The 110,809-nt window shown below is 74.4% G+C and carries 104 protein-coding genes (1 of these 104 running past the window's edge); 57 read left to right on the top strand and 47 right to left on the bottom strand.

Annotated features, from left to right (window positions below):
* Positions 1 to 124: 124 nt before the first annotated feature.
* The 3 genes from ACIRBX_RS03600 to ACIRBX_RS03610 all read right to left on the bottom strand — a co-directional run bounded on the left by ACIRBX_RS03600 (position 125) and on the right by ACIRBX_RS03610 (position 2,311).
* Positions 125 to 538, bottom strand: a complete 414-nt coding sequence (locus tag ACIRBX_RS03600) for a PPOX class F420-dependent oxidoreductase (RefSeq protein WP_402293491.1) — start codon at positions 536 to 538, stop codon at positions 125 to 127.
* A gap of 132 nt (positions 539 to 670) precedes the next feature.
* Positions 671 to 1,309, bottom strand: a complete 639-nt coding sequence (locus tag ACIRBX_RS03605) for an NAD(P)-dependent oxidoreductase (protein ID WP_402293492.1) — start codon at positions 1,307 to 1,309, stop codon at positions 671 to 673.
* Between the two features lie 102 nt (positions 1,310 to 1,411).
* On the bottom strand, positions 1,412 to 2,311 hold the full coding sequence (locus ACIRBX_RS03610) for an EamA family transporter (RefSeq protein ID WP_402293493.1): 900 nt from the start codon (positions 2,309 to 2,311) through the stop codon (positions 1,412 to 1,414).
* A 46-nt stretch (positions 2,312 to 2,357) separates the two neighbouring features.
* On the opposite strand from ACIRBX_RS03610, the gene ACIRBX_RS03615 reads away from it, so the two are divergent.
* Entirely contained in the window at positions 2,358 to 2,843 is a 486-nt protein-coding gene (locus ACIRBX_RS03615; protein ID WP_402293494.1) for a MarR family winged helix-turn-helix transcriptional regulator, read from the top strand.
* Positions 2,844 to 2,934: 91 nt separating this feature from the next.
* Here the strand turns inward: ACIRBX_RS03615 and ACIRBX_RS03620 are convergent, their stop codons facing one another.
* Entirely contained in the window at positions 2,935 to 3,840 is a 906-nt protein-coding gene (locus ACIRBX_RS03620) for a C40 family peptidase (protein ID WP_402293495.1), read from the bottom strand.
* Between the two features lie 266 nt (positions 3,841 to 4,106).
* Between ACIRBX_RS03620 and ACIRBX_RS03625 the strand changes: the two genes are divergently transcribed.
* Positions 4,107 to 5,999: a glycoside hydrolase family 3 protein gene (locus tag ACIRBX_RS03625; RefSeq protein WP_402293496.1), complete on the top strand. Its 1,893-nt coding sequence runs from the start codon at positions 4,107 to 4,109 to the stop codon at positions 5,997 to 5,999.
* A 24-nt stretch (positions 6,000 to 6,023) separates the two neighbouring features.
* Here the strand turns inward: ACIRBX_RS03625 and ACIRBX_RS03630 are convergent, their stop codons facing one another.
* A complete protein-coding gene (locus ACIRBX_RS03630; RefSeq protein WP_402293497.1) occupies positions 6,024 to 6,746 on the bottom strand; it encodes a hypothetical protein in 723 nt (240 codons plus the stop codon).
* Between the two features lie 200 nt (positions 6,747 to 6,946).
* On the opposite strand from ACIRBX_RS03630, the gene bioB reads away from it, so the two are divergent.
* The 4 genes from bioB to ACIRBX_RS03650 all read left to right on the top strand — a co-directional run bounded on the left by bioB (position 6,947) and on the right by ACIRBX_RS03650 (position 12,015).
* Entirely contained in the window at positions 6,947 to 8,206 is a 1,260-nt protein-coding gene (gene bioB / locus ACIRBX_RS03635; protein ID WP_402293498.1) for a biotin synthase BioB, read from the top strand.
* A 19-nt stretch (positions 8,207 to 8,225) separates the two neighbouring features.
* On the top strand, positions 8,226 to 9,500 hold the full coding sequence (locus ACIRBX_RS03640) for an adenosylmethionine--8-amino-7-oxononanoate transaminase (RefSeq protein WP_402293499.1): 1,275 nt from the start codon (positions 8,226 to 8,228) through the stop codon (positions 9,498 to 9,500).
* Between the two features lie 430 nt (positions 9,501 to 9,930).
* Complete coding sequence (gene bioD, locus ACIRBX_RS03645) at positions 9,931 to 10,668, top strand: dethiobiotin synthase (protein ID WP_402293500.1); 738 nt, start codon at positions 9,931 to 9,933, stop codon at positions 10,666 to 10,668.
* A gap of 198 nt (positions 10,669 to 10,866) precedes the next feature.
* A complete protein-coding gene (locus ACIRBX_RS03650) occupies positions 10,867 to 12,015 on the top strand; it encodes an alpha/beta hydrolase family protein (protein ID WP_402293501.1) in 1,149 nt (382 codons plus the stop codon).
* A gap of 57 nt (positions 12,016 to 12,072) precedes the next feature.
* On the opposite strand, the gene ACIRBX_RS03655 is transcribed toward ACIRBX_RS03650, so the two are convergent.
* A complete protein-coding gene (locus ACIRBX_RS03655; protein WP_402293502.1) occupies positions 12,073 to 13,170 on the bottom strand; it encodes a hypothetical protein in 1,098 nt (365 codons plus the stop codon).
* Between the two features lie 368 nt (positions 13,171 to 13,538).
* Between ACIRBX_RS03655 and ACIRBX_RS03660 the strand changes: the two genes are divergently transcribed.
* Positions 13,539 to 13,616 carry a 50S ribosomal protein bL37 gene (locus tag ACIRBX_RS03660; RefSeq protein ID WP_380149272.1) on the top strand — a complete coding sequence of 26 codons (78 nt, stop codon included), beginning with the start codon at positions 13,539 to 13,541 and terminating at the stop codon, positions 13,614 to 13,616.
* A 353-nt stretch (positions 13,617 to 13,969) separates the two neighbouring features.
* Here the strand turns inward: ACIRBX_RS03660 and ACIRBX_RS03665 are convergent, their stop codons facing one another.
* Positions 13,970 to 14,299: a deoxyxylulose-5-phosphate synthase gene (locus ACIRBX_RS03665; RefSeq protein ID WP_402293503.1), complete on the bottom strand. Its 330-nt coding sequence runs from the start codon at positions 14,297 to 14,299 to the stop codon at positions 13,970 to 13,972.
* A 75-nt stretch (positions 14,300 to 14,374) separates the two neighbouring features.
* On the opposite strand from ACIRBX_RS03665, the gene ACIRBX_RS03670 reads away from it, so the two are divergent.
* Complete coding sequence (locus ACIRBX_RS03670; RefSeq protein ID WP_402293504.1) at positions 14,375 to 14,866, top strand: isochorismatase family protein; 492 nt, start codon at positions 14,375 to 14,377, stop codon at positions 14,864 to 14,866.
* A 420-nt stretch (positions 14,867 to 15,286) separates the two neighbouring features.
* On the opposite strand, the gene ACIRBX_RS03675 is transcribed toward ACIRBX_RS03670, so the two are convergent.
* The 3 genes from ACIRBX_RS03675 to ACIRBX_RS03685 form a co-directional block, all read right to left on the bottom strand.
* Positions 15,287 to 15,961 (bottom strand): class F sortase, encoded by a 675-nt coding sequence (locus tag ACIRBX_RS03675; protein ID WP_402293505.1) that lies wholly within the window; start codon positions 15,959 to 15,961, stop codon positions 15,287 to 15,289.
* A gap of 74 nt (positions 15,962 to 16,035) precedes the next feature.
* Positions 16,036 to 16,509 (bottom strand): excalibur calcium-binding protein, encoded by a 474-nt coding sequence (locus tag ACIRBX_RS03680; RefSeq protein ID WP_402293506.1) that lies wholly within the window; start codon positions 16,507 to 16,509, stop codon positions 16,036 to 16,038.
* Positions 16,510 to 16,685: 176 nt separating this feature from the next.
* Entirely contained in the window at positions 16,686 to 17,108 is a 423-nt protein-coding gene (locus ACIRBX_RS03685) for a GNAT family N-acetyltransferase (RefSeq protein ID WP_402293507.1), read from the bottom strand.
* A 268-nt stretch (positions 17,109 to 17,376) separates the two neighbouring features.
* Here ACIRBX_RS03685 and ACIRBX_RS03690 point away from each other — a divergent pair, with 268 nt between their 5' ends.
* The 3 genes from ACIRBX_RS03690 to ACIRBX_RS03700 all read left to right on the top strand — a co-directional run bounded on the left by ACIRBX_RS03690 (position 17,377) and on the right by ACIRBX_RS03700 (position 20,497).
* Entirely contained in the window at positions 17,377 to 18,045 is a 669-nt protein-coding gene (locus ACIRBX_RS03690; protein WP_402293508.1) for a class I SAM-dependent methyltransferase, read from the top strand.
* A 375-nt stretch (positions 18,046 to 18,420) separates the two neighbouring features.
* Entirely contained in the window at positions 18,421 to 19,569 is a 1,149-nt protein-coding gene (locus tag ACIRBX_RS03695) for an ROK family protein (protein WP_402293509.1), read from the top strand.
* Positions 19,570 to 19,945: 376 nt separating this feature from the next.
* On the top strand, positions 19,946 to 20,497 hold the full coding sequence (locus ACIRBX_RS03700) for an AAA family ATPase (protein WP_402293510.1): 552 nt from the start codon (positions 19,946 to 19,948) through the stop codon (positions 20,495 to 20,497).
* A gap of 115 nt (positions 20,498 to 20,612) precedes the next feature.
* Here ACIRBX_RS03700 and ACIRBX_RS03705 read toward each other — a convergent pair whose 3' ends face one another.
* On the bottom strand, positions 20,613 to 21,398 hold the full coding sequence (locus tag ACIRBX_RS03705; RefSeq protein ID WP_402293511.1) for a GntR family transcriptional regulator: 786 nt from the start codon (positions 21,396 to 21,398) through the stop codon (positions 20,613 to 20,615).
* 255 nt (positions 21,399 to 21,653) lie between these two features.
* Between ACIRBX_RS03705 and ACIRBX_RS03710 the strand changes: the two genes are divergently transcribed.
* From ACIRBX_RS03710 to ACIRBX_RS03720, 3 genes are all read left to right on the top strand, one after another.
* Positions 21,654 to 22,454 carry an exodeoxyribonuclease III gene (locus tag ACIRBX_RS03710; protein WP_402293512.1) on the top strand — a complete coding sequence of 267 codons (801 nt, stop codon included), beginning with the start codon at positions 21,654 to 21,656 and terminating at the stop codon, positions 22,452 to 22,454.
* A gap of 259 nt (positions 22,455 to 22,713) precedes the next feature.
* Positions 22,714 to 24,297, top strand: coding sequence for a D-alanyl-D-alanine carboxypeptidase/D-alanyl-D-alanine-endopeptidase (gene dacB / locus ACIRBX_RS03715; protein WP_402293513.1), 1,584 nt, complete (start codon positions 22,714 to 22,716; stop codon positions 24,295 to 24,297).
* A gap of 15 nt (positions 24,298 to 24,312) precedes the next feature.
* Positions 24,313 to 25,584: a M23 family metallopeptidase gene (locus ACIRBX_RS03720; RefSeq protein WP_402293514.1), complete on the top strand. Its 1,272-nt coding sequence runs from the start codon at positions 24,313 to 24,315 to the stop codon at positions 25,582 to 25,584.
* A gap of 71 nt (positions 25,585 to 25,655) precedes the next feature.
* Here the strand turns inward: ACIRBX_RS03720 and ACIRBX_RS03725 are convergent, their stop codons facing one another.
* The gene (locus ACIRBX_RS03725; protein ID WP_402293515.1) at positions 25,656 to 26,204 is read right to left on the bottom strand and encodes a hypothetical protein; all 549 of its coding nucleotides are present in this window, start codon (positions 26,202 to 26,204) and stop codon (positions 25,656 to 25,658) included.
* Positions 26,205 to 26,386: 182 nt separating this feature from the next.
* Positions 26,387 to 27,334, bottom strand: coding sequence for a helix-turn-helix transcriptional regulator (locus ACIRBX_RS03730; protein ID WP_402293516.1), 948 nt, complete (start codon positions 27,332 to 27,334; stop codon positions 26,387 to 26,389).
* 161 nt (positions 27,335 to 27,495) lie between these two features.
* Here ACIRBX_RS03730 and ACIRBX_RS03735 point away from each other — a divergent pair, with 161 nt between their 5' ends.
* Positions 27,496 to 28,446, top strand: coding sequence for an alpha/beta fold hydrolase (locus ACIRBX_RS03735; RefSeq protein WP_402293517.1), 951 nt, complete (start codon positions 27,496 to 27,498; stop codon positions 28,444 to 28,446).
* A 66-nt stretch (positions 28,447 to 28,512) separates the two neighbouring features.
* Here ACIRBX_RS03735 and ACIRBX_RS03740 read toward each other — a convergent pair whose 3' ends face one another.
* Positions 28,513 to 29,121: a TetR/AcrR family transcriptional regulator gene (locus ACIRBX_RS03740; protein WP_402293518.1), complete on the bottom strand. Its 609-nt coding sequence runs from the start codon at positions 29,119 to 29,121 to the stop codon at positions 28,513 to 28,515.
* A 104-nt stretch (positions 29,122 to 29,225) separates the two neighbouring features.
* On the opposite strand from ACIRBX_RS03740, the gene ACIRBX_RS03745 reads away from it, so the two are divergent.
* The 3 genes from ACIRBX_RS03745 (at position 29,226) to ACIRBX_RS03755 (ending at position 32,282) form a co-directional block, all read left to right on the top strand.
* The gene (locus tag ACIRBX_RS03745; protein ID WP_402293519.1) at positions 29,226 to 30,446 is read left to right on the top strand and encodes an alpha/beta fold hydrolase; all 1,221 of its coding nucleotides are present in this window, start codon (positions 29,226 to 29,228) and stop codon (positions 30,444 to 30,446) included.
* A 181-nt stretch (positions 30,447 to 30,627) separates the two neighbouring features.
* Entirely contained in the window at positions 30,628 to 31,053 is a 426-nt protein-coding gene (locus tag ACIRBX_RS03750) for a YciI family protein (protein WP_402293520.1), read from the top strand.
* Entirely contained in the window at positions 31,050 to 32,282 is a 1,233-nt protein-coding gene (locus ACIRBX_RS03755) for an RNA polymerase sigma factor (protein ID WP_402293521.1), read from the top strand. The genes ACIRBX_RS03750 and ACIRBX_RS03755 overlap by 4 nt, the downstream gene beginning before the upstream one ends.
* On the opposite strand, the gene ACIRBX_RS03760 is transcribed toward ACIRBX_RS03755, so the two are convergent.
* Positions 32,273 to 33,709, bottom strand: coding sequence for a hypothetical protein (locus ACIRBX_RS03760; protein WP_402293522.1), 1,437 nt, complete (start codon positions 33,707 to 33,709; stop codon positions 32,273 to 32,275). The two genes, ACIRBX_RS03755 and ACIRBX_RS03760, sit on opposite strands and share 10 nt — an antisense overlap.
* A gap of 366 nt (positions 33,710 to 34,075) precedes the next feature.
* On the bottom strand, positions 34,076 to 35,560 hold the full coding sequence (locus ACIRBX_RS03765; protein ID WP_402293523.1) for an amino acid permease: 1,485 nt from the start codon (positions 35,558 to 35,560) through the stop codon (positions 34,076 to 34,078).
* A 241-nt stretch (positions 35,561 to 35,801) separates the two neighbouring features.
* Here ACIRBX_RS03765 and ACIRBX_RS03770 point away from each other — a divergent pair, with 241 nt between their 5' ends.
* From ACIRBX_RS03770 to ACIRBX_RS03790, 5 genes are all read left to right on the top strand, one after another.
* Positions 35,802 to 36,026, top strand: a complete 225-nt coding sequence (locus tag ACIRBX_RS03770; RefSeq protein WP_402293524.1) for a hypothetical protein — start codon at positions 35,802 to 35,804, stop codon at positions 36,024 to 36,026.
* 30 nt (positions 36,027 to 36,056) lie between these two features.
* Positions 36,057 to 36,482, top strand: coding sequence for an ester cyclase (locus ACIRBX_RS03775; protein ID WP_402293525.1), 426 nt, complete (start codon positions 36,057 to 36,059; stop codon positions 36,480 to 36,482).
* Positions 36,483 to 36,693: 211 nt separating this feature from the next.
* Entirely contained in the window at positions 36,694 to 37,464 is a 771-nt protein-coding gene (locus ACIRBX_RS03780; RefSeq protein ID WP_402293526.1) for a GNAT family N-acetyltransferase, read from the top strand.
* 70 nt (positions 37,465 to 37,534) lie between these two features.
* On the top strand, positions 37,535 to 37,759 hold the full coding sequence (infA, locus tag ACIRBX_RS03785; RefSeq protein ID WP_402293527.1) for a translation initiation factor IF-1: 225 nt from the start codon (positions 37,535 to 37,537) through the stop codon (positions 37,757 to 37,759).
* Positions 37,760 to 37,965: 206 nt separating this feature from the next.
* Entirely contained in the window at positions 37,966 to 38,601 is a 636-nt protein-coding gene (locus tag ACIRBX_RS03790) for a LysE family translocator (protein ID WP_402293528.1), read from the top strand.
* A gap of 355 nt (positions 38,602 to 38,956) precedes the next feature.
* On the opposite strand, the gene ACIRBX_RS03795 is transcribed toward ACIRBX_RS03790, so the two are convergent.
* The 3 genes from ACIRBX_RS03795 to ACIRBX_RS03805 form a co-directional block, all read right to left on the bottom strand.
* Entirely contained in the window at positions 38,957 to 39,874 is a 918-nt protein-coding gene (locus tag ACIRBX_RS03795) for a hypothetical protein (protein WP_402293529.1), read from the bottom strand.
* Between the two features lie 163 nt (positions 39,875 to 40,037).
* Positions 40,038 to 40,313: a barstar family protein gene (locus ACIRBX_RS03800; protein ID WP_402293530.1), complete on the bottom strand. Its 276-nt coding sequence runs from the start codon at positions 40,311 to 40,313 to the stop codon at positions 40,038 to 40,040.
* A 274-nt stretch (positions 40,314 to 40,587) separates the two neighbouring features.
* Positions 40,588 to 41,148 carry a hypothetical protein gene (locus ACIRBX_RS03805; RefSeq protein WP_402293531.1) on the bottom strand — a complete coding sequence of 187 codons (561 nt, stop codon included), beginning with the start codon at positions 41,146 to 41,148 and terminating at the stop codon, positions 40,588 to 40,590.
* A 208-nt stretch (positions 41,149 to 41,356) separates the two neighbouring features.
* On the opposite strand from ACIRBX_RS03805, the gene ACIRBX_RS03810 reads away from it, so the two are divergent.
* The 4 genes from ACIRBX_RS03810 to ACIRBX_RS03825 all read left to right on the top strand — a co-directional run bounded on the left by ACIRBX_RS03810 (position 41,357) and on the right by ACIRBX_RS03825 (position 49,628).
* Positions 41,357 to 42,754 (top strand): NAD(P)/FAD-dependent oxidoreductase, encoded by a 1,398-nt coding sequence (locus tag ACIRBX_RS03810; RefSeq protein WP_402293532.1) that lies wholly within the window; start codon positions 41,357 to 41,359, stop codon positions 42,752 to 42,754.
* Positions 42,755 to 43,176: 422 nt separating this feature from the next.
* Positions 43,177 to 47,661 carry a hypothetical protein gene (locus tag ACIRBX_RS03815; RefSeq protein ID WP_402293533.1) on the top strand — a complete coding sequence of 1,495 codons (4,485 nt, stop codon included), beginning with the start codon at positions 43,177 to 43,179 and terminating at the stop codon, positions 47,659 to 47,661.
* Positions 47,662 to 47,923: 262 nt separating this feature from the next.
* Positions 47,924 to 48,754: a GNAT family N-acetyltransferase gene (locus ACIRBX_RS03820; RefSeq protein WP_402293534.1), complete on the top strand. Its 831-nt coding sequence runs from the start codon at positions 47,924 to 47,926 to the stop codon at positions 48,752 to 48,754.
* A 70-nt stretch (positions 48,755 to 48,824) separates the two neighbouring features.
* The gene (locus tag ACIRBX_RS03825) at positions 48,825 to 49,628 is read left to right on the top strand and encodes a lysophospholipid acyltransferase family protein (RefSeq protein WP_402293535.1); all 804 of its coding nucleotides are present in this window, start codon (positions 48,825 to 48,827) and stop codon (positions 49,626 to 49,628) included.
* A 193-nt stretch (positions 49,629 to 49,821) separates the two neighbouring features.
* Here ACIRBX_RS03825 and ACIRBX_RS03830 read toward each other — a convergent pair whose 3' ends face one another.
* The 10 genes from ACIRBX_RS03830 to ACIRBX_RS03875 all read right to left on the bottom strand — a co-directional run bounded on the left by ACIRBX_RS03830 (position 49,822) and on the right by ACIRBX_RS03875 (position 61,690).
* Entirely contained in the window at positions 49,822 to 50,643 is an 822-nt protein-coding gene (locus ACIRBX_RS03830) for a phosphate ABC transporter ATP-binding protein (RefSeq protein WP_402293536.1), read from the bottom strand.
* A 47-nt stretch (positions 50,644 to 50,690) separates the two neighbouring features.
* Positions 50,691 to 51,605 carry a class E sortase gene (locus ACIRBX_RS03835; protein WP_402293537.1) on the bottom strand — a complete coding sequence of 305 codons (915 nt, stop codon included), beginning with the start codon at positions 51,603 to 51,605 and terminating at the stop codon, positions 50,691 to 50,693.
* Positions 51,602 to 53,467: a substrate-binding domain-containing protein gene (locus ACIRBX_RS03840; RefSeq protein WP_402293538.1), complete on the bottom strand. Its 1,866-nt coding sequence runs from the start codon at positions 53,465 to 53,467 to the stop codon at positions 51,602 to 51,604. The genes ACIRBX_RS03835 and ACIRBX_RS03840 overlap by 4 nt, the downstream gene beginning before the upstream one ends.
* A gap of 53 nt (positions 53,468 to 53,520) precedes the next feature.
* Entirely contained in the window at positions 53,521 to 54,867 is a 1,347-nt protein-coding gene (pstA, locus tag ACIRBX_RS03845) for a phosphate ABC transporter permease PstA (RefSeq protein WP_402293539.1), read from the bottom strand.
* 14 nt (positions 54,868 to 54,881) lie between these two features.
* On the bottom strand, positions 54,882 to 55,874 hold the full coding sequence (gene pstC / locus ACIRBX_RS03850; protein WP_402293540.1) for a phosphate ABC transporter permease subunit PstC: 993 nt from the start codon (positions 55,872 to 55,874) through the stop codon (positions 54,882 to 54,884).
* A gap of 54 nt (positions 55,875 to 55,928) precedes the next feature.
* Complete coding sequence (locus ACIRBX_RS03855) at positions 55,929 to 58,535, bottom strand: hypothetical protein (RefSeq protein WP_402293541.1); 2,607 nt, start codon at positions 58,533 to 58,535, stop codon at positions 55,929 to 55,931.
* Positions 58,536 to 58,722: 187 nt separating this feature from the next.
* Positions 58,723 to 59,406 (bottom strand): hypothetical protein, encoded by a 684-nt coding sequence (locus tag ACIRBX_RS03860; protein WP_402293542.1) that lies wholly within the window; start codon positions 59,404 to 59,406, stop codon positions 58,723 to 58,725.
* A gap of 144 nt (positions 59,407 to 59,550) precedes the next feature.
* Complete coding sequence (locus ACIRBX_RS03865; protein ID WP_402293543.1) at positions 59,551 to 60,579, bottom strand: substrate-binding domain-containing protein; 1,029 nt, start codon at positions 60,577 to 60,579, stop codon at positions 59,551 to 59,553.
* 315 nt (positions 60,580 to 60,894) lie between these two features.
* Positions 60,895 to 61,275, bottom strand: a complete 381-nt coding sequence (locus tag ACIRBX_RS03870; RefSeq protein ID WP_402293544.1) for a hypothetical protein — start codon at positions 61,273 to 61,275, stop codon at positions 60,895 to 60,897.
* On the bottom strand, positions 61,265 to 61,690 hold the full coding sequence (locus ACIRBX_RS03875; RefSeq protein WP_402293545.1) for a DUF1508 domain-containing protein: 426 nt from the start codon (positions 61,688 to 61,690) through the stop codon (positions 61,265 to 61,267). Before ACIRBX_RS03875 ends, ACIRBX_RS03870 begins: the two co-directional genes overlap by 11 nt.
* A gap of 790 nt (positions 61,691 to 62,480) precedes the next feature.
* On the opposite strand from ACIRBX_RS03875, the gene ACIRBX_RS03880 reads away from it, so the two are divergent.
* The 7 genes from ACIRBX_RS03880 to ACIRBX_RS03910 all read left to right on the top strand — a co-directional run bounded on the left by ACIRBX_RS03880 (position 62,481) and on the right by ACIRBX_RS03910 (position 68,869).
* Positions 62,481 to 63,995: a pyridoxal phosphate-dependent decarboxylase family protein gene (locus tag ACIRBX_RS03880; protein WP_402293546.1), complete on the top strand. Its 1,515-nt coding sequence runs from the start codon at positions 62,481 to 62,483 to the stop codon at positions 63,993 to 63,995.
* Positions 63,992 to 65,566, top strand: coding sequence for a hypothetical protein (locus ACIRBX_RS03885; RefSeq protein WP_402293547.1), 1,575 nt, complete (start codon positions 63,992 to 63,994; stop codon positions 65,564 to 65,566). The genes ACIRBX_RS03880 and ACIRBX_RS03885 overlap by 4 nt, the downstream gene beginning before the upstream one ends.
* Before the next feature lie 14 nt (positions 65,567 to 65,580).
* The gene (locus ACIRBX_RS03890; RefSeq protein ID WP_402293548.1) at positions 65,581 to 66,021 is read left to right on the top strand and encodes a hypothetical protein; all 441 of its coding nucleotides are present in this window, start codon (positions 65,581 to 65,583) and stop codon (positions 66,019 to 66,021) included.
* 28 nt (positions 66,022 to 66,049) lie between these two features.
* Positions 66,050 to 66,880 (top strand): hypothetical protein, encoded by an 831-nt coding sequence (locus ACIRBX_RS03895; protein ID WP_402293549.1) that lies wholly within the window; start codon positions 66,050 to 66,052, stop codon positions 66,878 to 66,880.
* A 35-nt stretch (positions 66,881 to 66,915) separates the two neighbouring features.
* Positions 66,916 to 67,347, top strand: coding sequence for a hypothetical protein (locus tag ACIRBX_RS03900; protein WP_402293550.1), 432 nt, complete (start codon positions 66,916 to 66,918; stop codon positions 67,345 to 67,347).
* A gap of 9 nt (positions 67,348 to 67,356) precedes the next feature.
* Positions 67,357 to 67,926: a hypothetical protein gene (locus tag ACIRBX_RS03905; RefSeq protein WP_402293551.1), complete on the top strand. Its 570-nt coding sequence runs from the start codon at positions 67,357 to 67,359 to the stop codon at positions 67,924 to 67,926.
* A 91-nt stretch (positions 67,927 to 68,017) separates the two neighbouring features.
* Positions 68,018 to 68,869, top strand: a complete 852-nt coding sequence (locus ACIRBX_RS03910; RefSeq protein ID WP_402293552.1) for an ANTAR domain-containing protein — start codon at positions 68,018 to 68,020, stop codon at positions 68,867 to 68,869.
* Here ACIRBX_RS03910 and ACIRBX_RS03915 read toward each other — a convergent pair.
* Positions 68,773 to 70,050, bottom strand: coding sequence for a metallophosphoesterase (locus tag ACIRBX_RS03915; protein ID WP_402293553.1), 1,278 nt, complete (start codon positions 70,048 to 70,050; stop codon positions 68,773 to 68,775). The two genes, ACIRBX_RS03910 and ACIRBX_RS03915, sit on opposite strands and share 97 nt — an antisense overlap.
* 554 nt (positions 70,051 to 70,604) lie before the next feature.
* Between ACIRBX_RS03915 and ACIRBX_RS03920 the strand changes: the two genes are divergently transcribed.
* Together ACIRBX_RS03920 and ACIRBX_RS03925 are read left to right on the top strand one after the other, a co-directional pair.
* The gene (locus ACIRBX_RS03920) at positions 70,605 to 71,402 is read left to right on the top strand and encodes a lytic transglycosylase domain-containing protein (RefSeq protein ID WP_402293554.1); all 798 of its coding nucleotides are present in this window, start codon (positions 70,605 to 70,607) and stop codon (positions 71,400 to 71,402) included.
* A 183-nt stretch (positions 71,403 to 71,585) separates the two neighbouring features.
* The gene (locus tag ACIRBX_RS03925; RefSeq protein ID WP_402293555.1) at positions 71,586 to 72,578 is read left to right on the top strand and encodes a glycosyltransferase family 2 protein; all 993 of its coding nucleotides are present in this window, start codon (positions 71,586 to 71,588) and stop codon (positions 72,576 to 72,578) included.
* A gap of 82 nt (positions 72,579 to 72,660) precedes the next feature.
* On the opposite strand, the gene ACIRBX_RS03930 is transcribed toward ACIRBX_RS03925, so the two are convergent.
* Entirely contained in the window at positions 72,661 to 73,260 is a 600-nt protein-coding gene (locus ACIRBX_RS03930) for an HIT family protein (protein WP_402293556.1), read from the bottom strand.
* A gap of 69 nt (positions 73,261 to 73,329) precedes the next feature.
* On the opposite strand from ACIRBX_RS03930, the gene ACIRBX_RS03935 reads away from it, so the two are divergent.
* Both ACIRBX_RS03935 and ACIRBX_RS03940 read left to right on the top strand, forming a co-directional pair.
* Positions 73,330 to 76,197: an FAD-binding and (Fe-S)-binding domain-containing protein gene (locus ACIRBX_RS03935; RefSeq protein WP_402293557.1), complete on the top strand. Its 2,868-nt coding sequence runs from the start codon at positions 73,330 to 73,332 to the stop codon at positions 76,195 to 76,197.
* A gap of 121 nt (positions 76,198 to 76,318) precedes the next feature.
* On the top strand, positions 76,319 to 76,732 hold the full coding sequence (locus tag ACIRBX_RS03940; RefSeq protein WP_402293558.1) for a PaaI family thioesterase: 414 nt from the start codon (positions 76,319 to 76,321) through the stop codon (positions 76,730 to 76,732).
* 63 nt (positions 76,733 to 76,795) lie between these two features.
* Here the strand turns inward: ACIRBX_RS03940 and ACIRBX_RS03945 are convergent, their stop codons facing one another.
* Together ACIRBX_RS03945 and ACIRBX_RS03950 are read right to left on the bottom strand one after the other, a co-directional pair.
* Positions 76,796 to 77,224 (bottom strand): CBS domain-containing protein, encoded by a 429-nt coding sequence (locus ACIRBX_RS03945; protein ID WP_402293559.1) that lies wholly within the window; start codon positions 77,222 to 77,224, stop codon positions 76,796 to 76,798.
* The gene (locus ACIRBX_RS03950; protein WP_402293560.1) at positions 77,221 to 78,216 is read right to left on the bottom strand and encodes a slipin family protein; all 996 of its coding nucleotides are present in this window, start codon (positions 78,214 to 78,216) and stop codon (positions 77,221 to 77,223) included. Before ACIRBX_RS03950 ends, ACIRBX_RS03945 begins: the two co-directional genes overlap by 4 nt.
* A gap of 131 nt (positions 78,217 to 78,347) precedes the next feature.
* Here ACIRBX_RS03950 and ACIRBX_RS03955 point away from each other — a divergent pair, with 131 nt between their 5' ends.
* Entirely contained in the window at positions 78,348 to 78,749 is a 402-nt protein-coding gene (locus tag ACIRBX_RS03955; protein WP_402293561.1) for a hypothetical protein, read from the top strand.
* A 12-nt stretch (positions 78,750 to 78,761) separates the two neighbouring features.
* Here ACIRBX_RS03955 and ACIRBX_RS03960 read toward each other — a convergent pair whose 3' ends face one another.
* Positions 78,762 to 79,523, bottom strand: a complete 762-nt coding sequence (locus ACIRBX_RS03960; protein WP_402293562.1) for a uracil-DNA glycosylase — start codon at positions 79,521 to 79,523, stop codon at positions 78,762 to 78,764.
* Between the two features lie 121 nt (positions 79,524 to 79,644).
* Positions 79,645 to 81,255 (bottom strand): hypothetical protein, encoded by a 1,611-nt coding sequence (locus ACIRBX_RS03965; RefSeq protein WP_402293563.1) that lies wholly within the window; start codon positions 81,253 to 81,255, stop codon positions 79,645 to 79,647.
* A gap of 210 nt (positions 81,256 to 81,465) precedes the next feature.
* Here ACIRBX_RS03965 and ACIRBX_RS03970 point away from each other — a divergent pair, with 210 nt between their 5' ends.
* Positions 81,466 to 81,603, top strand: coding sequence for a hypothetical protein (locus ACIRBX_RS03970; RefSeq protein WP_402293564.1), 138 nt, complete (start codon positions 81,466 to 81,468; stop codon positions 81,601 to 81,603).
* 27 nt (positions 81,604 to 81,630) lie between these two features.
* On the opposite strand, the gene ACIRBX_RS03975 is transcribed toward ACIRBX_RS03970, so the two are convergent.
* Positions 81,631 to 82,404 (bottom strand): CHAD domain-containing protein, encoded by a 774-nt coding sequence (locus ACIRBX_RS03975; RefSeq protein ID WP_402293565.1) that lies wholly within the window; start codon positions 82,402 to 82,404, stop codon positions 81,631 to 81,633.
* Between the two features lie 263 nt (positions 82,405 to 82,667).
* On the opposite strand from ACIRBX_RS03975, the gene ACIRBX_RS03980 reads away from it, so the two are divergent.
* The 3 genes from ACIRBX_RS03980 to ACIRBX_RS03990 all read left to right on the top strand — a co-directional run bounded on the left by ACIRBX_RS03980 (position 82,668) and on the right by ACIRBX_RS03990 (position 84,849).
* Positions 82,668 to 83,315, top strand: a complete 648-nt coding sequence (locus ACIRBX_RS03980) for a hypothetical protein (protein ID WP_402293566.1) — start codon at positions 82,668 to 82,670, stop codon at positions 83,313 to 83,315.
* Between the two features lie 107 nt (positions 83,316 to 83,422).
* The gene (locus tag ACIRBX_RS03985) at positions 83,423 to 84,241 is read left to right on the top strand and encodes a thioredoxin domain-containing protein (protein ID WP_402293567.1); all 819 of its coding nucleotides are present in this window, start codon (positions 83,423 to 83,425) and stop codon (positions 84,239 to 84,241) included.
* The gene (locus tag ACIRBX_RS03990; RefSeq protein ID WP_402293568.1) at positions 84,238 to 84,849 is read left to right on the top strand and encodes a vitamin K epoxide reductase family protein; all 612 of its coding nucleotides are present in this window, start codon (positions 84,238 to 84,240) and stop codon (positions 84,847 to 84,849) included. The genes ACIRBX_RS03985 and ACIRBX_RS03990 overlap by 4 nt, the downstream gene beginning before the upstream one ends.
* Before the next feature lie 76 nt (positions 84,850 to 84,925).
* On the opposite strand, the gene ACIRBX_RS03995 is transcribed toward ACIRBX_RS03990, so the two are convergent.
* Entirely contained in the window at positions 84,926 to 85,924 is a 999-nt protein-coding gene (locus tag ACIRBX_RS03995) for a Gfo/Idh/MocA family protein (RefSeq protein WP_402293569.1), read from the bottom strand.
* Positions 85,925 to 86,008: 84 nt separating this feature from the next.
* Between ACIRBX_RS03995 and ACIRBX_RS04000 the strand changes: the two genes are divergently transcribed.
* Complete coding sequence (locus ACIRBX_RS04000) at positions 86,009 to 86,647, top strand: hypothetical protein (RefSeq protein WP_402293570.1); 639 nt, start codon at positions 86,009 to 86,011, stop codon at positions 86,645 to 86,647.
* 9 nt (positions 86,648 to 86,656) lie between these two features.
* Here ACIRBX_RS04000 and ACIRBX_RS04005 read toward each other — a convergent pair whose 3' ends face one another.
* Positions 86,657 to 87,151 (bottom strand): hypothetical protein, encoded by a 495-nt coding sequence (locus ACIRBX_RS04005; protein ID WP_402293571.1) that lies wholly within the window; start codon positions 87,149 to 87,151, stop codon positions 86,657 to 86,659.
* On the opposite strand from ACIRBX_RS04005, the gene ACIRBX_RS04010 reads away from it, so the two are divergent.
* Positions 87,136 to 87,543: an oligopeptide/dipeptide ABC transporter ATP-binding protein gene (locus tag ACIRBX_RS04010; protein WP_402293572.1), complete on the top strand. Its 408-nt coding sequence runs from the start codon at positions 87,136 to 87,138 to the stop codon at positions 87,541 to 87,543. The genes ACIRBX_RS04005 and ACIRBX_RS04010 overlap by 16 nt on opposite strands.
* Positions 87,540 to 88,523, top strand: coding sequence for an ABC transporter ATP-binding protein (locus ACIRBX_RS04015; protein WP_402293573.1), 984 nt, complete (start codon positions 87,540 to 87,542; stop codon positions 88,521 to 88,523). The genes ACIRBX_RS04010 and ACIRBX_RS04015 overlap by 4 nt, the downstream gene beginning before the upstream one ends.
* A gap of 53 nt (positions 88,524 to 88,576) precedes the next feature.
* Here ACIRBX_RS04015 and ACIRBX_RS04020 read toward each other — a convergent pair whose 3' ends face one another.
* Both ACIRBX_RS04020 and ACIRBX_RS04025 read right to left on the bottom strand, forming a co-directional pair.
* Positions 88,577 to 89,062, bottom strand: coding sequence for a GNAT family N-acetyltransferase (locus tag ACIRBX_RS04020; RefSeq protein ID WP_402293574.1), 486 nt, complete (start codon positions 89,060 to 89,062; stop codon positions 88,577 to 88,579).
* 25 nt (positions 89,063 to 89,087) lie between these two features.
* The gene (locus ACIRBX_RS04025) at positions 89,088 to 89,498 is read right to left on the bottom strand and encodes an ankyrin repeat domain-containing protein (protein ID WP_402293575.1); all 411 of its coding nucleotides are present in this window, start codon (positions 89,496 to 89,498) and stop codon (positions 89,088 to 89,090) included.
* 245 nt (positions 89,499 to 89,743) lie between these two features.
* Between ACIRBX_RS04025 and ACIRBX_RS04030 the strand changes: the two genes are divergently transcribed.
* The 3 genes from ACIRBX_RS04030 (at position 89,744) to ACIRBX_RS04040 (ending at position 92,245) form a co-directional block, all read left to right on the top strand.
* Positions 89,744 to 89,938, top strand: coding sequence for a hypothetical protein (locus ACIRBX_RS04030; RefSeq protein ID WP_280717270.1), 195 nt, complete (start codon positions 89,744 to 89,746; stop codon positions 89,936 to 89,938).
* Between the two features lie 92 nt (positions 89,939 to 90,030).
* Positions 90,031 to 91,629: a hypothetical protein gene (locus ACIRBX_RS04035; RefSeq protein WP_402293576.1), complete on the top strand. Its 1,599-nt coding sequence runs from the start codon at positions 90,031 to 90,033 to the stop codon at positions 91,627 to 91,629.
* 241 nt (positions 91,630 to 91,870) lie between these two features.
* Positions 91,871 to 92,245, top strand: a complete 375-nt coding sequence (locus ACIRBX_RS04040; RefSeq protein WP_345286024.1) for an RNA polymerase-binding protein RbpA — start codon at positions 91,871 to 91,873, stop codon at positions 92,243 to 92,245.
* A gap of 165 nt (positions 92,246 to 92,410) precedes the next feature.
* On the opposite strand, the gene fxsA is transcribed toward ACIRBX_RS04040, so the two are convergent.
* The 6 genes from fxsA to ACIRBX_RS04070 all read right to left on the bottom strand — a co-directional run bounded on the left by fxsA (position 92,411) and on the right by ACIRBX_RS04070 (position 99,122).
* On the bottom strand, positions 92,411 to 92,989 hold the full coding sequence (gene fxsA, locus ACIRBX_RS04045) for an FxsA family membrane protein (protein WP_402293577.1): 579 nt from the start codon (positions 92,987 to 92,989) through the stop codon (positions 92,411 to 92,413).
* Positions 92,990 to 93,075: 86 nt separating this feature from the next.
* Positions 93,076 to 94,671 (bottom strand): apolipoprotein N-acyltransferase, encoded by a 1,596-nt coding sequence (lnt, locus tag ACIRBX_RS04050; RefSeq protein WP_402293578.1) that lies wholly within the window; start codon positions 94,669 to 94,671, stop codon positions 93,076 to 93,078.
* Between the two features lie 243 nt (positions 94,672 to 94,914).
* The gene (locus tag ACIRBX_RS04055) at positions 94,915 to 96,525 is read right to left on the bottom strand and encodes an amidohydrolase (RefSeq protein WP_402293579.1); all 1,611 of its coding nucleotides are present in this window, start codon (positions 96,523 to 96,525) and stop codon (positions 94,915 to 94,917) included.
* 30 nt (positions 96,526 to 96,555) lie between these two features.
* Positions 96,556 to 96,996: an Lrp/AsnC family transcriptional regulator gene (locus tag ACIRBX_RS04060; protein WP_402293580.1), complete on the bottom strand. Its 441-nt coding sequence runs from the start codon at positions 96,994 to 96,996 to the stop codon at positions 96,556 to 96,558.
* Positions 96,997 to 97,269: 273 nt separating this feature from the next.
* Positions 97,270 to 97,917: a response regulator gene (locus ACIRBX_RS04065; RefSeq protein ID WP_402293581.1), complete on the bottom strand. Its 648-nt coding sequence runs from the start codon at positions 97,915 to 97,917 to the stop codon at positions 97,270 to 97,272.
* Entirely contained in the window at positions 97,902 to 99,122 is a 1,221-nt protein-coding gene (locus tag ACIRBX_RS04070) for a sensor histidine kinase (RefSeq protein WP_402293582.1), read from the bottom strand. Before ACIRBX_RS04070 ends, ACIRBX_RS04065 begins: the two co-directional genes overlap by 16 nt.
* 110 nt (positions 99,123 to 99,232) lie before the next feature.
* On the opposite strand from ACIRBX_RS04070, the gene ACIRBX_RS04075 reads away from it, so the two are divergent.
* From ACIRBX_RS04075 to ACIRBX_RS04095, 5 genes are all read left to right on the top strand, one after another.
* On the top strand, positions 99,233 to 100,009 hold the full coding sequence (locus ACIRBX_RS04075; protein ID WP_402293583.1) for an ABC transporter ATP-binding protein: 777 nt from the start codon (positions 99,233 to 99,235) through the stop codon (positions 100,007 to 100,009).
* Positions 100,009 to 102,381, top strand: coding sequence for an FtsX-like permease family protein (locus ACIRBX_RS04080; RefSeq protein WP_402293584.1), 2,373 nt, complete (start codon positions 100,009 to 100,011; stop codon positions 102,379 to 102,381). Before ACIRBX_RS04075 ends, ACIRBX_RS04080 begins: the two co-directional genes overlap by 1 nt.
* Positions 102,382 to 102,774: 393 nt before the next feature.
* Entirely contained in the window at positions 102,775 to 103,473 is a 699-nt protein-coding gene (locus ACIRBX_RS04085) for a TetR/AcrR family transcriptional regulator C-terminal domain-containing protein (RefSeq protein ID WP_402293585.1), read from the top strand.
* The gene (locus ACIRBX_RS04090; protein WP_402293586.1) at positions 103,470 to 103,805 is read left to right on the top strand and encodes a DUF6204 family protein; all 336 of its coding nucleotides are present in this window, start codon (positions 103,470 to 103,472) and stop codon (positions 103,803 to 103,805) included. The genes ACIRBX_RS04085 and ACIRBX_RS04090 overlap by 4 nt, the downstream gene beginning before the upstream one ends.
* 380 nt (positions 103,806 to 104,185) lie before the next feature.
* The gene (locus tag ACIRBX_RS04095) at positions 104,186 to 104,617 is read left to right on the top strand and encodes a hypothetical protein (RefSeq protein WP_402293587.1); all 432 of its coding nucleotides are present in this window, start codon (positions 104,186 to 104,188) and stop codon (positions 104,615 to 104,617) included.
* A gap of 70 nt (positions 104,618 to 104,687) precedes the next feature.
* Here the strand turns inward: ACIRBX_RS04095 and ACIRBX_RS04100 are convergent, their stop codons facing one another.
* Positions 104,688 to 105,851 carry an acyl-CoA dehydrogenase family protein gene (locus ACIRBX_RS04100; RefSeq protein WP_402293588.1) on the bottom strand — a complete coding sequence of 388 codons (1,164 nt, stop codon included), beginning with the start codon at positions 105,849 to 105,851 and terminating at the stop codon, positions 104,688 to 104,690.
* A gap of 335 nt (positions 105,852 to 106,186) precedes the next feature.
* On the opposite strand from ACIRBX_RS04100, the gene ACIRBX_RS04105 reads away from it, so the two are divergent.
* The 3 genes from ACIRBX_RS04105 to ACIRBX_RS04115 form a co-directional block, all read left to right on the top strand.
* Complete coding sequence (locus tag ACIRBX_RS04105; RefSeq protein ID WP_402293891.1) at positions 106,187 to 106,801, top strand: uridine kinase; 615 nt, start codon at positions 106,187 to 106,189, stop codon at positions 106,799 to 106,801.
* A gap of 242 nt (positions 106,802 to 107,043) precedes the next feature.
* Positions 107,044 to 108,876: an AAA family ATPase gene (locus ACIRBX_RS04110; protein ID WP_402293589.1), complete on the top strand. Its 1,833-nt coding sequence runs from the start codon at positions 107,044 to 107,046 to the stop codon at positions 108,874 to 108,876.
* A 144-nt stretch (positions 108,877 to 109,020) separates the two neighbouring features.
* Positions 109,021 to 110,809, top strand: partial view of a SpoIIE family protein phosphatase gene (locus ACIRBX_RS04115; protein WP_402293590.1) — the 5' portion only. 104 nt of this gene lie beyond the right edge of the window; the window shows 1,789 of its 1,893 coding nt (coding positions 1-1,789); it begins with the start codon at positions 109,021 to 109,023; its stop codon lies off the right edge, out of view.

Raw genomic sequence — 110,809 nt, forward strand, 5'->3', positions numbered from 1 at the left:
GGGGGCGCCCGCGGTCTCTTTTACCCCCGGTGGGGGGGGGGGGGGGGGGGGCCCCCCCGGGGGGGGGGCGGCGGGCGGGGGGGGGGGGCGGGCCCGGGGGGGGGGGGCGGCCCCCCCGCCGCGTTCAGATCTTGGTGAGCGAGCCGAGCACCTTCTCCGGGGTGATCCGGATCGCCACCCGCAGGACCTCGGGCGGGAGTTCGAGGTACTCCTCGCCCGCGCCGGGGCCCTCGTACTGCTCGGCGAGGGTGACGGCGAGTGCCCGGTCGGTGTCCTCGGAGATGGCGGCCCGGCCCCGGAACTCGACGTAGCGGAGCGGATCGGACGGGTCGTGCAGGATCAGGCTGGCGCGCGGGTCGCGCTCCAGATTGCGGACCTTGCGCAGGCCGGCGGTGGAGGAGATCAACAGGTCCTCACCGTCCCGGCCGACCCAGACCATCGAGGTCTGCGGACCGCCGTCGGGGTTGACCGTGGCGAGCACGGCCGGGACCGGGGCGTCCAGGAGGGCCCGGATGGCGTCGTTCGTGATCACTGTCATGGCTGCGACGATATGCCGACCGGCCGCCCGGGGTCGACCCCCGTCCGATCCCCGGCGGCCGGTCGGCGCCCGTCCCCGCTCCGTACGGCGGCCACCGGAGACCGCCCCCGGGAGACGCTCGATGACGGCCCGTCAGTAGCCGACGGTGAAACGGGTGCGGTGGTGGCGGGGCCGCTCGGCCTCGTCCAGCAGTGCCACCGCCACGTCCTCCATCGAGATGGCGGAGCCGCCGTCGGCGTCCACGATCAGCTCGTCGGCGCCGAGCCGGTACCGGCCGGTGCGCTCGCCGGGCTCCAGCACCGCGGCCGGGCTGAGGTAGGCCCAGTCCACCGTGTCGTCCTCCCGCAGGACGGCCAACTGCTCGTTGCAGGCGAGCGCGATCGGCCGCCAGGAGGGCGGGAAGTCGGGCCCGTCGATCACCATCAGCCCGGAGCCGCCGGGCAGCAGCAGACTGCCCGCGCCGCCGAGCACCAGCAGCCGGGCCCCGGTCTTCGCCACCCCGGCGAGCAGCGCCCGGGTGACGGCGGCGTGCTCGTGCTCCCGGCCGGGGACGGGGCGGGTGGCGCCGATCACCAGGTCCTGACCCTCGGTCAGTTCGGCGATCCGGCCGGGGTCGAGAGCGTCTCCGCTGCGGTGCTCGGCGGCCGGGTGCAGGTCGGGGTAGCGCTCGGGCGAGCGGACCACGGCGGTGACGTGGTGGCCCCGGTCGACGGCCTCGGTGACGATCCGGCGGCCGGCCGCTCCGGCGGCTCCGAAGACGGTGATGCGCATGGTGGGTACTCCTCCGAACGAGCGGGACGGGGTCGGTGGTCCGCGATCGGCCATCAGTGGTCGGCGATCGGTGGTCAGAGCTCGGTGGTCAGCGATCGGTGGTCAGCGATCGGCGAGGACGCGCGGCTGCGCGGGGGCCTCGGCGGGCGGTGCGGGGCGGGCCTGGGCCACGACCACGGCCCCCAAGGCGATTGTCGCGCCCAGCAGTTGGAGCGGGGTCAGGCCCTGGCCGAGCACCGCCCAGCCCAGCGCGGCGGCGACCAGCGGGCTGAGCAGGCCGAGGAAGGTCACCTCGTTCGGCGAGAGCATCGCGATGCCGCGGAACCAGAGCGCGTAGGCCACCGCTGCGCCGATCAGGCCGAGGTAGGCGTAGCCGGCCAGGTTCCCGGCGGTCAGCGTGGCGGGCGGCGGGCCCTCGACCAGCAGCGCGACCGGCGTCAACAGCACGCCGCCCGCGACCAGTTGCCATCCGGTGGTGGCCAGCAGCGGCGCCGGGGAGACCCAGCGCTTGCTGAGCACCACACCGGTGGCCATCACGGCCGCGCCGCCCAGCGCGGCGGCCACGCCCACCGCGTCCAACCGGGCCTCGGCCCGCAGCACCAGCAGGGCGACCCCGCCGACGCCGGCCACGGCGGCGAGCACCGTCCGGACGGTGAGGCGCTGCCCGAGCAGGGCGGCCGAGAGGCCGGCCACCAGCAGGGGCTGGACCGAGCCGACGGTGGCGGCGACGCCGCCCGGCAGCCGGTAGGCCGCGACGAACAGCAGGGCCAGGAAGAGGCCGATGTTGAGGGCGCCGAGCACCATCGCCTTCCACCACCAACTGCCCTTCGGGAGGCGCCTGGTGAGCGCGAGCAGGAGCAGGCCGGCGGGTAACGCGCGGAGCACCGCCGCCAGCAGCGGGCGTCCGGGCGGCAGGAGTTCGGTGGTGACCAGGTAGGTGGAGCCCCAGACGGCGGGCGCCAGGGCGGTGAGCAGGAGAGCTGCGGTTCGATCTCTTAGCACTAAGCAAACATATCTCACCGCTAAGAGATATCGCTAGACTCCCCTCATGACGGATCACGTGGACCAGGTACTCGCGCAGTGGGCCGCGCAGCGGCCCGACCTCGACGTCTCGCCGATGGCGGTGATCGGGCGGCTCAAGCAGCTCACCGCCCGGGTCGAGGCCGAGCTCAAGCGGACCTTCGCGCTGCACGGTCTGGACACCCCGTCCTTCGACGTGCTCGCCACCCTGCGCCGCAACGGACCCGAACGCCCGCTCACCCCGGCCGAGTTGATGCGCTCCATGATGGTCACCTCGGGCGCCGTCACCCAGCGGCTGGACCGCCTCCAGGAGCGCGGCCTGATCCGCCGCACCCCCAGCCCCACCGACGGCCGGGTGGTCCTGGTCGCCCTCACCGAGGCGGGCCTCGCCCTGGTCGACGAGACCCTCCCCGACCACCTCGCCACCGAGCAGCGCCTGCTCGCCCCGCTCGCCGCCGCCGACCGCGAGCAGCTCGCCACCCTGCTCCGCACCTTGCTGGAGGGCCTGGACTGAGCCGGCAGGCCCGGACCGAGCCGCCGCACCGGGGAGCCGACGACGAAGGGCCCGGTCCGTCGCGACGGACCGGGCCCCGCACGACGCGCCGTCAGCAGTCCGGGATGACGGTGCCGTTGTTGTCCTTGGCCACGTCGTTGCCCCAGCGGGACAGGTAGTAGGCGGAGACCCACTGACCGGCCGGGCCGACGTCCGGATCGGTCCGCAGCCACCAGTGGTTGTAGGCGGAGCCGTCGCCGTTGGAGATCTGCCGGCCCCACGCCTTGCAGTAGACGTAGTTGGTGCCCTTGTACAGGGTGCCGGTGGCGGTGGTGCCGGTCGGGGTGGCGTACACGGACGCGTTCTCGAAGGTGTCCACCCAGTACTTCCCGGTCGAGCCGCCGCCCGGGCCGTACAGCCGCACCGCACCGAAGTAGTCGCTGTGCGAGGCGAGTTGGGCCACCTGGACGTGACCGCCGGAGTACGGTGCCTCCACGATCCAGCCCTGGCCGAGGTAGAGCGCGACGTGGTGCACGGTGGAGGCCGAGCCACCGAAGAAGACCAGGTCACCGGGGAGCAGCGGGGCGGTGCCGTCGGAGCGGTAGTAGCGGGCCACCGCGCGGGAGGTGGGCCACTGGGTGTAGGTGGTGCCGTTGATGACGTCCGCGCCGACCGCGAGGTAGTAGGCGTAGCGCACCAGGCCGGAGCAGTCGAAGCCGCGGACGTGACAGTCGTCCGGGGCGCCGTTGGCCGGGTCGCAGATGCCGTAGCTGGCGCCGGGCTGACTGCCGTGGCCGCCGCCCCACGAGTACGGGGTGCCGATCTGGCCGCAGGCGGCGTTCACGGCGGCGACGGCCTGGGTGGCCGCGCCGGAGGAGAGCACCCCGCAGGCGGGGGCGGCCTGCGCGGGCCGGACGCCGGCGAAGAAGACCGCGAGGGAGGCGAGCACCGCGAGCAGGGCGGCGGTGCGCAGCGGGCGGAGGAGCCGGTGGGAGAGGGGAGTCGTGCGCGCGTTCACGGGACCGTCCGTGGGGGCCGAGGTGGTTTGGTCGCGGACATTCAAACACTGCCGGACCGGCGGCGGGTAGCCCCGGGGCGAACGGCCTTCGACTTCTCAACCACCATCCCCTGACGGCCCGCCAGCTGACCAGGCGTTACTTCACGCCTGTGTTCAAGGCTTGAAAAAACAGCGCCCCGGACCCTTACCAACGCTTTCACGCCTCTGCTTACATGCTCCTGACATCGCACCTCCGGCACCCCACCCAGGACTGGAGAGACATCCGCATGCACCGGCGCCCCCTGCTCGGCGGAGCCCTGCTCGCCGCCGTCACCGTCGCCCTCACCGCCCTGCCCGTCGCCCCGTCGACGGCGGCGGCCACGGCCGACTACCGCAACCCCCGCAAGCCGGTCGAACGCCGGGTCGAGGACCTGCTGGCCCGGATGACCCTGGCCGAGAAGGTCGGCCAGATGACCCAGGCCGAGCGCAACGCCGTGGACGGCGACCCGGCGAAGATCACCACCCTGGCGCTCGGCTCACTGCTCTCCGGCGGCGGCTCCACCCCCGCCGCCAACACCCCCGCCGCCTGGGCCGACATGGTGGACGGCTACCAACGCCGGGCGCTGGCCACCCGGCTGGGCATCCCGCTGCTCTACGGGGTGGACTCGGTGCACGGCCACGGGAACCTGGTGGGCGCCACCGTCTTCCCGCACAACATCGCCCTCGGCGCCACCCGCGATCCCGAACTCGCCCGCGAGGCCGCCCACATCACCGCGATCGAGACCCGGGCCACCGGCCCGCAGTGGGTCTTCGCGCCCTGCGTCTGCGTGGCCCGGGACGACCGCTGGGGCCGCACCTACGAGAGCTTCGGCGAGACGCCCGAGCTGGTCACCTCGATGGAGACCCAGATCGACGGCTTCCAGGGCCGCCGGGGCTCCGGGCTCGACCGCCCGGACCGGGTGCTGGCCACCGTCAAGCACTACGCCGGCGACGGCTCCACCGCCTACGGCTCCTCGGCCGGCAGCTACCGGCTGGACCAGGGCGTCACCGTCACCTCCCGCGAGCGGTTCCGCCGGATCGACCTCGCGCCCTACGTCACGGCGGTGCAGCAGTACCGGGTCGGCTCGATCATGCCCTCCTTCTCCAGCGTGGACTGGACCGAGGACGGCGTCGGCAATCCGGTGAAGATGAGCGCCCACCACGAGCTGCTCACCGAGGTGCTGAAGCAGAAGACCGGCTTCGACGGCTTCCTGATCAGCGACTGGGACGCGATCAGCCAACTGCCGGGCGACTACCCGGCCCAGGTGCGCGCCTCGGTCAACGCCGGGATGGACATGTTCATGGTGCCGTACAGCGCCGAGCAGTTCGAGCAGGCGCTGCTCACCGAGGTGACCGAGGGCCGGGTGGCACGGTCCCGGATCGACGACGCGGTCCGCCGCATCCTCCGCGCGAAGTTCGAACTCGGCCTGTTCGAGCACCCGTTCACCGACCGGCGGTACCAGTCGACGATCGGCTCGGCCGAGCACCGGGCGGTGGCCCGGGAGGCCGTCGCCAAGTCCCAGGTGCTGCTGAAGAACGAGCACCACGCACTGCCGCTGAAGCGTACCGACGCCATCTACGTGGCGGGCGTGAACGCGGACGACCCGGGCAACCAGGCCGGCGGATGGACCGTCACCTGGCAGGGCGCGTCCGGCGCCACCATCCCGGCCACCACGATCCTGGAGGGCATCCGGGAGTACGCCCCCGGCGCCGTCTACAGCGCGGACGCCTCCGCGCCGGTCGGCGGCGCACGGGTCGGCATCGTGGTGGTCGGCGAGACCCCGTACGCCGAGGGCGTGGGCGACGTCGGCAACAACGGGCACACCCTGGAGCTCTCCGCCGCCGACCGGGCCACCGTCGAGAAGGTCTGCGCCGCCGTGCCCACCTGTGTGGTGCTGGACGTGGCCGGGCGCCCGCAGATCGTCACCGGTCAACTGCCGCTGATGGACGCCTTCGTGATGTCCTGGCTGCCCGGCAGCGAGGGCGGCGGGGTGGCCGACGTGCTGTTCGGCGCGCGTCGCTTCTCGGGGAAGCTGCCGGTCAGCTGGCCGCGCGCCGAGGCCCAGGAGCCGCTGAACGCCGGCGACGCCGGGTACGACCCGCTGTTCCGCTACGGCGCCGGCCTCACCACCGGCCGCTGAGCACCCTCCCCGGGCGGGGCGGGCTCAGAGCCAGATGAAGGGCGCCCGGGCCGTGTACCCCACGGCCCGGGTGGCGTCGTCCAGGGCGCCCGCCGGGCCCGCCGCCGCCGGGTCGGTGAACCGCGAGGTGGTGACGGTCAGGTAGTGGCCGACCGCGTCCACCTGGGTGCTGGTCTGCTGACGGCCACCGGCCGGCTGCGGGGTGCCGGAGGGCGTCGGCAGCGCGCCCGGGTCCGGCGGCAGGAAGGCGATCGCCTCGGCGTTCGGCACCAGCGCCTTCTCCGCCTGCTCGGCCGCCGCGTCGTCCGCGAAGCGCAGCACCGTGACGCTGCTGACCACCTGGTTGCCGTCCTGGGTGAAGCTGACCGAGACGTAGGAGAGGCAGTTGGTGTCCTTGAGCACGTCCCGGGCCTTGTCGGCCAGCGCCTCGGCACAGGCCGGGCCCTGCCGGGCGGCGGTGCGCCTGGCCTTGTAGCCGCCGTTGTCGATCACCTGCTTGGCCGGGAAGTAGCGCTCGACGGTGAAGAACTGCTCCTCCGTCAGCGGCTGGGTCGGCGGCGCGGCGTCGGCCGGCACCGAGCTCAGCGCCTCCTTGGTGGTCCGGCCCGCTCCCGGCAGCCAGTCCCCCGACTCGGCCACCACCACACCGACCGCGATGGCCACCCCGCCGACCGTGCACAGGGCGATGATCCGGCGACGGCTGCGGCCACGGTAGCGGCGGCTCGGGCGCTCCCCCTGCTTGGTCATGGCGGAGATTCTAAGCGGATGATCGGATCGCCTCCACCATCGGGGCACCCCCGGCCCACCGGGCCGCCGCCCGTGACCGGAGCCCGACCGGAGGCCGACCGGCCGGTGGCGGAACTGTGACAACTCGCACACCCCCGGGGCCCTGTTCTTGGTGGGTTCCCTCTGGCGCGACGCGAGGTCACCCGGGCAGGATCAAGGCCATGGATCTGCTCGACACCCTCACCGCCAAGGGCCTGCGCCGGGAACTCCCCACCCGGGAGGAGGCGATGGCCGTACTCGCCACCACGGACGACGAGTTGCTCGACGTCGTGGCCGCGGCCGGCCGGGTCCGCCGTCAGTGGTTCGGCCGCCGGGTCAAGCTCAACTACCTGGTGAACCTGAAGAGCGGCCTCTGCCCGGAGGACTGCAACTACTGCTCCCAGCGGCTCGGCTCGAAGGCGGAGATCCTCAAGTACACCTGGCTCAAGCCCGAGCAGGCGGCCGAGGCCGCCGCCGCCGGACTGGCCGGCGGCGCCAAGCGGGTCTGTCTGGTGGCCAGCGGGCGCGGTCCGACGGACCGTGACATCGACCGGGTGGCCAGCACCATCGCCGCCATCAAGGACGCCAACGAGGCCGTCGAGGTCTGCGCCTGCCTGGGCCTGCTCTCCGACAACCAGGCCGAGCGCCTGAAGGCCGCCGGGGCCGACGCCTACAACCACAACCTCAACACCTCCGAGGCCACCTACGGGGACATCACCACCACCCACACCTACGCGGACCGGGTGGACACCGTCGCCAAGGCGCACGGTGCCGGCCTCTCCGCCTGCTCCGGTCTGATCGCCGGGATGGGCGAGAGCGACGCGGACCTGGTGGACGTGGTCTTCGCACTGCGCGAGATCGGCTCGGACTCGGTGCCGGTCAACTTCCTGATCCCGTTCGAGGGCACCCCGCTGGCCAAGGAGTGGAACCTCACCCCGCAGCGCTGCCTGCGCATCCTGGCGATGGTCCGCTTCGTCTGCCCGGACGTCGAGGTCCGGATCGCCGGCGGCCGCGAGGTGCACCTGCGCTCGATGCAGCCGCTCGGCCTGCACATCGCCAACTCGATCTTCCTCGGCGACTACCTCACCAGTGAGGGCCAAGCCGGTCAGGCCGACCTCGACATGATCGCCGACGCGGGCTTCGAGGTGGAGGGCGCCGGTGAGCCCACCCTCCCCCGGCACCGCTCCGAGGTCACGGCCGGCGGCGGCTGCGGCCCGTCCGGCGGCGGCTGCGGCTCGGGTGCCGAGGCGGGCGCCGACGCGGGCCCCGAGGCGGCGCACGGTTGTGGCACCGGCGGGGGCTGCGGCCCGTGCGGCGGGCACGCCCCGGCCGTCCCGGCCCAGGCCGGCACGCCCGCCACGCCCGCCAACGACGAGCCCCAGCCCGACCTGGTCCGGGTCCGCCGTCGCGGCGCCGGCACCGAACTGGCGCCCAACGCCTAGGAACTGACGCACCTTCATCATGCAGAACCTCCTCGACCTCGACCGCGCCCACGTCTGGCACCCGTACGGCCCGATGCCCGGCACCACCACCCCCTACGTGGTGGAGTCGGCCTCCGGGGTCCGGCTCCGGTTGGCCGAGCCGGTGGCCGGGCGGCACGAGCTGATCGACGGCATGTCCTCCTGGTGGGCAGCCGTGCACGGCTACCGGCACCCGGTGCTGGACGCCGCCGTGACCGACCAGCTCGGCCGGATGAGCCACGTGATGTTCGGCGGGCTGACCCACGAGCCCGCCGTCCGGCTGGCCGCCACCCTGGTGGAGATCACGCCCGAGCCGCTGCGGCACGTGTTCCTCTCCGACTCGGGCTCGGTCGCGGTCGAGGTCGCGATGAAGATGTGCCTGCAGTACTGGCGCTCCGTCGGCCGTCCCGCCAAGCAGCGCCTGCTGACCTGGCGCGGCGGCTACCACGGCGACACCTTCCACCCGATGTCGGTCTGCGACCCCGAGGGCGGGATGCACACGCTCTGGGGCGGGGTGCTGCCGCGTCAGCTCTTCGTCCCGGAGCCGCCGGTGGAGTTCGAGCAGCACTACGCCGACGAGCTGGAGCGGGTGGTCGCCGAGCACGCCGACGAGCTGGCCGCCGTGATCGTGGAGCCGGTGGTGCAGGGGGCGGGCGGCATGCGCTTCCACTCCCCCGCGTACCTCCGCACGCTCCGGGAGGTCTGCGACCGCCACGACGTGCTGCTGGTCTTCGACGAGATCGCCACCGGCTTCGGTCGGACCGGCGAGCTGTTCGCCGCCGACCACGCGGGCGTCTCCCCCGACGTGCTCTGCCTCGGCAAGGCGCTGACGGGTGGCTACCTCTCGATGGCTGCCACCCTGTGCACCGGGCGGATCGCCGACGGCATCAGCCAGGGCGAGGTGCCGGTGCTCGCCCACGGCCCGACCTTCATGGGCAACCCGCTGGCCGCCGCCGTCGCCAACGCCTCGATCGGGCTGCTGCTCTCCCAGGACTGGCGCACCGAGGTCAAGCGCCTGGAGACCGGCCTGCGGGAGGGCCTGGCCGGGGCCGCCGCCGTCCCCGGCGTCCGGGACGTCCGGGTGCTCGGCGCGATCGGCGTGGTCCAGCTCGACCACCCGGTCGACATGCGGGCCGCCACCGAGGCCGCCGCCCGCGAGGGCGTCTGGCTGCGGCCGTTCCGCGACCTCGTCTACACCATGCCGCCGTACGTCACCTCCGACGCCGACCTGGCCCGGATCACCACCGCCGTGACCGCCGCCGCCAACGCCGGCTGACCCCGGCCGGGCAGCGCCGTCCGCCGACGGAGGGTGGCCCCGGGGCCCCGCGGTCCCACCGAACGACCGGCCTGCTCGCCGGGTCACCACCGGCCGACGGAGGCGACGCCGAGCAGCGGACGGACCGTGCTCCCCGAGCCGGTGCCGGAGGCCCCGGAGGTCGGGCGGCGGCCATGGCCCGGCCGAGTACGGCGAGGCCGAGCCCGACCGGTGACCCCGGCCGGAGGCCGAGCCGCCACCGTCCTCCGGCCGGGAGCCGGCAAAGGTCCGTTCGGAGCGTCGGCATCCGGCAGCACCGGCGGGGAGTCCCTCCCGCTTGCCCGAGGGGTCCCGGCGCTCCCACCACCGCCCACCGACCGTCCGGTGCCGTCACCGTGGCCACCCGTCAGACCCGATCCCCGCAACCGCTCCCACCCCCCGTGAGGCTCCCGTGACCACCCGTCAGACCCGCCCCGGCACCGTCCTGTTCGTCACCGGCACCGGCACCGAGGTCGGCAAGACCGCCGTGACCGCCGCCGTCGCCGCCCTGGCCCCCTCGGTCGCGGTGCTGAAGCCCGGTCAGACCGGCATCGCCCCCGGCGAGCCCGGCGACGCGGAGGAGGTCGGCCGGCTGGCCGGCCCGCACGTGACCCTGCGCGAACTCGCCCGCTACCCCGAGCCGCTGGCCCCCGAGACGGCCGCCCGCCGCTCCGGCCTGCCGCCCCTCACCGCCGCCGCCACCGCCGAGGCCGTCGCCGCACTGGCCGCCGACCACGACCTGGTCCTGGTCGAGGGCGCGGGCGGCCTGCTGGTCCGCTACAACCAGGCCGGGGAGACACTGGCCGACATGGCGACCGCGACCGCCGCACTCGGCCTGGAGGTCCGGGTGCTGCTGGTCGCCGCCGCCGGCCTGGGCACCCTCAACACCACCACCCTGACCGCCGAGGCCCTGCGCACCCGGGGCCTGAGCACCCTCGGCGTGGTGATCGGCAGCTGGCCCGCCACCCCCGACCTGGCCACCCGCTGCAACCTCGCCGACCTCCCCACCGCTGCGGGCGCCCCCCTGCTCGGCGCCCTCCCGCACGGCGCCCCGGACTCCGACGCCTTCGCCGCCCTCGCGGAGGCCGCTCTCGCCCCCGCACTCGGCGGCGCCTGGGACGCCGGGGAGTTCGCCGCCGAGCACGCCTGAGGCTCCCGCCGTCCGGGGTGGGTGGGGCGGCTGACGGAGCGTTCGGGACACCGTTCCGCACCGCGGGACGGTACCGGCGAATGACCTGACGCCCGTGCCGTCAGACCGTGGGTGGAGGCGGATCGTCCTCCGCCCGGAGGAGCCTGCTCCTCCGGCGAGCTGACGATCCGTCAGGGCGGCGCGCATAGGTTCGGAGGCATGAACCGACGCCTCGCCGCCGCCACCACCCTGCTGCTCGCCCTGGCCCTCCCGCTGCCGCTGGCCGCCGCCGCCTCGGCTGCCCCCGCGACCGCCGCCTCCGCCACCAAGCCCTCCCGGGCGCAGCTCGAACTCCCCCGCCCGACCGGCCCGTTGGGCATCGGCCAGGACGTACTGCACCTGGTGGACCGCAGCCGGGTGGACCACTGGGCGAAATCCGGGCCGCGCGAGCTGATGGTGACCATGTACTACCCGGCCCGGAAGGGCACCGGGCGGCCCGCGCCGTACATGAAGACCGAGGAGGCCCGCCGCCTGCTCGGCGGCCAGGACCTCCCGGACGGCATCGACGCCGTGGTCGCCGGCACCCGGACCACGGCCCGCACCGACGCCCGGCCGCTCGACGGCCGGTACCCGCTGGTGGTGCTCTCGCCGGGCTTCGGCGTGCACCGAGCCACCCTGAGCTCACTCGCCGAGGACCTCACCTCGCGCGGCTACCTGGTCGCCCTGGTGGACCACGCCTACGAGAGCGCGGGCACCTCGTTCCCCGGCGGCCGGCTGCCCACGTGCCTGGCCTGCGACGCCGCCCCGGTGGTGGGCTACGACAAGGTCGGCGACGGCCGGGCCAAGGACGTCTCCTTCCTGCTCGACCGCCTGACCGGCCGTCACCCGGTCTGGCGGAACGCCGGGATGATCGACCGGAACCGGATCGCGATGGCCGGCCACTCGATCGGCGGCGCCTCGTCCGCCGTCGCGATGGCGGCCGACCCCCGGATCAAGGCGGGGGTCAACATGGACGGCACCTTCTGGGCCCCCAACGAGATCGGCGACCGGCCGTTCCTGCTGCTCGGCGCGGCGGAGACCACGCCGGGCCACGAGCCCAGCTGGGAGCAGGCCTGGAGCCGGTTCGGCGGCTGGAAGCGGTGGATCTCCTTCACCGGCGCGGGCCACTTCGCGTTCAGCGACTACCCGGCGCTCGGCGACCAGCTCGGCTTCCCGGACCCGGAGCACCCGCTCCCCGGCGCGCGCTCGGTGGAGCTGACCCGCCGCTACGTCGGCGCCTTCCTCGACCTGCATCTCAAGGGCCGCCCGCAGCCGGTCCTGAACGGGCCCTCGGCCGACGCCCCGGAGGTGCTCTTCCACACCCCGTGACGCGTGACCGAGCCCGGCCCGTACGCACGGGCCGGGCTCGGTGGTGCTACGACCCGGTCAGAACGCCGAGGTGTAGGCGGTGAAGAACGACCCGGTGACCGGGCTGCCGCTGCCGTTGAAGCAGATCGGGTAGAGCGTGACGGTGCTGCCGCTGCGGTTCCACGGCATGGCCTCGCCGCAGTAGTTCGGCCCGGCGCCGTAGGCGGTGGTGTGCGAGGTGTCCGGGACGACGGCCACCGAGGGCATGGTCACCGAGTACGGGACCGAGCCGGCCAGGGTGTTGGCCGCGCCGACGGAGTTGAAGTTGGTCGCCGCCGGGACGCCGCCGTTGAACCAGAGGTGCCCGAAGTACTTGGGCGGGAAGGCCGGCCCGTGCACGGCGCGCTTGACCGAGTAGCTCAGCGTCCAGCGGGTGTCGTACGGGGCGTTGGCCGCGTTGAAGCAGGCGACGATCGCGGTCTGCCCGGTGGCGGCCGGGTACCAGTCGGCCACCTTGCAGCGGGCGCCCTGGGCCGCGTCCACCGCCGTCACCTGGAAGTTGCCGGCCTGGGTGGCCGCGCCGAGGCCGGGCAGCCAGGCCTTCCAGATGCCGGTGGAGCCGTGGCTCACGGTGTTGGTGCCGCCGGAGGAGTTGTACTGGCCGAGCACCGCGCCGACCGGCGAGGAGTAGGTGTAGCCGTAGCTGCCGCCCGCCGGGGCGGGGACGCCGCTGCTGGTGGTGTAGAGCACGGTGAACAGCGAGTTCACCAGGGCGCCGCCGGGCTTGTAGCAGTTGACCGCGACGTCCTGCCCCGTGCCCGCCGTGGACCAGCCCTTGACCTGGCACCAGTAGCCGGTGCGGCCGACGGCGGTGGCGTGCGCGATGCCGCCCGGACCGGCGATCAGCGGGAAGTGCACCACGTACTGGCCGGTGCCGACCTGGTCGACCTTGACGGGGTTGGACGACGGGGTGGGCCAGCTGCCCCACTGCCGGGTGGTGTCCGGCACGTAGGCCGGCGGCGGGGTGGGGTTGTCGAGGAAGGCGAAACCGTAGCGGTCCGGCACGGCGGCCTGCGCCGGGGCGGCGGCGGGCAGCGTGGCGGTGACGAGTGCGGCCGGCAGGGCGAGCGCGAGCAGCGCGGATCTGAGCGCGCGGAACGACAGGCGCACGGACATGCGGGTACCCCCTGGGTGGTGGCGGTGGACGGGACTCCGTCGACACCCGGGCCCGGCTGACGGTGCGTCACACCCTAGGAGCAGCAACCCTGCTGGCCTAGACCTCTGGCATGCCCCGGACGGTCGCCCGTCGGCCTTTCCGCACACCGCCCCACCGGTCATCCACCGTCCCGTCCGACCCGGCACCCCCGCCGTTCGCACACCCGTGCCACACCACCCACCCTCCTCCCCCCGTTCCCCTCACTCCGTGGCCGGAACCGGTCGATCCCCCTCCGCTCACCCGGCCGGCGGTACCGCCTCGCCCCTCGCACCGACCCGTGCGAGGTTGAACGGAGACCGGGCAGGACGCAGCGAGAGGAGCGGACACCATGTCATCGAAGCGACGCCGCAAGAAGAAGGCCCGCCGCAAGCACGGGGCCAACCACGGCAAGCGGCCCCAGTGCTGACCGTGCGCTGAACGCGGAGCGGGGGGGGGGGGGGGGGCCGGCCCCGGGCGGCGCCGGCGCCCCCCCCCCCCGGCGGGGGCCCCCCCCCCCCCCCCCCCCCCCCCCCCCCGCCCGGGGGGGGCGCGGGGGGGGCGGGGGGGGGCGCGGGGGGGGGGGGGCCCCCCCCGGGGGGGGGGGGCCCCCCACGGCCGCTCCGGCGTGGCGTCGCCAGCCCCTGCACCCGTGACGGCTCGGCCCACGGGCCGGACACCGCCCGAATCCTGCTGGAGATCGTCGCCGACGGCGCCCGCCGGGCCGCCCCGTGCACGTGATCGGTCCGGTGGGCGGCACCGGAGGACCTGCCGGACACCCCGTCAGAACTCGGGCTGCACCAGCACCTCGGCCGCCGGACGGCCGGTGCGACGGGCGTGGACCAGGCGTTCGCGGACCTCGGGCAGGGTCCGGGGCCGGTAACCCGGGCCAGAGCAGCAGGACTTGTGGAAGCGGATGCCCGCGTGCAGCAGCACCGAGAGGGTCCGCCAGCCGGCCACGTCGCGGCGGCGGGGAGCGGCGAAGGCCGACCCGACGTGGATCAGCGGCTCGGCGCAGCGCGGGCAGGCGCGCTCCCGGGCACGTTCGCCGAACGGCTGCTTGTACGAGGCACGGCAGGGCAGGCAGACGTAACTGGTCTTCGCGGGCGGCATGTCCGGGATCCTAGGGCGGGCAGCGGACCCCCTCCACGGGTTTTCCGGTGGCTCCGCCCCTCTATGCTCGCCGTCATGAACTCCGCCCTGGTCCTGATCGACCTGATGCCCCGGATCATCGCCCTTCCGCTCGCGCCCCACGACGGCGAGGAGGTGCTGGCCCGCTGCCGGGGGCTGGCGGCGGCGTTCCGCGCCCAGGGGCGGCCGGTGGTGCTGGTGCGGGTGGACCGGCCGGGGGTGGCGGAGCAGCCGCCGGGGAGCGGCTTCGCGGACGGGCTGGTGGAGCCCGGGGACGTGACGGTGGTGAAGCAGACCGTGGGGGCGTTCCAGGGCACCGGGCTGGACCGGCGGCTGCGCGAACTCGGCGTGGACACCGTGGTGTTGGGCGGCCTGGTGACCACCATGGGGGTGGAGTCGACCGCGCGGGCGGCGAGCGACCTCGGGTACGAGGTGGAGTTCGTCGCCGACGCGATGTCCGGCTTCGCCGCCGACGAGCACGAGTTCGCGGTCGGCCGCACCTTCCCGCGCTTCGGCGAGGTCCGACTGACCGCCGACTACACGGGTTGACCTGCTCCCGGCCGGGCCTGACCTCCGAGGCGGGCGGGGCGGTCCCGGCATCCTGCGCGGGGCGGTCGGCCATCGACCCGGGCAGCTCCGCCGCTCGGACCGTCCATGGCCGCCGCCCGGGCCGGGCCTGACCACCCGTCAGGGCTGCTCCAAGCGCGCGTCGCGTCGTCCTGGCAGCCCGCTGCGCACCTGGTCGCACGGGCCACCGCAAGCGATGACACCGAACTCGGGGCGAGCCACCAAGGCGTACACGCCACCCGGGCCGGGCCTGACCGCCCCTCGGGGCTGCACCAAACGCGCGTCGCATTGTCCTGGCAGCCCGCTGCGCACCCGGCCGCACCAGCCACCGCAGACAATGACGCCGAACTCGGGACAGGCAGCCAAGGCGTACACGCCACTCGGACCGGACCTGACCACCCGTCAGGGCTGCTCCAGGTGCGCGTAGACCACCGTGTTGTCCTGGTAGCCGCCGTGCGCCCGGTCGTACCGGCCACCGCAGGTGATGACGCGGAGTTCGGGGCGGGCCGCCGGGGCGTAGACCCGGTCGCTGGGAAAGGCGTCGCGGGGGTGGTTGGCGACGGTGTCGACCACGAAGCGGGCGGTGGCGCCGTCGGCGCGGTCCACCAGTACGGACTGACCGGCCGTCAGGGTGGCCAGGCGGAAGAGGGCGGCGGGGCCGCGTCCGGTGTCGACGTGGCCGGCCAGCAGGGCGGTGCCGGTCTCCCCCGGGCTGGTCCCGGCCGCGTACCAGCCGGCCAGCGCGGTGTCGTCCGACTCGGGCGGCTGGAGTGCGCCGTCCGCCCCGAGTGCCAACTCGACCAGCGGGACGTCCACGTCCAGCGCCGGGATGCGCAGCCGCTTCGGCGCCGACCTGGCCATCCCGTGCACCGGCACGTGTCCGGCCGGTACCACCACCGGCACCGGCGGGGCGTCCGGCAGTTCGGGGGCGGTCGGCAGGGCGGCCGTGGTGCCCAGGCCGACCCCCCAGGCGCCGAGCGCCAACAGCGCGGAGGCCAGGGCCAGCAGCCCGGGCATCCTGCGCCGCCGCACGGCCCGCCGTGCGGCCCGGCGGCCCTGTCCCACGGCCGTGGCCATCGGGGTCTCCTCCCTGTGCTCCGTACCGGCCGGTGCGGCGACTGATTACCGCACCGGCCGGGGTTGACGGAAGGTCAGTGCTGCCGCCGGGTCTGACTGCGGCGGAGCGCGAACGCCCCGCCGGCCGCCAGCGCGGAGGCGGCCCCGAGCGAGAGGGTCAGCACGGTGGAGCCGCCGCCCTCCCCCGGTCCGCTACCCGCCCGGACCGCGCCGTGCGGCCGGGGCGCGGGCGCCGTCGGCTCCGGGACCGCAGGAGCCACCGGGCCGGTCGAGGGCGCGGCCGAGGGGGTGGTCACCGGGGGCGGCGTCCCGGCCGGGACGGCGACGGCGGGCCCGCTCGGCAGCGCCTCGCAGGCCTTGAAGTCCTTGTCGGCGTCGAGCCGGTTCGGATCACCGGCCCGTCGGTCGAACTCGGCCTGGGCCTCCTGCTGGGTACTGAAGTCCTTGCAGTCCAGGTCGACGTCCTGGGCCTGGGCCGCCCCGGCGAGCGGCAGCGCGCTGACCGCGAGCAGGACGGTGGCACCGGCGAAGGTGGCTATACGACGCATGTCTCGGAACTCCTGTGGTGGTCGACTGACTCCTGCCTCTCACCGTACGTATCCCGACGACTCCCACCAGTCACGCTGCGCCGCCTGTGGGAGCGCACGCCGGGGCGCGCCGCCCAGCACCGCCCGGTACCGCCCAGTACCGCCCGCTCCGGGACCGGTCCGGGACCGCTGGACCGTCAGCCGAGCGGCTTCACCCACCGGGTCCAGGCGGTCTCCGGCCGGTAGCCGGCCGCCCGCCAGGCGTGCTGCCCCAGCTCGTTGTGGTCGAGCACCATCGCATCCGCCCGGCGACCGCCGAGCGCCGCGAAGCGCTCCTCCACGGCGGCCAGCAGGGCGGCGGCGATGCCCTGGCGCCGCTGCTCCGGATCGACCGCGAGCCGGTAGAGGTGGCAGCGCCAGCCGTCGTACCCGGCGATCACGGTGCCGACCACCTCCCCGTCCCGCTCGGCGACGATCAGCGCCTCGGGGTCGCGGTCGAGCAGGCGGCCGAGCCCCTCGGGGTCGTCGGTGATGCTGGTGCCCTCGGCGGCCCGGGCCCAGAAGGCGAGCAGGGTGGGGATCTCGTCGGGGATGGCGTGGCGCAGCTGTAGGTCGCTCATGTCCGGGATGTCTACCAGTGCGCGCCCACCCGGACGAGGGAATTCCGCCCTGCGGGACGGACCGGGCCGGGTGACCCCCGGTGCAGTGGCCCGGCGGGCGGATGACGACCGCGTGACGGCCGTGTGGCAGGTGTGCCACCGGAGCGTGACGGGGTGTCAGATGACGTAGGGTCTGGGGCACCCGGCGCCGGGCCCGTGACACGGGTGGCCGCCGGGGCGGCGGCCCCGGCGGACGGTCCCGGGCACCGGTGAGAGGGAGGCGCGGAGCATGGGTGTGGCCACGGTGGACGGACAGGCACTGCAGGAGTTCGTGCGGGCGCAGACCGGACTGGCCCCCGTGCCGTTCGTGCCGGAGGTGCGGCTGCACCAGGCGGCCTCGGCCATCGCACTCTGGGAGCACACCGAGGAGGCCAAGGGCCAGGCCGACCTGCCGCCGCCGTTCTGGGGGTTCGCGTGGGCGGGGGGCCAGGCGGTGGCCCGGTACGTGCTGGACCACCCGGAGGCGGTGGCGGGGCGGCGGGTGCTGGACCTGGCGGCCGGCTCCGGGCTGGTCGCGGTGGCGGCGGCGCTGAGCGGGGCGGCGGAGGTGACGGCGGCGGAGATCGACGCCTACGCGGTGGCCGCGATCGAGCTGAACGCGGCGGCCAACGGCGTCGGGCTGGAGGCGGTGCTCGCCGACCTGCTGGGCGGGGACGGCGGCCCGGCCGAGGTGGTGCTGGCCGGTGACGTGTTCTACGAGCGGGCGATGGCCGAGCGGGTGCTGCCGTTCCTGACCCGGGCTCAGGCGCGCGGCGCGCTGGTGCTGGTCGGCGACCCGGGCCGGGCCTACCTGCCGCGCGACGTCTTCACGGAGGTGGCGGTCTACCAGGTGCCGACGGCGGCCGACCTGGAGGACAGCCGGGTGAAGACCACCACGGTCTGGCGCCTCGACGGCTGACGACCGCTCACCCGCACCCGCACCCCGTCCGTTCGCCTGCCCGGTCGGCGTCAGGCCGGCCCCGCGCCGCCGTCACGGGCGTCCCGTCCGTCCTCACCCGTACCCGTCCGTACCCGACCGCCACGGCGAGCCCCGCCGAGCGGCGGGGGCCACCCGGCCGCTACGTACCGTTTCGATACCGAACCGGTGATGAGCTGCGGAAATGCTCGCGGGCCGACATCGCTCCGAGTAGCATCCGGCTCACGCCCTCCGGCGCCGTACCCCGTGTCGCGCTGCCTGGTGGGCACACCCGTGGGGGGCTCCGGACGGTGCTGCCCGCGTACTCCTTCACGCGCGCCGGTGCTGTCGCGCGTAAGACGGCGGAAGGGCAGCGACTTGGCGGATCGGCTCACCGGAGGGGACTCCTCGCTGCTGCGTCGGATCAACGCCGCAGTCACCCTGCGGGCCCTGCGCGACGGACAGGCCGTCACCCTGACCCAGCTGGTCGGGGACACCGGCCTCTCCCGGCCGACGGTCGAGGGCGTGATCGAGGGGCTGATCGAGGCCGGCCTGGTCGCCGAGGTCGAGCACTCCCAGGACACCGGGCGTCAGCGTGGCCGCCCCGCCCGCTGGTTCCGCTTCCGCGCGGAGGCCGGGCACATCCTCGGCATCGAGATCGGCGTCCACGACATCCGGGTGATCCTGGCCGACCTGACCGGCACCGTGCTCGGCAGCCACGCCAGACCCGCCCTGGAGACCCTCGACCCGGAGGAGCGGCTCACCCTGGTCCGCACCACCGTCGCCGAGGTGCTCCGCAAGGCCGGGGTCTCCCGGGACAGCCTCTGGGCGGTCGCGGTCGGCAGCCCCGGCATCGTGGACCGCGAAGGGAACGTCAAACTCGGCACCGCGATGCCCGGTTGGACCGGCCTGGACCTCGGGGCGCGGCTGCGCCGCTCGTTCCGCTGCCCGGTGATGATCGAGAACGACGCCAACCTGGCCGCCATCGCCGAGCACTGGCAGGGCGCCGCGGTCGGCAAGGGCGACCTGGTCTTCGTGATGGCCGGCCTCAGCCCGGGTGCCGGTTCGCTGATCGACGGGCGGCTGCACCGCGGCTTCGGCGGCGCGGCCGGTGAGATCGGCGCGCTCCATCTGCTCGGCCAGGAGGCTACCCCGGAGCGGCTGCTCTCCACCACCGGCAAGCCGCTCGATCCGCTGGACGAGGCGGCGGTGGCCCGGGTGCTGCGGCTGGCCCGCGAGGGCGACGAGGTGGCCCGGGTCGCGATGGACCGCTTCCTGCGCCGCCTGGTGCACGACGTCGCGGCCCTGGTGCTGGCGCTCGACCCCGAGATCGTGGTGGTCGGCGGCTGGGCGGCCGGTCTTGACGACGTGTTGGAGCCACTGCGCGAGCAGCTCGCGCTCTACTGCCTGCGTGCCCCGGACGTCGCCCTGGCGGCACTCGGCACCGAGGTCGTCGCGATGGGAGCCCTCCGGGTGGCCCTCGACCACGTCGAGGACCAACTCTTCGCGGTGGACTCTCCCCGCTGAGGCCCACCGGCCGATCAGGGGCCCGCCGGGGACCAGGGGCTCGGCGTACCCGGTCCCCGGCCGCTGCCGGCCCGGAGCGCTTCCGGCCCGGTCGGCACCGTGGCGGCGGACCCGGAGCCGGAGCTCGGCCCTCCCGGGCACCAGTGATCCGCTCTCTCGCCGGCCGCGACGGCCACCCGGACAACGTGCTCCCCACTGGCGCGCGCTTCGGCTCCCCGGCTGAACGACTCGACTGCGCGCGCGGCCTCCAACTGGACCCCTCGGTTCCCCGCCGACGGTAACTGCACTGCCCGGAGCGCAGGTTGGCACGTACGAGCGTCGGCGTTGCCGGTGGGCCCGGCCACGGGCAGCGGGCTCCCCCGCGATACTGAGCCTCATGGAAACTGCCGCGTTCGTCGTCGTCTCCGGTCTGCCCGGCAGCGGGAAGACCACGCTGGCCCGGGGCCTGGCCGAGCACCTCGGCCTGCCGGTCATCACCAAGGACGTGATCCTGGAGTCGCTCTACGACTCGCTCGGCGTCGGCGACCAGGCATGGCGGAGCCGGCTGAGCAGAGCCGGCGATGAGATCCTGTTCGCCCTTGCGGCGGACGCGCAGCGAGCCGTCCTGGACAACTGGTGGCATCACGACACCGCCCCCGACCGGCTCCGGCTCCTCGGCGGCCTGCTGATCGAGGTCCACTGCGACTGCGACGCCGCGCTCGCCTCCGAACGCTTCCGGGAACGCATCCGGCACCCCGGTCACCTCGACCCGCAGCTCAGCCCTGAGCAGGTGGCCCGACGCGTGGCCGCGATCCGCGCCGGCTATCCCGGTCCCCTCCGACCGGGCGGCCCCGTGCTCACCGTCGACACCAGCCGACCCGTCGACGCCGCTGCCGTGGCCAGGCAGATCGCTCCGATCCTGAACGGCACGTCAGAGGCTCCCCCGTGACGCCCCGCACCCACCGGCCGGCCCCCTCCACGCATGGGACGCCCCGACCCGCTCGCAGGAGCGGACCGGGGCGTCCGGGTCCGGAGACCGACCGTCAGGCCGGGGGCGGGCTGGATCAGGAAGCGGCGCCGACCGGCTGCGGCTCCTGGACCGGGGTGACCTCGACCAGGCCGGTCTCGCCGAAGGTGAGCTTGCAGGTGTCGGCCCGGTAGGTGGAGACCGAGAGGGCCGCGATCTTGCCGGCGCCCGCGTACTGGGTGGTGACCACCAGCACCGGGGTGCCCGGCGGGCGCTCCAGCAGGCTCGCCTCCTCGGCCTCGGCCACGCCGAGCTCGACCGAGCGGGACTCGCCCTCGATCACCAGGCGCTCCAGCTGACGGAGCACCAGACGGGCCGGGTCGGCCTCGGTCTGCGCCGAGCGGCCGACCACCCGGGGCAGCGCCCGCAGCGCGGCGTCCGGCACGTGCAGGGACTCGGTGGCCATCGCCTGACCCTGGACCAACCTGATCCGGCGGACGGTGTGCACCAGGCTGCCGGCCTCGACGCCGAGCGCCTGTGCCAGCTGCGGCGTCGCGGGGGCGCTCACGCAGCCGACCTCGCGCCACGCCTGACTGCGGCTCACCCCGGGCCAGCCCTCCTCGCGGCGGCTGACCGGCACGCCGACCCGGGGGGCGGCGATCAGGGTGCCGATGCCCCGGCGGCGGACCAGGCGGCCCTCCAGCTCCAGCTGGTCGAGCGCCTGACGCAGCGTCGCCCTGGCGACCCCGAAGCGGGCGGCCAGCTCGCGCTCGTTCGGCAGCACCTGACCGGTGGAGAACTCCTGGTCGATGGTGCGCACCAGGACCGTGCGCAGGTGCCAGTACTTCGGCTCCGGTACTGCCGCGAGCTGGTTCTGACCCACCGTGTCCTCCGCCCTGAAGGCTGCCGGGCCTGCCCCACGCCCGACGTTCCGGCAGGTGGGAGGGGCGGGCTTTATCCGTCCTTCTTTATTAAAGGTCTTTGCAGTAAGTGACAGTAGGGCTTGCCCGCCGAGATGGTCAAGACCAATGCGAAGGCTTGACCATCGCCGGACAGGACTTCACGTCGCGTTCACGACGCGCACCCGCCACTCCCCCGCCTTCCACCGGCCACCCGGACGGCCGGATACCCTTCCCCGGTGACTCTTGTTGTGACTACCGCGAACGTGAACGGCATTCGGGCCGCCGCCAAGAAGGGCCTGCTGGAGTGGCTCACCGCCACCGAGGCGGACGTGATCTGCTTCCAGGAGGTCCGCTCCGAGCACGGCCAACTCCCGGCCGAGCTGCGCGAGTTGGCCGGCTGGCACGCCGTCTGGGCACCCGCCGCCGCGAAGGGCCGGGCCGGCGTGGCGGTGCTCTCCCGGCAGGAGCCGACCCGGACGGCGATCGGTTTCGGCTCGGATGAATTCGACAATTCGGGCAGGTACGCCGAAATCGACCTGCCCGGCGTCACGGTGGCCAGCCTCTACCTCCCCTCCGGTGAAGTCGGCACCGAGCGGCAGGACGAGAAGGAACGCTTCATGGCGGAGTTCCTCGTCCACCTCGCCGAGCTGCGCAAGCGCGCCGAGGCCGAAGGCCGCGAGGTGGTGGTCTGCGGCGACTGGAACATCGCCCACCAGGAGATCGACCTCAAGAACTGGAAGGCCAACCAGAAGAGCGCCGGCTTCCTCCCCGAGGAGCGCGCCTGGCTCACCCGGGTGCTCACCGAGGTCGGCTACGTGGACGTGGTCCGCACCTTCCACCCCGACCAGCCCGGCCCCTACACCTGGTGGTCCTACCGGGGCCGCGCCTTCGACAACGACTCCGGCTGGCGCATCGACTACCAGATGGCCACCCCGGGCCTGGCCGCCCGCGCCACCTCCGCCCGGGTCGAACGCGCCGCCACCCACCCCGAGCGCTGGTCCGACCACGCCCCGGTCACGGTGGTCTACGACCTCTGAGGGCCCTTCTTCCGGACCTCGCGCTGGACCTCCCTCCGGGCCTCGTTCCGGACGGCCGGCGAGGTTCGAGGTTCCCGGGCCGGGTCGGCCACGAGGCGGCCCGGCCTGACGGCGTGTCGCCTCGTGGTGCTGCTCCGATCGGTGGGGATCAGGGCGCCGGAGCGTGCCGCCTGCGGGAGCGGCGGGGCGGCGGCTCCCTAGGCTGCGAGCGGACTCGGCCCGTAGGGACGGGCCGGCCGACGAGCCGTTAGGTGCACGCATGAGACCGAAGAGCCGTCCGGCGCGCGTCCCGGTGCGGGTGGGGGCGGCGCTGCTGGCCGTCGTCGCCGCGACCGCCGCCGCGCCCGCCGCCCCCGCGCAGGACCCCCGGGACGGGTTCGGCCCGGAGATCACCGCCGTCATGGACAAGCCCGCCTACCGGCACGGCCAGTGGGGCCTGCTGGAGATGGACCCGGCCGACGGGCGGACCGTCCACGCGATGACGCCGGAGCAGTTCTTCCTCCCCGGCTCGGTGGCCAAGCTGTTCAGCGTCTCGGGCACCTGGCACGCGCTCGGCACCGACCACCGCTTCACCACGCCGGTGCACGCGCTCGGCACCCGCGACGGATCCGCCCTCGACGGTGACCTCGCGCTGGTCGCCCAGGGCGACCTGACCATGGGCGGCCGGACCGCGCCGGACGGCTCGGTCTCCTTCACCGACACCGACCACACCTACGCCAACGACCTCCCCGGGGCCACCCTCACCCCCGAGGACCCGCTGGCCGGGCTCGACCTGATCGCCGCTCAGGTGCGGGAGTCGGGCATCACCGAGGTGCGCGGCGACGTGGTGATCGACCCGCGCCTGTTCACCGCCGAGTCCAACCTCGACCCGGCGCCCACCCCGCTGATCGTCAACGACAACCTGATCGACCTGCTCACCACGCCCACCGAGCCCGGACAGCCGGCCGGGCTGACCTGGCGTCCGCAGGTCGCGCCCTACCAGGTGACCTCGACCGTGCGGACGGTCGCGCCCGGCGGGCCGACCGACATCCAGGTCACCGCCTCGCCGGACGGCACCCGGATCACCCTGGCCGGCACCGTCGCCGCCGACGCCGCGCCGGTGCTCCGGGTCTCCCAGGTCCAGGACCCGAACGCCTTCGGCCGCACCGCGCTGATCGAGGCCCTTGCCCGGGCCGGCGTCACGGTCGCCGCCCCGCCGACCGGGCCCAACCCGGCCGCCGCGCTGCCCGCCACGTACGACGGGGCGCCGCAGGTCGCGGCCTACGTCTCGCCGCCCTACGCGGAGTACGCCCGGCTGGTCCTGAAGGTCAGTCACAACCTCGGCGCCAATCTCGGCATCTGCCTGATGGCGGTCACGGCCGGCGGCCATGCCTGCGACGACGGCTTCCCGGTGCTGCGCTCCTTCCTGGTGCACGCCGGGGTCGACCCCGTCCAGGTGCAGCTGCTGGACGGGCGGGGCGGCAACCCCGTCGACCGGGTCACCCCGCTCGCGGTCAACCAGGTGCTCCGGTACTGGCTCGGCACCCCCGAGGCCGACCGCTTCCGGCACGCCCTGCCGATCCTCGGCGTGGACGGCAGCCTCGCGCCGTTCTGCCCGGACTGCGCTGCCAAGGGGAAGGTCTTCGCCAAGCCCGGGACGGTGGCCGGCTTCGACGGGGTCAACCAGCAACTCGCCATCGGGGCGCAGACCCTGGGCGGCTACCTGGAGACCCGGGACGGCTGCCTGCACACCTTCTTCGTGGGCGTCAACGGCGCCGCCGCCCCGGACATCGAGGGCCTGATCGAGACCGTCGGCGACGTCACCCGGATCGCGGCGCTGCTCCAGGAGCAGGCCGACCGCTGAGAACGGAGCAGCACCATGGCAGCACCCACCACCACCCGCACCACCCGCAGGCTGCGCGTGCACGGCCTCGCCACCGCCGCCCTCGCCTCGGCCGTCCTGCTGGCGGCGGCCGGCCCGGTCGCCGGTGCGGCACCGCGCGCCCTGCCGCCCGGTACGCAGTTCACCCCGCTGACGGCGGCCGTGATGACCGAGCCCACCCCCTTCCCGGCCACCGACGGCCGGGCCCACCTGTCCTACGAACTGCTCACCACCAACGCGCTGTCCAGCAACGCCCGGGTGCAGCTCGACCAGGTCGACGTCCAGGACGCCCGCACCCACCAGGTGATCGGTTCGCTCAGCGGGCGGGCACTGGCCGAGGCCGCCAACCCGGTCGGCGACCCGCTGCCGGGGGCGGACGCCTACACCCCGCCGCCCCCGCCGCCGATGCCGACCGTCCTGCTCGGCTCCCAGCAGTGGGTGATCTGGCTCGACTTCACCCTCCCCGACGGGCAGCCCGCGCCCGAGGCCGTCGAACACCACTTCACCGGCACCATCCTGACGCCCGGCGGCTCCTCCCCGTTCGAGGAGACGGTATGGACCACCCCCCTCGGACGGGCCGCGCCGCCGGAGCTGGCCGCGCCGGTCGGGCCCGGCGCCTGGTACGCCAGCGAGGCGTGCTGCGGCAACACCCACCACCGGCGCGGCTTCGCCCCGATCAACGGCAGCTTCCACGTCCCGCAGCGCTTCGCGATCGACTGGTACCGGGTCGGCGAGCAGGGCCAGACCTGGGCGGGTGACCCGGCCCGGCTGGACAGCTACCTGAGCTACCGTCAGCCGGTGCTGGCGGCCGCGCGCGGCAAGGTGGTCGAGGTCCAGGACGGCATCCCGGACAACACCCCGCCGCACACCCCGCCCATCCCGCCGATCGCCGACACCGTCGGCAACCACGTCACCCTGGAGGTCGGCCCGGGCCGCTACCTGCTCTACGGCCACCTGGCGCCGGGCACGCTCCGGGTGCGGGAGGGCGACTGCGTCGAGCCCGGCCAGGAGCTCGGCCTGATCGGCAACAGCGGCAACTCCACCACCCCGCACCTGCACTTCCAGGTGATGACCACGCCCGAGTTCTTCCCGACCGACAGCCCGCCGTTCACCTTCCGCGAGTTCAGCGTCCTCGGCCAGGTCGAGCCCCGCCTCTGGGACGACAACCTCGGCATCCAACCGACCGGCGTCCTCCCGATCACCCCCTCCCCCTACGAAGGCCCGCACCGCGCCGAGTACCCGCTCGACCGCGAGGTGCTCGGCTTCTGACCGCGCCGTCCCGTCGGCCACCCGCCCGTCCGCCCGGACCTCCCGGCGGAGAGCGGGCGGCCGACGGCCGTTCAGCGACCGCATGCCCTCCGCAGGCTCTCGCGGTCCTCCGCCCCGAGCACCTCGTCCGGCACGGCGCCCGCACGCAGCAGCACGCGCAGCGCGTCCGCGTGCGCCGTGAGGGCCGCCCGGCACCGAGCGCGCTCCGGGCGCGCCTCCTCGCTGCCCAACAGCGTGATCGCGGCACTGTCGGCCGGATCGACAGGCTCCGACAACTCGACTGCGACGACGAGGAGTTCGATGATCCGGGAGCGCACCGGAACGGTCGGATCCGCAGCGAGCCGGATCAGGAACGGAAGGGCCGTCGGCATGGCGCAGCCGAGGTGGAGGGGGCTGGCCATCAGCGCGTTGCCGAGCACTCGCACCGCCTCGGGGCCGGCCTCCTGGTCGAGCAGGCTGCGGAGCAGGACCGGCACCCCGGCGTTCGGCCAGTCGGCGTCCTCGCAGCCCGCCAACGCGGGATGCCCCGCCCCGGCCGCCCCGGCCGCCCCCGCTCCCGGCCACTCCCGCCGGAACCAGGCGATCGCCGCCGCCGTGGCCGCCGCGTCCGTCCGGCACATCCCCCCACACACCCGTCCCACCCGCCTCACCTGCCCCGCCGCCGGGGCCGACTCATCGGCGGTCTCCGACCCGACCCTGACCGAACCGCACCCCGGCCGCAACCGACTTCCCGTCAGGGCCGGGTACGGGCAGCGACGGTGGCGCGTCGGGTAGACCGTCGGGCGGTCAGCGCGGCCGGGGGTCAGCGGTACCGTTCGACCAGGGCGGTGCCGATGGCGGCCAGGTGGTCCCGTACGCCCGGTGGGTCGGTGACCTCCAACCAGGCGACCAGTCCGGCGAGTTCACCGGCGAGCGTGGGCTCGTCGTAGCCGCGGACCGCCACCCGGACGCGCCCGTCGGGCTGCGGGCCGCCGACCTCCAGGCGGGGGCCGAAGGCCATCCGGAGCAGACCGATCGCCTCGGGCCCGCACAGCGCCTCGGCCTCCAGGGGCTGGCGCCGGCGGTCGACCTCGTCGGCGATCTCGCGCCAGCTCCGGGCGAGGTCGAAGTCCTCGGGCCGGTGCGCCGGGTCGTCGGTCGGCTCGGCGGCGGACACCCGGTCGATCCGGAAGGTCCGCCGGCCGGCCTCGGTGCCGGCCACCAGGTACCACCACGGGCCCTTGGCAACGATGCCGAGCGGGTGGACCGTCCGCTCGGTGCGGATGCCCCGGCCGTCGAGGTAGCCCAGCCGTACCTGGACGCCCCGGATCACCGCGTCCTGGAGTGCGTCGAGGAGCCGGGGCGGCCGGGGCTCGGCGCTGGTCGATCCCCAGCCGTGCGGCTCGGTGACCAGCGAGGCCGCCGCCGCCTCGGCCTGCGGCCGGAAGGGCTCGGGCAGCGCGTGGACGAGCTTGCGCAGCGCCGCCTTCACGGCCGGTGCCTCGGCCGAGGCCGGGCCGGCCGCCAGGAAGAGCGCCCGGGCCTCACCCGCCGTCAGCCCGGACAGGTCGGTGCGGGCGCCGCCGATCAGACGCCAACCGCCGCCCCGGCCCTGCACGGAGTAGATCGGCACCCCGGCCGCGGCCAGCGCGTCGAGGTCGCGGCGGGCGGTGCGCTCGGAGACCTCCAGCTCACGGGCGACCTCCGCCGCGGTCACCCGCTCGCGGCGCTGGAGCAGGAGGAGGACGGCCACCAGCCGGTCGGTTCGCATGTCGCCGAGACTTCCAGGGAAACCGGTCACGGGGTGACCTGTTTCGCTCGGCAGGATGGCGGCACGCCCTCGCCGGCGCCCCGCTCCGCCGCTGCTGACGGCCGGTCAGCCGGGTGTCCCGGCACGGCTGACCGTCACCGACCGACCAGGAAGCGAACGCGATGTCCCACCCGGCAGGTTTTCCCGAGCCCACCCTCGTCCGGCTCGACGGCGTCGAGCTGGAAGTCTTCGAAGCGGGCCGCCAGAACGCGGGGAACCCCGTCGTGCTCTGCCACGGATGGCCCGAGCACGCCTTCTCCTGGCGCCACCAGGTGCCCGCCCTGGTCGCCGCGGGCCACCACGTCATCGTCCCGAACCAGCGGGGCTACGGGAACTCGTCCCGTCCGGCCGAAGTCACGGCCTACGACCTCGCGCACCTGACGGGCGACCTGGTCGCGCTGCTCGACCACTTCGGGTACCGGGACGCCGCCTTCGTCGGCCACGACTGGGGCGCCATGGTCGTCTGGGGCCTCGCCCTGCTGCACCCCGACCGGGTCAATCGGGTGGTCAACCTCAGCCTGCCCTACCAGGCGCGCGGGGCGAAGCCCTGGATCGAGGCCATGGAGGAGGTGCTCGGCGACGACTTCTACTTCGTCCACTTCAACCGGCGGCCCGGCGTCGCGGACGCCGTGTTCGACCGGAACACCGCCCGCTTCCTGCGCAACCTCTACCGCCGGGACGAACCCCCGGCGGCACCCGGGCCCGGCATGGCACTGATCGAGCTCGCCGAGGCCGAGGCCCCGAGCGGCGAGCCGCTGATGAGCGAGGCCGAACTGGCCGTCCTGGTCGCCGCCTTCGAGTCGTCGGGGTTCACCGGCAGCATCAACTGGTACCGGAACCTCGACCGCAACTGGCACCTGCTGGCGGACGTGGACCCGATCGTCCGGCAGCCCGCCCTGATGATCTACGGCGACCGGGACGCGGTCCGGCGGTCCGAGGACCTGGCCGCGTTCGTCCCCGGGGTCGAGGTGGTCAGCCTGGACTGCGGCCACTGGATCCAGCAGGAGCGGCCGGAGGAGACCAACCGGATCATCACGGAGTGGCTGGCGCGGCACCGACCGGCCGATATCTGACGAAACGTCCGGTCCGGCAGGGGTGGTCAGGTCAGCCCCTGCCGGACCGCCGTCGGAGGCGGCCGGTCAGCCGGCGGTCGCGGGCCCCTGCTCGGCCCCGGGCCCGAGCAGGCGGTCGACCAGGAGCTCGGGGTAGCCGGTGGCCGGCAGGTCGATGCCGAAGATCGCCCGCAGGTAGAACGGCGCGACGAGCTGGTCGAGGATCTGCTCCAGCGGCGGCGGGTGCTCACCCCGTGCGGTGGCCCGCCGGCGGATCTGCTCGATGGAGTGCATCCGGCGCCGGAAGTGCTCGGTGCGCTCGTCCTGCCCCCGGGCCTCGACGTTGGACGGCATGGAGAGGATGACGGCCCGCACCAGGGCCCGGCCCTGGGGCGTGCGGATGCTCGCGGCACTGGCCCCGGCCCAGGCGAGCAGGTCGCCGCGCAGGCTGCCGGTGTCGCCGAGCGGCGAGTCCCGCTCCAGCCGGGTGGTGACCACGTCGGCCAGCAGGGCGTCGAGACTGCCCCAACGCCGGTACAGGCTGGTGTGGTTGACACCGGCACGGTGCGCGATGGCGGGGATGTTCAGGTCCTCGCCCGCCGGGTCGGAGAGCAGGTCGATGACCGCCTGGTGGACGGCCTCCCGGACCTGTTCGGGGCTCTTGCGGACGCGTGCGGTCGGCTGATTCGGAGTCACCCCTCCATCGTAAGCACAGATGTTTGCTTAGTGGGGCCCGGGGGGCTACAGTCCTGTCCGCAAGCACAGATCCGTGCTTGCGAGACGCGAGGAGAGTGCGGACGATGAAGCAGCTGCTGTTCCCGGGCAACATCCAGTTCTGGTACGAGACCCTCCGTTCGATGAGTCACATCGCTTACGGCGGAGCCGACTTCGGCGAGGTCGTGGCCACCGCCGAGCGGATCACCGAAGGCGACTACGGCAGCTGGTACACCGAGTGGACGGCCACCGCCGACCGGGTCTCCGGCGAGGCGGAGAAGGCACTGGCGGCGGGCCACCGGGTGAGCGCCCGGGACGGCTTCCTCCGGGCGTCGAACTACTACCGCTCGGCCGAGTTCTTCCTGCACGGCCACCCCTGCGACCCGCGCCACGACCAGGCCTACGACCGCAGCGTGGCCTGCTTCCGGACCGCGGCCGGACTCTTCAGCCCCGTGATCGAACCGGTGGAGATCCCGTACGAGGGCACCACCCTGCCCGGCTACCTGTACCGCGTGGACGACTCCGGCACCCCGCGGCCGACGCTGATCATGCACAACGGCTTCGACGGCACCGCCGAGGAGATGCACTTCTTCGGCGCGATGGCCGGCGTCGAGCGCGGCTACACCGTGCTGGCCTTCGACGGCCCCGGCATGCCCGGCCCCCGTCACCACCAGGGCATGGTCTTCCGGCCCGACTGGGAGAACGTGATCACCCCCGTCGTCGACTTCGCCGAGGCCCTCCCGGACGTCGACAGCAGTCGGATCGCCCTGATGGGCATCAGCATGGGCGGCATCCTGGCGCCCCGGGCCGCAGCCTTCGAGCACCGACTGGCCGCGCTGATCGCCGTCGACGGCCTCTACGACCTCGGCCAGGTCTCCGTCCGGAACATCCCCGGCAGCCGCGCGGAGGCCGAGCGGCTGCTCCGGGCGGAGTCCGCCCCCGAGCTCGACGCCGCGATGGACCGGGTCATGGCCCAGGACCCGATAGCCCGCTGGGCGGTCAACCACGGGATGTACGTCATGGGCGTGGACACCCCGCGGGCCTTCAACGCCTCCTACCTCGACCACACCCTCGCCGGGGGCGTGACCGAGCGGATCCAGTGCCCCACCCTGGTCTGCGACGCCGAGGAGGACATGTTCTTCCAGGGCCAGCCCGAGCAGCTGTACGACCACCTCACCTGCCCCCGGACCCTGATGCGGTTCACCACCGAGGAGGGCGCCGGCGCCCACTGCCACCCCGGCGCCATGCGGCTGACCCAGGCCCGCATCTACGACTGGCTCGACGACACCCTCGGGGTCACCGCCTGACGGGGCGTCGCCCCGGGGATTCCTCGCCGCGCACCGACCGTCCCGAGCCGACCGTCCCGAGCCGTCCGTCCCCGCCGGAAGAATTTTCCGGCCGGGATGTCGAGAAGCCGTGTCCGGCTCCGTCCCAGGGGTGAGCGAGGCCAGAATGGGCCCCGCCGCACCGGAGCTAGGAGAGACCATCATGGCGAAGTACCTGCTGCTGAAGCACTACCGGGGCGCCCCGGCCCCCGCCAACGACGTGGCGATGGAGCACTGGACGCCGGAGGAGATCACCGCGCACATCCAGTACATGCGGGACTTCGCCGCCAAGCTGGAGCAGACCGGCGAGTACGTGGACGGTCAGGCGCTCGCGCCTGAGGGCACCTGGGTGCGCTACGACGGGGAGGGCCGGCCGCCGGTGACGGACGGGCCGTTCGCCGAGACCAAGGACCTGATCGCCGGGTGGATGGTGATCGACGTGGACAGCTACGACCGGGCCCTGGAGCTGGCCGGGGAGCTGTCGGCGGCACCGGGCAAGGACGGGAAGCCGATCCACGAGTGGCTGGAGCTGCGGCCGTTCATGTCCCAGCCGCCCGCCGACCTGGAGTGCCACGGGACCGCGGGGTGACCCGGCCGGTGGACGAGGAGCTGCTGCGCAGCCTCACGCCGGGCGTGCTGGCGGCCCTCGTCCGCCGGGGTGCCGACTTCACGGCGGCCGAGGACGCGGTGCAGGAGGCGCTGCTGGAGGCCGTCCGGCTCTGGCCGCAGCCTGCGGCGGTGGCGGGATCGGATGGGGAAGGGGAGGTGGAAGCGGCGGCGGTCGCGCGGGCGGATGGCGGGGTGCCGCGCGATCCGAAGGGGTGGCTGGTGACGGTCGCCTGGCGGAAGTTCCTCGACGGTGCGCGGGCCGAGAGTGCCCGCCGCCGCCGCGAGGAGCGGGTGCACGAGGAGCCGGTGCCCGGGCCGGTGCCGGCGGCGGACGACACGCTGTGGCTCTACTTCCTGTGCGCGCACCCGTCGTTGACGTCCTCCTCGGCGGTCGCGCTCACGCTGCGCGCGGTCGGCGGCCTGACCACCCGCCAGATCGCGCAGGCCTACCTGGTGCCCGAGGCCACCATGGCCCAGCGGATCAGCCGGGCCAAACGCACCGTCTCGACCGTCCGCCTCGACCGCCCCGGCGACGTCGCCACCGTGCTGCGGGTGCTCTACCTGGTCTTCAACGAGGGCTACGGCGGTGACCTCGACCTGGCGGCCGAAGCCATCAGGCTCACCCGGCAGTTGGCGTCCGCCATCGACCACCCGGAGGTGCTCGGCCTGCTGGCGCTGATGCTGCTGCACCACGCCCGCCGGGCGGCCCGGACCGGACCGGACGGCGCGTTGGTGCCGCTGGCGGAGCAGGACCGCAGCCGGTGGGACACCGCCGCGATCACGGAGGGCGTGGCGGTGCTGCAGTCGGCCCTCTCCCGGGACCGGCTCGGCGAGTACCAGGCGCAGGCGGCGATCGCCGCGCTGCACGCGGACGCGCCGACCGCCGGGGAGACGGACTGGGTGCAGATCGTCGAGTGGTACGACGAGTTGGCGCGCCTCACGGACAGTCCGGTGGTCCGGTTGAACCGGGCCGTCGCGGTCGGCGAGGCGGACGGCCCGCGTGCCGGGCTGGCCGCGCTCGCGGTGGTGGACGGGGGCGTACCCCGTCACACCGCCGTGGCGGCGTACCTGCACGAGCGGGACGGCTCTCCGTCCACGGCCGCCCGGCTGTACGCGGAGGCCGCCCGCCTGGCGCCGAACCTGGCCGAACGGGACCACCTGCTGCGGCAGGCAGCTCGGCTCAACTCCCGCCCGGGCGCTCAGCAGTAGCCGTGCAGCCGGGTGCGGCGGCCGGGCGTGGCGTCCGGCCACTGCCGGCCCGCACGGTCCGAGGCGGCGGCGCGCAGGTGATCGAGCGCGGTGCCGCCGGGGTAGCCCTGGAAGCTCTGGTACGCGTGGCGGTGGTACTCGCTCCAGTAGCTCACCAGGCGGCGCTCGGTGCGGGCGAAGAACTCCGGGTTGTCGAGGACGAACTGCCCGTACACCGCGTGCCCCCGGGCACCCGGCACCAGCAACTCCCGGTAGCCGTCCCGGAGATCGGTCAGGATTTCCAGCACGTACTCGCCGAGCAGCCGCACGGTGTACGGCACCACCCAGGGGTCGGTGGCGGTGAGCAGCGGTGCGAGATGGCGCTGCCGGACCCGGCCGTCGTGGTGCCGGGTGTAGAGGCAGTGCAGCACCTTCCGCTGTCGGGGTGTCAGCAACTCGACTGTGGCAGTAGGCAGTTCGGCATGGTGCAACCGCTCGGGAATCGCCAGCACCTCGTCACCGACCCGGACGGCGAAGGACTCCACCGGCCGGTGCTCCGCTGCCGGGAGGAGGGCGAGCACGGCGCGGACGTCGGCGGCGAGCTCGGAGGGGAACGCCGCCGCCAGGGACGCTCCGGGGCCACTGGCCGCCCGCTCGGCCGAGTGGCCGGTCCTCCCTCCCGGTGTGCCGAGCGCCTTGATGCCGTGACGTTCGGCAGCGGCCGTCCCCAGTCTCCTCAACCTGGTGAAGTACAGCTTGCAGTAAGGGTCGTGGATCAGGGGGATGACCCTGTCCAGGCCGTCGACCGCCTCCCACAGCTCGCCCTGACGCTCCGCGTCCAGAGGTCCGTCCAGCGTGCCGGAGACCAGGCCCGTCACCAGGAGGTCGACCACCACCAAGTCCAGCCCGGCCAGGTCACCGGCGCCTTGGAAACCCAGCGGGAACCGCATGGCCCGGAACTCGTCGTACAGCCGCACCAACGGGTCTCCGGCCGGACCGCCGTCCGGCGCACCCGGCCGCGCCGCAGGCCGCACCAGTGCGGCCACCGCGTCGAAGACCGCCCGCACCCTGCCGACGGCGGTGGCAGGGTGGCATGCGGCACTGGTCCGCTCACCCCGCACGAGCTCGCCGGGCAACGCCAGGGCGGAGGCGAGCGGGCCCGCCAACGGCGCGGGCAGCCGTCCCGACTTCACCGCGTCCCGCACCAGCTCCGCCAGCGCCGGGCGTCCGGCCGTCTCCCCGGCGGTCTGCTCCGACGGCGGAGCGGCCAGGGCGAGCTCCAGCGCGACGAGCGCGTGGGTGATCGCCACGGTGGCGAACTCGAAGCGGTAGAAGGAGAACCGGAGCAGCTCCCGGCTGGTGCCCAGGGCGCTCATCACGGCCATCGGCGCGTCCTGGGGGACGACCAGCTCGGCGATCAGTCCCTCCATGTCCTCGAAATCGGGCACGACGGATTCGCTGCGCGGATCCGGCGGTACGAGGCGGAGCGGGCCACGGGACCTGGTCAGTGCGTTCACCGGTGCAGTCTGACCTCTCGGCGCCGTCGGGACCACGGGGTTTCCCGTTCGGAGACGATGCTTCGCCGCGTCCCGTCCGACGGCCTGTCAGGCGACTGCTCCCCCTCGCGGGCGACTGCCCCCTCGCGTCCGACCTTCCGCCGGTCGCCGCCGTGTGTTCGTTGCTCCGCCCCGTCCTCCTGCTCCACGGCCCGGCTCGGTCCGACCGGTTCTCGGACGTCGACCGCAGCGGTGTCGCTCCTCCACAGCGCGTAGGGCCGAGCGGCCGACTCTGCGGCCGGCCGCTCGGCCCTACGGTCAGTCCTGCGAACGTCCCGCCGCCTGCGTCTGCGCCCTCGCCGTCTCCGCGACCCGGCGGCGGACCAGGTACCAGCCGCCCGCCAAGGCGGCGGCGACCAGGGGCAGGCAGGCCACGGTGGTGCGGCCGACGCCACCGTCCATCCACATCAGCACCAGTACCGTGACCAGGAAGCCGAGCGTGACGATCTGGGTGTACGGCGCCCACGGGAGCCGGTAGGACGGCCGGGCGACCCGCCCCTGCCCGGCGCTGCGCCAGAAGAGCAGCGAGCAGATCATGATCATCGCCCAGGTCCCGAGGATGCCGATCGAGGCGAAGTTGACGACCAGTTCGAAGGCCTCGCCGGGCATCACGTAGTTCAGCACCACGCCCAGCACGCCGAAGCCGGCGGTCAGCAGGATGCCGCCGTACGGCACACCACCCTTGTTCATCACGCCCGTGAACTTCGGCGCCGAGCCCGACACCGACATCGACCGCAGGATCCGACCGGTGGAGTACAGACCGGAGTTGAGGCTGGAGAGGGCGGCGGTGAGCACCACCAGGTTCATCACCCCGGCGGCCCCCGGCACGCCCAGCTTGTCGAAGACCGTCACGAACGGGCTCTGGCCGGCCGAGTACGCGGTGTACGGCAGGAGCAGCGCCAGCAGGACCACGGAGCCGACGTAGAACAGGCCGACCCGCCACATGATGGAGTTGATCGCCTTGGGCATGATCTTCTCCGGGTTCTCGGTCTCACCCGCCGCGACGCCGCACAACTCGACCGAGGCGTAGGCGAAGACCACGCCCTGGAGCAGGAGCAGCATCGGCATCACCCCGCTCGGGAACAGCCCGCCGTTGTCGGTGACGGTCGCCAGCCCCGGGGTGTGGCCGTCCACCTGGTGCTGGGTGACCACCAGGTAGATGCCGACCAGCATGAAGGCCACCAGCGCGGCCACCTTGACGATGGCGAACCAGAACTCCATCTCCCCGAAGTACTTGACCGAGATCAGGTTGGCCGTCAGCACGACGGCGAGCGCGATCAGCGCCAGCAGCCACTGCGGCACGTCGCTGAACATCGCCCAGAAGTGCGCGTAGGTCGCGGCGGCCGTGATGTCGGCGATGGCGGTGGTGGCCCAGTTGAGGAAGTAGAGCCAGCCCGCCGTGTAGGCCCCCTTCTCGCCCATGAACTCGCGGGCGTACGAGACGAACGCCCCCGACGAGGGCCGGTACAGCACCAGTTCGCCGAGCGCCCGCACGACCAGGAAGGCGAAGACGCCGCAGACGGCGTACGCGATGAACAGCGACGGCCCCGCGTTCGCCATCCGCCCGCCGGCCCCCAGGAACAGCCCGGTGCCGATCGCCCCGCCGATCGCGATCATGTTGACGTGTCGCGACTTCAGGTCCTTCCGGTACCCGGCGTCGCCCGCGTCGACGTGTGCCGAAGCGGCCAACCGGCCCCGTTCCGGGGTTGGTTCGACTGCCGCAGTGGTCGTGCGGTCACTCATGGAGTCGTGTCGCCTTCGTGAGGGGGAGGGTGGCCTTCCGGCCGGGGAGCGGACGGTGTGGGTGGTCGCCGCGCCTGACCGAGCGGCACATCCTGACCGGTGGGGATGCCGTTCGGCTGTGGCCGATGTCACGTTCGGGGATGATTTGCGCGAAATTTGAGCTTTTGGCCGAGTCTCGACGGCCGATCGCCGCGCAGTGCCGGTCTGGCCACCCGCCCCGGCCCGCGCTAGCGTCGGCTCCATGTCGGACACCGAACTGCCGGACCCACCCCTTGACTTGAGCGACGTGATGGTGGCGATCGACCATCCGTTCGGCGAGTGCGTCGTACCGCTCGCCGAGTGGCTGGCGATAGGCCCCGGCCCGCGCCCGCTGGTCCGCCCGCACCGGGCGTGGTCACGGAGCACCGGCCGGGCCGTTCCCCTCGACCTCCTCCCGCCCCTCCCTCCTCCCCCGGATGCCGCGTAGTCCGGGCCCCTGCCGGGTACCGTGCCGCGCATGGACCTCGAACATCCCGGCGATCCCAGCACCGAGGAAGCCAACATCGAGATCGTCCGCCGCTACCTCCGGGTCTTCGAGACCAAACGGGTAGCGGACCTGGAGGAGTTGGTGGCCGAAGACGTTCTCGTCCACGGAGCGGGCTTCCACCGCCGAGGACGGCAGCACCCCACCGCCGCCGTCCTCACTCCCGGCCTCTCCGGCTGCCGCGTCCAGGTGAACGACCTCCACGCGAGCGGCGACCGCGTCACCGTGGCGTTCACCCTCACCTACACCCACGACCGCACCGGCCGGGACCTCACGATGACCGGGCTCAAGTCGTACCGGCTCCGAGGCGGCCGGATCGTCGAGTTCTGGGGCGAGACCGACCTCTACGGCCTGCTCCGCCAGGCCGGCCTGGTGCCCGACCGGATCCCCGCGCTCTGACGCCGTTCGGCCACTCCGCCCGGAAATCCGGTTGGGCCGGGCCCCGGTCGCTTGCTACTGTGCTGATCACCGTGACCGCACGCCAGGAGGTGAGACCCGTGAACGCAGTATCGACGTGGGTGCTCCCCCTCTTCTTCACGGTGTGCGACTGACCAGGACGGTGTCGTCGGGAGCGCCTCTTCAAGCAGGCACTTCCGAAAGGGCGACAGCCATGACTCCTCTCCTCCTGGTCAACCGCGTCTCCGACACCCAGTGGCAAGCCGTCGACGACGCCGGCCGGATCGCCGGCCACGGCGACGTGACGCAGCGGCCCGACGGCCGCCGCTACCTCAGCATCGACGTCTGGCAGGACGCCGCCTTCACCCCGCTCGCCACCGCGATCGCGACGGACCTCCCCGCCCCGCTCCACACCCTGGTCGGCGAATCCGAGGCCGGCCCCGACTCCCGCTGGCAGCAGGCGGGTTACGCCTTCTCCCGGCGCGAGTGGGAGTACCTCCTGCCGACCGCCGCCGCCGCAACGGGGTCCGCACCCGTCCTCCCGCCTGGCGTCACGATCGTGCCCGGCACCGAGGCCGACGACGACGCGCTCCGCGCGCTCGACCGTGCCCTCCGCGAGGAGATCGACCGCACCACCGGCTGGCACACCCTGCCCGCCGAGGTCGCTCCGCGTCCCGAGGGCACCGTCCTCGGCGACCCGAGGCGGTACGCGGTGGCGGTCGCGGAGGACGGCACGTACCTCGGCCTGGTACGGGTCGCCGTCGTCCCGCGCCGAGCCCGCATCGGCCTACTCGCCGTCCTGGCCGGCTCGCAACGGCGGGGCGTCGGGCGGGCGTTGCTCGCGCACGCGCTGGGCATCCTCCAGGTGGAGGGATTCCCGTCCGCCTGGGCGGAGGTGGACGAGTCCAACCGCGCCGCCGCCGCACTCCTCGACGGCTTCGGCGCACAGCGTGTCGGAAGCGTCGTGGAGCTCGTCCGCCGCTGATCCTGCCTGCGCCCCTCTTGACTCCTTCTTCCGTCAGTCATTCATCCAACCTCCCAGGAACGAGGCACTTTTGCCGAGAACAGCGAACGGACTCGAACTCGAAGGCACCGTCATCGAGTGCCTGCGCAACGCGGTCTTCAAGGTGGAGCTCGCCAACGGCCACCACGTACTCGCCCACATCAGCGGGAAGATCCGCAAGAACCGCATCAAGATCCTTCCCTTTGACCGGGTCCTGGTCGAGCTCAGCCCGTACGACCTGACCAGAGGCCGGGTCCTGTACCGCTACCGCAACTGACGTCGCATCAGTGGGACTTCGCTTCGCGGTGCGGGGCGTCCTGTCGCCCCGCACCGTGAGGTCCCACTCCGTGAAGTCCCACTCCGTGGCCTCCCACCCGGCAGGCTCTCGCGGTACCGCCAGCGCCTCCGGGGCCCGTCGGTCCGCACAGGAACGAATCCACCGAACCGTCGGTACGCGGCACCGGTGCTCGGTAGCCTGGGCCCATGATCGGACTGGATCGGCTGGCCGTGTTCCTGACCATGGTCACCCTGTTGATCGCCGTACCCGGCCCCAGCGTTCTGTTCGTCGTCAGCCGGGGCATCGCCCTCGGCCCCCGAGCCGCAGTGGCCACGGCCGTCGGGAACGAGGCGGGCCTGTTCGTGCAGGTCGTCCTCGTCGCGTTCGGCCTGGGGAGCATCGTGGAGCGCTCCCTGCTCGTCTTCTCGATCATCAAGTTCGCCGGCGCGATCTACCTGGTGCATCTGGGAGTTCAGGCCTGGCGGCACCGCCACCTGCTGGGCGTAACGGAGACGGCGGAGCGGAGTGGAGCAGACACCGGCCGGATCCTGCGCGAGGGTTTCGTGGTGGGCATCAGCAATCCGAAGGGGCTGCTGATCTTCACCGCCGTCCTGCCGCAGTTCGTCGACCCGTCGCGGGGGAACGTGCCCGTCCAGATGCTGCTGCTCGGCACCGTCTGCGTCGTGGTCGCCCTGATCTCCGACGGCACCTGGGGCCTGCTCGCCGGCACGGCCCGCACCTGGCTCTCCCGCTCACCCCGGCGGCTGTCCTGGATCGGCGGGACGTCGGGCGTGGTGATGGTCGGCCTGGGAGTCCGCCTCGCCTTCAGCGAGCGGGAGTAGCGGGGCAGCCGTCGGCGAACGGGCGGGTCTTGTTCGGGGCGCCGACGGCATGCTCTGGGTCTCGGAGTCAACCGTGCCGGCAGGGCACGAGTCCGCCTGGGGGGCCGATCCAGAGCAGGCGGCATCCCACCCGGTCGGTCCCGCTCGGTATCCTGACCGTGGCTTGACGGCTGCGACAGAATGCGACGAATGTCCGCTTCCAAGGAAGTTGCACAACCAGCGCTTCCGCGGTGACATCGCCGCAGGTCAGAAAGACTGCTCCCCGCACGCGCGGGGTTGGTCCCCTGGCCGCCGTCGCCGGCCAGAACAACCCGGCCTGCTCCCCGCACGCGCGGGGTTGACCCCGTCGGCGCCATCACGGCCGAGATGCGCGCAGCCTGACCAGTTCCCAGCGGGCGGCTTCTCCGGGGAGGTCGGTGTCGTCGGCCGGGAGGGTGGCGGTGAGGCCGAGTTCGGTGAGGGCCTGGTCGAAGAGGGTGCCGGCCGTGTGGAAGGCGGCGGGTGGGAGGGTGGCGAGGCGGGTGAGGGCCGGGGTGCGGAGGGTGGCCCGGTGGGCGGCGGTGGCGGCCTGGACGAGGTGGTCGGCGTGGAGGTGACGACCGATCAGGCGTTCCACGGCGAGCATCCGGAGGTGGTCGAGGACAGCCTCGGGGGTCAGGTCGGCCGGTGCGTAGGGGGTGACGAAGACGGGCTCGCGGCCCTCGACCAGGTAGGTCCAGAAGGCGGCCGAGGGGCGGGGGCGGGAGTGCTCCCAGCGGCGGCCGGTGGATTCGTAGCGGATGTGGTCCGCGAGGTCGTTGCCGTAGGTGATGACATCGGTCCGGTGCACCGAGAGCACGGGGTGGCCGGACTGGCCCGCGACGGCGGGCAGGTAGCGGTGGCCCTGGATCGGGACCAGGGGCGGGACGGTGGCGAGGTGGGTACGGGCGGCGTCGAGGGCAGCTGACGGGGAGTCGGGCCGTGGGCCCCAGGACGCCGGGTACCAGAAGCCGTTGTGCTCGACGTCGGACAGGACGCCCTCGACCGGCGGGGCCAGCCAGGCCCGGAGGGTGTCGGGGTCACCGTGCCGCCAGTCGGGCCACCACGGCGTCCCGTGCGGGAGACCGGCCGCGAGGAACATCCGGTGGTCGGCCGCGAACCGGAAGCCGAACCGTGCTTCCACCGCGTCGAGTTCGGAGTCGCTGAGGCCCGGTCCGAGGTCGGCGCGGAGCGTGCGCTGGAGGGCGGCTGCGGCTTCGACGGTGAGCGGGCGGTACGGCAGCGGTTCGGTCATCCGGGCAGGCTAGCGATGCCTTCACCGGTCCGGCGCTGAGCTTTTCAGGTGCCGGCGGACCGAGCCGAGCGGCCCGGGCCCGTCGCGACCGCTGCGGGCGGTCGAGGTTCGGAGCGGTGGCCGGCCCGGCGGTGGCGCCCGGGATCGCCACCGCCGGGCGCGCTCACAGCAGGAGCGAGTTGAAGGACCTGCCCGGCCGATCCGGGCTCTGACCCCAGTGGTGACCTACGCGACCGAGGATCTCGAGCAGGGTGTCGCGGTCCTCGGCGTGCTCCCGCAGCGCGAGTGCCGATCGCTCGATGACGATCAGATAGTGGTCGGCAGGTGCCCAGCGCATGTCGCGCAGGCACTCCGAGAGGGCGTCCCAGTTCCAACCGAAGTAGGCCGGGAGCCGCAGCCGGGCACTCATCTGCTCGAAGAGTTCCTGCTCGGTGCCCATCTCGGCACCGTCAAACCAAACCACGTGGCTCGTCCCGGCAGGCGGCAGGAGGAAGGAAGGGTGACGGGCGTCCCGCTCCAGGACGTGCACCCACGGTGCCTCGCCGCTCCAGTAGTGGTCCACCTTCACCCCGTTCGAGACATCCAGCCAGGTGCCGCCCGCCACGACAGCCCGACAACGACCGCCTTCGACGTGCCTGTTCCTCGGACTGCGCGACCGCCGGCGGGGCGGCAAGTCGGCAGCCGACGGCCCGCCGCTCCCGGCGGGACTGCGCTCAGCCCTGCTCGAAGGTCGCCGTCTCCATCCGGTACGGACCGGATGCGGGTGTCGCCGGGTTCAGCAGGACGACGAAGTCGGGGAGTGCGTCCGCCGAGGGGGTGCCGTCGGCGAGCACGCTCCCGGGCTCGGCTTCCCAGTCGATCACGTGCACGACCGCCTCGTGGTCGCCCTCCGCCACCGCGAACCGCACCGTACCGGGCCAGGGCTGGCCGGACACCCGCTCGATGCCGCTGAGGCAGGCCAGGCCGGCCGAGCGGTACAGGTACGGCTCGGAGGTCAGGAACACGTGGGCCGACTCACGGTCGGTGAGCCGAGCCCGCCCCTCCGCCGAACCGAGCCGGACGGTGACGCCGAAGGCTCCGTCGGAGTGGATGTTGACGGGGACGAGGGCCCCGGCGCGGATGTGGCGCAGCTGGTCCCGGTCTTCCAGGAGTTCGGGCTCCCAGGACGCGTGGTCCACCACGCGCGCGAACGCCGCCGGGCTCCACAGCGCGAGCATGCCGGCGTCGGTGACCACGGTCGCGGGGCTCCCGGGAACGGTCTGGTGATCGTGCATCAGTTCTTCTCTTCCTCCTCCGGAGCCTCGCCGCGCCGCGCCGGATCATCATGGCACGGCGCTCGTGCACCGCCGCCGGCGCGGTGAGCACGGTGAACGCTGCATTCCTTATGTCAACGCCATTGACGTTGCACGGCGCCCGGGGTTCTGATGGCGGTCCGACGAGGAGCCCACCCACTCCTCCGTACCCGTAGCAGGAGGCCCCGCCATGGCCGACCCGGTCCGTGCGCTGGAAGACGCGAAGCCCGTTCCGTTCTGGCTGGACGATCCCGGGCGGCCCGCCGCCGCCTCGGCGCTGGTCGGGGACACCCGGTGCGATCTGCTGGTGGTGGGCGGCGGGTACGCCGGGCTGTGGACGGCGCTGATCGCCAAGGAGCGGGACCCGTCCGCGGACGTGGTGCTGATCGAGGCCCAGCGGATCGGCTGGGCGGCGTCCGGGCGCAACGGCGGGTTCTGCGAGGCCAGCCTCACCCACGGGCTCGGCAACGGGTACCAGCGCTGGCCGGACGAGCTCGCCGAACTGGAACGGCTGGGAGCCGTCAACCTCCAGGGCATGGAGGACACGATTCGCCGGTACGGCATCGACTGTGACTGGCAGCGGTCCGGCTCCATCGTGGTCGCCACCGAGCCCTACCAGGTGGACGGGCTGCGGGAGTTCGCGGCACTGGCCGAGCAGTACGGCGGCCGGCCCACCCTGCTGGACCGCGACCAGGTGCGCGCGGAGATCGACTCCCCCACCTTCCTCGGCGGCCTCTGGGACCGCGAGGGCGTCGCGATGGTCGATCCGGCGAAGCTCGCCTGGGGGCTGCGCCGGGCCTGCCTCCAGCTGGGGGTCCGGGTGTACGAGCACACCCGGGCGACCGGGCTGAGCGAGTCCGGCCCGGGGGTGCTGGTGCGGACCCCGTACGGGCGGGTCGCGGCCCGGCGGGTGGCGCTGGCCACCAACGTGTTCCCGTCCCTGCTGCGCCGGCACCGGCCGTTCACCGTACCGGTCTACGACTACGCGCTGATGACCGAGCCCCTGACGGAGGACCAGCTCGCCGCCGTCGGCTGGCGCAATCGGCAGGGGTTCGCCGACAGCGCCAACCACTTCCACTACGTCCGGCTCTCCGAGGACAACCGGATCCTCTGGGGCGGCTACGACGTGGTGCACCAGTACCGCAGCCGGGTACGGGCCGAGCGGGACCAGCGGCCGGAGACCTTCGCCACCCTCGCGCGGCACTTCTTCCGCACCTTCCCGCAGTTGGAAGGCGTCCGGTTCAGCCACGCCTGGGGCGGGGCGATCGACACCTGCACGCGCTTCAGCGCCTTCTTCGACCTCTCCCACCGGGGTCGGGTCGCCTACACCGCCGGGTACACCGGCCTCGGTGTGGGGGCCACCCGCTTCGGCGCCGAGGTGATGCTCGACCTGCTGGCCGGGCAGCGGACCGAGCGCACCGAGTTGGAGATGGTGCGCCGCAAGCCGCTGCCCTTCCCGCCCGAGCCGATCCGCTCGGTGGGCATCGGCGTCACCCAGTGGTCACTGACCCGGGCCGACGCGAACGCGGGACACCGCAACCTCTGGCTCCGAACCCTGGACCGGCTCGGGATGGGCTTCGACAGCTGATGGTCCGTCCGGCGCCGACGGCCCGTCCGGACCGGTGTACCGGCCCCCGCGTGGTCAGAGCTCCGCGCGGGGGCCGGTGCCGGCGTTGGGCCGGCCTGCCGTAGGACGGGACGGACGGGGCGGCTGTGCGGAGGTGATCGGGTCGTCGCAGGGGGCATTCCGGTTATCGCGCCAATCACCTGTCACATCCGTGCCCTTGGTGGCAGCATGGTCCCCGACCGAGCGGGTGGGGTGGACCCCGGGGCGGGTGCAGCTGATCGGGGTTGTGCATGCTGGCTGAGTCGTGGAGCACGAGTACCGGTACCGGAGCCGGAATCGGAACCGCCGGAGGGGACCACGGCGGGTTCGGCCCCGGGGGCGGGGGCGGGGGCGCGGACCTCAGGGAGCGGTACCTGCCGGCCGCCTGGCAGTCGCCGCCACCGTTGGACTCCGGATGGCTGGTCGAGCAGCCGAGTCGGCTGCTGGACGCGCGCTTCGCGGTGGTCGGGTTCACCGGCCGCGAGGAGGAGTTGGCCGCGCTGCGGGCCTGGTGCGCGCCGGACCGTCCGCATGCGGTGCGCTGGCTGCACGGGCCCGGCGGGCAGGGGAAGACCCGGATCGCCGACCAACTCGCCGAAGAACAACGGCAGTCGGGCTGGCAGGTGGTCAGTGTGGACGGGCCACCGAGCGCCGGCGAAGCCGGACCCGGCGTGGCGGGGTCCGGGCAGGGCGGCGGTTCGGTGCCGGAGCAGCGGGCGGCCGGGCTGCTGGTGCTGGTGGAGCAGGCGGACTGCCGCCCGGTCTCCGAACTGGCCCGGCTGCTCGCCTCGGCGGTGCCGTCACAGCCCGGGGTGCCGACCCGGGTGCTGCTGCTGGCCCGGAGCGACGGCCTGCGGTACGCGCTGGAGACCGCTGCCGAGCAGCCGACGGTGACGGACAGCCAGGTGCTCGCACCGCTCGGGCCGACGGGCAGGGCCGCGCTGCACCGGGCCGGGGTGGCTGCCTTCGCGGCTCAGTACGGAGTCGAACCACCGCCGCACCAGCCCGAGTTGGGTCATCCCGACTTCGGCCTGGCACTCACCGTCCTGCTCTCCGCCCTGGACACGGTGCTGGACGCCACTCTGGAAGCCTCCTGGCAGTCGGGCCTCACACCGCTACCGGCGGCAGCCGACGACCGCACCGCCCTGACCGTACGGTTGCTGGACCGCGAGCAGGCCCACTGGGCGACGCTGCACCGGGCTCCGCGGGCGGGCCGGTACAGCACACCGCCCTGGGTGATGAGCCGGGCCGTGTTCGCCGCGGCGCTGGGCGGGCCGCGGCCCTCGGACCGGGCGGCCGAGCTGCTCGCCGCTCTGGCGCTGGACCACCCCGTCTCGGCGGTGCTCGCCGACCACGCGCTCTGCTACCCGTCCTCCGAACCGGGCCGTGAGCTGGTGCCGTTGCGGCCCGCCGTCCTGGCGGAGGACTTCCTCGCCCTCACCCTGCCGGGCCACTCCGTCGGGTACCCGGCCCAGCCCTGGGCAGCCGGGGACGCCGCTACGGTGCTCGGCCTGGCGACGGCGACACGCACCGCATCCACGCTGCCGGACCCGAGGGCAACAGCGGGGGCAACGGCACCGCAGGACGGCCGAGGGGGCGGCACGGAGGAGGGAAGGGGAGACGATCCGCAGGCGGGCGCCGACGCCGGGGCGGCACTGCTCCGGCTCGCCCTGGCGGCCGGCCGCTGGCCGCACGTGGTGCCCCAGCTGCTGCGCCCGGTGCTGACCGCCGACCCGACTTTGGCGGTGGCGGGCGGCACGCCCCTCCTCCTGGCCTTGGCCGAACTCCCCGGCCTGGACGGTGAGCTGTTGGAGCGGGTGCTCGCCGCCGTTCCCGTCGATCCGTCACCCGACCTGCGGCCGGGCCGGGCCGCTCTGCTGGTGCGGCTCTCCGGCCACCGGCTGGTGCACCGCACCGCACCTGCCGATCATGCCGCCGTACTGCGCGAACTGGCGGATTCCCTGGCTGAGTTGGGGAGGCTGGAGGAAGCCGCCACCGCCGCCCGGCGCGCGGTGGAGCTGCTCACCGCGCTCGAGGCCGGCGAGCCGGCCGGGCACCGGGCCGCGCTGGCCGAGGCGCTCGGCGCGCTCTCGGACCTGCTGGACCGGGCCGGCCACCGGCCCGAGGCCTTGGCCGCCCGCGAGCAGGCGGTGGCGGTCCACGAGGCGCTGGCCGCCACCGATCCGGCCCGGCACGGTCCGGGGTTGGCGGCGGCGCTGGTCGCGCACAGCGGGCTGTTGGAGCGGTCCGGGCGCTGGGGCGAGGCCCACCGGGCCGGCTGGGCGGCGGTCCAGCGGTACCGCGAACTCGCGCGCCGCGACCCGGACCGGCGGGCCGGGCTGGCTGCCGCGCTGTCGGCGGCGGGAGCGCTCTCGCTGCGCGGCGTGGACGACGTGGACGAGCTCGATCCGGCGCGCGAAGCAGTGGGCCTGTGGCGGGAGTTGGCTGCCGAGGATCCGGTGGCGCACCGCCCGGCACTGGCTGCCGCACTGCTGAGGCTGCGCCACGACCTGGCCAGGGCAGGGCGGCGGGGCGAGGCGGTGGAGGCCGCCGAGGAGGGCGTGGCGGTGCACCGTTGGCTGTCGGCCACCGATCCGGAACGGTACGCGGCGGCCTTCGCCGCCGCGCTCGGGAAGCTGCGCAACAGCCTCGCGGAGGAGAACCGGTATCCGGAGGCGGCAGCCGTCGGGGCCGAAGCGGTGCACGTGTGGCGGCAGTTGGCGGAGCAGGCACCGGCCGTCCACCGCCGCTCGCTGGTCGGTGCCCTGCACGGGCAGAACGACGTGCTGCGTGCAGCCGGGCTCCCTCCCGAGCCCGAGCCGAGGAGCACCCCGCAGCCGGCGCGGACGGGCGGTCGGCAGCTCGGGCCGGAGGAGCGGCAATTCGCTTCATCGGGACAGCAGTTCGGGGTGTCGGGGCCGCAGGTCGGAGCAGTCGGGCCACGGCTGGGCGTGGCAGGAGCGTCGCCCGGAGTGGCCGCTGCCGCCCCCTTCCCCGCCGAGCCCCGGATCGCCGGCGGCCCGTCGGCCGAGGCCGATCACCGCGCCGCAGCCGCAGGCGCAGCCGCAGGCGCAGCCGCAGGCACAACCGGCGGAGCGGGCGACGCAGTGGCCGGTGTCCCGGCACCACCCGCCGTCGGGTCGCCGGAGGTCCCCCGGCGACAGGAGTGGGCGGAGACCGCGCCCCTGCCCGCCCCGGGCACGGAGCGCCGACCGGTACCCGAACGCGCTTCGCGGCAGCGGCTGTTCGCCGATCCGGAGTCCCCCGCCGGACACCTCTCCGATCCGGTCGGCGGCATCGGAGCCGACGCCGGTACGGCTCCCGACCCCACCGGCGGACCGGACGGCGGACCGGACCGTCCGCCGTTCGAGGTGCACGGCTGGCGCAGCAGCACCGGTACCCCCCGTGGCAGCGGCAGCAGCGGCACCGGCTCCCGGCCCCGCCCGCCCCGGCCGCAGCCGCCGGACGACCCGGCCGCCCTGACCGCCCTGGCCGACCGGCTGGTCCGGCAACGGGACTGGCCGGCGCTCTGGGCACTGGCCCGGTCGGTGCCGGTGGCGGAGGCCGCCCGGCTGGCCCGGCGGCTGCCGCTGCGACGCTGGCAGCCGGACGACCTGGCGGAGCTGGAACTCGCGCGCGCACTGGCCGGGTTGAGCGTCCGTCGGACGGTGGACCTGGTGGCACTGGAGGCGTCCGCCGTACCGGTGCGGCTGCCCGCCGAGTTCGACCTGTTCAGTGCCGACTACCTGGCCTTCGCACACGGGCGGCCCGCCCTGGCCGTGGCGGCGATCGACTCGGCGGCGCAGCAGGAGTCGGTGCGGGTGCTCGATCTGGAGCAGGGCGCCCGGGTGACGCTGCACCAGGGGGCGATCGGACATTCGGCGATCGCCTGCCTCGGCCCGGAGGAGGTGGTGGCCGCCTGGCGGCCGGCCGGGCCCGGACCGGAGGCGGCGGGGGTGTTCGAACTGGTGCGGCGCGGCCCGGACGGGGCCACCACGGTGCTCGGTGCGGGCCCGGCGATGGCCGGGGCCCGCACCGTGCCGACCAGGGACGGACAGGTGTCGGGGCTGCGGCTGGCACCGGGGGCGCTGGTCCAGGAGGGCCGGGATGCGCCCCGACCGGTGGACCTGCGGCCGTGGGGGCTGACCCGGGGGGACCTGCTGGCGGTGGAGCCCGACGGTCGGCGGCTGGTGCTCTCGGACGGGGCCCGGCTGGTGGCAGTGGACTCCCGGCTGCGGGCTGCGCTGGCCACCGGTGCGGTGCCGGCCGAGCACGGCGAGGTGCTGGACCTGGCGTTCGCCGGGCCGGACCTGCTGGTCAGCTCGGGTGCCCGGGGCGGGATCGGCCGGTGGGAGCCGCAGGGCACCGTGCTGCGCCTGACCCGCTGGCAGCCGGGGCCGCTGCTGCGCAATCTGTTCGCCGTCCCGGCCTGGCGGGTGGTCGGCGGCTACGCGCCGGACGAGGGCCGGGTGCACTTCTTCGACCCGGACTCGCTCTCCCCGGTGCCGGTGCCGGTCCCACTCGCGGCCGATCTCCAGCTCAAGGTGGTCGCGGTCTCCCCGGACGGCCGGTACGTGGCCGCCGCCGGCCGGCCGACCGTCGATTCGTCCCGCCGCCGTCCGGTCCCGGAGTGGGTCACCCTGGTCCACGACCTCCACCACCCGGGTGCGCTGCTGGAGCGCCCGCCCGGTGACCTCTCCCCCGCCGAGACCGCCGCCCTGGCCGCCCACGCCGTGGCGGAGGGGCGGCCGGGCGAGCCGTCCGATCGGCCGACCGGGGGGCGACGGCGGGCCGAACGGGCGGGTGTGGCCCAGTTGTTGGCACTCGCCCACGCCCTCGCGGGTCTCGGCTCCCCGGTCTCCGGCCTCCGGGCGCACCGATCCGGCTGACCCTGGGCGACCCCCGCAGCCCCGGCAGTCCCCGCGACCCCGCCCCCCTGCGACCCCGACCCCGGCGCCCCCCGCGACCCCGGCCGTGTCGGCCGACCGGGGCGACCGGGCTGACCGCGCGGGATAAAGGTCCGATAAAGGCAGGGCATTCAACAGGTGCACATCTCAACTCCCCCGATTGGTCATACGAACGCCAACCGGTCTGGAGAGACATAGGGCAACACGATCTCGCGCTCCAACCCACGCCCCTGGAGAGCCTGCCATGGCCATTGCCACCGCCACCTCACCGGCCGCCAAGCTGCCCACCCCGCGCAACGGCGCCCCGGCCTACTCGGTCTCCCTCGCCACCGACCAGGCGGACGTCCGGGCCGCCCAGCGGCTGCGGCACGACGTGTTCGCCAACGGCATGGGGGCCGTGCTCGACACCCCCGAGGCCGGCCTGGACATCGACCCCTTCGACGACTTCTGCGACCACCTGCTGGTCCGTGACAACGAGACCGGAGAGGTGGTCGGCACCTACCGCCTGCTCCGCCCGGAGCAGGCGGTGAAGGCCGGACGCCTGTACTCGGAGACCGAGTTCGACCTCACCAACCTGGCCGGCATCCGCTCGGACACGGTCGAGGTCGGCCGCTCCTGCATCGACATCCGCCACCGCGACAACGGCGCCGTGATCAACCTGATGTGGGGCGGCATCGCCCGCTACCTGGTCGACACCGGCAACACCTGGGTGGCCGGCTGCTGCTCCGTCCCGCTGGCCGACGGCGGCGCCACCGCCGCCGGGGTCTGGGACGCCATGACCGCCCGCCACCTGTCGCCGCAGGAGTACCGGGTGACCCCGCACCGCCGCTGGGACCCGACCGGCGTGCTCCGTCCCGAGCGCACCAGCATCCCGCCGCTGCTGCGCGGCTACCTCCGCCTCGGCGCCTGGGTCTGCGGCGAGCCGGCCCACGACCCGGACTTCAACACGGCCGACCTGTACGTGCTGCTCTCGCTGGAGCGCACCGACCCGCGCTACCTGCGGCACTTCCTCTCGGCCGGTGCCGCTCCGGAGGCCACCACCACCCCGGCCGCCGCCGGCGCCACCGCGGCCTGACACCGTGTCGGTCTGGCTCCCCACCTCCCCCTGCACGCCGACGAGTTGTCTCGCCGAGGCCGGCCCGTCCGTGTCCGCCCCGCGCCGCCTGGCGCGCGGGGCGGGCGCCGTCTGCGCGCTGCTCCCGGGCGTGCTGGCGGCCCGGTTCGTGCCCGGCTGGGGCCGGGTGCCCGCCCTGCGGGACGCCCTGCTGCGCGGGTGGACCCGTACCGTGGTCGCCTCGCTCGGGGTCCGGCTGCGCGTCCGGGGTGCGGACCAACTCCCGGGCGGCGTCCTGCTGGTGGCCAACCACGTGTCCTGGCTGGACATCGTGCTGCTGGCCGCCGTCCGGCCGGGGCCGATGCTGGCCAAGACCGAGGTCAGGCGCTGGCCGCTGATCGGCGCGCTCGCCTCCGGCGGTGGCACGATCTTCATCGACCGCGATGACATCCGCCAACTCCCGGACACCGTCCGGAAGATCGCCGATGCTCTGCGCTCGGGTCGGCCGGTCGGGGTCTTCCCCGAGGGCAGCACCTGGTGCGGACGGGCCGGTGGCACCTTCCGCCGGGCCGCCTTCCAGGCCGCCCTGGACGCGGGCGTCCCCGTCCAGCCGGTGACCATCCGCTACCTGCTGACCGACGGCACGCCGAGCACCGCCCCGGCCTTCGTCGGCGACGACGAACTGATGCCCTCGATCCGCCGGGTGCTGGCCGCGCGCGGCCTGGTGGCCGAACTCACCTTCCACCCGCCGGTGTCGGGCCACGACCGCCGTGAACTGGCCCGCGCCGCCCAGGCGGCCGTGGGCAGCGCACCGGCATCCGGGCACCTGGTCGCGCCGGTACCCGCCGTCCCGGCCCAGGTCCGCAGCCGGGTGGGCAGCGCCGCCTGGCGGTGAGCACGAGCGGGCCGGACGCGGCCCGCTCAGCAGCGCCGGACGCCAGGACCGGACAGCAGGACCGGATACCGGGACCGGACGGCAGGGCCGGACACGAGGACGGGCGCGACGGCGAGCAGGAACGGCGGAGGGCGGTGCACGCCCGCACCGGCCGTGCACCGCCCTCCTCCGACTCCGGTGTACGGAGCGCCCGTCAGCCGAAGCGCCCATTCACGTAGTCGGCGGTCCGGCGGTCGGCCGGTGAGCCGAAGACCTGCTCGGTCGGCCCGGCCTCGACGATCCGGCCTGGGCTGTCGTGCCCGGCCAGGAAGAACGCGCAGGACTGCGAGACCCGTTGGGCCTGCTGCATGTTGTGGGTGACGATCACGATGGTCAGCCGGCCCTGCAACTCGGCGATGGTCTCCTCGACCCGGCGGGTCGAGGTCGGGTCCAGGGCGGAGCAGGGCTCGTCCATCAGCAGCACGTCCGGCGACACCGCCAGCGAGCGTGCGATGCAGAGCCGCTGCTGCTGGCCGCCGGAGAGCGAACCGCCGGGAGCCTTCAGCCGGTTGCTCACCTCGCCCCACAAGCCGGCCCGTTGCAGGCTGGTCTCCACCAGCGCGTCCCGCTCGGCCCGGTCGATCCGGACGCCGGCCAGCTTGAGGCCGCTGGCGACGTTCTCGTAGATGCTCATCGCCGGGAACGGGTTGGGCCGTTGGAAGACCATCCCGATCCGGCGCCGCACCTCCGCGGGCCGCCGGCCGAGCGCGTAGATGTCGGTGCCGTCCAGCAGTACCTCGCCCGACAGCGTGGCGCCCCGGACCATCTCGTGCATCCGGTTGAGGATCCGCAGGTAGGTCGACTTGCCGCAGCCGGACGGGCCGATCAGGGCGGTCACCTGACCGGCCGTCATGCCCAGCGAGACCCGGTCGAGGACCTTGCGCTCGCCGAACCAGGCCGAGACCGCCTTGGTCTCGATCCCGGAGAGCGTGCCGTCCAGCGGTGGCAGCACGGCGGTGATGGTGTCGTCGGTCATCCGGTGGTCCTTCGCGGTAGGGGGCGTCTCACGGGTGGCGCTGCTGCTCAGAAGAGGTTGGGCAGCAGGGCGGCGGCGTTCTCGTAGCAGCTCCAGACCAGGGCGGCGAGGATCGGGGCCGCGCACAGGTAGGCCGCCCAGCGGTGCCAGAGGCGGACCGCCAGGGTGGTCGCGGTGACGGCCACCAGCAGTCCCAGGGACCAGAGTTGGAGCGCGGGCAGGGCGGCCCGGTCGGCTGCCAGGGCCTTGTCGGTCGGACGCAGCGCCGACCGGGCTCCGGTGTCGGGGTGCGGATCGCCGTCCAGCCGGGCGCCGACCAGCCGGGTGGAGGAGGGCACCAGGTCGGAGTCCCCGGTGACCAGCACCAGGCGGTTGGGCGCCTGGTCGGTGAGCGGGTGGTCCTCGTCGCCGAAGGCGTTGACGGTGTAGACCGCCCGGCCGAGGCCGGTGGTGACCTCGATCCGGTCCCCCGCGCGGAGTTCGTCGAGCCGGCCGAACGGACCGCCGAAGCTGACCCGGCGGCCGAACAGCACGCTCACCCCGGGCTGGCCGGGCAGCGCGGTGTCCCGGCGGTGGCCGGGGCCGCGCATCAGGTCCCGGCCGGTGGTGCCCTCGACCACCACCGTCTCGGTCAGGCCGAGGGCGGGCACTGTGATCAGTGCCACGGGTGCGCCGTCGGCGGTCGGGCCGGTCGGGGCCACCGCGTTCGCCAACTGGTCCCGGAAGGTCCGGTGGGCCGCCGCCTGCGCGTGCTGCTGCTGGAGCTCGGAGAGCGCGGGCAGGTAGCCGGCGAAGCCGACCACCAGGGCGGCCAGGCCGCAGGCGGCCCACCCGGCCTGGGTGGTCGGCCGCCGGCCCCGGGACGGGGCGGGCACCGGGGACGGACCGGGGGCGGTGGCGGACGGGGTCTGACGCACGGTCAGCGGGGCCTTCACCATCCGGTCCTGGACGGGGGCGCTCACCGGGCACCGCCCCGGGCGCGCCGCCGGGCCGCCAGCCAGCCGCCGAGCAGCGGGGGCACCGCGACCACGGCGAGCAGTTCCAGCGCGGTCAGGGTGCTCAGCAGCCACTCGTCCTTGCGGCTGGCCACGTCCACCACACTGGCCTGGAGGGTGCCGCCGCCGGATCCGCCGCCACGGTTCACCACCTGGCCGGTCTGCGGGTCGATCACCGGCGCCTCCGCCGACGGGTCGCCCGTCCCCGTCCCCCCGGTGGCCCCGCCACCGCCGTCGGTCCCGGTGCCGGCCGTGCCGCCCGTGGCGGCGCCGTCGGCACCGCCCGCCGCGGAGCCCGTGCCGCCGCTGCCGCCGGTCGAACCGCCGCCCGACGAACCGCCGCCGGCCGCGGCACCGTTGGTGCCGCTGCCGCCCGCGCCACCGCTCGAACCGCCCGCCGCGGCGCCGCCGCCGGCCGCGCCCGAGGTCGAGCCCGAGGTGCCGCCGGTACCGGCGCCGGCCGGTGTGGTGGGCTTGCCGTTCTGCACCACGCAGTTGAGCGGTGTGCCGGCCTTGTCGCACGGGCTGGGCTGCGGCGCGTTGGCCAGCACGGTCAGCTGTCCGGCCGCATTGAAGGTCGGGTTGCCGCAGTTGGCGAGGGTGTCCGGGTTGACGGTGTTGGTGCTGCCCGGGATGTGGGCGACCTGGAGCATGCCGCCGCGCACCAGGTTGCGCGGGATCGGCGAGTAGCCGAGGCTGTCGGCCTGCCCCTGGCCCTCGCAGAGCACGTAGGAGATGAAGCGGCCGAGCGCGTCGCCCTTGGCGTCGGTGAAGCGCGGCGGGACCGGATCGGCCACGCCCTTGCGCGGCACGATCAGGTAGGAGTAGCTGGAGACCGGGTAGGCCCGGGGGTCGTTCATGCCGTAGACGCCGTCCAGGTTCTGCTGCAGGAAGTCCGGGTCGGTCGGCGGGGTGGAGTCGTCAACTCCCTTGATCTTGGCGGCGGTCAGCGCGACCGCGACGTTCGAAGCGGTCGGCAGGGTGTAGTACCCGGCGGCGTTCAGCACCTTCACCACCGGCCAGTTGGAGCGCTTGGCGTAGGCGTACTCGTCGTAACCGATGGTGCCCAGGCCGGACGGGGCCTTGATGAAGCCGGCCACCACGTCGGAGCCGTTCTGCGCCACCATCCGGCCCTTGGTCGGGAAGAACTCGGTGTACTCGCCGCAGCTGACGCCGTTCACCTCGGAGCAGTACGCCTCCCACTCGGCCTGGTGGGTGTGCTGCATCCAGCGGGTGAACTGGGCGGTGGCACCCGAGCCGTCCGAACGGACCACCGGGGTGATCTCCTTGCGCGGCAGGGCCCGGCCGTAGTCCCGGGTGATCGCCGGGTCGTCCCAGTAGGTGATCTTCCCGGTGAAGATCTTCACCAGGGTGTCGGAGGACAGCCGCAGGTCGGTGACCTGCTTGCCGGCCACCACCAGGTTGTACATGAAGGCGGTGCCGCCGGCCGTGATCGGGACGTACGAGTAGCCGTAGACCGGCCGCTCGACCCCGGCCGCACCCGAGCCGCCGACGTTGCCACTGGCCCCGGTGTCCCGGCGGGAGCGGAACGGGACGTCGGAGGCGGTGAAGTCGTCCAGGCCGGCCGCCCAGTTCTTCCGCCCGGCGGCCGAACCGATCGGGTTGAAGTTGATCTGGATGCCCTGCGGCACCACGTCCTGCCGCCACTGGTCCAGAGCCGGGCCGGCCCAGCTGGAGCCGTCGGCGTTCAGCGAGGTGGCCGCGTGGGCCGGGCGGGCCGCGCCGAACAGCACGGTGGCGGCGGTGAGCAGCAGGACGAGCAGCACGGCGGGCAGGCGGTGCGGCCGGTGAGCGGGCGCCCACGGCATGAGGTCTCCTCGGGGGTGGTCGGTGGTTCCGGTGGAGGTTCGGCCGGTGGCGGTCACTGCGAGTCCGCCGTGCGGGGCGCACCCGGGACCGCGGTCGGACGGACGGCCTCCGCCCGACGGGTGGCGGCAGCCTGACGGGTGGCCGCAGCCCGACGGGCGGCCTGCGCCGTGCGGAGGGCCACGGCCGGGCGGACGGACCGGGCGGGGGCCGGGCGGCGGGCCCCGGCGGACTCCCGCTCGATCCGGCGGCGCTGACGCCGGCTCAGGTCACCGGGGCGGCGCCCGCCGAGGACGCGTGCGGTGACGAACAGGACCAGCACCAGCGCCATCAGGGTGAGCGCGGCGGCGAAGGCCCGGGAGACCATGTCCGGGTACGGGAGCTTGACGTAGTTCCAGATGTAGAGCGGCAGGTTGAGCTGCTGCTCGGAGAACGGCGTGAGGTTGAAGTAGGTGGTGAAGCCGGAGGTCAGCAGCACCGGGGAGGTCTCGCCGATGCCCCGGGCCATGCCCAGCACCACCGCCGTGGCCAGGCCCGGCCGGGCGGTCGGCAGCACCACCGTCCAGATGGTCCGCCACTGGCTGGCACCGAGCGCGTAGGAGGCCTCCCGCAGGGTGCCGGGCACCAGCCGGATGACCACCTCGGCGGCCCGGGTGACGATCGGCATCATCATCACGGTGAGCGCCAGCGAGGCGGCGAAGCCGCTGCGCTCGACCCCGAGCGTGAGGATCACCACGCCGAGCACGAACAGCCCGGCGACGATCGAGGGCAGCGCCGTCATGGCCTCCACCAGGGAGCGCACCGGCCGGGCGAACCGGCCACCGGTCTCCGACAGGTAGACGGCGGCGGCGATGCCCAGCGGGACCGCGAACAGGGTGGCCAGGCCGAGCTGTTCGAGCGAGCCGATGACGGCGTGCAGCGCTCCGCCGGAGGTGATCGGGGAGAGCCCGGCGGTGCGCTCCATCGACTCGGTGAAGAAGTTCAGGTGGGAGGCCGCGGTGACGCCGCGGACCGCCAGGAAGCCGATCTGGAGGACGATCACGGTGGCCACCAGGATGCCGGAGCTCCAGGCCAGCACCGCGACCATCCGCTCCCGGACGAACTGGCCGTCCCACTGGAGCCGGCCGGCCCCGGCGTAGAACGCCAGGAAGAGCAGGTACCAGAGGATCAGGAAGCCGGCCGCGCCGCTGAACGGGAGCAGCCGCTGGTGCAGCAGCCAGTCCAGGGCGAGTGAGCCGCCCGCCGCACCCGCCAGGGTGGCCAGGTCGGCGCGGGTCACCCCGCCGGTCCGGATCCGGGGTTCGGCGGGCGGGAGGGCGTCCATCGGTACGGCGTCGGTCGGGCCGGCTCCGGGCGCGGTGCCGGGTCCGGCGCCGGCGTCAGGGGTGAGGGTGTCGGTCATCAGGGGCGTCCCGCTCAGTCGTTGGTCGCCGCGCCCGAGCGCGAGCGGTTGATGATGATCCCGGCCACCAGGTTGACCACCAGGGTCAGGACGAAGAGCACCAAGCCGGCCGCCATCAGGGCGGAGAGTGACAGTTCGTCGGATTCGCTGAAGCGCAGGGCGATCAGCGCGGAGATGGAGTTGCCGCCGTTCTCCAGGAGGTGGCCCTTGAAGACGAAGGCCGGCGAGATGATCAGCGCGATCGCGATGGTCTCGCCCATCGCCCGGCCGAAGCCCAGCATCACCGCGCCGATCACCCCGCCCTTGCCGAACGGCAGCACCACGGTGCGCACCATCCCCCAGCGGGTGGAGCCGAGCGCGTAGGCGCCCTCCCGCTCGCCCTGCGGCGCCTGGGAGAACACCTCCCGGCTGAGCGAGGTGATGATCGGGATGATCATCAGGCCCACCACCACGCCGCCGATGAAGGTGGAGGAGGTGTAGGAGGTGCCGATGTCGCCGGTGCGCACCTTGAGGAACGGCACCCACTCGCCCAGGTGGTTCGAGATCCAGCGGGAGGTGCCGATGATCCGGGGCTGGAGGAAGTACAGCCCCCAAAGGCCGTAGACGATGCTGGGGATGGCGGCCATCAGGTCGATCAGCGAGATCAGCGGCGCCCGCAGCCGGACGGGCGCGTACTCGGAGATGAAGATGGCCGTCATCAGCGCCACCGGGACGGCCAGCACCAGCGCGATCACCGCGATCAGCAGTCCGTTGGGCAGCACGGCGGCGATGCCGAAGCGCTCGGCCGACAGCAGCCAGCGCTGCTCGGTGAAGAAGGACCAGCCGGCCACCCGGAGCGCCTGGGCGCCCCGGATCAGCAGGAAGAACGCGGTCAGTCCCATGATCAGGAAGACCGAGAGCCCGGCGGCGCTCAGCCCGAGCCGCAGCACCCGGTCCCCCGGGCTGGGCGGTGCACTGATCTGCCGTGGTCGGTCGTGGTCCGCCGGGGCGGGGGTGGTGCTCGTCATGGCGAGGGTCTCTCCAGACTCGGGGCGGTCAACTGGGGCCGGGTGTCCGGTGGTTCAGCCCCGGCCGGTGATCCGGCGGGTCAGCCGGGCGCCGGCCTCGGTACCGCTCAGCAGCAGCGTCGCCGGGCCGCCGACCAGCAGGACCGCACCGATCACCAGCAGCACCGGCAGCAGCAGGCGGGCCGTGCCCGCCCGGTCGGCACTCGGCCGACCGGCCGCGACCGGGGCGGCGGACACCGGAGCGGAGGTGTCGCTCGCCTTGGCCGAGGGTGCGGCGGACGCGCCCGGCGACACGGCCGAGACCGGCAGTCCGGCCGTGCTGCCTCCGGTACCGGAGCCCCCACCGGTGGAACCCGAGGTGCCGGAGGAACCCGTGGAACCCGAGACGCCGGAGGAACCCGTGGAGCCCGAGGTGCCGGAACTCCCGCCCGTGGTACCGCCGGTGGACCCGGCGCCCTCGGTGCCGCCGCTGCCGGCACCCTGACTGGTGCCGCCGCCGGAGGCCGCCGGAGCGGTGGCACCGGCGCTCGCCGATTCGCCCGGAGTCGGGGTGGGCTGGGCCGTGGGGGCCACCTGGTTGCCGGGCAGGGCCGCGTCCTGCGCGGCCACGTGGCCGGCGGCGGCCTTGGCCTGGGCGCTCTGAGCCTCCGTCAGGGCCAGGAAGCCGGGGGCCAGCAGGCCCGGTGCGCTGCCGTAGATCTGGCCGCCGCCGGGGTCGGTGACGGTACGGACGAAGCGGGCCAGCGCCTCGGCCCGGGCCGGGGGGAGGTCGGCGGTCGGCAGCATCGCGTACTGCACGGTGGTCAGCGGGTAGGCGCCCTTGGCCCGGCTGAAGGCGGTGTCACCGACGCCGTACGGCAGCGACTGGGTGCCGGTGACCGGGTCGGTGGCCATCACCGAGACGGCCGCCTGCATCGAGCTCAGCGAGGGGGTGACGTACTCCCCGGCCGGGTTGGCCAGCGCCACCTCGGGCAGCGAGTACGCCTTGGCCTGGCCGGTGTCCATGATGGCGAACAGCGCGCGCTGGCCGATCGGTTGGGCCGCGCAGCGCGGGTGGCCGCCGGTGTTGTCGACGTTCGGGTCGCTACAGGTGGCCCGGCCCTCCAGCACGTTCCGGGCGACGGAGCTCAGACCGCCGATCAGCGGGTTCCACTCGTACTGCTTCCAGTTGCCCGGGCCGCTGAAGTCCTGCGGCTGGAAGCTCTCCACCGGGTAGCCGGCGAAGCTGGAGCGCAGGTAGTTGGTGTTCAGCCGCATGCCCCACGGGTCCTTGGCACCCTGGAGGAACTGGGCGGCGGCCGGGTCGGCGGCGATCCACGAGGTCACCTGGTGCACCAGGTCGGAGGTGCCGCCGATCACCACGGGGGTGGTCTCGGCCTTGTTGCCGCCGGAGCCGCACTCGGGCCAGACCGGGCCGTTGGCGGCGTCCACCGGGTTGAGCGCGAGGAACTCCGGGTCCACGAAGACGCACTTGGGGTTGCCGTCCACCGAGGGGATCACGGCGCCGTACTGGAGGTCGTAGGACTGGGTCAGCAGCTTGGCCATCAGCCGGGCGTTCAGCTTGAGTTGACGGACCTGGCGACGGTTCCCGGCGTCGTCCACCACGAACACCACCGAGACGCCGCTGGTGGCGAGCGGGGCGTAGACGTACGGCCGGCCGGCCGGTGCACCGTCGGCCCGGGCGGTCAGCGCCACGTCCGCGCCCCGGCGCTCCAGGAAGGCGGCCCGGGCCTGCGGCTCGCCGCCGCCGAACACGTACTGCAGGTTGAGCGGGGTCTCGGCGGCGCAGAGACCGGCCCGCCACTGCTGGACCGCCCGGTTGGCCATCTCCAGGCCGGCCATCGTGAACTGCGCGTCGCCGGCCTTGCAGTCGCCCGGGGTGGGGGCGAACTTCAGCGGGACGACCGCGCGTTGCTGCCAGGCGCAGCTCTCACCGGTCTGGTAGCGGCCACCGGCGTTCTTCCGGAAGGCGCCGTCCGAGGCGGTGTTGAAGAATCCGTCGCTGTCCGGCGAGTGGTCCTCGCAGTTCACCGTGCCGGCCGGGGTCTGGTAGGCGCCGATCGAGTCGCCCCCGTAGTTGGCCTCCACCACCAGCGAGCAGGCGTGCCCGGCGTCGCAGCCCAGGGTCTGGCTCTGCTGGGAGGTCCAGAGCTCGATCTCGGCCTCACCGGTGCCGTCGGGGCGGGTGGCCGCGATCACCATGTTGGACGGGAACTCGGGGGTGTTGGCGCCCTGGGCGATGTCCTGCTCGAAGCCCTTGGCCGGGTCGCCCCGGTAGACGGTGGAGCCGTAGCAGTCGGTCGGGCCGGGGTTCTCCCCCCGGCACTGGTAGATCCGGACGGCGTAGAGCACGTCGGTGTTGCCGACCTGGGCGACGTCCACCGGGTCGCCCCAGGTGTAGACCGTCGGGGTGAAGCCGCTCCACTTGACCCGCACCCGCTCGTTGGTGAGGTCGGTGCCCTTCTCCAGGGTGACCGAGCCGCGCGGACCGGTGGTCCAGTCCGCCGGGTTCCAGACCGGCGGGCCCTCCACCGTGACACCGGCGGCGGCCTGCGCCCGGGTGACCGGCGCCGGCCACACCGTCAGGGCCAGGGCCGCCGCCCAGACCACGACCAGGGCGACGTACACCTGCACCGGGCGACCGGCTCTGCGGACTCTCATGGGCACCTCTCACCGCGCGGACGAAATGGCCGACCCCGACCCGTCGGGTTCGAACTTCCGTATTTCCCCATGGTGATATGTCAGTTGATGACCGATCAGGTGTACGAGGCCCCAACTGCCCAGCTACTAGAGGGACATGGAAAAGCCCGTGGCGCCGGAGCGGCGCCACGGGCGGGAAATGCGGGGCTCAGCCCTGGGTGTAGGAGAGCGCGAACGAGCCGACCTTCACGTCCGCCCGGAAGAAGTCGGTGGCGAGCTGCTGGTTCAGCCGCTGGGCGCCCTCGGTGGTCACCGTCAGGCCGGCCGAGGTCAGCGAGCTCACGCCGCCGGCCACCGAGACGGTGCTGTCACCGGACGGGGTGAGCAGACCGACCGGGGCGGTGCCGCCGGCGGGCACGCCGGTGATCTGCCAGGAGTCGATGTCGAAGGCGAGCTGACGGTAGACCACGGCGCGGCCGGTCCGCAGGTTGACCGCCAGCAGGCTGCCGTCGAGCTGCACGTTGCCGTAGTACTCCCGCAGCACACCGGTGGCGCCGGTGACCGGGAAGCTCGCGGAGAAGCCGGCGGCGGAGTCGTAGGCGGGGGTGCCCGGCGGGAGCGGGATCACGAAGATGCCGGCCTGGGCGCTGCGGCGCAGGAAGTCGCCGTCCTCCCGGATCACGGCCGAGCCGATCGAGGCGGCGGGCGTGGTGGCCCGCGCCTCGACGCCCGCCTCGGCCGCCGCGTCCTGGGCGATCCGGACGGCCGCCCGGGCCGCGTCGGCGGTGGCGGCCTCGTCGGTGACGGCGGCACCGGCCGGGCCGGTCAGGACGGTGACGGCGGCCAGCGCGGCGGCGCCGGCCAGGACGAGGCGGGTGCGGAGACGAGACATGGACGGGCTCCCTGAGGTCGGTTCGGCTGAGCGTTGAGCGGCGGCCGGGCCCGTCAGGCCCGGCCGCCTGGTGGTGCGGTCGATCAGGTGGTGCGGTGGATCAGGTCCTGCGGTGGATCAGGTCCTGCGGGAGGTGACGGTGGTTCAGATGGTGGTGGTGCTGCCGCAGGCGCTGCCCGGCAGGGCCAGGAAGCCGTAGCTGGTGATGGTGCTCGGGTGGGTGCAGATCCAGCCGGTGGGGCCGAAGATGCCCTTCAGGGTGGTGGAGTAGGCACCGGCCGTGTTCCAGGCCGAGGCGCGGACCACGTTGTAGACCACGCGGCCGTAGGCGCTCGCGGCGAACGGGGCGTTGATGGTGTTGGAGGCGTTGACCGGGGCCACGCCGTTGACGTTGCGCAGGGTCAGCGGGCCGGGGTTCTCGGCCGGGGTGGAGTGACCGCCGAAGACCTGGCTGATGTAGGAGGCGACCGAGTACGGGAAGATCGCGTCCACGTCGTTCAGCGCCGCGGTGGTGCCGGTGTTCTCCTGCGGGCCGCTGGTGACGCACGCGCCGGGGGTGACCGGGGTGGCGCCGCCGATGGCCTTCAGGAAGAAGGTGCGGGTGCCCGAACCGTTCTGCGGGAGGAAGGGCTTGATGGTGCCGGCGGTGCCGCCGACCGTGCTCCAGTTGGTGATGGTGCACTCGTAGATGCCCTTGAGCTGGGCCGTGGTCAGGTTCGCCGGGGCGTGGCCGCCGGTGGCCTTGGCGGACCAGGTCACCGCGTCCTTGGCGAAGGCGACGAACAGGTCGTCGGTGGTGTCACCGGTCTGCGGGCCACGCGAGGAACGGGCGAAGTCGACCGTGGTGGCGGTGTTGTTGTTCAGCGCGGTGACGCCGGCGCTGGAACCGTTCGGACGGTTGATGGTGGCGGCGCCGGACTTCGGGGTGATGGTGGCCGAGCCCAGCGGGTCCCAGCTGTACAGACGCGGGGTGCTGGCCGGCGCGCCGGCGATCGAGGCGTTGTAGTCGGCCGAGACCTGGGCCAGGTAGGGCGCGGTGGTGTCCGAGCCGGTGCCCACGATGTCCACGGCGTTCGGAAGCACAGCCGGGTCGGCCTGGGCCGGGGCTGCGGCAAGGGTGAGCGCGGCAGCGGCTGCGAAGGTGGCGGCCAACTTGACGGCGGTGTGACGCATTTCGGTCCTCCGGTAGGAGTGAGCATCCATGTGCCTGCCCCGGCCCGCGGCCCGGGCTGGGGCGCCGGCCCGGGCCCCGTTCTCGGTGGCCCCTTGCTCCGGCGGCACCGATACTTGCCGCCCGCCCCGGCCGGACGGAAGATCCGTCCGGCCGGGGCGCCGCCCGCCGCCCGGACGGATCCGCTCCGCCCACGGAGGTTTAGCCCGAGGTCCGGCCGGGCGTCGGAAGATCCGCCGATACACCGTCAACTCCGGCCGCTCCGGCCAGCGTTCTTCTCCCGGTGACGGGTCGGGGCGTGACCGGCAACCTGACGGTCACTTGCCGGTCCGCAGCTCCTCCAGCATCGCCTGGAAGCTGGCCATCCCCTGCCGGCACTGGTCCTGCCGCAGGTAGCCGCGCGCACTGCGCGCCACCGGCCCACCCCCCGGCCGGGCACCCCCGCCGCGCGCGGGGAGCACCGCCGACCACCCCCACGAGCGGTCGCCGTCCTGCTGCACCAGGAAACGCAGCGTGGCCCGCTCCATCAACAACTGCCGCACTGCCGCGTCAAGTTCCTCCTCGGTACGGAACGCCGTCGCGGAGCGCGCCAGCTGCCGCCCGTTGGCTGCCGCCAGCAGCCAGCCGATCCGCCCGGCGGCGAGCCGGACGGTGACCAGTCTCGGGCCTCTTCGCCCGCCGCGACCCTCAGAACTCATCGGCCGACAGCGGCACTTGGACCGCACCCGGAGTCTCCAGCAGGGCCACGAACCGCCGGTAGGCGTTCTGGCAGGTGGCGTACCGCTCGTACGCCCGGTGCGATCGCGCCGCCAGTGCGCCCCGGGGAGCCGGCACCATCCAGACCCAGCCGATCCCGTCCCGGACGTGGGTGATCCGCACCACGAAGCCGGGGACCGCCCCGCGCAGCTCCTCGAAGGCCTGCCACGCCTGCACCGCGTCCTCGTGCACCGAGCCGGAGACGGCGACGATGCGTCCGTTGGGTGCCTTTAACGACCAGCGGTAGCGACCGTTCACGTCCCGTTCGGCCTGCACCGAACCCCTGCGCTCCCCCTGCGCGGGATCACGGCGTGGCGAGTCGCCGGCCTCCCCGCCGTCCATCCGCTGACCTGCCATCCGAGTGCCTCCCCTGGCGCCCCGGAGCCGCCCCGGCGGCGCGCCCCAACGCTACGTGTGCACACCGGAGTCCTTGAAGGGGCAATGATCTCCAAATGGACCTGTTGGTCCGGATGTTCTCCCTCGTTCATCCGGCCGAAGACCGACGGAACTGACACGTCATCAGATCGACCGCTCCGGGCGTCCCGCATCGCCGGGGGCCGCGCGCGGACGCCCGCGCGCCCGCGTGCACGCGCGCCGGGCCGCAGCACCCCGTCCCCGGGGCAGGCCCGCCGTCGGCGGGCTGGCATATTCGCAGAGCCGTCGGGCCGCGACAAGACCGCCCCTCCGGCCACCGACGGGCCACTGCGCCGGGTTCCGGCCATTGTGATTCCTCCGGACGGATTCGAATCACAACCGGAAATTCGCCTGGCTAGTATCACTGACGTGGTCGGGCTCACGACCGCTGCCGGGGGTGTCACGGGCAGTGGCGCAAGCCCGTTCGAAGAATACCGATCCCTCCCGTTCACCTCCGGCGACCCGCCGGGAGTGGGCCCGGCGCTCCCCACAGGTGCAGCGTCCCGACTCCCCGTTCCGGCCGCCCGCGCGGCGGCCCGGTCCAGCACCTCGCGCAACCAGCAGGACAGCGGCGATGACCGGCTCGTGGTGCTCCGTCGGCCACACAGCCCCGCCGCGGACGCCGGCCACCAGCACGCCCGTGGCCTGCTCCCCGACCAGCACGTCCCACGACCGGCCCGCGGCGCCCGGAAGAATTCCGCGCCCACCGGAGTAATTCGAGGGGCTACGCACGATGGATGTCCGCGTACGCGGCGACCTGAGCGAAGTGTTCGACGTCCAGCATTTCCGGGAGAACTCGGAGACGGCCGTCGCGATCCTGCACAAACACCTTTCCGACCAATCGATCCGAGGACTCGAACTCGTCGATCCGGCCGTGCTCACCCGGGCGGCCCGGGCATTGATGACCGACGAGTCCGAGCGGATCGCGGACTTCGACGAGGGGCGGCTGGCCGGAATCCTGGAGCTGTACGTACGGACCGGGATCGCCGTGCACTCCCCCGGCTCGATGGGGCGTCAGTTCTCCGGCGTCGTCCCGCTCGGCGGGGTGGTCGACTTCGTCAGCTCGGTGGTCAACCAGCCCTCCGCCTTCTACGAGGCCGGGCAGCTGCCCAACGTGGCCGAGCGGATCATGGCCGAGGAGCTGAACCGCTTCATCGGCTGGGCGCCCGGCAGCTTCGACATGGTGACCACCTCCGGCGGCTCGCTGGCCAACCTCACCGCCCTGCTGGCCGCCCGCAACCGGGCCTTCCCCGACTTCTGGGAGCAGGGCGGGCCCGGGGCCACCGCCGCCGGTCGGCCGGCCGTCGCGGTCGGCGAGGACGTCCACTACAGCGTCGCGCGGGCCGCCGGAGTGCTGGGGATCGGCGAAGCCCAACTGGTCCGGCTGCCCCTCGACCGGGAGCGGCGGATCTGCCCGCGCCGGGCCGAGCGCGCCCTGGCCGAGGCCGAGGAGCGCGGGCTGCGGGTGTTCTGCGTGGTCGCCTCGGCCGGCAGCACGCCCGTGGGGGCCTTCGACCCGCTCGACGAGCTCGCCGACCTGGCCCACCGGCGCGGCGCCTGGCTGCACGTGGACGGCGCGCACGGCGCCTCCCTGCTGGTCTCCGACCGCCTCCGGCCGAAGCTGCGCGGCATCGAGAAGGCCGACTCGCTGACCTGGGACGCCCACAAGATGATGTTCGTCCCGGCGCCCTGCACCCTGCTCTTCTACCGCGACCGCGCGCACGGTGCGGCGGCCTTCCGCCAGCACGCCAGCTACGTCTTCGACGAGGAGCCCGACCCCTACACCGCGCTCGACAGCGGGGACCGCACCCTGGAGTGCACCAAGCGGCCCATGATCATGGCGCTCTGGGTGCTCTGGTCGCTCTACGGCCGCGCACTGTTCGCCCGGAAGATCGAGCGGCTCTGCCGGACGACCGCGCTCGCCCACCGGATCCTGCTGGAGCAGCCGGACTTCGAGGTCCTGCACCGGCCGGAGGCGAACATCCTCTGCTTCCGCCACCACCCCGCCGGTCCGGCCGGCCGGGCCCCGGCGGACCCGCGCGAGGTGCACCGGCTCCAGGTCGCGATCCGCGACCGGATCAAGCACGAGGGCACCTTCTTCCTCTCCAAGGTGGACATCGACGGCGTCGCCGCCCTGCGGATGGTGCTGATGAACCACCAGACCACCTCCGAGCACGTCCGGTTGCTGCTCCAGGCGATCCGGCGGGCCGCGCAGGACGTCCAGGCCGACCCCGGAGGGCCCCGATGACCGACACCGGAATCCACCGCCCCCTCGCCGCCCCGGCCGCGGTGCCCGGCCCCGGCAGTCCCGAGGACCTGGCGCACCGGCTCATCCCGGACTGGGAGCTGAAACCCGACGGCCTCGACGCGGTGCGCGCGCTGCCGTCCTTCGCCTCCAAGCTGCGGGCCTGCGAGCAGGTCCTCGGGCTCCGCTACGACCGGGCCCCGCACGCGGTGCAGGACGCGCTGACCCTGCGCCGGGTCCGACAGCTCGTCAACACCGTGCTGCTCAACCCGCTCTGGCGCAGCCGGCTGGCAGGCGCCGGGGTGACGGGCGCCCCGGCCGACTGGGAGGACTGGCAGCGCATCCCGCTGTCCGACAAGGAGCTCCAGCGGGACTTCTTCATGGGTGAGCGGGCCGGCATGGTCATCCCGCTGAGCGAGGGCGGCTTCGAGATCGTGGCCAGCGGCGGCACCAGCAGCGGCCTCCCGTTGGAGACCGTCTACCCGCTCACCGAACTGCGCGACACCTACGAGCTCGCCGGCCGCTTCATGGGCGAGCACCAGCTCGCCCGGTACCTGACGGGCGACGCCCCCAAGTGGCTCTGCACCACGCTGGCCGACTACCAGATGTGGAGCAGCGGGACGATGGTCGGCGGGGTGCTCCAGCAGGTGCCCGGGGTCAACTACATCGGGGCCGGGCCGGTCACCGCCCCGGTGCTGGAGCACATGTTCGGCTACCCGGGCCCGAAGGCGCTGATGGGGATCACGGCGGGCATCGCCATCCTCAGCGAGCTGGGTGCGGCGATGGGCCAGGAGGCCCGGGAGAGCTTCCGGGTGGCGATGTACGGCAGCGGGGTGCTCTCCCGGCGCAAGCGGGCCGAGCTGCTCGCGGTCTACCCGAACGTGGTGGTGCTGAGCTACTTCGCCGCCACCCAGGCCGAGACCATCGGACTCCAACTGCGGTCCGAGTCACCGGTGTTGGCGGCCGTCCCCGGCCTGCACCTGATCGAGATCGTGGACCAGCGGGGCCGCTGGGTCGGCGAGGGGGAGGAGGGCGAGCTGGTGGTCACCCGGCTGCACGGGCACGAGGCGCCGCTGCTGCGCCTGAAGCTCGGCGACCGGATGGTGCGCCGCCCCCGGCTGGACGGTCCGGAGCTGCGGACCCAGCAGTTCGAGTTCGCCGGCCGCACCGGCGAGGTGCTGCACCTGAACGACAGTCAGTACTCGGCCGCCGCCGCGTACCGGGCGGTCTGCCGGCAGCTGCTGCTGGCCGGCGGGCCGGACCTGGCCGAGCTGGCCCACGACGTCCAGTTCGTGAACCACCGGGAGAGCCGGTCGCTGGTCCTGCTCGCCTCAGTGGACGACGTCCCCGGCCTGAGCCACCTGGTCGAGGCGGTGCTCGGCCCGCACACCGTGCACCGGGTCTTCCTGGACGCCCTCCCGCAGGCGCTCTCGCTCTTCAACCACGGCGAGGCCAACCCGGCCTCGATCGAGAAGTCGGGCTACGGCTTCCGCATCCAGCTCGTCGCCCGGGCGTCCGCCGAGATCGAGCGGACCGCCGTCGGCAAGGTGCCCCTGGTCAGGGACCGGGGCTAGGCAGAGGGGAAGACATGAAACCGAAGGTCAACATCATCGTCCTGGTGGACGTCATCGGCGCGCTCTCCGACGGGACCCTGCACAACGGCAACCTCAGCCTGGTGGACGACGCCGAGCTGCGCAGCACCGGGCAGGGCACCACCGAGCTGTGCACGGTGGTCAGCCCGGGGCAGGTGGTCGGCTGGACGGTGCTGGCCGTCGACCTCCAGACGCCGGTCGAGATCCGCAGCATCACCTTCCTCGGGCCGGACGGCGCCGAGCTGCCGCCTGGCCCCGCGGAGGACGGTCCGGAGGCCGGGGTGGCGGGCGAGCAGCTGGACCTCGACGACTGGACGGCCGTGGTCCCGGCGTCGATCACGCCGGGCGTGCCGCAGCACTACCGCCTGGAACTGCGGATGCACCAGGGCCCGTACAGCCTGCTCCACCTCGACAGCCCCGCACTGCTGTGCGGCTGACCGCAGGACCCACCGGGAGGGCGGACGCATGACCCAGCAACTCGCGATCATCGTGCTCGTGGACGTCGGCAACGCGCTGGCGTCGAAGTCGCTCGACGGGAACGTCTACCTGTTCGACAACATGAAGCTGCACGGCTCCGAGGGCCAGGGCACCGGGGACCTGGTCACCGTGCTGAACGGCTCCTACTGGAACGACGGCTCGCAGGGCACCGAGCTGGTGCTCAACTGGCTTCCCTACGCGCTCGGTTCGATCCCGCCGACGGTGCCGCGCGGCTACCAGGCACTGCGGGCCCGGCAGAGCGACCAGGAGGCGCTGGCCGGCCTGGCCGAGCTGGAGGCCCGCCCGGCCCGCGCCGCCGCCGGGGCCGGGGCCGCCGCGGCCCCGGCCGGCGAGGCGGAGCTGCGGCGGATCCGCCGGGCGGTCGGCACCCCGGTCGGCACCGTCCGGCGCTCGCGCGGCCCGGGTGCCCGCAAGGTGCTCGACCTCACCGGCGGGGTGGTCGCCGACGCCGGCGCCGCCGTGCACTCCTACCCCGCGCCGGTGATCACCGACATCACCGGCGAGGCGGTCGACCAGAAGATCATGTACCCGGCGGAGTACGGCTCCCCCGACCTGGTGACCGACGGCTGGTACTGGTCCGCGACGGTGGACAGCGCCCGCCCGGGCACCTACGAGTACACGATGAGCATCCAGGTCCACGACCTGGTGCAGCAGGACGGCGGCTGGGTCTGGCAGCCCGTCGACCTCAGCTGCCGGTCGCGGATCCGCGTCACCAGCCTGCCCAAGCGCAACGGCTTCACCAAGGGCGGCATGGGGCTGCTCCCGCTCGCCCCGCCCGCCCCGCCCGCCGTCCCGTAGCCGCGCCCGTACCCCGCACCGACGAGGAGAGACCGATGGCCACGAAACCCCGGCAGCCGGAGCACGCTCCGCAGCGGCCGATCTCCATCACCGCGGTGGTGGACTGCGTGGGCGCGCTGGCGTCCCGCAGCATGCAGGGCAACCTCTACCTGTACGACACCAACCGGGCCGGCGGCTCGACCGGCCTGGGCAGCGAGGCGCTGCACACCCGGGTCCGGCGCGGCGACCAGCTGCTCTGGAACGTGCTGGCGCTCGAGTGCGAGGCGTTCGTGGGCATCCACGCGATCGAGATCGATCCCGCGTACTGCGTCCCCGAGCGCAGGGTGTACCCCGGCACCGACGTCGCCTACTGGACCGCCACCGTGAAGAAGGACGCCACCGCCCCCGTCCCCTACCGGATCGGCTTCCTGCTGGGCACCCGGGCCGAGCCGGTCACCAGCACCCTGCCGTCCGCCCTGATCGGCTGAGGAGGAGCCTTGACGAACCGTCAGCACGGCCTCGCGGACACCGGAGACCCGGTGGCCAAGCAGAACCCGGGCCAGCTCAACTCGGTCCAGCTCAACATCGTCACCCTGCTCGACATGGAGCGGGCCACGTCCGCCGGCTCGCTCACCGACGCGATGTACATGATGGACAACAGCATCGGCGGCGTGGGCCAGGGCTCGCGCAACCTCCAGACGGTCTGCAAGCAGGGACAGGTGCTGAACTGGATCATCCGACCGCTGGACATGGAGCGCCGGCTGGACGGCAGCTGGCCGCCCATGCCGAAGATCAACAACATCGTCTTCCTGGACACCGAGCAGGGTGACGAGGAGGACGTCGCGGAGCAGAAGCTCTGCACCGAGCTCAAGATCTACGGAATGCCGGACCGGATGCGCTCGCCGTACACCCCGGTCTACTACTACTGGGCGGGCACCGTGCTCAGCACGGCCCGGCCGGGGGTGTACCACTACCGGCTGATCGTCGAGCTGGAGCAGGCCGGCACCAAGGAGAAGCTCTACCTGAACACCGTCGACCACCCGTCGATCCGGGTGCTGGCGATCTGACGCACCGTCGTCCCGCCCCGCGCCGGCACCGTCCGGCGCGGGGGCGGGACGGCTGCCGCGCACCCCCTCCCCCTGCACCCGAAGGCCGGTCATGTCGCTGCCGCTGTCCGAGCTCCGTCTCGTCCACCCCGCCGTCCACCCCGCCGTCCACCCCTCGGCCCGCACCACCGCTCAGCCGCTGTCCGCCGCTCCGCCGGTCTCGGTGGCCGAGGTCCTCTCCGGCGCGCTGGACCGCCTGCTCGGCCAGCTGCCGGAGATCACCGCGGCCAGCCTGATGGCGCACGGCCGGACCGGCCCGGCCACCCTGGCGCACAGCGGGACGCCCGCCCTCGCCGCCGACACCCGGCAGTGCCGGCTCGGCACCGGCCCGACCCTCGAAGCGCTGCGCCTGGGGCGGGAGTTCGTGGTCCGGCAGCCGGCCGTCCAGCCGCGCTGGGCCGGGCTGCTGGACGGCACCGGCCCCACCGCCGGCCTGGCCTTCGCCCTCGCCCTGCCCCTGCTGCGACGGCGCCGGCACGGGGCCCGCGCCGCGCTGACCCTCTACGGCGGCACTCCGGACGACCTCACCGGGCTGCGCCGCCGGGCCCGGACGCTCGCCGAGCACCTCGGTGACGTGCTGCGCCTGGGCGAGGCCGCCGAACAGGCCCACCGGACGGTCACCGACATGAACCGCGCGGTCGGGACCCGGGCCGTCATCGACCAGGCGGTCGGTGTCCTGATGGCCCGTCACCGGTGCACCGCCGAGGAGGCGTTCGGCCTGCTGCGGCGCACCTCCCGGGAGCGCAGCACCAAGCTGCGCTCGGTCTGCCAGCAGGTGCTGGACAGCGTCGCCCCGCCCCGGGCCGGTCAGGCGGCGGGCGAGGCCAGGGTGAGCACGGTGATGTCCGAGGGTGCGCCGACCCGGACCGGCGGGCCCCAGGCACCGGCACCCCGGGTGACGTAGAGCTGGGTGTCGCCGTAGCGCTCCAGGCCGGCCACCGTCGGATTGGCCAGCTCCGCGATCAGGTTCCCCGGCCAGAGCTGCCCGCCGTGGGTGTGGCCGGAGAGTTGGAGGTCGACCCCGTGCCGGACCGCGTCGTGGATGTTCACCGGCTGGTGGGCCAGCAGCACCGCCGCCCGCGAGCGGTCCCGGTCGCCCAGCGCCCGGCCGAAGTCCGGCCCCTCGCCGTAGCTCTCGCCCGCCAGGTCGTTCACCCCGGCGAGGTCGAACCAGGGCAGCTCGGTCCGGGCGTTCTCCAGCGGCTGGATGCCGAGCGAGCGGACGAACTCCACCCACGGCCGGGCGCCGGAGAAGTACTCGTGGTTCCCGGTCACGAAGTACGCGCCGTCCCTGGCCCGGAGATCGGCCAACGGCACGGCGGCCGGGCCGAGTTCGGGCACCGTGCCGTCCACCAGGTCACCGACGATCGCGATCAGGTCGGGCTGGGTGGCGTTGATGGTGTCCACGATCCGCCGGGTGTGCGAGCGCCCCAGGATCGGCCCGAGGTGGATGTCGCTGACCACCGCGATCCGGTAACCGTGCGCCCGGCGGGGCAGCTTGGCCAGCGGTACCGTCACCTGCTTGAGGCTCGGCCCGTTCAGCACCCCGTACGCGCCGGTGCCGACCACGGCGGCGGCCACCCCGGCCGCGCCGATCGCCACCGTCCGGGCCACGAACAGCCGTCGTGACGGGTCGCCAGGACCGGCCTGCTCCTTCTTCTCCGCCCCGGGCTCCGGCAACGCCTCCCGCTCCAAAACCGGAGCCGGGTCCGGGCCCGGGGACTCGTCACCCGGCCGCCAGCGGGCCGCGTCGGCGGGCACCGCCACCCGGGACGCCCGGGCCGGCAGCCGGAGCCAGACCGCCCGGACCACCTCCCCGGCGAACAGCGCGAGCATCAGGTAGATCAGCGTGGCCAGCCACAGGTACCCGGGCCAGGCCAGCCAGCGCTCCGCACTCAGCGGCAGCAGCCGGCCGCCCACCAGCGCACCGAGGCCGAGCAGCGGCAGGGCCGCCGCCAGCACCGTACCGGTCCGCCGCCAGCGCCCGCCCGGCACCGAGACGTCACGGACCAGCCTGCGCCAGAGGTACCAGTGCACCAGCGCGTAGAGACCGAGGACCAGCGGCACGATCAGCAGGAAGATCACGGCCCCAGTATGGGAGGCCGCCGATCGCCGCCGGACGCCGGGCCGCCCGCTGCGGGCGTGTCCGCCCGGCCACGCTCCGCCGACCTCGCCGGCCGTCCGCTGTGAGGCCGCGCACACCGCCCCTCGGACCTACTGCCCCCGATAGGAGATAAGTGCGGGGTAAGCGTGCTTATCCCCTACTGACCTGCCGGCCCGGCACACCTGGAGCCGCGAACTGCACTGCCCGACGGGCTGCCGGGCTCGGATTCCTCTGCCGGGGGGCCGTCCGGCAGGGGTTCGGGAAGGCCCCGAGCGGAGCCGGCCAGGTGGGGTCGCCTACTACGGACCGTAGTTTCCGGGGCTTTGCCTCGGCCGGAGCCGTCTGCCAAGAATGGCCCGGTCCCCAGGCAGCGCGGTCGGTCCAGCCGGTCCGGTCCCGCCCTCCCCCGCCAGTTCCGGCTCGCCCCGGAGCGCCCTGGCCGCCGACGCACGGCACGCGGACCGTTCCCCCGAACACGTCCTGCGGTACCCGCGTGCCCGGTACGGCCGACCCGACGGAAGAGGTCGTCCCCTCCATGCAGTTCCCGCTCCCCAAGAACCGCCGCAACGCCCTCGTCACCGGTGTCGCCACCCTCGCCGTCGCGGGCTCCGCCACCCTCGCGCTGGCCCTGCCGCAGGACACCACGGACGCCCGCGCCACCGCCCCGCAGGCCGCCGCCTCCGTCTCGGCCGCCGCTGCCGACTCCGCCGCCGAGGCGCAGCGCACCGCCCAGGCGGACGCCCAGGCCCTCGCCGAGGCCTCCGCCCAGGCCCAGGCCCAGGCCAAGAGCGACGCAGACGCCAAGGCCGCGGCCGACGCCAAGGCCGCCGAGGAGGCGAAGGCCGCCGCCGACGCCAAGGCCCAGGCCGACGCGAAGGCCGAGGCCGACGCCAAGGCTGCCGCCGACGCCAGGGCGAAGGCCGAGGCCAAGGCGAAGGCGGACGCGGACGCGAAGGCCGAGGCCAAGGCGAAGGCCGACGCCGAGGCCGCCTCCCGCAGCCGGCAGCGCGAGGCGCTGGCGACCCCCGCCGCCCCCGCCGCCCCGGCCGGCTCGCCGAAGCAGGTCGCCGCGCAGATCGTCCCGGCCGGCCAGCTGCAGTGCTTCAGCAACATCGTCGAGCGCGAGAGCGGCTGGAACGTCACCGCCACCAACGCCTCCTCCGGCGCGTACGGCCTGGTCCAGTCCCTGCCGGGCTCCAAGATGGCCTCGGCCGGCGCCGACTGGAAGACCAACCCGGCCACCCAGATCAAGTGGGGCCTGAACTACATGAACGAGCGCTACGGCAGCCCGTGCGGCGCCTGGAGCTTCTGGCAGTCGCACAACTGGTACTGATCCCCGGTCAGCCCGCCACGGACGCGGGCCGGTCACCCCGAACGGAGGGTGACCGGCCTGCGGCATTGCGTGTCGCCACCGTGAAGATCCTGGGAACGTTGCTCCGGTTCTGCCCGACCATCGGGCGGTTTGTGGCTTTTTCGACCTTTGCGGGGACGTGTACGCACCCCTAGCCTCCCGGCCATGCCCAACCCGCTGATCTCCGTGGTGCTCCCCGTCTACGACCGGCAGCAGCAGCTGACGGACTGCCTGGACTCGCTGCTCGCGCAGACCCTGCGCGACTTCGAGGTGCTCCTGGTGGTGGACGGCTCCCCGGACTCCCCCGAGCGCGTGGCAGCCGCGTACGAGCTGCGCGACCCCCGGATACGGATGCTCCGGCTGAACGCGGCCGTCGGCATCGGCCGGGCCCGGAACGCGGGGATGGCCCGGGCGGTCGGCGAGTACCTGCTCTTCCTGGACAGCGACCACCTGCTCGACCCGGACGCGCTCGGCGTGCTGGCGGAGCGGCTGACCGGGACCGGACCGGTGGACGTGCTGCTGTTCGGCCACGACCGCGAGCACGGTGGCCGGGTCTGGCCCGGCGGCTCGGGCGAGCTGCTGGCCGGGCTGGGCCCCGGGGTCTTCGGGCCGCTGGACCACCCGGAGCTGCTGGGCGCACCGGCCCACGCCTGGGACCGGCTGATCCGGCGCGGCCTGGTGCCGCCGTTCCCGGACGGCAGCCACGAGGAGATACCGGTGGTCCACCAGGCGATGCTGACGGCCCGTCGGGTGGCGGTGCTGGAGCGGACCTGCGTGCGGATCCGCCGCCGGCACACCGTGCACCCGACCGGCTCGCCCGGCAGCAGCCACTTCGACCTGTTCGACCAGTACCAGCGCAGCTTCGAACTCCTGGACGGCACACCGGAGTCGGATCCCTTCCGGGCCCCGCTGTTCACCCGGATGGTGCGGCACCTGCTGTTCGTCTTCGACCTGGCCGGCTGCGTCGACCGGGCCGAGCGCCCGCAGTTCTTCCAGCGCGCGGCCGAGGCCTACCGGACCTACCAGCCGGACGGCTACCGCAGGCCGGGAGGCCGGGAGGGCGTGAAGTTCTCCCTGCTGGCGAACGGCGCCTACCCGGCCTTCGAGGTGGCCAAGCTCGGCCAGATCGCCCGCACGGCGGTGGCGGGCCGCCGCTGACGCTCCGCTGCCCCGCCCGCCCCAGGAGCTCGGCAGGCCGGGGCAGGACCGGGCCGGGGTGGGGGCAGGGCGGGCGGGCGGGTCAGACGTGCGCGGTGCCGCCGCCCTCGGCCATCGCGGCGGCGATCACCTTCCGGTTCGCCTCCCCCAGCTCCGCCCGCAGCGGCGGGAGCAGGTCCCCCCAGAGCCCGAGGAAGCTGCCGCGCAGCTGCATCAGACCCTCCGGCCTGGCGACCAGCCACAGGTGCAGGTGCGCCGCGCCATCACCCCAGCGGTTCACGTGCACCCGGCCGATCCCGCCGATCTCCTTGACCGCCCGTTCGACGCGCTGGAGCAGCGGGCCGAGCTCGGCCGCGCGCTCCGGCGGCAGGTCGGCGAGGTCGTGGTGGCCCCGGGGGAAGAGCAGCAGGGTGGCCGGCAGCCCGTCCGGCTCCTTCAGGGCGCTGAGCCGCCAGTGCTCGTCGGTCCAGACGAAGGAGTCGTCGGGCCGCTGGCACTGGTTGCAGCTCTCCGGGCCGTCCTCACCGTGCCGGGGCGGCTCGGGGAGCACCGGAGGCTCCAACCGCTTGACGGTCATCTCGCCGGTCAGGGGGAAGGTGTCCCAGGACGCGGCCTCGGGCGCGGGCAGGTCCTGGCCGAACGGCAGCCCGGCGAGGTACGGGTTCTCCACGTGATCGCTCATGCCCGCACGGTGCCATATGACATGGCGTCAGCTCCACCGGATTCGGGCCGGGGCTGGGATGATCGGCGCATGCCGACTGCCGATCTGGCCCGTGCCCTGCGCCACGAACTCCGTGGCGAGGTCCGCTTCTCCGCCGCCGAGCGCACCGTCTACGGCCACGACGCCTCCAACTACCGGCACCCGCCGCTGGGCGTGGTCAAGCCCGCCGACCGGAACGACGTCCGGGCCGCCGTGGCACTCTGCCGGGAGTACGGCGTGCCGATCGTTCCGCGCGGGGCCGGCACCAGCATCGGCGGCCAGGCGATCGGACCGGGCGCGGTGGTGCTGGACTTCCGCCGCCACCTCGGCCGGGTGCTCGCCGTCGACCCGGACGCCCGGACTGCCACCGTCGAGCCCGGGACGGTGCTGGACGTGCTCCAGGCCGCCGCCCGCCCGTACGGGCTGCGCTTCGGACCGGACCCGTCCACCCACAGCCGCTGCACCCTGGGCGGCATGATCGGCAACGACTCCTGCGGCTCGCACTCGCTCGCCTGGGGCCGCACCTCCGACAACCTGCACACCCTCGACCTGCTGCTGTCCGACTCCACCGAACTGACCGTCACGGGCCCGCTCACCCCCGCCGAGCGCGCCGCGCTACGCGAACGGCCGGGCCGCGAGGGCACGCTCCACCGCTCCCTTCAGGACCTGACGGACAACCACCTGGCGGTGCTGCGGCAGTCGATGCCCGTCCTGCCCCGCCGCACCTCGGGCTACCCGCTGGACGCCCTGCTGCCCGAGCGCGGCCACGACCTGGCCCGGGCCCTGACCGGGACCGAGGGCACCTGCGCCCTGCTGCTGGGCGCCACCGTCCGGCTGGTCGAGGCCCCCGCCGCCACCGCATTGGTGGTGGCCGGGTACCCGGACGAGACGGCCGCCGCCGACGCGGTGCCCGCGCTGCTGCCGCTGCGCCCGCTGACCGCCGAGGGGATGGCCGCCGACCTGGTCGAGGCGCTGCTCGCGGCCGGGCCCCGGCCGGCCGCGCTGGACCGGCTGCCGGAGGGCAGCTGCTGGCTCTTCCTGGAGACCGGCGGCGCCACCCCGGCCCAGGCACTGGCCGCCGCCCGCGAACTGGCCGACGCCGTCCGCCGGGAGCGCCGGGCGAGCGTCGCGGTGGTCACCGACCGGGCCGAGCAGCGCCAGCTCTGGGCCGTCCGGGAGGCCGGGGCGGGCATCGTCACCCGCACGCCCGGCGGGGGCGAGGCGTGGCCGGGCTGGGAGGACTCCGCCGTCCCGGTCGAGCGGCTCGGCGACTACCTGCGCGGGCTGCGCGCCCTGCTGGCCCGGCACGGGCTGCGCGGCGTCCCGTACGGGCACTTCGGCGAGGGCTGCGTCCACCTGCGGCTGGACTTCCCGCTGACCGACCCTCAGCGGCTGCCGGAGTTCCGGGAGTTCATGACCGAGGCGGCCGATCTGGTGGTGGCGCACGGCGGTTCGCTCTCCGGCGAGCACGGCGACGGCCAGGCCCGGGCCGAGCTGCTGCCCCGGATGTACCCACCGGAGGTGATCGGCCTGTTCGGCGCCTTCAAGCGGATCTGGGACCCGGCCGGCCTGCTCAACCCGGGCGCCCTGGTCGACCCGCGCCCGCTCGACGCCGACCTGCGCTTCCCCGGGCGGGACCTGCTGCCGCTGGCGCTGCCGTTCGAACGCGACGGCGGCAGTCTGCTCAAGGCGGTGCACCGCTGCGTCGGGGTGGGCAAGTGCGTGGACACCACGACCGGGGTGATGTGCCCCAGCTACATGGTCACCGAGGAGGAGCGGCACTCCACCCGGGGCCGGGCCCGGCTGCTGGCCGAGATGCTGCGCGGGGAGCTGCTGCCGGGTGAGGCACTGATCACCGACGGCTGGCGCTCCGAGGAGGTCCGGGAGGCGCTGGACCTCTGCCTCGGCTGCAAGGGCTGCGCCAGTGACTGCCCGGTGCACGTGGACATGGCCACCTACCGGGCCGAGTTCCTGCACCGGCACCACCGCCACCGGCTCCGCCCGCGCTCGCACTACTCGATGGGCTGGCTGCCGCTGACCCTGCGGGCCGCCGTGGCGCCGGGGCTGGTCAACCGGCTCTTCCGCTCGCCCACCGTCGTCGCGCTGCTCAAGCGGCTGGGCGGCATCGACCCGCGCCGCCCGCTGCCGCCGCTGGCCGGGCAGACCTTCGAGCGCTGGCACCGGGCCCGCCCTCGGACGGCCGGCACCCCCGTGCTGCTCTGGCCGGACACCTTCACCAACCACCTGGACCCGGCCCCGGCCCGGGCCGCCGTCGAGGTGCTGGAGCACCTCGGGTACTCCGTCCGGCTGCCCACCGGTCCGGTCTGCTGCGGTCTCACCTGGTACTCCACCGGCCAACTCGGCGTCGCCCGTGCGGTGTTGAGGCGAAGCCTGCGGGCCCTGCCGGCCGACCTGCCGATCATCGGCCTGGATCCGAGCTGCACCGCCGCGCTGCGCGAGGAGCTGCCCCGGCTGCTCGGCCCGGCCGCCGGGGACGTGCCGGGCCGGGTGCACACCCTGGCCGAGTTCCTCGACCTGGACGAGGTCGAGCTGCCCCGGCTGGACGGCACCCGCGCGATCACCCAGACCCACTGCCACCAGCACGCCGTGCTGGGCACCGCCGCCGACCGCCGCCTGGACGCCCGACTCGGGCTGCACAACGAGGTGTTGGACTCCGGCTGCTGCGGGCTGGCCGGGAACTTCGGCTTCGAGCGCGGCCACTACGAGGTCTCCACCGCCGCCGCCGAACGCGTCCTGCTCCCCGCCGTCCGGGCCGCGGCCCCCGGCACCGTGGTACTCGCCGACGGCTTCAGCTGCCGGACCCAGATCGCCCAACTCGCCGACGGCCGCCGCGCCGTCCACCTGGCCGAGCTCCTGCGCGACGCGCTCCGCAGTGCCCCGCCCTCCGGCCCCGCGTGACGGACCCGCCTGACGCCCCCTCATCCGCTCCGACCGCCCCGGTCCGGGCCACGTGATCGACAGCGTCCGTTCCCCGTACGGTCCCTGGCGCCGTGGCCTGCTCCGACGCCACAATGGCCGGGTGACCATCACCACCGCCGAGGCGGACAAGATCCTGGCCGACAACTTCGCGCCCTGGGTACAGGCCCTCGGCCTGTCGGTGGCCGAGACCGGGGACCGGCACGCGGTGCTCCGCCTGCCCTGGTCCGAGCAACTGGCCCGGGAGGGCGGCGGGCTCTCCGGCCAGGCCCTGATGGCCGCCGCCGACACCGCCAGCGTGATCGCCCTCTCCGCCGCGCTCGGCGGCTTCGGCCCGATGACCACCGCCCAGCAGTCCATCACCTTCCAGCGCGCGGTGCTCGGCGCCGACGTCCTGGTGGAGGCCCGGATCACCAAGCTCGGCCGCCGGCTGGCCTTCCTCGACGTCACCCTCACCGCCGAGGGCACCGAGGCGGTGGCCGCCCACGCGACCACCGTCTACGCCTTCCCGGGCTGAGCCCGCACGCGTCGGGGCGCCGGTCCGTCCCTGCGGACCGGCGCCCCTCGGAGCGAGGCAGGTTCAGTCGGCCTCGGCGCAGATCGCGGACACGAACTCCGCCACCCGCTCCTGCGGCATCCCGCGCGCGATGTCGGCCTCGCTGATCATGCCGACCAGCTTGTGGTCGGGATGGTCGATCACCGGCAGCCGCCGCACCCGGTGCTGCTCCATGACCCGCAGCACCTGCTCGGTGTCCTCGTCCGCCTCCACCACCATCGGCCTGCCCTGGGCGAGTTCGCCCGCCGTGACGGAGCCCGGGTCGCGGCCGTCGGCCACGCATCTGAGCACGATGTCCCGGTCGGTGAGGATGCCCATCAGCTTCTCGTCCGGCCCGCAGATCGGCAGCGCGCCGACGTCCTGCTCCTTCATGATGCGGGCCGCCTCGGCCAGCGTCTGGTGGTCCCGGACGCACTCGGCACCGGGGTGCATGATGTCCTTCGCCATACTCATCGTCCGTCCTCCTGCCCTCGATTCCCCTCCCATCCTGTGCTGCCCTCCGGGGCCCCGCCACCGCTGCCCGCCCCGCCCGCCAGACGGCTCAGCAGCTCGGCCGGCTCCGGCAGTTCGAGCTGCTCCACCGCCCGCTCGACCGACTCCGACACCGGCCCTGGCACGGGCTCCGGCCCGGGCTCGGAAGCAGACTCCGACGCGGGCTGCCGGACCGACGCGCGGCCACGCCCCTGCTTCTCCTCGGTGGCCACGTCCAGGAAGCGCAGCAGCTCGACCGGGAAGGGCAGCACCAGGGTCGAGTTCTTCTCCGCCGCCACCTCCACCACGGTCTGCAGCAGCCGGAGTTGGAGCGCGGCCGGGGCGCGGCTCATGATGGTCGCCGCCTCCGCGAGCCGGGCCGACGCCTGGTACTCGCCGTCGGCCGTGATGATCCGGGCCCGTCGCTCCCGCTCCGCCTCGGCCTGCCGGGACATCGAGCGCTTCATCGACTCCGGCAGCGCCACGTCCTTGATCTCCACCCGGTCGATCTGGATCCCCCACCCCAGCGCCGGGCTGTCCAGCATCAGCGCCAGTCCCTGGTTGATCGGCTCGCGGTTGGCCAGCAGGTCGTCCAGTTCGCTCTTGCCGATGATCGAGCGCAGCGAGGTCTGCGCGACCTGGGAGATGGCGAACTGGTAGTCCTGCACGTTCACCGTGGCCCGCACCGGGTCCACCACGTTGAAGTAGACGACGGCGTCCACCCGCACCGTCACGTTGTCCCGGGTGATGCCCTCCTGCGCCGGGACCGGCAGGGTGACGATCTGGACGTTGACCCGGGTCATCCGGTCCACCACCGGCACGATCAACGCCAGGCCCGGCTGCCGGATCTCCTCCCGCACCCGCCCGAACCGGAACACCACCCCGCGCTGGTACTGCTGCACCACCCGGGCTCCCGCCCCGGCGACCAGTACGACCACCGCCAGCACCGCCAGCACCACGCCCAGCACGATCATGCCCGTCACCTCGGCACAGCGATCTACGGACCCGCCGTCCACGCTACTCCGGCGCCACCCGGCAACGGGCGGGCCAGGTCGGCCGGAAAGCGGGCAGCGACTGTCGGCGCCCTGCGCCATCATGGCCACCCATGGACCCCGAAACGCTCGTTGACGTCTGGCAGCGACTGCTGATCGACCCCACCCACTCCTGGGTGCTGTTCGAGCACGGCACCTGTGTCGTGCTCCCGGCCCCCGTCGGGGACCTCGCCACCCAGGCCACCGACATCCTGCGGGTGGCCGGGCCGGTGCACGTCGGCTCCCCCGCGGCCGACTTCGGAGTGCTGGACGTCCTTGCCGCCGACGGCTGGGTGGTCACCGGCGACCATCCCGACGTCCTCACCTACGTCGCCCCCGAGGAGCTCACCGAGCGGGACGACTTCACCGTCGGCATCCACGGCCGCGCCAAACGGCACCGCGACGGCACCGAGCTGACGGTCGTCCACGTCGCGGACCGGCGCATCCCCCAGGACCGGCGCCCGGACGGGGCCTGAGCGCGGCCCCCGCTACTCCGCCTCCACCCGCTCCACCCGCTCCACCGGCTCCAGCCCGGCCGAGCGGGCCGCCTCGGCGAGCAGCTCGCGCAGCATGGCGGTGGTGAGCCGCCCGGTGTAGGTGTTGCGCGGGCTGACGTGGTAGCAGCCGAACAGCTTCAGCGGCGGGCCGCCGTCCGCCGCCGGCAGCACGGCGACCGCGCCGTGGCCGAACTTCGGCCGGGGGCGCGGCAGTTGCCACCCCGCGTCGGCGAGCACCGGCAGCACCGCCTGCCAGGCGAAGCCGCCGAGCGCGACCACCGTCCGCACGGTCGGCCGCAGGAAGGTCAACTCCCGGGCGATCCAAGGGCGGCAGGTGTCGCGCTCCTCGGTGGTCGGCTTGTTCTCCGGCGGGGCGCAGCGCACCGGGTCGGTGATCCGCACCCCGTACAGCTCCAGGCCGTCCCCGTGCACCACCGATTCCGGCCGGTTCGCCAACCCCAGCTCGTGCAGGGTCCGGTAGAGCAGGTCACCGGACGGGTCGCCCGTGAAGATCCGCCCGGTCCGGTTGGCCCCGTGCGCGGCGGGGGCCAGGCCGACCACCACCAACGACGCGTCGGCGGGCCCGAATCCGGGGATCGGCCGGGCCCAGTAGTCCCAGTCCTGGTAGGCCCGCCGCTTCACCCTGGCCGCCTCCTCCCGCCACTCCACCAGTCTCGGGCAGGCGCGGCAGTCCACCACGGCCCGGTCCAGGGCGTCCAGACCGGGCAGGGAGGGGGCCTCAGCGGGATCCATCCCCTGATCCTAGATCTGCCACCGCCACCCTCCCGGTCGGCCGGAGCAGGTCGGAGCACGGCGCGGGCCCGTGCGACGCCCCCGTTCGACGTCGCACGGGCCGGGTGTCCCGCTCCTCGGGTCAGCCGCCGAGTCGGACCGTGTCGGCGGTGGCCCAACTGCCGAAGCCCGTGGCGGGGAGCCACCAGGTGTGGTTCAGACGGCGGTCGGAGTTGACGGCGAAGACGTCGAAGGACTGCTTGTCGGGGTTGTAGGCGGCGACGGGCGCGCCGATCACGCTCGCTCCGGTCGCGGTGGCCCAGCTGCCGAAGCCGGTCGCCGGGGTCCACCAGGTGTGCTTCTGGCTGCCGTCGGTGCCGATGGCGAACACGTCGAAGGTCGCGGAGACCGGGTTGTACACTGCCGACGGCGCACCGGTCACCCCTCCCCCGGCCGCCGCCCAACTGCCGAAGCCGGTCGCCGGAGTCCACCACGTGTGGTTCAGCGAACCGTCGGTGCCGATGGCGAACACGTCGAAGGTCGAGGAGACCGGGTTGTACACCGCGGACGGCGCACCGGTGACCTTCCGGTTCGGCTCGGTGGCCCAGGCACCGAAGCCGGTCGCCGGAGTCCACCAGGTGTGCCGGAGGAAGCCGTCCGTCCCGGTCGCGAACACGTCGAAGGTCGCGGAGACCGGGTTGTACACCGCCGAAGGCGTACCGGTGACGCCGCCGCCGGCCGCCGCCCAACTGCCGAAGCCGGTCGCCGGAATCCACCACGTGTGGTTCAGCGAACCGTCGGTCCCCGTGGCGAACACGTCGAAGGAGTGGCTCACCGGGTTGTACACCGCCGTCGGCGTGCCGGTGACCTTCCGGTTCGGCTCGGTGGCCCAGGCACCGAAGCCCGTCGCCGGATCCCACCACGTGTGCCGCAGGAAGCCGTCCGTCCCGGTCGCGAACACGTCGAACGACCCCGAGACCGGGTTGTACACCGCCGACGGCCTGCCCGTCACGCCGCCGCCCGCCGAGGCCCACGCACCGAAGCCCGTCGCCGGATCCCACCAGGTGTGCTTCAGCGCACCGTCAGTGCCGGTGGCGAAGACGTCGAAGGTCCTGGTCGCCGGGTTGTAGACCGTCGCCGCCGAGGTCCGGTGGTCGGCGGGGACCACCGGACCGGTGTGGTCGGGGTACCAGTACGCGGGGCGGGGGTCGGCGGTGAACCAGCTGGTCTGGCGGTTGGCGCCGGCCCAGGAGAAGGCGAAGTGCACGTGGTTGCGGTGGCAGCCGCCGGCGCTCCCGTCGCAGGTGTAGGTCTTCCAACTCTTGTCGGAGTCGTAGAGGTTGATGACCCGTTCGTTCCAGATCACGTAGGCGATGCCCAGGCGGCGGGCCATCGCGTGGGCATTGCCGTCGGCGTCGGTGGCGAGCATCCAGTCCAGCACCTTCTGCACCCGGGCGGCCTCGGCCGGGACGGAGGCGTTGTTCATCCAGTCGAGCGCCCGGCCCTCCATGTGCTCGTAGCCGCTGCACGCGACGATCCCGCCGTTGGAGCCGCCCATCCGGGATATCAGCACGTCCTTGAACTCGACCACGCCGGGCTTGGCGTAGGCGGAGTCGGTGCAGTTCCGGGCCGCGACGTACGGCTGGTAGCCGTCGATGGCCGGCTCCGCCCCGGCCGGTGCCGCGGCCGGCATCGCGGTGATGGCCAACGCCGTTGCCAGGGTAGCGAGTCGGGCGAGTGGTCTGGTGCGCACCGGTGGTCTCCTGAGGCTCGTGGGAAGCGTCTGCCTGCCTGCGGCGCTCACTCTGGCAGCGGCGCACGGGCGACGGAGCCTGCGAAGTCCCAGGTTGCCGGGCGACGGCGGGGTGTGCTGGACACCGTGGTCAGCGAGGCCCCTGCGGTCCGATATCCTGATCACATGCCAACTTCAACACCGGTCGCCACGGCGCGATTTGACTCCCGGATGCTGGCAGCCGAGTTCGTCCTCGAAGTACGGGCCCGGCGGCGCGCCGAGCACCCCGACGACGTCGCCGCCCAGTGGGCGTGGACGACCGACGAGCAGGCCGAGTTCGAGCGGCTCGTGGCGGCCTTCACCGACTGACGCCCGGCCGGCTCGCCGGCACCGGCATCAGCAGACCTGACGCTCCACCGCACGGGCCACGGCCGCCTGGCCGGCGTGCAGGACGCCGTACTGGAAGGCGTGCCCGTCCCGGGCCAGTTCGCGCAGGGCCGCTCGGGCCACCACCGAGTCCTGGTGCAGGCCGAGGACGTCCTGAAGGGCCTTCATCCGGCCCGCCAGCTTGGGGACGCCGAGGGTCTCGCCGAGGTAGCGGGCACGCTTGGCGGCCTTGCGGGCCTCGTGCAGCGCGATGTCGCGCTCGGCCCCGGTGGTCTTCCGGGCACGCTTGAGGCGGCGCCGGACCCGGCGCTTCGCGGCGGTGACCAGCTCGGCCGGGTCGGGCAGGTCCGCGGCGTCCAGTGGACGGACCGTCAGTTCGCCCAGGTCACCGAGCAGGGCCCGGTAGCGCGGGCTGTCCAGGGCGGCCAGCGCGGTGCACCGGCCCAGCTCGGTGCGGCGGCGGGTCCAGGCGGCCAGTTCGGCGGCCACCTCCTCCGGGTCCAGCTCCGGCGGCAGCGCACCGGCCTCGGCGATCAGCGCGGCGCCCAGCACCTCGGCGTCCCGGGCACCGCCCAGGGCCCGGCCCAGCCACCGCAGCTCGGCGGCGAGGTCCTGCCCCGGCCCGCCGTACTCGCGCAGCGCGCTCCGCAGCCGCCGGGCGGCGACCCGCATCCGGTGCACCGCGTCCGGCACGTCGGCCCGGACCAGCGGCTCCAGCCCCGCCAGCACCACCACCTGCCGGGCCGCCCGCACCGCCAACAGCTCGACCGTCGCCTCCGCCACCACCGCGCTCACCTCTCGCCTCGCACCGGACCCGTCCCCCCAGGCTTCGCCACCCCGGCGCGCGCCGCACCCCGGCAGGGCCGACCGGCCGTCGGGCTCCACCACACCCACACCGTCCCTGCACGGCCACCCTCACTACGCTCCGACCGCCGGAACGACCGTCGGCACGCCCGCCGACGGTCCGTCAGGTCCACGTACGGGAAGGCCCGTCGGGTGACAGGGGGGCTCGTGCGGGCACGGATGGGCGTGCCATACTCCCCACGATGAGTGGCGACCGAGCGGTGAAGGTGGTGCGGGCAGCGGTGTTCACCGCGCTCGCCGTGCCGCTGTCCGCGCTCGGCCAGGTTCTGGTGACCGGCCGGCCGCTCCCGCTCTCCCTCGTCCTGGTGGCCACCCTCGCGGTGTTCCTGGTCGCGCTGGCGGCCTGCGGGGCGCGGCAGCGCGGGCTGCTGCACCTGGTGGCCGTGATGGTGCCGGTCGAGCTGCTGCTCAACGCGGCCTTCAACCTCGGGCAGGACGCCTGTGCCGCCCCGGCCCGCAGTGTGGACCTGCTGGTCTGCGGCGGCGGCTCGCTGAGCGGGCCGCTGTTCGCCGCGACACCGGGGTCGGCGGCCACCAGCGCGCAGGCCTTGGTGCTGCTGGTGCACCTGGCGCTGGCCCTGGCCGCCGCCTGCTGGCTGCGGCTCGGTGAGGTGGCGCTGACCGGGCTGGCCGAGGCACTCCGCCTGCTCGCGGGGCTGCTGCCCCCGCCGCTGCGCGCGCTGCTCCTGCTCGCCCCCCTGCCGCTCCCCGCGCGGGCGCTCACGCCCCCGCTGCGCGCGGCGGTCCTGCTCCCCCGGCGTGAAGGCGTGGTCCTCACCCCGGCGCCCCGGCGCGGCCCTCCGGCGCGCGAGTTCGCCCTCGCCCGCTGACGGAGCGCGTCACCCGCACCCCTGCTGGTCCGACCCTCCGACGGCTCACCCCACCCACGGCCGGCCGTGGCCCGGCCTGCCCGCGCCCCAGGAGTTGACGGACCGTCATGAGCACCCCGAAGAACACCGCCCCGACCACCGCCCGGCGCCCCGACGCCCGGACCCGCCTCGCCGAGGCCCGCGAGGCCGAGGCCCGCCGTACCGCCACCCGCCGCCGGCTCACCACGGCCGCAGCCGTGGTCGCCGTGCTCGCCCTCTCCGGCGTCACCGTCGCGGTGGTCGACTCCGCCCGCACCAGCGCCGAGCCGGCCCAGGCCGGCACCGCCGCCGCGCTGGTCGTGCCGGCCCACGCCACCGGCCCGGACGGCACCGTGGTCACCTACGGCCGGGCCGACGCCCCGCACATCCTCAAGGTCTACGAGGACTTCCGCTGCCCGGTCTGCGAGCAGCTGGAGACCAGCGCGGGGCGGACCATCCAGCAGCTCGCCGACGAGGGCACCTACAAGATCGAGTTCCACCTGGCCGCCTTCCTGGACGACCGCCTCGGCGGCAAGGGCTCGAAGACCGCACTGGCCGCCGTCGGCGCCGCGCTGAACGAGGGCCCGGACAAGTTCAAGGCCTTCCACGACGTGCTCTACGCCCACCAGCCCGAGGAGCGGACCGACGGCTTCGGCGACGTCAACACCATCCTCGACCTGGCCGGGAAGGTACCGGGCCTGAAGACCGACGCCTTCGTGAAGGCGGTCACCGAGGGCACCTACCTGCCGTGGGCCGCCAAGGTGGCCAAGGCCTTCCAGACCAGCGGCGTGCGCGGCACCCCGACCGTGCTGCTGGACGACAAGCAGCTGAACGTCTTCCCGGGCGACCGGATCATCACCGGCGACGCCTTCGCCGCGCTGGTCCGCCAGAGCGTGGGCACACCGTGAGCACCCACACCGGCGCCGTTGCCGCCCCCGCCACCGCCACCGCCGTCCCGATGACCGCCGACCGGCGGGTGGCCTGGCTGCTCACCGTCTGCGGGGCCCTCGGCCTGGCCGCCTCCGGCGTCCTGACGGTCGACAAGCTGCGGCTGCTCCAGGACCCGTCCTACGTCCCCAGCTGCAACATCAACCCGGTGATCAGCTGCGGCTCGGTCATGCGGACCGACCAGGCCAGCGCCTTCGGCGTCCCCAACTCGCTCTTCGGCCTCGCCGCCTTCGCGGTGGTGCTGGCGACCGGCGTGGGGCTGTTCGCGGGCGCCGGCTACCGGCGGTGGTACTGGACCGGGCTCCAGCTCGGCAGCCTGGCCGGGGTCGGCACCGTGGTCTGGCTGGCCGACCAGGCGCTGTACGAGATCGGCGCGCTCTGCCCGTACTGCCTGGTGGTCTGGGCGGTGGTGCTGCCGCTCGCCTGGTACCTCTCGCTGCACAACTCGGCCCGACTGCGGCGCCTGGTCGGGAGCTACCACTGGACGGTGCCGCTGCTCTGGTACACCGTGCTGACCCTGCTGGTGCTGACCCGGTTCTGGTCCTACTGGCGCACCCTGCTGCCCTGACGCACCGCCAGGACCGCAGAGGCGGCAGGGCGGCAGGGCAGCTGAGCAGCAGGGGCGCGGGCTACCCGGGCGAGGGCTACTCGCCCGGGTAGCGCACGCCGATCCGTTCGCGGACGGCGTCCAGGGTGCGCATCACCGCGAGCGTCGAGTCCAGTGGCACGTACGGCGATTCGGTGAGCCCGGCCCGCAGGCAGCGGACCACCTCCGCGGCCTCCGGACCGTAGCCGTGGCCACTGCCCCGGGCCGTCCGGTGCGGCTCCGGGTCGCGGCCCTCGCGGTGCAGGGTGAAGCCGGTGGGGTGGAAGAAGTCGCGCTCCAGCTCGATCCAGCCCTCGGTGCCGTGCACGGCGGCACGCTGGCCGCTCTGCGCCACCAGGGTGCAGCTCAGCAGCGCGGTGGCGCCGCTCGCGTGCCCCAGCACCACACCGGTGTTGGCATCCACACCCCGGTCGGTGAGCGAGGCCCAGGCGTGCACCGACTCCGGTTCGCCGAGCAGCAGTTGGGCGAACGAGACGGGGTAGACGCCGAGGTCGAGCAGCGCCCCGCCGCCGAGCGCCGGGTCCCACAGCCGGTGGGCCGGGTCGACCGGCCCGACGAAGCCGAACTCGGCCTGGACGGAGCGGACTTCACCGATGGCGCCGTCCGCGACCAGCTCGGCGATCCTGCGCACGGTGGGGTTGAGGTAGGTCCACATCGCCTCCATCAGGAACAGCTCGCGCTTGCGGGCGGTGGCGATCAGCTCGGCACTCTGCGCCGCGTTCAGGGTGAACGGCTTCTCGCAGAGCACCGCCTTGTCCGCCGCCAGCAGCAGCGCGGTGGCCTCCTGGTGCGCGTTGTGCGGGGTGGCCACGTAGACCACGTCCACCTCGGGGTCGGCCGCCAGCTCCTGCCAGCTGCCGTACGCGCGCGGTATCCCGTACCGGCCGGCGAACGACCGGGCCGCCGCCTCCGTCCGGGAGGCCACCGCGTGCACCACGGCCCCCTCCACCGCCGCGAGGTCCTCGGTGAAGGCGGCGGCGATCCCCCCGGTGGCCAGCACGCCCCAACGGATCGGACGGTCGGTGATCGGCTGCACGGGCTCTCCTCCTGCACGGTCCCCGCCGCCCGGCCGGGCGGAAAACCCGGGGCGGTCCGGGCACGGGTACGGAACACTGCCGGGATGATCGTGATGAAGCCCGTGGTGGAAGTCAACGGCTCCGCGCAGTTCGGCCTCTGGCCGGTGGAGGTTCTGCCCGACCGGACACTCCTGCCGCTGCACGGTGGGCTGACGCCCGCCGAGCTCGGCAGCGCGATGCTGGCCATCGTCTCGACCAACGACAACGACCCGGAGGAGTGGCCCTACCCGATGCCGCCCCGGCCCGCCGATCCGCTGGCCGGCTTCCTGCACGGGCTGCTGACCATCGACTCGCCGGAGGCGTACGGGGGACTCCGGGTGACCGACACCGCGACCGGTGTGGTGTTCGACCCCGCCTGCTGCGACGGAGTGGAGGACTGGCGCGACTGGCAGCGGGTGGTCGACGGCGGCGAACTCTGGTACGGACACGAACCGTTGAGCCCGCACGCGGACGGCACCGGCCCGCTGGTCCGCCTCACCGTGAACGCCGAGGACCCGGCGAGCCCGGCGATCGAGCTGACGCACGCCGCACTGGCCCGGCTGCTGGGCGAGGTGGAACAGGACCTGTCCGACTTCCTCGCCCTCGCCGACCGGTGGGCGCAGCGGCAGCTGCCCGAGCCGTTCGCCGTGCCGGTCACGGACGCCCTGGCCCGAATCCTCTCCCCCGGCCACCCGCTCGGCTGAGCCGGGCGGTCAGTCGGGCAGCTCCAGCGGTGCGGCATCGGCCTCCAACGCACCGACCGGGGAGTGCTCGTGGCCGCCCCCGGACCCGCACCACCACACCACCGCCTGGTCGGCCGAGCGGGGATGCAGGCCGATCCGGTGCGCAGGGCAGGCCGGCCACACCAGCCGGAGCTCCTCCATCACGGTCTGCTGCACCGCCTCGGCGACCCGCAGCAGGAAGGGCTCCGCACCGTCCGGGTCCACCGGCTCACCGAACGGACTCCCTGCGGCCATCGCCAGGTAGGGCTGCTCCGACCCATGCCCACCCGACGGCGATCCGGATCCGGCCCGGCGGACCATGAACACCAGCCCCTCCAGGCCCAGCAGACTCGTCGTCAGGTCGCGGTTCACCACCGCGAGCGCCGCCGCCAGTCGGGGCCACCGCCCGGGCTCGGCCCGGGCGGGCGGGAGCGGGCCCGCCGGTTCGTCGTCGGGTCCGAAGCTCAGGTGTGAGGAGTAGGCCACCCCGACATCGTCCCGGCAGCACCGCCCGGGCTGCCATCAGTTTCCCCACCTCCCACACTCGTTCGTCATCAGCCCACCCGTACACCGCCGCCCTGCTGCGCTCCGTGCCCCGGGTCACCGGACCGCTGCGCCGCACCCTGCCGGCCATCGCCGGCTCCCCGCCGGACCTCTCCCGGCCGCTGCCGGGCTGCCCCTTCGCCCCGCGCTGCGAGCGGGCCCGGGCGGTCTGCTCGGCCGAGGCCCCGCCACCGCACACCGCCGCTCCCGGCCACACGACGACCTGTCACTTCCCGCTCACCGCACCGCCGGCCGCCGCCCTCCCCGCACCACGCACCGCACCAATCACCGCCGCCCACACCGCACCGCCCACCACCCCGGAGACCTCCGCATGAGCGCGCCCGCCCCGCCGCAGGCCACCGCCCCACCGGCCCCCGCCGTCCTGGCGGCCACCGGCCTCTCCGTGGTGCACCGCACCCGCTCCGGCCCTCTGCACGCCGTCAGCGACGCCTCCCTGACCCTGCGTCAGGGCCGCACGCTGGCCCTGGTCGGCGAATCCGGCTCCGGCAAGAGCAGCATCGCCCGTGCCCTGCTCCGGCTGCCGCCGCCCACCGCCGGGACCGTCACCCTGGACGGCACCGACCTGGCCCGGCTGCCCGCCCGCGAGCTGCGCGCCCTGCGCCCCCGGCTCCAGATGGTCTTCCAGGACCCGCTCTCCTCGCTCAACCCGCGCCGCCGGGTCCGCGACCTGGTCGCCGAACCGCTCGACGCCCACCCCGAGCCGGGCCGGGACCGCACCGCGGTGGTCGAGGAGCAGCTGACCGCGGTCGGCCTGCCGCCCGCGGTCTTCGCCGACCGCCGCCCGGCCCAGCTCTCCGGCGGCCAGGCCCAGCGGGTCGCCATCGCCCGGGCGCTGGCCGCTCGGCCCCGGGTGCTGATCGCCGACGAGGCGGTCTCCGCCCTCGACGTCTCCGCCCAGGCCACCGTGCTCAACCTGCTCCGCGAGCTGACCGCACAGCGCGGCCTGGCCGGGCTGTTCATCTCCCACGACCTCGGCGTGGTGCGGGCCGTCAGCGACGAGGTGGCCGTGCTCCAGCTCGGCCGGATCTGCGAGCGCGGCCCCACCGAGGCGGTGCTGGCCGCCCCGGCCCACCCGTACACCGCCGCGCTGCTGGCCGCCGTCCCCGAGCCCGGCCGCCCGCTCGGCGACAGCCTGCTGCTCCCGGGCGAGCCGCCCTCGCCGTTGGCCCCGCCCTCCGGCTGCCGCTTCCGCACCCGCTGCCCGCTCGCCGAGCCGCGCTGCGCCACCGAGGTGCCCGAGCTGCGCCCGGCCGGCCCGGAGCGGGTGGTGGCCTGTCACCGACCGCTGGCCTGAACGGCACGCGGCCCGGCCGCCCCCGTCGCGGGGGCGGCCGGGCCGACGGTGCGTCAGGCGACGGCCGGCACCAGCTCCTTGCCGTAGCAGAGGCTCTCCGGGTGGTCCCGGTAGTAGCCGAACTTGGTGATCGGCCGGTACCCCTCGGACTCGTACAGCCCGATCGCCTCCGGCTGCTCGGTGCCGGTCTCCAGGATCAGCCTGGTCAGCCCGGCGGCGAGCGCCTCGGCCTCCAGGTGCCGCAGCACCAGCCGGGACAGGCCCTTGCCCCGGGCGGACGCCGAGACGTACATCCGCTTCAGCTCGCCGTCGCCGTCCCGGACGTCGTCCGCCCCGGCGCTCTTCACCCGGAAGCCGCCGCAGGCGACCGGCGCGCCGTCCAGGTAGCCGACCACGAAGAGCCCGGCGGGCGGGTCGAAGTGCTCCGGGTGGATCACCGTCAGATCGCCCTCGCCGTACCGCTGGACGTACTCCAGCTGGACCTCGGCCGAGAGCTTGGCGGCATCGGGATGTGCGTAACCGGTGGTGCGGATCTCCATGACGGCCAAGCCTACGGCCCCGCCCTCAGCGGGCCTCGAACCGGGCCACCAGGTCGTCCTTGCCGAACATCCGGGCCGTCTCCACCGCCGTCGGGGTGCCCGCCTTCGGGTCGGCGCTCCCCTCCAGCAGGGCGTCGATCACCGCCGCCTCGCCCTTGAACACGGCACCCGCCAGCGGCGTCTGGCCCCGGTCGTTGACCCGGTCCGGGTCGGCGCCGTGGGCCAGCAGCACCCGGACGGTGTCGGCGTGGCCGTGGTACGCGGCCAGCATCACCAGGGAGTCACCGCGGTCGTTCGACAGGTCGGCCGGCGCACCGGCGTCCAGGTAGGCGCCGAGCAGCGCGGTGTCGCCCTGCCGGGCCGCGTCGAAGAGCTTGCCGGCCAGGGCGATGACCTCGGCGTCCGGGGTCTTGGGAGTGTCGGCGGAGTCTGACATGACAGGGCCTCTCTCGGATCGGGGTCGGTGGTGCCGTACGCACCGTAGCGGACGACACGCGCACGGACGGAAGGGACAGCCGTTCGGGCGAATTTCGCCGCTCGTGTACGCCCTACGCCGGGCTTCTGCGGAGAACCACCCGTTTGCCACGTTCCATCATCTATTACTTTTTGTCACGATAAGGGCACTTTCGGTTACGCAATATTTTTCTGTGTCCCGTTGTCCCCAGATCGAGGAGCAGTCGCGTGATTCTCTCCATCTCCGGCATCGTCCTGTTCGGCACCATTGCCTTCCTGTTCTTCCGCCGAGACGGACTCAAGGTCTCGCACGCGATCGTCTGCGCCCTCCTCGGCTTCTACATCGCGGGCTCCTCGATCGCCCCGAGCATCCAGGCCGGCGGCGCCAGCCTGGCCAGCCTGCTGGGCGGCCTCAAGTTCTGACGGTCCGGCACCTCCTCGGCCCGGGTGCGGATCCCCGCCGCCCCGGGCCTCCTGCCATCCCCCCGCCCGCCGTCCCCGGAGAGTCCCGCCGAATGTCCGTCACCCGTCATCTCAGCCGTGGCCGCGACCTGGCCCGCACCGCCGGCGACCACGCCGCAGACATGTTCGCCCCGCTCACCGTCCTCGGGCGGGGCCTGCGCCACCACTCCGACTGGGCCAAGGCCCGCTGGGCCGCCACCCCGAAGGAGAAGCGCGGCCCGACGCTCTTCCTGACCGCCGCCGCCGTGCTCGGCGTCTTCCTGGTCCCGCGCGGCCCGCTGTTCGCCCTGATCGCCCTGATGGCCAGCGCGGCCTGGTACGGACGCGCCCCCAAGGCCGCCCCCGCGCCGCCCGCCCCGGACGCCGGCGACCTCAAGCTGGCCGCCCTGTACGCGGCGCTCACCCCGTACCTGGCCGGCCCGGACGAGCCGGGCCCGCTCTACTCGCCCGAGGGCAGCCACAAGGACGCCTTCGGCCCCTCGGAGTTCGACTCCGAGGGCCGGCTGCGCTCCCTCGACCTCGCCTACCCGGCCTGGTTCACCGACACCGAACCGTCCGCCCGGGCCCGGATCGAGCAGGTGATCCAGGGCAAGGCCGGCCGGGGCCGGGAGTACCGCTTCGACTGGGACGAGGAGTCCAACCGGCTGCGGGTCAGCGCGCTCGCCCCGCTGGCCACCGACATCCTGGCCCAGCCCTTCGTCACCGCCCCCGGCGAGATCGTGCTCGGCTTCACCGACGCCCACGACAGCCAGCGCACCATCCCGGTCACCCAGGGCGGCGTCACCGCCCAGCAGCCCCCGGTGGTCTGGCGCACCGGCCCGCGCGCCACCGAGCCGCACCTGCTGGCGCTCGGCACCGCCGGCTCCGGTACCTCCACCCTGCTGCGCTCGATCGCCCTCCAGGCCCTGCGGCACGGCGACCTGATGGTGATCGACGGCGCCGGCACCGGCGAGCACGCCTGCCTGGTCAACCGCCCCGGCGTGCACACCGTGGAGACCAGCCTGCGCGGCACCCTGGCCGCCCTGGAGTGGGCCGCCCAGGAGACCGAGCGCCGGCTCACCGCCCTGAACGCCGCCCGCCACCACGGCGTGGCCGTCCCCGAGGACGTCACCCGCCCGCTCTGGCTGCTGCTCGACCACCCCACCGAGCTCACCGAGCTGGCCCACGCCGAGGGCCGCCCCGACCCGCAGGAGCTGCTGGAGCTCCCGCTGCGCCACGGCCGGGCGGCCCGGGTCACCGTGGTCATCGCCGACGACCTGACGGCGTACGAGCGGATCTCCCCGACCGCCCGGGCCACCACCCGGGCCCGGGTGGTGCTCGGCCAGACCACCGCCGAGACCGCCTCGGCCGCCCTCGCCACCGCCCTGGACATCACCCCGGCGGCCGGCCGCACCGAGCCCGGCCGGGGCTACGCCCGGCTCGGCACTGGCAGCCCCGTCCGCCTCCAGGTGCCGGTCACGGTGGATCCGCTGGACGAGGAGGCCCCCACCGCGCACCGCGAGGCGGTGATCGCCCTGCTCCCCCACCGCGACACCCGCACCGAGGCCGCCGCCGACCCGCTGCGCAAGGCCACCACCCCCGCCGAGGCCGGCCCGGCGGTGCCCGATGCCCCGAAGGAACCGCCGACGATCCGACCCCGTCCTGTGTGGTGAATCCGTAACCGCTAAGCTGTCTGGCCGCGACCAACTGGACAACTCTGCGCCACGATGACGGCACACTGGGTGATAAATACGCTCAGATGTGACAAATCGGGCGACGATGGGTACAAACAGGGGCGGCACGACAGGCGACGTACGCCCTGGAACGGGAATCTTCGTCGGCGGCCGAGCGTTGACCGAACGACGATGACAGACCACTAGTCCTGTGGGCCAGAAGCCCGGGAGGCACGATTTCATGAGCGAGCGAGCTCTCCGCGGCACGCGACTCGGGGCGACCAGCTACGAGACCGACCGTGGAATCGACCTGGCTCCCCGCCAGACCGTCGAGTACGCATGTCAGAACGGACACCGGTTCGAGGTTCCCTTCTCCGTCGAGGCGGAGATCCCCTCGGCCTGGGAATGCCGGTTCTGTGGCCAGGAGGCCATGCTGCTGGACGGTGATGAGCCGGAGGAGAAGAAGACCAAGCCGACGCGTACCCATTGGGACATGCTGATGGAGCGTCGGACGCGCGAGGAGTTGGAGGAGGTCCTGGCCGAGCGCCTGGCCGTCCTCCGCTCCGGTGGGATGAACCTCGCGGTCCACCCGCGGGACACCCGCAAGAGCGCCTGACCGAGTAGCGCACCACCGCACCACCGAAGAGGGGCCCGAGCTTCCGCCCAGGAAGCCCGGGCCCCTCGGTGCGTCCCGTCCCGGCCCGGCCCGGACACGCCGATGCCCCCGGAAGCGGCTGCTTCCGGGGGCGTCGGCGGTGACGCGGCGTCAGCCGACGGGCCCTCAGCCGGCGATCGGGGGGCGGTACTCGGTGTCCGGGCCCTGGCGGGCCGGGCCGGCGGGCGGGTCGACCACCTCGCCCTGGATGACCTTGCCGTCGGGGCGGTGGATGCGCAGCTGCTCCTGGAGGCGCACGGCGTCCGCCAGGCGGTCCGCACCGAGCGGGGAGGTGGAGCGCAGTGCCTTCCCGGCCAGTCGGCGGCCCAGGGTGCGCCACAGGGCCCTGGTGGGCGGGAAGAGCAGCGAGAGGCCGAGCACGTCGGAGAGGAAGCCCGGCAGGATCAGCAGGGTGCCGGCCAGCACGGTCATGCTGGTGCCGGTCTGCGGCTGGGCGGACTGCGGGTCCTTGCTCTGCGCGATCGCGGCCGAGATCGCCTTCAGACCGGCCCGCTTGATCAGCCAGCCACCCAGGAAGACGCCACCGGCCAGCAGCAGGATCACGGCGAACCAGCTGGTCGCCGAGGCGACCACGGTCAGCAGCCAGATCTCCAGCACCAGCCAGGCGGCGATCAGCAGCGGCAGCACCCGGCGCAGGCGGCTGCGCGGCGGGGCCGAGGGGGCCGGGGGTACGTGCTGGCTCACGGTTCTGATCCACTCCGTCGTGGTGCCCGGCTCAGGACCTGGCCGGCGTCTCCGACCCGCACCCCGGGCACCACCTGGGACAACGGTCAGGAACCGGCCGGTGTTCCGGAGCCCCTCCGACGGCGCAGCGCGGCCAGCGCGACCACCGCGCAGGCACCGAGCCCGGTCAGCGCCAGCACCCACTCGGGGCCCGCGCCAACCCGGTCCGCCAGGGTCTGGTCGTCCCGCAGCGGGACCACCGCGGAGAGCTCGGCGGCCGTCATCAGCCTGCTCTGCTCGACCACCGAGCCGTCGGGGGCGATGATCGCGCTGATCCCGTTGGTGGCGGCGATCAGCACCGCGCGGCCGTGCTCGACGGCCCGCAGCCGGGACATCGCCAGCTGCTGGGAGGGCTGGCCGGTCTGCGAGTAGGTGGCGTTGTTGGTCTGCACCACCAGAACCCGGCCGCCCTCGTTGACGGTGTCCCGGACGATGCCGTCGTAGGCGACCTCGAAGCAGATCACGTCGCCGATCCGGGCCGGGCCGAGGTCCATCACGCCGTTCTCGGTGCCCGGGTGGAAGTCGCGGGCGACCATCTGCAGCCGGGTGATCACCTTGGACAGCTGGGCCCGGAACGGCACGTACTCGCCGAACGGCACCGGGTGCTGCTTGGTGTACGAGGCGCCGGGGCCGGTCTGCGGGCTCCAGACGATGCCCTGGTTCTGCACGTGCTGCTCGTCCGGGCCGTCCACCAGGGTGCCGACCAGCACCGGGACGCCGATCGCCTTCACGGCGGCGTCGATCCGGGCGTAGGCGAGCGGCTCGGAGAAGGGGTCCATGTCGGAGGAGTTCTCCGGCCAGATCACCACGTCCGGGCGCTCGACCTTGCCGGCCGCGACCTCGGCGGCCAGCCGCTCGGTCGCCTCGGCGTGGTTGTTCAGCACCTGCATCGGGCGGCCGAGGAAGTGCATCCCGGGGCTCGGCACGTCGCCTTGGATCACCGCGACCTTCAGGGTGTCGGCGGCGGCGGTCGGCACCGGCACCAGGTACCCCGCCAGCAGGGCCGCCACGGCGCCCGCCGCGCCACCGACGGCGGCCGTCCGGGCGCGGCGGCGCAGGCGCAGCGCGGACCAGGCCAGCAGGGTGCCGCAGAGCGCGACGGCGAAGGTCACCAGCGGGGCGCCGCCGAGCGCCGCGAGCGGGGTGAAGGGGGTCGAGGTGTTGGCGAAGGCCAGGCGGCCCCAGGGGAAGCCGCCCAGCGGTATCCGGTCCCGGGCCCACTCCTGGGCCACCCAGAGGCAGGCCGCCCAGAGCGGCCAGCCGCGCAGCCGGGAGGTGGCGGCCAGACCGGCGCCGAGGGCGGCCATGAACAGCGCCTCGGTGACCGAGAGGCCGATGGTGGCGTCCCAGCCGATCACCCGCAGCCAGCCGAGCAGCAGCAGGAAGAACGGCAGTCCGAACGCGAAGCCGGTCCACGCCCCCTGACGGGCCGTCCGCCCCCGGGTGAGCAGCGAGAGCGCCGCCACCCCGACGACCGACAGCGGCCACAGGTCGTACGGGGGGAAGGCCAGCGCGAGCAGCAGCCCGGCCAGCACCGCCAGGCCGGTCCGCCGCAGGTCCGGCAGCCTGATCAGGCTCCGCTGGACGGGGGTCTCGGGCTGCGGTCGGGCCACCGGACGTTCCTGTTCGACGGGCAGTGCCACCTGCGCACCACCTCTCTGCTGTGCGAGCGCTTCCATTCTGGTCGCAAGACCGTACCCCGGGGAGGCGGCGGGGCGAGAGCCAGGGCCGTCGGCGACCGACGGTCCGTGTCCTGACGGGCCGTCACCCGGGCCGGAGCCGGACGACGGGGCCGGCGCCGGGCGCCGCGCGCTTCCGCTGCCCTCCGGCCCGCCGCCGGGCTGCTGCGGGTGGGTGAGCCGACTGCGGCAGCCCGGCGGCGCCGGTCAGGCGAGGTGCACCGTCCGGCCCCGGACCACGGTCCGCAGGCAGGTCGGCAGCGGGGTGCCCGGGGTCAGGTCGGGCAGGCCCGGGGTGCCGGAGCGGGGGTCGGTGGACCAGCCGGCCACCCGGGAGTCGGGGGCCTGGACCACCAGGTCGCCGGCCGCCCAGACCGCGTAGCTGGCGACGGCGCCGGGGACCAGCACGCCGTCCTGGTCGCGGCCGACGGCACGCCAGCCGCCCCGGGTGTGGGCGGTGAAGGCGGCCCGGACCGAGATCCGGTGCTCGGGGGTGAGGTGGAAGGCGGCGGCCCGGACGGTGCCCCAGGGGTCGAGCGGGGTGACCGGGGCGTCGGAGGAGAAGGCCAGCGGGACACCGGCCCGCAGCAGGGCCGCGAAGGGGTTCAGGGCCGCTGCCCGCTCGGCACCGAGGCGCTGGACGTACATGCCGTCCGGGCCGCCCCAGAAGGCGTCGAAGGCGGGCTGCACCGAGGCGGTCAGGCCCAGCTCGGCGAAGGCGGCGATCGACTTGTCGTCCAGCGCCTCCGCGTGCTCGACCCGGTGGCGGCGGGCCCGGACGGCCTCCAGGCCGACCCGGGCGGCGGCCGTCCGCACGCCCTCGATCACGGCGCCGATCGCGGCGTCCCCGATCGCGTGGAAGCCGGCCTGCAGGCCCGCCTCGGTGCAGGCGGCGACGTGGTCGGCGATCTGAGCGGCCGTCAGGTAGGCGGTGCCGGTGCTCTCCCCGGCGTCGGTGTACGGGTCGTGCAGGCAGGCGGTGCGGGAGCCGATCGCGCCGTCGGCGAACAGGTCGCCGCCGGCGCCCTGCGCGCCCACCCGCAGCGCGGTCTCCACCCCGGCCGGGGCCAGCTCGCCCCAGTAGCCGAAGACCTCCGGTCCGTCCGCCTCGGCGGCCAGCGCGAGCAGCGCGGCGAGGTCGTGCTCGGAGGAGATCTCCGGGCCGGCGCACTCGTGCAGCGCGCCGATGCCGAGCTCGGCGGCCCGGTGCAGGGTGGCCAGCTGGGCGGCCCGGCGCTGGGCGTCCGTCAGCGCGGCCAGCGCGGTCTGCCGGACGGCGTGGTGGGCGTCCCGGCTGACCGGGCCCTCGGAGTGGTGGCCGGCCAGGCCCGCCAGACCCTCCGTCAGCTCGCGCAGCGGGGTGGAGGCGAGGGCGGAGTGCACGTCGGTGCGGGAGAGGTAGAGGGCCGCTCCCCCGGCGGCGGCGTCCAGCTCGGCGAGGCTCGGGGCCCGGCCCTCGGGCCACTTGGTCTCGTCCCAGCCGTGGCCGATCAGCACGCCCTCGGTGGCGGCGGCGAAGGCCGCGATCCGGGTCAGCGCCTCGGCCAGCGAGGGGCAGCCGGTCAGGTCGAGACCGGTCAGCGCCAGGCCGGCCGAGGTGGCGTGCACGTGGGCGTCCACGAACGCGGGGGTGACCAGCGCGCCGTCGAGCTCCACCACCTCGTCGGCGGTGGCCGCGTACGCCTCGGCGGCGCCGTCGCTGCCGACCCAGGCGACGTGCTCCCCCTCGACCAGCATCGCGGTGGCGAACGGGTCGGCGGGGCTGTAGACGGAACCGCCGCGCAGCAGCACGGTGCGGTGGGTGGTGGGTGCGCTCATGGGCACCAGTCTGCACCCGGACGGACCGCGTCAGATCTTCGGGGGTCGCGCCTCGTAGGGGGTGGAGAGCACCACGGTGGTGCGGGTGGAGACTCCGGCGGCCGTGCGGATCCGGGCGAGCAGGTCCTCCAGGTCGCCGGGGGCACCGACCCGGACCTTCAGGATGTAGTTCTCGTCGCCGGCCACGCTGTGGCAGGCCTCGATCTCCGGCAGTCCGGCCAGCCGCTCGGGGGTGTCGTCGGGGCTGCTCGGGTCGAAGGGTTTGACCGAGATGAACGCGGTGAGCGCCAGCTCGACCGCGTCCGGGTCGATGATCGCGGTGTAGCCGCGGATCACACCGCGCTGCTCCAGGCGCCGCACCCGCTGGTGCACCGCCGAGGTGGACAGGCCGGTCGCCTTGCCCAGGTCCGTGTAGCTCATCCGGCCGTCTTCGAGCAGCAGCCGGACGATGCGTTGGTCGAGATCCTCCACAAGGCGCAAACCTAGCGCCCCCGGCGCGGTCCCGCCGACACCGGGCGTCGGGTTCGAGCCACCCCCGCTCCGACGGCGGGTCGACCGCGCCGAACGGGTGGGCCCCGCGACGGCCCCGCCCCACGAGCGGCTGCGGACCGCCGGTACCACCACCGAGGGCCCGCGCACCCCGGACGGCCGCACCGCCCGGACCATCACCCCGGCGGATCGCCGCCGCCCTCGCCCCGGACCACCCGGTCCCGGACTGCGGCTGACGCCTCCTCAGGCCCGCCGTCAGCTCCGCAGGAACCGCAGCACCGCCAGCACCCGCCGGTGCCCGTCCACGTCGACCGGCAGGTCGAGCTTGCTGAAGATGTTCCCGATGTGCTTGTTCACCGCCGCGTCGCTGATGAACAGGTCGGCCGCGAGGTTGGCGTTGGACCGGCCCTGGGCCATCAGCGCCAGCACCTCGCGCTCCCGGGCGCTGAGCCGCTCCAGCGGGTCCTGCCGGAGCCGGACCAACTGCTGGATGACCTCCGGGTCCACCACCGTGCCACCGGCCGCGACCCGCTCCAGGGTGGCCATGAACTCGGCGACGGCGCCGACCCGTTCCTTCAGCAGGTAGCCCACGCCCTCGCCCCGGCCCGAGTCCAGCAGGCGGGCGGCGTAGGACTGCTCGACGTACTGGCTGAGCACCACCACCGGCAGCCGGGGGTGCTCGGCCCGCAGCCGGACCGCGGCCCGCAGGCCGTCGTCGGTCTCGGTGGGCGGCATCCGGACGTCGGTCACCACCAGGTCGGGCCGCGCCGCCTCGACGGCCGCGACCAGCGCGTCCGCGTCGCCGACGGCGGCGGTCACCTGGTGCCCGAAGCGCTGGAGCAGCCCGACCAGGCCCTCCCGCAGCAGCACCGCGTCCTCCGCGACGGTCACCCGAAGTGGCACGGGATCTCCACGTGCAGCAGGGTCGGTCCGCCGGCCGGGCTGGAGACCCGCATCCGGCCGTCCACGGCGCCCAGCCGGTCGGCCAGGCCGGTCAGGCCGCTGCCGCCGGTCGGATCGGCCCCGCCCCGGCCGTCGTCGGTGATCTCCAGCACCAACTGGTCGGCGTGGTAGCGGCCGTGGATGCGGGCGGTGGTGGCGCCGCTGTGCCGTGCGATGTTGGTCATGGCCTCACTGATCAGGTAGTAGGTGTGCGTCTCGATCGGCCGGGGCAGCCGCTGCGGCAGCTCCAGGTCGACCGTGACCGGGAACGGGAACCGGCCGACCTGCTCCCGGACGGCGGCGGCCAGGCCGTGGTCGGCCAGCACCGGCGGATTGAGGCCGCGCACCAGCGTACGCAACTCCTGGTGGGCCGCCGCGAGTTGTCCCTCGGCCTCGGTGAGGCCGCGGTCCAGCGCCGAGCCCGGCGGGACGTCCAGCCGGAGCAGACCCAGCGTCATGCCGAGGGCCACCAGCCGCTGTTGGGCCCCGTCGTGCAGGTCCCGCTCGATCCGGACGCGCTCGGCGTCGAAGGCGTCCACCAGCCGGACCCGGGAGGCCCGCAGCTCGCGCAGCTCCGCGCCCAGCTCCCGGTCGCGCGGGGCCAGCAGGGTGCGGACCAGCGCGCCCCGGGCCCCGGCCCAGGCCGTCACGGTGTACGGGGCGGCGAGCAGCACCAGCGCGCCGAGGACCGTCCAGGGCCAGGTGTCCCCGTCCAGCGACGCGAAGCACAGGGCCGGCAGGACGAAGCAGAAGCCGAGCACCAGCAGGTCCAGCCACCAGAGCGCGACGGCCGACAGCAGCGCGAAGCCCAGCTCGCGCCAGGTCGCCTGCTCGGTCAGCCGGTGGGTGATCCAGGCCCGCAGGCCGGGCTCGGCGGGCGGGCGGTGCGGGTCGGGCACCTCGTCCAGGTCGACCAGCCGAAGCCGCCCGCGCTCCACCGAGGCGATCACGGTGGCCGCCAGCACCACGCCGACCAGCGGGGCGATCCCGATCAGCACCACCAGCAGCACCACCCCGGCGGCCGTCCCGGCCAGCAGCACCAGCACCGCTGCGGCGCCGACCGCCACCCCGCTCAGCAGGTAGCCGAGCGAGCGCCACGGCCAGGCGGAGGTGAGGAAGCGCAGCGGGTGTCGGGCCATGGCCTGCCAGGCGGTGCGTGGACGCATGGGCAGGACGATAACCGGCCGGGGGCGGCTGCGCGGTAGTGCCCGCACTACCTCAGGGGTGGAGTGCGGATCAGTGCGCCCGCCACCCTCGCACCGGTGGAATCGTCCCCATGACAACGGTGACCACGAAGGTGACGAACCGGCAGGCGGCGGACGCCGTACGGCTGGAGGCGGTACGCAAGGTGCACGGCCGCGGGGAGCGGGCGGTGACGGCGTTGGACGGCGTCTCGCTGACCTTCCCGCGCGGCAGTCTGACGGCCGTGATGGGGCCCTCCGGCTCCGGCAAGTCCACCCTGCTGCACTGCGCGGCCGGGCTGGAGGCGGTGAGCTCCGGCCGGGTGCTGCTGGGCGGCACCGATCTGGCGGCCGGCGGCGAGCGGGAGCGCACCGTGCTGCGGCGGGACCGGATCGGCTTCGTCTTCCAGGCGTACAACCTGGTCGAGTCGCTGACGGCGGCTCAGAACGTCGAGCTGCCCTCCCGGCTGGCCGGCCGCCGGGTGGACCGGGCGGCGGTGACGGCCGCACTGGAGGCCGTCGGGCTCGCGGACCGGGCGCGGCACCGGCCGGGAGAGCTGTCCGGCGGGCAGCAGCAGCGGGTGGCGCTGGCCCGGGCGCTGGTGACCGGGCCCGAGGTGCTGTTCGCGGACGAGCCCACCGGGGCGCTGGACACCGGGACCAGCCGCGAGGTGCTGGCCCTGCTGCGCCGGCTGGTCGACGAGCGGGAGCAGACCACGGTGCTGGTGACGCACGATCCGGTGGCGGCGGCGATCGCCGACACGGTGGTCTTCCTGAAGGACGGCCGGCTGGCCGGCCGGCTCGACCTCTCCCCCGCCGCCGCGGGCAACGCCGCCGCGATCGCGGCCCGGATGACCGGCCTGGAGGCGTGATGTCCGTCCTCGTCACGGCCGGCCTCCGGGCCCGCTGGAGCGGCTTCCTGGCCGCCTTCGCGGCGGTGCTGGTGGGCACCACGCTGATCACCGCCACGCTGCTGGTGCAGCACTCCGCCCGGCCGGCCGTCCAGGCCCGCTTCGCGGGCACCGCCGCCCTGGTGATCCCCCTTCAGGCCGCCGACCCCGACGGCGGCACCGCTGACCTGGTGCCCTGGAGCCCGACCGAGGCCGACCGGCTGGCCGCCGGGCTGCGCGCACTGCCCGGCGCCGAGGGCGCCGAGGTGGTGGTGGACCGGTCCTTCTACGCGCAGCCGTTCACGGACGGCCGTCCGGTGGCGGATCCGGAGGCGGCCGAGGCCGGCCACGGCTGGTCCGGGGCCCGGCTGGCACCGTACCGGCTGCTGACCGGCCGGGCTCCGACGGCGGCGGACGAGGTGGCGGTCGGCGGGGTGCCCGGGGTGACGCCCGGTCAGCAGCTGACCGTCAACCTGGCCGCCGGCCGGGCCCGGTACCGGGTGAGCGGCACCGTGGACGGCCCGGGTGTCTACTTCACCGACGCGGAGGCGGCCCGGCTCCAACCGGGTGTCCGGGCGATCGGGCTGCTGGGCCCGGCCGCCGCCGAGCTGATGCCGCGGGCCCGCGCGCTGGTGGACGGGCTCGGCACGGTGGTGACCGGTGACGGGCGGGCCGCGCTGCAGCCCGCGCTGGTGGACCACCGGCGCTTCCTCGGACAGCAGCTGATCACCGCGATGGCCGGGCTGGGCCTGTTCACCACGGTCTTCGTGGTCGCCTCGGCGCTGGCCCTGACCACCGGTCAGCGGCGGCGCGAGCTGGGGCTGTTGCGGCTGCTCGGCGCGAGTCCGCGCCAGGTGCGGCGGCTGGTGCTGGGCGAGGCCGCCGCCGTGGGTCTGCTCGGCTCGCTGGCCGGCGCGGCGGCGGGCTGCGGGCTCGCCCCGCTGCTCGGCCGGATCCTGCTCGGCCTGGAGGCGGCCCCGCCGGACCTGCGCATCCGGCTCGCAGCCTGGCCGCCGCTGACGGCGACGGCCGTCGGGGTCGGCGTCAGCGTGTTCGCCGCCTGGGCGGCGGCCCGGCGGGCTTCCCGCGTCCGACCGATGGCCGCGCTCTCGGCCGGACCGGCCGGTGGCCGCTCCGCCCGGCGGACCCGGCTCGCCACCGGGCTGCCGGTGCTCGCCCTGGGTGTGCTGCTGGCCGTCCGGACGGCCACCGCCGCCGCCGACGACCGGGTGAACGCGGCGATCGCCGCGACCATGACGCTGGTGGTGGCCGCCGCACTGCTGTCACCGGTGCTGACCGGGCCGCTCGGACGGGCCGTCAGCGCACCGCTGCGGCGGTCCGCCTGGGCCGGACCGCTGCTGCTCCGGGCCGAGCTGCGCGCGGTGCCGGGCCGGGCGGGCGCCACGGCCGCACCGGTGATCGCCGCCGTCGGCTTCGCCATCCTGCTCGGCGGTGCCGTACAGACCATGGCGGCTGCCTACCCGGCGGGCGCGGCCCGTCAGTTGGCGGGCCAGGCCGTGGTCACGGCCGACGGCACCCCGGGGCTGACCGACGAAGTGGCACGCGCCCATCCGGTCGGCAAGGCAGCCCTGCCCACCCGGGCCTTCGTGCGCCGGGCGGACGGTGCCCGGGTGGTGGTCGACCTGCTCGGCTCGCGCGATCCCGCCTGGGACCGTCCCGGCGAGGCCGTCCTCGGCGCCTCCCTGGCCCGGGAGTTGGGCGTCCGCGAGGGGGACGCGTACCCGGTGCGGTTCGCCGACGGGGCGACGGTGGAGCTGCGGATCTCCCGGGTGCTGCCGGACGATCCGGCCCGGGGCGCCTTCGTGACCTCCCGTCAGCTGGTCCGGGCCCACGATCCGGGGGCACTCGGCGACGACCTGTTCGTCCCCGGGGACGGCCACCCGATCGCGACCGTACCGGGGACAGCGGTGCACGACGCGGAGCGGTTCGCCCTGGACGACTACCGGACCGACGCCCGGCTGACCGACGCGCTGGCCGCGATGCTGCTGGTGATCACGGTCGGGTATGCCGGGCTGGCGGTCGCCAACGCCACGGCGGCCGACGCCCACGCCCGGCGGCAGGACCTCGCGGTGCTCCGCTCCGCCGGGGCGACGGTGCGTCAGCTGCTCGGCTTCGCGGCCGGTGAGGCGGCCCTGCTCACGGCCCTCGGCGCGGCGCTCGGCCTGGCGGCCTCCCTCCCCCCGCTGGCCGGTCTGGCCGCCGGCCTCGCCGAGGCCACCGGCACCCCCGTCTCCTGGCAGCTGGATCTCCCGGCCCTGGGCGCCACCCTGCTCGGCATCCTGGCGGTCGCCATCGGCACCCGCCTGCTCACCACCTGGCGCACCGCCCGCTGAGCGGGCCAGGCCCCGCAGGCACCGATCTCGGAAACCCGGCTCGGTACCCCAGACCGAAACACCGGGCCGCACCCGGACGAGGCCACGCACGGCGAGAACCGGCCGGTCCCCGGAGCCCCGACCCGCACCCCCGGGAAATCGCTTCGCCCCACCGGCCGGTCCGCACTTGCCCGCTGAGCCCCGCGCCCGGACCCGGGTCAGGCCCGGCAGACACCGATCTCGGAAACCCGGCCCCACACCGGGCCAGTGCCCCAAGCCGAAGCACCAGGCCGGACCCGGACGAGGCCGCGCGGCACGGACCGACCCGCGCCCGGAGCGCCGGGAAATCGCTTCGACCCGCCGGCGGCGTGCGGGATAGGCTCTCCCTAACACCGTTAGAGAGAGGCGGGCCCCGTGCCGACCGTCCCCCCGTCACCGCTGAGCCGCCCGGCCATCGCCGCCGCCGCCCTGCGGGTGCTGGAACGCGAGGGCGTGCACGGCCTCTCCATGCGCAAGGTGGCCGCCGAGCTGGGGGTGCAGGCCCCCTCGCTCTACTGGCACGTGCGCAACAAGGAGGAATTGCTCGACCTGCTCTCCGACGCCCTGATGGCCGACGCCGAGGCGCCGCTCCCCGAGGGCCCGTGGCGGGACCAGCTGCGCGAGTACTGCGTGCGCTACCGCCGCCACCTGCTGGACCGCCGGGACGCCGCCAAGGTGGTCGCCGGGCGGCTCGCCCCGGGGCCGGCCCTGCTCCGGCTGATGGACGACCAGCTCGGCCGGCTGCGCGCGGCGGGCTTCTCCGACCCGGACGCCGCGATGGTCAACTACCTGCTGGGCGCCTTCGTCCAGGGCTTCGTGCTCCAGGAGCAGGGCCCGCTCTCCGCCTCCGAGGCGATGGGCGCCAGCCGCCGGGAGGCCGCCGACGCGGCCGGGGCGCAGCTGGCCGCGCTGCCGCCGGAGACCTTCCCCCACCTGACCGCCCTGGCCGGCGAGTTGACCGGCCCGGCCATGGACGAGCGCTTCGCGTTCGGCCTCGAACGCCTCCTCGACGGTCTCGCCGTCCTGCTGGACCGTCAGGACCACCCCACCGCACCCGAAGGGAACCACCCGTGAGCGACCGCACCTACCGCGTCATCGTCCGAGGCGTCTTCGCCGGCCTCGACGAGGAGCACCGGACCAGCCTGCTGGAGCGGGCCGCGCAGCACAGCCACCTGTTCGCCGCCTTCACCGACGAGGGCACCCTGGTCTACGACGAGGAGCTGCGCGCGTTCAGCTTCCGCTGCGTGGTCCGCCAGGCGTCCGACCTGCCGGACGAGGCGGCCGGGCCGGCCGCCGAGCAGCGGGCGTCGGCCGCCCTCGCCGCGCGCGGCGTCGGCCACGGCGAGCTGCGCAGCCAGGTCACCAGCATGGACGACATGAAGATCCGCCGCCCCCGCCGGAACTGACGCCCCGTCGGATGCGCACCGCACGCGCGCTGCACGCACCGCACGGGCCCGCGCAGGGGCACCGCCCGCAGGACGGGCGGCCGGGCGTACACGGAGCAGGCCCGTGGAGCACCACGGGCCGTCCGGCCGTCCACCCTCCGTCCACCGTCCGCCCGCCGACCGTCCACCGGTCGTCCGCCGGCCGTCCACCGGCGGGGCCTCCGGCTCGCGCCGAGTCGGGCGGGGGCGCGCGGGTGGCACATGCCGCGTGAATGTGGCCCACCGCACACGGCGTGCATCACACTGCGGGCTCCCGCAGGATTATGAGGCTCCGTCAGCGGGAAGTGCTGCTCTTGGCCGGGGCCGACGAAGGCCGGCCGGATCCGAGGGGGATCACACACATGTCTGCTGTCGATCAGACCTCCCGCACCGCTGCGGAGGACCACGAACACCTCGACTTCGAGGACTTCCCGGGCGTCGACCCCGGCGAGATGGAGACCTGGGAGATCTTCCGGGTGCACTGCCCCGAGTGCGACCGTCCGATCGCCCTGCTCGGCGACGAGGACCGGCTGCCGCAGCACGCCGTCCTGCCGACCGCCTGGCACCCCTTCTCGGCCCAGCTCTGCCCGGGCACCGGCGCGCCCACCGCCGACCTGCCGGAGTGCGACTCCGCCGAGCACGCCGAGCCGAGCGGCCTGGAGCTGATCAGCCTGCCGGCCGACTTCGACTGGCGCACCCACCCGTTCTCGCACGCCGGCGCCCCGGGCTCGGGCCCGCTGGAGCGGCGTTCGCGGATCCCCGCGCAGCGCTCGCGCGGCCTGGTCCGGCACTGACCGGCGCCCCGCAACGCCGGGAGGGCGCCGGCCCCCTGCGGGGCCGGCGCCCTCCGTGTTCCCGGACGCCTCAGCGACCGGAGAGGTGACGCCCGATCACCAGCCGCTGGATCTGGTTGGTGCCCTCCACGATCTGCAGCACCTTGGCCTCCCGCATGTAGCGCTCGGCCGGGAAGTCCTGGGTGTAGCCGGCCCCGCCGAGCACCTGGACGGCGTCCACCGTGACGCTCATCGCGGCGTCGGTGCAGAACAGCTTGGCCATCGCGGCCTCCTTGGAGAACGCCATCCCGGCGTCCCGGCGGCGGGCCGCCGCGAGGTAGAGCGAGCGGCCGGCCTCGATCTTGGTGGCCATGTCGGCCAGCAGGAAGGACAGGCCCTGGAAGTCGGCGATCGGACGGCCGAACTGCTGCCGGGTGCCGGCGTACTCCACCGCCAGGTCGAGCGCGGCCTGGGCCACGCCGATCGCGCAGGCGGCGATCCCGAGTCGGCCGGAGTCCAGTGCGGAGAGGGCGATCTGGAAGCCCTGGCCCTCCTCGCCGATCAGCCGCTCCCGGCCCACCCGCACGCCGTCGAAGTGCAGTTGGGCGGTGGGCGAGGAGCGCATGCCCATCTTGTGCTCCGGCGGCGCGGCCGACAGGCCCTCGGCGTCGCCCGGCACCAGCAGGCAGCTGATCCCGCGCGGGCCGTCCACCCCGGTGCGCACCATCGAGCTGTAGAAGTCGGCCTGCCCGCCGTGGGTGATCCACGCCTTGGTGCCGTTCACCACGTACTCGTCGCCGTCCGCCTCGGCCCGGGTGCGCAGCGCGGCGGCGTCCGAGCCGGACTGCGGCTCGGAGAGGCAGTAGGCGCCGAGCTGGGCACCGCCGAGCATCCCGGGCAGCCAGCGCTGCCGCTGCTCCTCGGTGCCGAAGGTGGCCAGCGCGTGGCAGGACAGCGTGTGCACGCTCACCCCGAGGCCGACCGCCAGCCAGCCGGCCGCCAGCTCCTCCAGGACCTGGAGGTAGACCTCGTACGGCTGCTCGCCACCGCCGTACTGCTCGCCGTACGGGAGGGAGAGCAGCCCGGCCCCGCCGAGGGTGGTGAACACCTCGCGCGGGAAGCGGTTGGCCGCCTCGTCCTCGGCCGCCCGGGGGCGGAGTTCGTTCTGCACCAGGTCCCGGGTCAGGGCGAGCAGCTCACGCGCCTCCTCGCTGGGCAGCTGGCGGTCCACGGGCTTGGCAGCGGCGGAAGTCATGAGGGTTCGTCGCCTCCTCGGTCGGGCGCCGTCCCCGGTGGTACGGGTCGGCGCGGCAGGTCGGCCCGAGCACCACCGGATTGCGGTGAACGCTCGTTCACAGGGCTTGGCGTTGTGCAGTATGCCCGATGGCAGCCGCCCCGTCACGGTCCGGAACGGCACACGGGCCCGGGGCGGGTGCCACAACGTCGGAACCGGCCACACCACGTCCGACCTGCGGCGCCCGGAATCTCCCGACCTGTCACACCGCCGCCGCTGCCCGGTGCCGCCCGCCGCACCACCTGCCGCGCCGGCCGGATCACCGACCGGATCGCCGACCGTAGAGTGGAGCGGTGATCCGCACCGACCTCGCCCCGCTCGCCGACCGGCTGCGCACCCTGCCGCCGTCGCTCGGCCCGGTGCGGCTGGTCGCGGTGGACGGGCACGCCGGGTCGGGCAAGACCACCTTCGCCGACCGGCTGGCCGCCGCACTCGGCGGGGCACCGGTGGTCCACCTGGACGACCTGGCCACCCACGCCGAGCCGTTCGGCTGGCCGGAGCGGCTGCGGGCCCAGGTGCTGGAGCCGCTGGCGCACGGCCGCACCGCCGTGCACGGGGTCTACGACTGGGTGGAGCGCCGGTTCGCGACGACCCGTCAGATCCCGCCCGCGCCGGTGGTGCTGGTCGAGGGGGTCGGGGCCGGCCGCCGGGAGCTGCGCCCGCACCTGGCGGCGCTGGTCTGGATGGACCTGGACCAGGCCACCGCCCGGGCCCGGGGCGAACGCCGGGACGGTCCGGAGCTGGCCGAGTACTGGGCCGGCTGGGCAAGGGCCGAAACGGCCCACTTCGCCGCCGACCCGAGCCGGCCGCACGCGGATCTACTGGTGCACGGAGTGACCGGCCGGATCGCCCGGGGCACCCTGAGTGAGACCGCCACAGGGCCCTTGACCTGGGGGATCGGCACCACTTAGGTTCTGCACAACGCGCATTCGGTACGGAGCGCGACCACAGACACGGCACCTCCGGCTCGTTCCCCCGTGCGCCGGAGGTGCCGTCCCCCTCCCGGGCACCCGCCCGGGACCGCCCGATCCCGCGCCCCGTCCACGGGTCCGACGCCGGATTGGCTCTGCGCACCACCCTCACGGATCAGCCTCCCACCGGTACGCTTCCGGTAAGGGGGTGTGCTCTTGCACACGGCGGGGGGCTGACTGTGATGGCGAGTTCCGAATCCACCGGGCCGGACCGGCTGGCCGACCGGGCCTGGCTCCGGGCGATGGACGCCTACGCGGCGGGATCGTACGCGCGCGCCGAGGAGGAGTTCCGCACCGCCGTCCGGCTCGATCCGGGCATGGCGGACGCCTGGCTCGGCCTGCACGCGCTGCGCTGTGACACCTCCGCCGCGCTGGTCGAGATGCACCGCCACCAGAAACGTTTCGGCGAGCAGCGGGCCCTGCACCGACGCCCCCTCAGTTCCTGGTACTGGCTGGGCTGGTGGGTCCAGCCCGTGCTGGAGGACGCCCGCGACCTGCGGCTGGCGCACGCCTCGCACTGGCTGGACGGCCGGCACCTGGCCGAGCTGGACACCGCGCTGACCGCCTGCGCCCCGCCCGAGCAGGACCCGTCGGTGCGCTTCCTGCACGCCTGCCGCTCCTACCTGCTGAAGGACTGGGAGCAGCTGATCCGGGACACCGAGCCGCTGCTGGACGACCAACTCCTGGGCATCGAGGCCGGGTTGTTCGCCGGCATGGCCCGGGTGCGGCTGGACATGTGCGCCCAGGCCCAGTACCCGCTGGCCGTCTCGCTGGCCCGCTGCCGCTCCGAGCAGCCCCAGCGCAAGGAGCTGCGCTACTGGCTGGCCCGCGCCTACGAGGGCGCCGGGCGCAGCGCCGCCGCCCTCCCGCTCTACCGTGCGGTGCACCGGGCCGATCCGGGCTTCATGGACACCGCCGCCCGGCTGGCCGCGATCGCCACCGAGGACGGCGTGCTGGACGAGCTGCTGCCCGCCCTGACGGCGGGTGACTTCCCGCTGCCCGACGAGGACTTCCCGGACGCCGAACCCGAGGCCCCGGCCCCCGCTCCCCCGGCGGAGCCCGCGCCCGCCGGAGTCGCCGGGCCCACCCAGCTGCCGGTCCGGGCCACCGCGGCCGGCTCCGCTCCCCCGCCCGGCCCCGGGGCGCCGCGCTCGGGCGGCAGCGACGGCCTGGAGGCGGCGCTCGCCCAGCTGGAGCAGATGGTCGGGCTCGACCCGGTGAAGCGTCAGGTCCGGGCGCTCTCCGCCCAGTTGCGGATGTCCCGGCTGCGGGCGGACCAGTCCCTGCCGGTCGCCCCGCCGAAGCGGCACTTCGTCTTCTCCGGGCCCTCCGGCACCGGCAAGACCACAGTGGCCCGGATCCTCGGCCAGGTCTTCCACGCGCTCGGCCTGCTCTCCGGCGACCACCTGGTGGAGGCCCAGCGGTCCGACCTGGTCGGCGAGTACCTCGGGCAGACGGCGGTGAAGGCCAACGAGCTGATCGACTCCGCGCTGGACGGCGTGCTCTTCATCGACGAGGCGTACAGCCTCTCCAACTCCGGCTACAGCCAGGGCGACGCGTACGGCGACGAGGCGCTCCAGGTCCTGCTCAAGCGGGCCGAGGACAACCGCGACCGCCTGGTGGTCATCCTGGCCGGCTACCCCGAGGGCATGAGCCGCCTGCTGGCCACCAACCCCGGCCTCAACTCACGCTTCACCACCCGGGTCGACTTCCCCAGCTACCGCCCGGCCGAGCTCACCGAGATCGGCCGGGCACTGGCGGCCGGCAGCGGCGACGGCTGGGACCCGGACGCGGTCGAGGAGCTGGCCAGCATCTGCGCCCACGTGGTCGCCGAGGGCTGGATCGACGACCTCGGCAACGGCCGCTTCATCCGCACCCTCTACGAGAAGTCCTGCGCCTACCGGGACCTCCGGCTCTCCACCCTCACCACCACGCCCGGCCGCGTCGACCTCGCCACCCTCCGCCTGCCCGACCTGATGCAGGCGTACGGCGAGCTCATCGCGGGCCGCCCCTGACCCGCCCCCCGACGGCGACCGCCCGCCCTGCGCCGGACGGCCCCCGCACCGCCCCCGCCCGGGTCCTCCGGCGGGCGCGGTCACCGCGCCGGTGGCAGGCTCGGTGGGGTCGAGGGGGTCGGAGCGCCGAGCGCGAGGAGCAGCGTGGACCGGGTCGTGCAGGCGGTGTCGCTGCTGGTGGACCGTCAGGGGCGGGTGGTGGCGGTCTGCCCGCGGGACACCACGGTCGGCGGGCAGCCGGCCCGGCGGGTGCTGGGACGGCCCGCCCCGGAGCTGTTCGGACCGGCCTCGGCCGACAAGGTCGCCGATCTGCTGGCCGCACCGGACGGCGGGCTGGTGCCCGCGCTGCTGGCCACCACGGCGGAGAGCGGCCCCGCGCAGTCGGTCTGGGTCCGGGCCCGCCCGCTGCTGGCCGAGGACCCGTCCGGACCGGTCCTGGAGCTGCTGATCGGCACCGGCCCGCGCGAGTGGCTGCTGGAGCGTACCCCGCTGGGCCTGTGGTGCGCCGACCTGGTGGCCGGGGTCAACCAGCGGGACGAGTCGGCGGCGGCGCTCTACGGGGTGTCCGGGGCCGGGGCGCTGACCACCACCGAGTTCCTCACCCGGGTGCACCCGGACGACGTGCCCGACCTGCTCAGCCTCCAGCTCGACGCGGCCGAGCACCCCGGCCGGGTGGTCCAGGCGCACTTCCGGTTCCAGGGCGAGGACGGCGGCTGGCGCTGGCTGCTCACCTGGGCCTGCTCGTTCACCGTGCTGGGCCGGCCGCTGCTGGTCGGGGTGAGCGCGGCGCTGGACGGCGGCCCGGTGGGCGGCGCCTCCGACGAAGGGCACCGGATCGCCCGCCGGGTCCGCCGGCCCGCCGAGGAGCTGCTGCTCGCGCCCTCCCAGGAGCGGGTGGCGGAGCTGCTGCTGGAGCGGTTCCCCGCGCTGATCGGCGCGACCCAGGCCACCGTCGGCCTGCTGGAGGGCACCCGGCGGCTGCGGATCGAGCGGCGGCCCGAGCCGCCGTCCGGGCACGACGCCCCCTGGGTGGTGCCGCTGGACGCCGCGCTGCCGCTGGCCGTGGTGGCCCGCACCGGACGGCCGACCTACCTGTCCCGCGAGCAGTACCTCGCCCTCGCGCCGACCGGCGGCACCCTGGTGGCCGAGCCGCGCACCCGCTCCTGGAGCATCCTGCCGCTGACCGATCCGGGCGGCGCCCCGATCGGCGCCTGGGCACTCGGCCACGACGGACCGGACGGGCTGGCCACCACCGCCGTGGCCGCCGTCCGCGAGGTGGCCCGGCTGGCGGGCCAGGCCCTGGCCCGCACCGGCCGCACCCAGCCCTACCTCGACCTGGCCGGCGCGTTCCAGGCGGGCGCGGCCCAGCTGCCGCCCGACGCGGTGGACGGTCTGGCCGTGACGGTCCGTCACCAGCCCTCCCAGGACGCCCTCGGGCTCGGCGGCGACTGGTACGACCTGATCGACCTGCGGGACGGCACGGTGATGGTCTGCGTCGGCGACGTGCAGGGCCACGGGGCCAACGCCGCCCCGCTGATGGCCCGTCTGCGCACCCTGGTCCGGGCGTACGCGCTGGGCTCCCCGGATCCGGGCGAGGTGCTCGGCCTGGTCAACGAGTTCCTCGACCGCTTCCCCGTCACCGCCACCGCCACCTGCACCCTGCTGCGGCTCGACCCGCGCACCGGCGCCGCCCTGGTGGCCCGGGCCGCGCACCCACCGCTGCTGGTGGCCGGCCCGGACGGCTCGGTCCGGGCCGAGAGCATCGCGGGCGGCATCCCGCTGGGCGTGCTGCCCGGCCAGAGCTACCCCGCCGTCCCGGTCGACCTGCCGCCCGGGGCGCTGCTGGCCCTGTGCACCGACGGCCTGGTGGAGGGGCCCGACCTCCCGCTGGAGGAGGGCCTGGCGCGGCTGGGCGGGCTGCTCGCGGCCTGGC

The organism is Kitasatospora sp. NPDC096147 (assembly GCF_044763225.1).
GTDB lineage: Bacteria > Actinomycetota > Actinomycetes > Streptomycetales > Streptomycetaceae > Kitasatospora.

Bases quoted from the DNA above. Each gene is read 5' to 3' on its own strand.
- ACIRBX_RS03625 (WP_402293496.1), top strand. From the start codon at position 4,107: ATGCACCGGCGCCCCCTGCTCGGCGGAGCCCTGCTCGCCGCCGTCACC.
- ACIRBX_RS04100 (WP_402293588.1), bottom strand. From the start codon at position 105,851: ATGACTTCCGCCGCTGCCAAGCCCGTGGACCGCCAGCTGCCCAGCGAG.
- pstC (WP_402293540.1), bottom strand. From the start codon at position 55,874: ATGACGAGCACCACCCCCGCCCCGGCGGACCACGACCGACCACGGCAG.
- bioB (WP_402293498.1), top strand. From the start codon at position 6,947: ATGGATCTGCTCGACACCCTCACCGCCAAGGGCCTGCGCCGGGAACTC.
- ACIRBX_RS03875 (WP_402293545.1), bottom strand. From the start codon at position 61,690: ATGGCAGGTCAGCGGATGGACGGCGGGGAGGCCGGCGACTCGCCACGC.
- ACIRBX_RS03615 (WP_402293494.1), top strand. From the start codon at position 2,358: ATGACGGATCACGTGGACCAGGTACTCGCGCAGTGGGCCGCGCAGCGG.
- ACIRBX_RS03680 (WP_402293506.1), bottom strand. From the start codon at position 16,509: ATGCGTCGTATAGCCACCTTCGCCGGTGCCACCGTCCTGCTCGCGGTC.
- ACIRBX_RS03910 (WP_402293552.1), top strand. From the start codon at position 68,018: ATGTCGCTGCCGCTGTCCGAGCTCCGTCTCGTCCACCCCGCCGTCCAC.
- ACIRBX_RS04025 (WP_402293575.1), bottom strand. From the start codon at position 89,498: ATGTCAGACTCCGCCGACACTCCCAAGACCCCGGACGCCGAGGTCATC.
- ACIRBX_RS03660 (WP_380149272.1), top strand. From the start codon at position 13,539: ATGTCATCGAAGCGACGCCGCAAGAAGAAGGCCCGCCGCAAGCACGGG.
- ACIRBX_RS03895 (WP_402293549.1), top strand. From the start codon at position 66,050: ATGACCCAGCAACTCGCGATCATCGTGCTCGTGGACGTCGGCAACGCG.
- ACIRBX_RS03730 (WP_402293516.1), bottom strand. From the start codon at position 27,334: ATGCGAACCGACCGGCTGGTGGCCGTCCTCCTCCTGCTCCAGCGCCGC.
- ACIRBX_RS03630 (WP_402293497.1), bottom strand. From the start codon at position 6,746: ATGACCAAGCAGGGGGAGCGCCCGAGCCGCCGCTACCGTGGCCGCAGC.
- ACIRBX_RS03810 (WP_402293532.1), top strand. From the start codon at position 41,357: ATGGCCGACCCGGTCCGTGCGCTGGAAGACGCGAAGCCCGTTCCGTTC.
- ACIRBX_RS03830 (WP_402293536.1), bottom strand. From the start codon at position 50,643: ATGACCGACGACACCATCACCGCCGTGCTGCCACCGCTGGACGGCACG.
- ACIRBX_RS03765 (WP_402293523.1), bottom strand. From the start codon at position 35,560: ATGAGTGACCGCACGACCACTGCGGCAGTCGAACCAACCCCGGAACGG.
- ACIRBX_RS03925 (WP_402293555.1), top strand. From the start codon at position 71,586: ATGCCCAACCCGCTGATCTCCGTGGTGCTCCCCGTCTACGACCGGCAG.
- ACIRBX_RS04075 (WP_402293583.1), top strand. From the start codon at position 99,233: ATGACAACGGTGACCACGAAGGTGACGAACCGGCAGGCGGCGGACGCC.
- ACIRBX_RS03720 (WP_402293514.1), top strand. From the start codon at position 24,313: ATGGCAGCACCCACCACCACCCGCACCACCCGCAGGCTGCGCGTGCAC.
- ACIRBX_RS03700 (WP_402293510.1), top strand. From the start codon at position 19,946: ATGGAAACTGCCGCGTTCGTCGTCGTCTCCGGTCTGCCCGGCAGCGGG.
- ACIRBX_RS03880 (WP_402293546.1), top strand. From the start codon at position 62,481: ATGGATGTCCGCGTACGCGGCGACCTGAGCGAAGTGTTCGACGTCCAG.
- ACIRBX_RS03775 (WP_402293525.1), top strand. From the start codon at position 36,057: ATGGACCTCGAACATCCCGGCGATCCCAGCACCGAGGAAGCCAACATC.
- ACIRBX_RS04080 (WP_402293584.1), top strand. From the start codon at position 100,009: ATGTCCGTCCTCGTCACGGCCGGCCTCCGGGCCCGCTGGAGCGGCTTC.
- ACIRBX_RS03735 (WP_402293517.1), top strand. From the start codon at position 27,496: ATGTCCCACCCGGCAGGTTTTCCCGAGCCCACCCTCGTCCGGCTCGAC.
- ACIRBX_RS03640 (WP_402293499.1), top strand. From the start codon at position 8,226: ATGCAGAACCTCCTCGACCTCGACCGCGCCCACGTCTGGCACCCGTAC.
- ACIRBX_RS03960 (WP_402293562.1), bottom strand. From the start codon at position 79,523: ATGGATCCCGCTGAGGCCCCCTCCCTGCCCGGTCTGGACGCCCTGGAC.
- ACIRBX_RS04015 (WP_402293573.1), top strand. From the start codon at position 87,540: ATGAGCGCGCCCGCCCCGCCGCAGGCCACCGCCCCACCGGCCCCCGCC.
- ACIRBX_RS04000 (WP_402293570.1), top strand. From the start codon at position 86,009: ATGATCGTGATGAAGCCCGTGGTGGAAGTCAACGGCTCCGCGCAGTTC.
- ACIRBX_RS03970 (WP_402293564.1), top strand. From the start codon at position 81,466: ATGCTGGCAGCCGAGTTCGTCCTCGAAGTACGGGCCCGGCGGCGCGCC.
- ACIRBX_RS03860 (WP_402293542.1), bottom strand. From the start codon at position 59,406: ATGTCTCGTCTCCGCACCCGCCTCGTCCTGGCCGGCGCCGCCGCGCTG.
- ACIRBX_RS03865 (WP_402293543.1), bottom strand. From the start codon at position 60,579: ATGCGTCACACCGCCGTCAAGTTGGCCGCCACCTTCGCAGCCGCTGCC.
- ACIRBX_RS03950 (WP_402293560.1), bottom strand. From the start codon at position 78,216: ATGATCGTGCTGGGCGTGGTGCTGGCGGTGCTGGCGGTGGTCGTACTG.
- ACIRBX_RS03690 (WP_402293508.1), top strand. From the start codon at position 17,377: ATGGGTGTGGCCACGGTGGACGGACAGGCACTGCAGGAGTTCGTGCGG.
- ACIRBX_RS04040 (WP_345286024.1), top strand. From the start codon at position 91,871: ATGAGCGAGCGAGCTCTCCGCGGCACGCGACTCGGGGCGACCAGCTAC.
- ACIRBX_RS03605 (WP_402293492.1), bottom strand. From the start codon at position 1,309: ATGCGCATCACCGTCTTCGGAGCCGCCGGAGCGGCCGGCCGCCGGATC.
- ACIRBX_RS03935 (WP_402293557.1), top strand. From the start codon at position 73,330: ATGCCGACTGCCGATCTGGCCCGTGCCCTGCGCCACGAACTCCGTGGC.
- ACIRBX_RS04035 (WP_402293576.1), top strand. From the start codon at position 90,031: ATGTCCGTCACCCGTCATCTCAGCCGTGGCCGCGACCTGGCCCGCACC.
- ACIRBX_RS03955 (WP_402293561.1), top strand. From the start codon at position 78,348: ATGGACCCCGAAACGCTCGTTGACGTCTGGCAGCGACTGCTGATCGAC.
- ACIRBX_RS03665 (WP_402293503.1), bottom strand. From the start codon at position 14,299: ATGCCGCCCGCGAAGACCAGTTACGTCTGCCTGCCCTGCCGTGCCTCG.
- ACIRBX_RS03770 (WP_402293524.1), top strand. From the start codon at position 35,802: ATGTCGGACACCGAACTGCCGGACCCACCCCTTGACTTGAGCGACGTG.
- ACIRBX_RS03980 (WP_402293566.1), top strand. From the start codon at position 82,668: ATGAGTGGCGACCGAGCGGTGAAGGTGGTGCGGGCAGCGGTGTTCACC.
- ACIRBX_RS04070 (WP_402293582.1), bottom strand. From the start codon at position 99,122: ATGCGTCCACGCACCGCCTGGCAGGCCATGGCCCGACACCCGCTGCGC.
- ACIRBX_RS03650 (WP_402293501.1), top strand. From the start codon at position 10,867: ATGAACCGACGCCTCGCCGCCGCCACCACCCTGCTGCTCGCCCTGGCC.
- ACIRBX_RS03985 (WP_402293567.1), top strand. From the start codon at position 83,423: ATGAGCACCCCGAAGAACACCGCCCCGACCACCGCCCGGCGCCCCGAC.
- ACIRBX_RS03790 (WP_402293528.1), top strand. From the start codon at position 37,966: ATGATCGGACTGGATCGGCTGGCCGTGTTCCTGACCATGGTCACCCTG.
- ACIRBX_RS03655 (WP_402293502.1), bottom strand. From the start codon at position 13,170: ATGTCCGTGCGCCTGTCGTTCCGCGCGCTCAGATCCGCGCTGCTCGCG.
- ACIRBX_RS03820 (WP_402293534.1), top strand. From the start codon at position 47,924: ATGGCCATTGCCACCGCCACCTCACCGGCCGCCAAGCTGCCCACCCCG.
- ACIRBX_RS03675 (WP_402293505.1), bottom strand. From the start codon at position 15,961: ATGGCCACGGCCGTGGGACAGGGCCGCCGGGCCGCACGGCGGGCCGTG.
- ACIRBX_RS03890 (WP_402293548.1), top strand. From the start codon at position 65,581: ATGAAACCGAAGGTCAACATCATCGTCCTGGTGGACGTCATCGGCGCG.
- ACIRBX_RS03750 (WP_402293520.1), top strand. From the start codon at position 30,628: ATGGCGAAGTACCTGCTGCTGAAGCACTACCGGGGCGCCCCGGCCCCC.
- ACIRBX_RS03805 (WP_402293531.1), bottom strand. From the start codon at position 41,148: ATGCACGATCACCAGACCGTTCCCGGGAGCCCCGCGACCGTGGTCACC.
- ACIRBX_RS04055 (WP_402293579.1), bottom strand. From the start codon at position 96,525: ATGAGCGCACCCACCACCCACCGCACCGTGCTGCTGCGCGGCGGTTCC.
- ACIRBX_RS03670 (WP_402293504.1), top strand. From the start codon at position 14,375: ATGAACTCCGCCCTGGTCCTGATCGACCTGATGCCCCGGATCATCGCC.
- ACIRBX_RS03945 (WP_402293559.1), bottom strand. From the start codon at position 77,224: ATGAGTATGGCGAAGGACATCATGCACCCCGGTGCCGAGTGCGTCCGG.
- pstA (WP_402293539.1), bottom strand. From the start codon at position 54,867: ATGACCGACACCCTCACCCCTGACGCCGGCGCCGGACCCGGCACCGCG.
- ACIRBX_RS03930 (WP_402293556.1), bottom strand. From the start codon at position 73,260: ATGAGCGATCACGTGGAGAACCCGTACCTCGCCGGGCTGCCGTTCGGC.
- ACIRBX_RS03900 (WP_402293550.1), top strand. From the start codon at position 66,916: ATGGCCACGAAACCCCGGCAGCCGGAGCACGCTCCGCAGCGGCCGATC.
- ACIRBX_RS04020 (WP_402293574.1), bottom strand. From the start codon at position 89,062: ATGGAGATCCGCACCACCGGTTACGCACATCCCGATGCCGCCAAGCTC.
- ACIRBX_RS04110 (WP_402293589.1), top strand. From the start codon at position 107,044: ATGGCGAGTTCCGAATCCACCGGGCCGGACCGGCTGGCCGACCGGGCC.
- ACIRBX_RS03780 (WP_402293526.1), top strand. From the start codon at position 36,694: ATGACTCCTCTCCTCCTGGTCAACCGCGTCTCCGACACCCAGTGGCAA.
- dacB (WP_402293513.1), top strand. From the start codon at position 22,714: ATGAGACCGAAGAGCCGTCCGGCGCGCGTCCCGGTGCGGGTGGGGGCG.
- ACIRBX_RS03855 (WP_402293541.1), bottom strand. From the start codon at position 58,535: ATGAGAGTCCGCAGAGCCGGTCGCCCGGTGCAGGTGTACGTCGCCCTG.
- ACIRBX_RS03870 (WP_402293544.1), bottom strand. From the start codon at position 61,275: ATGAGTTCTGAGGGTCGCGGCGGGCGAAGAGGCCCGAGACTGGTCACC.
- ACIRBX_RS03795 (WP_402293529.1), bottom strand. From the start codon at position 39,874: ATGACCGAACCGCTGCCGTACCGCCCGCTCACCGTCGAAGCCGCAGCC.
- ACIRBX_RS03600 (WP_402293491.1), bottom strand. From the start codon at position 538: ATGACAGTGATCACGAACGACGCCATCCGGGCCCTCCTGGACGCCCCG.
- ACIRBX_RS03685 (WP_402293507.1), bottom strand. From the start codon at position 17,108: ATGAGCGACCTACAGCTGCGCCACGCCATCCCCGACGAGATCCCCACC.
- ACIRBX_RS03885 (WP_402293547.1), top strand. From the start codon at position 63,992: ATGACCGACACCGGAATCCACCGCCCCCTCGCCGCCCCGGCCGCGGTG.
- ACIRBX_RS03745 (WP_402293519.1), top strand. From the start codon at position 29,226: ATGAAGCAGCTGCTGTTCCCGGGCAACATCCAGTTCTGGTACGAGACC.
- ACIRBX_RS03920 (WP_402293554.1), top strand. From the start codon at position 70,605: ATGCAGTTCCCGCTCCCCAAGAACCGCCGCAACGCCCTCGTCACCGGT.
- ACIRBX_RS04095 (WP_402293587.1), top strand. From the start codon at position 104,186: ATGTCTGCTGTCGATCAGACCTCCCGCACCGCTGCGGAGGACCACGAA.
- ACIRBX_RS03800 (WP_402293530.1), bottom strand. From the start codon at position 40,313: ATGGGCACCGAGCAGGAACTCTTCGAGCAGATGAGTGCCCGGCTGCGG.
- ACIRBX_RS03840 (WP_402293538.1), bottom strand. From the start codon at position 53,467: ATGCCGTGGGCGCCCGCTCACCGGCCGCACCGCCTGCCCGCCGTGCTG.
- ACIRBX_RS03725 (WP_402293515.1), bottom strand. From the start codon at position 26,204: ATGTGCCGGACGGACGCGGCGGCCACGGCGGCGGCGATCGCCTGGTTC.